General features: G+C 70.1%; 114 protein-coding genes and 12 pseudogenes (2 of these 126 only partly in view). 63 read left to right on the plus strand and 63 right to left on the minus strand.

From position 1 onward, the window contains the following. Both ACZ3YO_RS17235 and ACZ3YO_RS17240 read right to left on the minus strand, forming a co-directional pair. Positions 1–226, minus strand: the start of a protein-coding gene (locus ACZ3YO_RS17235; protein WP_465570131.1) for an IS110 family transposase. The gene continues 440 nt to the left of window position 1, outside the view; only the first 226 of its 666 coding nucleotides appear in the window; the start codon lies at positions 224–226; its stop codon lies off the left edge, out of view. Between the two features lie 157 nt (positions 227–383). Then, a complete protein-coding gene (locus ACZ3YO_RS17240) occupies positions 384–1658 on the minus strand; it encodes a M23 family metallopeptidase (RefSeq protein WP_465569865.1) in 1275 nt (424 codons plus the stop codon). A gap of 1330 nt (positions 1659–2988) precedes the next feature. Here ACZ3YO_RS17240 and ACZ3YO_RS17245 point away from each other — a divergent pair. Beyond that, a complete protein-coding gene (locus ACZ3YO_RS17245) occupies positions 2989–3309 on the plus strand; it encodes a hypothetical protein (RefSeq protein ID WP_465569866.1) in 321 nt (106 codons plus the stop codon). Positions 3310–3539: 230 nt separating this feature from the next. Here the strand turns inward: ACZ3YO_RS17245 and ACZ3YO_RS17250 are convergent. Further along, positions 3540–3856 (minus strand): annotated as a pseudogene (locus ACZ3YO_RS17250) (ATP-binding protein); the annotation flags it as partial. A gap of 166 nt (positions 3857–4022) precedes the next feature. Between ACZ3YO_RS17250 and ACZ3YO_RS17255 the strand changes: the two are divergent. From ACZ3YO_RS17255 to ACZ3YO_RS17265, 3 genes are read left to right on the plus strand one after another with little or no spacing between them, the layout of a single operon-like run. Further along, a complete protein-coding gene (locus ACZ3YO_RS17255) occupies positions 4023–4460 on the plus strand; it encodes a hypothetical protein (protein ID WP_465570137.1) in 438 nt (145 codons plus the stop codon). A 46-nt stretch (positions 4461–4506) separates the two neighbouring features. Beyond that, positions 4507–4674: a hypothetical protein gene (locus ACZ3YO_RS17260; RefSeq protein ID WP_465569868.1), complete on the plus strand. Its 168-nt coding sequence runs from the start codon at positions 4507–4509 to the stop codon at positions 4672–4674. After that, positions 4671–5141: a hypothetical protein gene (locus ACZ3YO_RS17265; RefSeq protein ID WP_465569869.1), complete on the plus strand. Its 471-nt coding sequence runs from the start codon at positions 4671–4673 to the stop codon at positions 5139–5141. The genes ACZ3YO_RS17260 and ACZ3YO_RS17265 overlap by 4 nt, the downstream gene beginning before the upstream one ends. A 71-nt stretch (positions 5142–5212) precedes the next feature. Here ACZ3YO_RS17265 and ACZ3YO_RS17270 read toward each other — a convergent pair whose 3' ends face one another. Further along, positions 5213–6160 (minus strand): alpha/beta hydrolase, encoded by a 948-nt coding sequence (locus ACZ3YO_RS17270; RefSeq protein ID WP_465569871.1) that lies wholly within the window; start codon positions 6158–6160, stop codon positions 5213–5215. A 70-nt stretch (positions 6161–6230) separates the two neighbouring features. Here ACZ3YO_RS17270 and ACZ3YO_RS17275 point away from each other — a divergent pair, with 70 nt between their 5' ends. Further along, the gene (locus ACZ3YO_RS17275) at positions 6231–6707 is read left to right on the plus strand and encodes a MarR family winged helix-turn-helix transcriptional regulator (RefSeq protein WP_465569873.1); all 477 of its coding nucleotides are present in this window, start codon (positions 6231–6233) and stop codon (positions 6705–6707) included. Between the two features lie 446 nt (positions 6708–7153). Here ACZ3YO_RS17275 and ACZ3YO_RS17280 read toward each other — a convergent pair whose 3' ends face one another. Beyond that, complete coding sequence (locus tag ACZ3YO_RS17280; protein ID WP_465569875.1) at positions 7154–7648, minus strand: ArsR/SmtB family transcription factor; 495 nt, start codon at positions 7646–7648, stop codon at positions 7154–7156. A gap of 6 nt (positions 7649–7654) precedes the next feature. On the opposite strand from ACZ3YO_RS17280, the gene ACZ3YO_RS17285 reads away from it, so the two are divergent. Continuing rightward, positions 7655–7813 (plus strand): hypothetical protein, encoded by a 159-nt coding sequence (locus ACZ3YO_RS17285; RefSeq protein ID WP_465569877.1) that lies wholly within the window; start codon positions 7655–7657, stop codon positions 7811–7813. A 224-nt stretch (positions 7814–8037) separates the two neighbouring features. Here ACZ3YO_RS17285 and ACZ3YO_RS17290 read toward each other — a convergent pair whose 3' ends face one another. The 4 genes from ACZ3YO_RS17290 to ACZ3YO_RS17305 form a co-directional block, all read right to left on the minus strand. Next, positions 8038–9519, minus strand: a complete 1482-nt coding sequence (locus ACZ3YO_RS17290) for an IPT/TIG domain-containing protein (RefSeq protein ID WP_465569879.1) — start codon at positions 9517–9519, stop codon at positions 8038–8040. Between the two features lie 701 nt (positions 9520–10220). After that, complete coding sequence (locus ACZ3YO_RS17295; RefSeq protein WP_465569881.1) at positions 10221–10931, minus strand: LuxR C-terminal-related transcriptional regulator; 711 nt, start codon at positions 10929–10931, stop codon at positions 10221–10223. Next, positions 10919–11869: a sensor histidine kinase gene (locus ACZ3YO_RS17300; RefSeq protein WP_465569882.1), complete on the minus strand. Its 951-nt coding sequence runs from the start codon at positions 11867–11869 to the stop codon at positions 10919–10921. Before ACZ3YO_RS17300 ends, ACZ3YO_RS17295 begins: the two co-directional genes overlap by 13 nt. Positions 11870–11934: 65 nt before the next feature. After that, positions 11935–12591: a hypothetical protein gene (locus ACZ3YO_RS17305; RefSeq protein WP_465569884.1), complete on the minus strand. Its 657-nt coding sequence runs from the start codon at positions 12589–12591 to the stop codon at positions 11935–11937. A 428-nt stretch (positions 12592–13019) separates the two neighbouring features. Here ACZ3YO_RS17305 and ACZ3YO_RS17310 point away from each other — a divergent pair. Further along, positions 13020–13735, plus strand: a pseudogene (locus tag ACZ3YO_RS17310) (ISL3 family transposase); the annotation flags it as partial. Between the two features lie 741 nt (positions 13736–14476). Here ACZ3YO_RS17310 and ACZ3YO_RS17315 read toward each other — a convergent pair. The 5 genes from ACZ3YO_RS17315 to ACZ3YO_RS17335 form a co-directional block, all read right to left on the minus strand. Continuing rightward, on the minus strand, positions 14477–15217 hold the full coding sequence (locus tag ACZ3YO_RS17315; RefSeq protein WP_465569886.1) for a hypothetical protein: 741 nt from the start codon (positions 15215–15217) through the stop codon (positions 14477–14479). A gap of 108 nt (positions 15218–15325) precedes the next feature. Further along, positions 15326–15622, minus strand: a complete 297-nt coding sequence (locus ACZ3YO_RS17320; protein WP_465569888.1) for a hypothetical protein — start codon at positions 15620–15622, stop codon at positions 15326–15328. A gap of 375 nt (positions 15623–15997) precedes the next feature. Beyond that, a complete protein-coding gene (locus ACZ3YO_RS17325; protein ID WP_465569890.1) occupies positions 15998–16597 on the minus strand; it encodes a hypothetical protein in 600 nt (199 codons plus the stop codon). A 476-nt stretch (positions 16598–17073) separates the two neighbouring features. Further along, entirely contained in the window at positions 17074–17493 is a 420-nt protein-coding gene (locus ACZ3YO_RS17330; RefSeq protein WP_465569892.1) for a DUF6841 family protein, read from the minus strand. Positions 17494–17563: 70 nt separating this feature from the next. Beyond that, the gene (locus ACZ3YO_RS17335) at positions 17564–18520 is read right to left on the minus strand and encodes an SDR family NAD(P)-dependent oxidoreductase (protein ID WP_465570132.1); all 957 of its coding nucleotides are present in this window, start codon (positions 18518–18520) and stop codon (positions 17564–17566) included. Between the two features lie 125 nt (positions 18521–18645). Between ACZ3YO_RS17335 and ACZ3YO_RS17340 the strand changes: the two genes are divergently transcribed. The 4 genes and pseudogenes from ACZ3YO_RS17340 to ACZ3YO_RS17355 form a co-directional block, all read left to right on the plus strand. Beyond that, positions 18646–19236 (plus strand): TetR/AcrR family transcriptional regulator, encoded by a 591-nt coding sequence (locus tag ACZ3YO_RS17340; protein ID WP_465569894.1) that lies wholly within the window; start codon positions 18646–18648, stop codon positions 19234–19236. A 196-nt stretch (positions 19237–19432) separates the two neighbouring features. Continuing rightward, positions 19433–19606, plus strand: coding sequence for a hypothetical protein (locus tag ACZ3YO_RS17345; RefSeq protein WP_465569896.1), 174 nt, complete (start codon positions 19433–19435; stop codon positions 19604–19606). Positions 19607–19639: 33 nt separating this feature from the next. Beyond that, positions 19640–20389, plus strand: coding sequence for a hypothetical protein (locus tag ACZ3YO_RS17350; RefSeq protein WP_465569898.1), 750 nt, complete (start codon positions 19640–19642; stop codon positions 20387–20389). A 20-nt stretch (positions 20390–20409) separates the two neighbouring features. Further along, positions 20410–20619, plus strand: a pseudogene (locus ACZ3YO_RS17355) (IS5/IS1182 family transposase); the annotation flags it as partial. Positions 20620–20746: 127 nt separating this feature from the next. Here the strand turns inward: ACZ3YO_RS17355 and ACZ3YO_RS17360 are convergent. Together ACZ3YO_RS17360 and ACZ3YO_RS17365 are read right to left on the minus strand one after the other, a co-directional pair. Next, on the minus strand, positions 20747–21976 hold the full coding sequence (locus ACZ3YO_RS17360) for a hypothetical protein (RefSeq protein WP_465569900.1): 1230 nt from the start codon (positions 21974–21976) through the stop codon (positions 20747–20749). A gap of 656 nt (positions 21977–22632) precedes the next feature. Further along, on the minus strand, positions 22633–23031 hold the full coding sequence (locus ACZ3YO_RS17365) for a VOC family protein (protein WP_465569902.1): 399 nt from the start codon (positions 23029–23031) through the stop codon (positions 22633–22635). Between the two features lie 91 nt (positions 23032–23122). On the opposite strand from ACZ3YO_RS17365, the gene ACZ3YO_RS17370 reads away from it, so the two are divergent. Continuing rightward, positions 23123–24112 carry a helix-turn-helix transcriptional regulator gene (locus tag ACZ3YO_RS17370; RefSeq protein ID WP_465569904.1) on the plus strand — a complete coding sequence of 330 codons (990 nt, stop codon included), beginning with the start codon at positions 23123–23125 and terminating at the stop codon, positions 24110–24112. A 72-nt stretch (positions 24113–24184) separates the two neighbouring features. Here the strand turns inward: ACZ3YO_RS17370 and ACZ3YO_RS17375 are convergent. Beyond that, positions 24185–24484 (minus strand): annotated as a pseudogene (locus tag ACZ3YO_RS17375) (integrase core domain-containing protein); the annotation flags it as partial. A 277-nt stretch (positions 24485–24761) separates the two neighbouring features. On the opposite strand from ACZ3YO_RS17375, the gene ACZ3YO_RS17380 reads away from it, so the two are divergent. The 6 genes and pseudogenes from ACZ3YO_RS17380 (at position 24762) to ACZ3YO_RS17405 (ending at position 30441) form a co-directional block, all read left to right on the plus strand. After that, positions 24762–25175, plus strand: a complete 414-nt coding sequence (locus ACZ3YO_RS17380; protein WP_465569906.1) for a hypothetical protein — start codon at positions 24762–24764, stop codon at positions 25173–25175. A 1-nt stretch (position 25176) separates the two neighbouring features. Continuing rightward, on the plus strand, positions 25177–25737 hold the full coding sequence (locus ACZ3YO_RS17385; protein WP_465569908.1) for a hypothetical protein: 561 nt from the start codon (positions 25177–25179) through the stop codon (positions 25735–25737). After that, positions 25737–27617, plus strand: a complete 1881-nt coding sequence (locus tag ACZ3YO_RS17390; protein ID WP_465569910.1) for a putative T7SS-secreted protein — start codon at positions 25737–25739, stop codon at positions 27615–27617. The genes ACZ3YO_RS17385 and ACZ3YO_RS17390 overlap by 1 nt, the downstream gene beginning before the upstream one ends. Before the next feature lie 55 nt (positions 27618–27672). Further along, entirely contained in the window at positions 27673–28254 is a 582-nt protein-coding gene (locus ACZ3YO_RS17395) for a type VII secretion system-associated protein (RefSeq protein ID WP_465569912.1), read from the plus strand. A 5-nt stretch (positions 28255–28259) separates the two neighbouring features. Further along, positions 28260–28571, plus strand: coding sequence for a hypothetical protein (locus ACZ3YO_RS17400; RefSeq protein WP_465569914.1), 312 nt, complete (start codon positions 28260–28262; stop codon positions 28569–28571). A 161-nt stretch (positions 28572–28732) separates the two neighbouring features. Beyond that, positions 28733–30441, plus strand: a pseudogene (locus ACZ3YO_RS17405) (IS481 family transposase). Between the two features lie 274 nt (positions 30442–30715). Here ACZ3YO_RS17405 and ACZ3YO_RS17410 read toward each other — a convergent pair. Beyond that, on the minus strand, positions 30716–32644 hold the full coding sequence (locus ACZ3YO_RS17410; RefSeq protein ID WP_465569915.1) for a WD40 repeat domain-containing protein: 1929 nt from the start codon (positions 32642–32644) through the stop codon (positions 30716–30718). Between the two features lie 289 nt (positions 32645–32933). On the opposite strand from ACZ3YO_RS17410, the pseudogene ACZ3YO_RS17415 reads away from it, so the two are divergent. Continuing rightward, a pseudogene (locus tag ACZ3YO_RS17415) lies at positions 32934–33473 on the plus strand (hypothetical protein); the annotation flags it as partial. A gap of 696 nt (positions 33474–34169) precedes the next feature. On the opposite strand, the gene nudC reads toward ACZ3YO_RS17415, so the two are convergent. Beyond that, positions 34170–35069, minus strand: coding sequence for an NAD(+) diphosphatase (gene nudC / locus ACZ3YO_RS17420; RefSeq protein WP_266301112.1), 900 nt, complete (start codon positions 35067–35069; stop codon positions 34170–34172). 197 nt (positions 35070–35266) lie between these two features. Between nudC and ACZ3YO_RS17425 the strand changes: the two genes are divergently transcribed. The 4 genes from ACZ3YO_RS17425 (at position 35267) to ACZ3YO_RS17440 (ending at position 37212) form a co-directional block, all read left to right on the plus strand. After that, on the plus strand, positions 35267–35572 hold the full coding sequence (locus tag ACZ3YO_RS17425) for a hypothetical protein (RefSeq protein WP_465570139.1): 306 nt from the start codon (positions 35267–35269) through the stop codon (positions 35570–35572). Positions 35573–35859: 287 nt separating this feature from the next. Next, the gene (locus tag ACZ3YO_RS17430; RefSeq protein ID WP_465569917.1) at positions 35860–36384 is read left to right on the plus strand and encodes a phosphotransferase; all 525 of its coding nucleotides are present in this window, start codon (positions 35860–35862) and stop codon (positions 36382–36384) included. Positions 36385–36472: 88 nt separating this feature from the next. Beyond that, positions 36473–36865: a hypothetical protein gene (locus tag ACZ3YO_RS17435; protein WP_465569919.1), complete on the plus strand. Its 393-nt coding sequence runs from the start codon at positions 36473–36475 to the stop codon at positions 36863–36865. A 47-nt stretch (positions 36866–36912) separates the two neighbouring features. Continuing rightward, on the plus strand, positions 36913–37212 hold the full coding sequence (locus tag ACZ3YO_RS17440; protein ID WP_465569921.1) for a hypothetical protein: 300 nt from the start codon (positions 36913–36915) through the stop codon (positions 37210–37212). Positions 37213–37779: 567 nt separating this feature from the next. Here the strand turns inward: ACZ3YO_RS17440 and ACZ3YO_RS17445 are convergent. After that, positions 37780–38925, minus strand: a complete 1146-nt coding sequence (locus tag ACZ3YO_RS17445) for a hypothetical protein (protein ID WP_465569922.1) — start codon at positions 38923–38925, stop codon at positions 37780–37782. Between the two features lie 101 nt (positions 38926–39026). Here ACZ3YO_RS17445 and ACZ3YO_RS17450 point away from each other — a divergent pair, with 101 nt between their 5' ends. After that, complete coding sequence (locus tag ACZ3YO_RS17450) at positions 39027–39332, plus strand: hypothetical protein (protein ID WP_465570141.1); 306 nt, start codon at positions 39027–39029, stop codon at positions 39330–39332. Positions 39333–39575: 243 nt separating this feature from the next. On the opposite strand, the pseudogene ACZ3YO_RS17455 reads toward ACZ3YO_RS17450, so the two are convergent. Further along, positions 39576–40010, minus strand: a pseudogene (locus ACZ3YO_RS17455) (winged helix-turn-helix domain-containing protein); the annotation flags it as partial. 220 nt (positions 40011–40230) lie between these two features. Here ACZ3YO_RS17455 and ACZ3YO_RS17460 point away from each other — a divergent pair. Continuing rightward, positions 40231–40410: a hypothetical protein gene (locus tag ACZ3YO_RS17460; RefSeq protein ID WP_465569924.1), complete on the plus strand. Its 180-nt coding sequence runs from the start codon at positions 40231–40233 to the stop codon at positions 40408–40410. Positions 40411–40674: 264 nt separating this feature from the next. Beyond that, a pseudogene (locus tag ACZ3YO_RS17465) lies at positions 40675–40875 on the plus strand (integrase core domain-containing protein); the annotation flags it as partial. Here the strand turns inward: ACZ3YO_RS17465 and ACZ3YO_RS17470 are convergent. Both ACZ3YO_RS17470 and ACZ3YO_RS17475 read right to left on the minus strand, forming a co-directional pair. Beyond that, entirely contained in the window at positions 40872–41528 is a 657-nt protein-coding gene (locus tag ACZ3YO_RS17470; RefSeq protein WP_465569925.1) for a response regulator, read from the minus strand. The pseudogene ACZ3YO_RS17465 and the gene ACZ3YO_RS17470 sit on opposite strands and share 4 nt — an antisense overlap. Next, positions 41525–42664 (minus strand): sensor histidine kinase, encoded by a 1140-nt coding sequence (locus ACZ3YO_RS17475; RefSeq protein WP_465569927.1) that lies wholly within the window; start codon positions 42662–42664, stop codon positions 41525–41527. Before ACZ3YO_RS17475 ends, ACZ3YO_RS17470 begins: the two co-directional genes overlap by 4 nt. 159 nt (positions 42665–42823) lie before the next feature. Here ACZ3YO_RS17475 and ACZ3YO_RS17480 point away from each other — a divergent pair, with 159 nt between their 5' ends. Further along, entirely contained in the window at positions 42824–43318 is a 495-nt protein-coding gene (locus tag ACZ3YO_RS17480) for a DUF6326 family protein (protein WP_465569929.1), read from the plus strand. Positions 43319–43543: 225 nt separating this feature from the next. Here the strand turns inward: ACZ3YO_RS17480 and ACZ3YO_RS17485 are convergent, their stop codons facing one another. Next, positions 43544–44002 (minus strand): IS3 family transposase, encoded by a 459-nt coding sequence (locus ACZ3YO_RS17485; RefSeq protein ID WP_465569931.1) that lies wholly within the window; start codon positions 44000–44002, stop codon positions 43544–43546. Next, on the minus strand, positions 43999–44307 hold the full coding sequence (locus ACZ3YO_RS17490; protein ID WP_465569933.1) for a transposase: 309 nt from the start codon (positions 44305–44307) through the stop codon (positions 43999–44001). The genes ACZ3YO_RS17485 and ACZ3YO_RS17490 overlap by 4 nt, the downstream gene beginning before the upstream one ends. A 247-nt stretch (positions 44308–44554) precedes the next feature. Here ACZ3YO_RS17490 and ACZ3YO_RS17495 point away from each other — a divergent pair. Both ACZ3YO_RS17495 and ACZ3YO_RS17500 read left to right on the plus strand, forming a co-directional pair. Further along, positions 44555–44647: pseudogene (locus tag ACZ3YO_RS17495) on the plus strand (hypothetical protein); the annotation flags it as partial. 27 nt (positions 44648–44674) lie between these two features. Further along, positions 44675–45016: pseudogene (locus tag ACZ3YO_RS17500) on the plus strand (aldo/keto reductase); the annotation flags it as partial. 207 nt (positions 45017–45223) lie between these two features. Here ACZ3YO_RS17500 and ACZ3YO_RS17505 read toward each other — a convergent pair. Continuing rightward, positions 45224–45442 (minus strand): annotated as a pseudogene (locus ACZ3YO_RS17505) (ATP dependent DNA ligase); the annotation flags it as partial. Beyond that, on the minus strand, positions 45390–45776 hold the full coding sequence (locus ACZ3YO_RS17510; protein ID WP_465569935.1) for an ATP-dependent DNA ligase: 387 nt from the start codon (positions 45774–45776) through the stop codon (positions 45390–45392). The pseudogene ACZ3YO_RS17505 and the gene ACZ3YO_RS17510, both read right to left, overlap by 53 nt. Between ACZ3YO_RS17510 and ACZ3YO_RS17515 the strand changes: the two genes are divergently transcribed. Beyond that, the gene (locus ACZ3YO_RS17515) at positions 45697–45882 is read left to right on the plus strand and encodes a hypothetical protein (RefSeq protein ID WP_465569937.1); all 186 of its coding nucleotides are present in this window, start codon (positions 45697–45699) and stop codon (positions 45880–45882) included. The genes ACZ3YO_RS17510 and ACZ3YO_RS17515 overlap by 80 nt on opposite strands. An 82-nt stretch (positions 45883–45964) precedes the next feature. Here ACZ3YO_RS17515 and ACZ3YO_RS17520 read toward each other — a convergent pair whose 3' ends face one another. Next, a complete protein-coding gene (locus ACZ3YO_RS17520) occupies positions 45965–46339 on the minus strand; it encodes a HEAT repeat domain-containing protein (RefSeq protein ID WP_465569945.1) in 375 nt (124 codons plus the stop codon). 23 nt (positions 46340–46362) lie between these two features. On the opposite strand from ACZ3YO_RS17520, the gene ACZ3YO_RS17525 reads away from it, so the two are divergent. Together ACZ3YO_RS17525 and ACZ3YO_RS17530 are read left to right on the plus strand one after the other, a co-directional pair. Further along, positions 46363–47157: a PadR family transcriptional regulator gene (locus tag ACZ3YO_RS17525; RefSeq protein ID WP_465569965.1), complete on the plus strand. Its 795-nt coding sequence runs from the start codon at positions 46363–46365 to the stop codon at positions 47155–47157. A gap of 20 nt (positions 47158–47177) precedes the next feature. Further along, a complete protein-coding gene (locus ACZ3YO_RS17530; RefSeq protein WP_465569967.1) occupies positions 47178–48158 on the plus strand; it encodes an NADPH:quinone reductase in 981 nt (326 codons plus the stop codon). 480 nt (positions 48159–48638) lie between these two features. Here ACZ3YO_RS17530 and ACZ3YO_RS17535 read toward each other — a convergent pair whose 3' ends face one another. The 14 genes from ACZ3YO_RS17535 to ACZ3YO_RS17600 form a co-directional block, all read right to left on the minus strand. Continuing rightward, entirely contained in the window at positions 48639–49463 is an 825-nt protein-coding gene (locus ACZ3YO_RS17535) for an endonuclease/exonuclease/phosphatase family protein (protein ID WP_465554030.1), read from the minus strand. 68 nt (positions 49464–49531) lie between these two features. Next, on the minus strand, positions 49532–51538 hold the full coding sequence (locus tag ACZ3YO_RS17540; protein ID WP_465569970.1) for an ABC transporter ATP-binding protein: 2007 nt from the start codon (positions 51536–51538) through the stop codon (positions 49532–49534). Positions 51539–51576: 38 nt separating this feature from the next. Beyond that, a complete protein-coding gene (locus ACZ3YO_RS17545) occupies positions 51577–52089 on the minus strand; it encodes an NUDIX domain-containing protein (protein WP_465569971.1) in 513 nt (170 codons plus the stop codon). A 2-nt stretch (positions 52090–52091) separates the two neighbouring features. Then, positions 52092–52583: an HIT family protein gene (locus ACZ3YO_RS17550; protein WP_465569973.1), complete on the minus strand. Its 492-nt coding sequence runs from the start codon at positions 52581–52583 to the stop codon at positions 52092–52094. After that, positions 52580–53056: a GNAT family N-acetyltransferase gene (locus ACZ3YO_RS17555; RefSeq protein ID WP_465569975.1), complete on the minus strand. Its 477-nt coding sequence runs from the start codon at positions 53054–53056 to the stop codon at positions 52580–52582. Before ACZ3YO_RS17555 ends, ACZ3YO_RS17550 begins: the two co-directional genes overlap by 4 nt. Continuing rightward, on the minus strand, positions 53053–53745 hold the full coding sequence (locus ACZ3YO_RS17560) for a class I SAM-dependent methyltransferase (protein ID WP_465569976.1): 693 nt from the start codon (positions 53743–53745) through the stop codon (positions 53053–53055). Before ACZ3YO_RS17560 ends, ACZ3YO_RS17555 begins: the two co-directional genes overlap by 4 nt. Continuing rightward, positions 53675–53920, minus strand: a complete 246-nt coding sequence (locus ACZ3YO_RS17565) for a hypothetical protein (RefSeq protein ID WP_465569977.1) — start codon at positions 53918–53920, stop codon at positions 53675–53677. The genes ACZ3YO_RS17560 and ACZ3YO_RS17565 overlap by 71 nt, the downstream gene beginning before the upstream one ends. Position 53921: 1 nt before the next feature. Further along, entirely contained in the window at positions 53922–54407 is a 486-nt protein-coding gene (locus ACZ3YO_RS17570) for an NUDIX domain-containing protein (protein WP_043467761.1), read from the minus strand. A 31-nt stretch (positions 54408–54438) separates the two neighbouring features. Then, positions 54439–55326: a phosphotransferase family protein gene (locus tag ACZ3YO_RS17575; RefSeq protein ID WP_465569979.1), complete on the minus strand. Its 888-nt coding sequence runs from the start codon at positions 55324–55326 to the stop codon at positions 54439–54441. Beyond that, a complete protein-coding gene (locus ACZ3YO_RS17580; RefSeq protein WP_465569981.1) occupies positions 55323–55823 on the minus strand; it encodes an NUDIX hydrolase in 501 nt (166 codons plus the stop codon). The genes ACZ3YO_RS17575 and ACZ3YO_RS17580 overlap by 4 nt, the downstream gene beginning before the upstream one ends. Then, complete coding sequence (locus tag ACZ3YO_RS17585; RefSeq protein WP_465569983.1) at positions 55820–57196, minus strand: NUDIX hydrolase; 1377 nt, start codon at positions 57194–57196, stop codon at positions 55820–55822. The genes ACZ3YO_RS17580 and ACZ3YO_RS17585 overlap by 4 nt, the downstream gene beginning before the upstream one ends. Positions 57197–57354: 158 nt before the next feature. Next, positions 57355–58533 (minus strand): hypothetical protein, encoded by a 1179-nt coding sequence (locus ACZ3YO_RS17590; RefSeq protein WP_465569985.1) that lies wholly within the window; start codon positions 58531–58533, stop codon positions 57355–57357. 5 nt (positions 58534–58538) lie between these two features. After that, positions 58539–59711 (minus strand): class I SAM-dependent methyltransferase, encoded by a 1173-nt coding sequence (locus tag ACZ3YO_RS17595; RefSeq protein WP_465569986.1) that lies wholly within the window; start codon positions 59709–59711, stop codon positions 58539–58541. After that, complete coding sequence (locus ACZ3YO_RS17600) at positions 59692–61449, minus strand: RICIN domain-containing protein (protein ID WP_465569988.1); 1758 nt, start codon at positions 61447–61449, stop codon at positions 59692–59694. The genes ACZ3YO_RS17595 and ACZ3YO_RS17600 overlap by 20 nt, the downstream gene beginning before the upstream one ends. A 342-nt stretch (positions 61450–61791) precedes the next feature. On the opposite strand from ACZ3YO_RS17600, the gene ACZ3YO_RS17605 reads away from it, so the two are divergent. Further along, positions 61792–62301 carry an LLM class flavin-dependent oxidoreductase gene (locus ACZ3YO_RS17605; protein ID WP_465569990.1) on the plus strand — a complete coding sequence of 170 codons (510 nt, stop codon included), beginning with the start codon at positions 61792–61794 and terminating at the stop codon, positions 62299–62301. A 513-nt stretch (positions 62302–62814) separates the two neighbouring features. After that, complete coding sequence (locus ACZ3YO_RS17610; RefSeq protein WP_465569992.1) at positions 62815–64500, plus strand: hypothetical protein; 1686 nt, start codon at positions 62815–62817, stop codon at positions 64498–64500. A gap of 1581 nt (positions 64501–66081) precedes the next feature. Here ACZ3YO_RS17610 and ACZ3YO_RS17615 read toward each other — a convergent pair. Next, the gene (locus tag ACZ3YO_RS17615) at positions 66082–66360 is read right to left on the minus strand and encodes a hypothetical protein (protein ID WP_465569994.1); all 279 of its coding nucleotides are present in this window, start codon (positions 66358–66360) and stop codon (positions 66082–66084) included. Between the two features lie 684 nt (positions 66361–67044). Between ACZ3YO_RS17615 and ACZ3YO_RS17620 the strand changes: the two genes are divergently transcribed. Beyond that, positions 67045–68247 carry a hypothetical protein gene (locus ACZ3YO_RS17620; RefSeq protein WP_465569995.1) on the plus strand — a complete coding sequence of 401 codons (1203 nt, stop codon included), beginning with the start codon at positions 67045–67047 and terminating at the stop codon, positions 68245–68247. 538 nt (positions 68248–68785) lie between these two features. Here the strand turns inward: ACZ3YO_RS17620 and ACZ3YO_RS17625 are convergent. The 7 genes from ACZ3YO_RS17625 to ACZ3YO_RS17655 all read right to left on the minus strand — a co-directional run bounded on the left by ACZ3YO_RS17625 (position 68786) and on the right by ACZ3YO_RS17655 (position 76053). Continuing rightward, complete coding sequence (locus ACZ3YO_RS17625; RefSeq protein WP_465569997.1) at positions 68786–70300, minus strand: pentapeptide repeat-containing protein; 1515 nt, start codon at positions 70298–70300, stop codon at positions 68786–68788. Positions 70301–70986: 686 nt separating this feature from the next. Beyond that, positions 70987–71214, minus strand: coding sequence for a hypothetical protein (locus ACZ3YO_RS17630; protein ID WP_465569999.1), 228 nt, complete (start codon positions 71212–71214; stop codon positions 70987–70989). A 190-nt stretch (positions 71215–71404) separates the two neighbouring features. Continuing rightward, entirely contained in the window at positions 71405–71611 is a 207-nt protein-coding gene (locus ACZ3YO_RS17635) for a hypothetical protein (RefSeq protein WP_465570001.1), read from the minus strand. 25 nt (positions 71612–71636) lie between these two features. Continuing rightward, complete coding sequence (locus tag ACZ3YO_RS17640) at positions 71637–71834, minus strand: hypothetical protein (protein WP_465570003.1); 198 nt, start codon at positions 71832–71834, stop codon at positions 71637–71639. A 107-nt stretch (positions 71835–71941) separates the two neighbouring features. After that, the gene (locus tag ACZ3YO_RS17645) at positions 71942–73399 is read right to left on the minus strand and encodes a PHP domain-containing protein (protein ID WP_465570005.1); all 1458 of its coding nucleotides are present in this window, start codon (positions 73397–73399) and stop codon (positions 71942–71944) included. Between the two features lie 604 nt (positions 73400–74003). After that, entirely contained in the window at positions 74004–74252 is a 249-nt protein-coding gene (locus ACZ3YO_RS17650; protein WP_465570006.1) for a hypothetical protein, read from the minus strand. A 418-nt stretch (positions 74253–74670) separates the two neighbouring features. Continuing rightward, positions 74671–76053, minus strand: a complete 1383-nt coding sequence (locus ACZ3YO_RS17655) for a hypothetical protein (protein WP_465570008.1) — start codon at positions 76051–76053, stop codon at positions 74671–74673. 267 nt (positions 76054–76320) lie between these two features. Between ACZ3YO_RS17655 and ACZ3YO_RS17660 the strand changes: the two genes are divergently transcribed. Further along, a complete protein-coding gene (locus ACZ3YO_RS17660) occupies positions 76321–76821 on the plus strand; it encodes a hypothetical protein (protein ID WP_465570010.1) in 501 nt (166 codons plus the stop codon). A 35-nt stretch (positions 76822–76856) separates the two neighbouring features. Further along, complete coding sequence (locus ACZ3YO_RS17665; protein WP_465570012.1) at positions 76857–77501, plus strand: hypothetical protein; 645 nt, start codon at positions 76857–76859, stop codon at positions 77499–77501. A gap of 15 nt (positions 77502–77516) precedes the next feature. On the opposite strand, the gene ACZ3YO_RS17670 is transcribed toward ACZ3YO_RS17665, so the two are convergent. Next, positions 77517–78353: a site-specific integrase gene (locus ACZ3YO_RS17670; protein ID WP_465570014.1), complete on the minus strand. Its 837-nt coding sequence runs from the start codon at positions 78351–78353 to the stop codon at positions 77517–77519. Positions 78354–78529: 176 nt separating this feature from the next. On the opposite strand from ACZ3YO_RS17670, the gene ACZ3YO_RS17675 reads away from it, so the two are divergent. Continuing rightward, positions 78530–78748 (plus strand): hypothetical protein, encoded by a 219-nt coding sequence (locus ACZ3YO_RS17675; RefSeq protein WP_465570016.1) that lies wholly within the window; start codon positions 78530–78532, stop codon positions 78746–78748. Between the two features lie 72 nt (positions 78749–78820). After that, positions 78821–80164: an outer membrane protein assembly factor BamB family protein gene (locus ACZ3YO_RS17680; protein ID WP_465570018.1), complete on the plus strand. Its 1344-nt coding sequence runs from the start codon at positions 78821–78823 to the stop codon at positions 80162–80164. Positions 80165–81207: 1043 nt separating this feature from the next. On the opposite strand, the gene ACZ3YO_RS17685 is transcribed toward ACZ3YO_RS17680, so the two are convergent. Next, positions 81208–82116: a hypothetical protein gene (locus ACZ3YO_RS17685; RefSeq protein WP_465570020.1), complete on the minus strand. Its 909-nt coding sequence runs from the start codon at positions 82114–82116 to the stop codon at positions 81208–81210. 313 nt (positions 82117–82429) lie between these two features. On the opposite strand from ACZ3YO_RS17685, the gene ACZ3YO_RS17690 reads away from it, so the two are divergent. From ACZ3YO_RS17690 to ACZ3YO_RS17705, 4 genes are all read left to right on the plus strand, one after another. Then, on the plus strand, positions 82430–83746 hold the full coding sequence (locus ACZ3YO_RS17690) for a C40 family peptidase (RefSeq protein WP_465570022.1): 1317 nt from the start codon (positions 82430–82432) through the stop codon (positions 83744–83746). Between the two features lie 366 nt (positions 83747–84112). After that, the gene (locus tag ACZ3YO_RS17695) at positions 84113–85147 is read left to right on the plus strand and encodes an endonuclease/exonuclease/phosphatase family protein (RefSeq protein ID WP_465570023.1); all 1035 of its coding nucleotides are present in this window, start codon (positions 84113–84115) and stop codon (positions 85145–85147) included. 223 nt (positions 85148–85370) lie between these two features. Further along, a complete protein-coding gene (locus ACZ3YO_RS17700; RefSeq protein WP_465570025.1) occupies positions 85371–86078 on the plus strand; it encodes a hypothetical protein in 708 nt (235 codons plus the stop codon). Positions 86079–86544: 466 nt separating this feature from the next. Further along, positions 86545–87081 carry a GNAT family N-acetyltransferase gene (locus ACZ3YO_RS17705; protein WP_465570026.1) on the plus strand — a complete coding sequence of 179 codons (537 nt, stop codon included), beginning with the start codon at positions 86545–86547 and terminating at the stop codon, positions 87079–87081. A 39-nt stretch (positions 87082–87120) separates the two neighbouring features. On the opposite strand, the gene ACZ3YO_RS17710 is transcribed toward ACZ3YO_RS17705, so the two are convergent. Further along, the gene (locus ACZ3YO_RS17710) at positions 87121–87456 is read right to left on the minus strand and encodes a hypothetical protein (protein ID WP_465570028.1); all 336 of its coding nucleotides are present in this window, start codon (positions 87454–87456) and stop codon (positions 87121–87123) included. Between the two features lie 80 nt (positions 87457–87536). Here ACZ3YO_RS17710 and ACZ3YO_RS17715 point away from each other — a divergent pair, with 80 nt between their 5' ends. Then, positions 87537–87926: a DciA family protein gene (locus tag ACZ3YO_RS17715; protein ID WP_465570029.1), complete on the plus strand. Its 390-nt coding sequence runs from the start codon at positions 87537–87539 to the stop codon at positions 87924–87926. Positions 87927–88124: 198 nt separating this feature from the next. On the opposite strand, the gene ACZ3YO_RS17720 is transcribed toward ACZ3YO_RS17715, so the two are convergent. Next, positions 88125–88535, minus strand: coding sequence for a hypothetical protein (locus ACZ3YO_RS17720; RefSeq protein ID WP_465570031.1), 411 nt, complete (start codon positions 88533–88535; stop codon positions 88125–88127). A gap of 54 nt (positions 88536–88589) precedes the next feature. On the opposite strand from ACZ3YO_RS17720, the gene ACZ3YO_RS17725 reads away from it, so the two are divergent. Together ACZ3YO_RS17725 and ACZ3YO_RS17730 are read left to right on the plus strand one after the other, a co-directional pair. Then, entirely contained in the window at positions 88590–88790 is a 201-nt protein-coding gene (locus ACZ3YO_RS17725) for a hypothetical protein (RefSeq protein ID WP_465570033.1), read from the plus strand. Between the two features lie 174 nt (positions 88791–88964). Beyond that, positions 88965–90008, plus strand: a complete 1044-nt coding sequence (locus ACZ3YO_RS17730; RefSeq protein ID WP_465570035.1) for a winged helix-turn-helix domain-containing protein — start codon at positions 88965–88967, stop codon at positions 90006–90008. A gap of 360 nt (positions 90009–90368) precedes the next feature. On the opposite strand, the gene ACZ3YO_RS17735 is transcribed toward ACZ3YO_RS17730, so the two are convergent. From ACZ3YO_RS17735 to ACZ3YO_RS17755, 5 genes are all read right to left on the minus strand, one after another. After that, complete coding sequence (locus ACZ3YO_RS17735; RefSeq protein ID WP_465570037.1) at positions 90369–90518, minus strand: hypothetical protein; 150 nt, start codon at positions 90516–90518, stop codon at positions 90369–90371. Between the two features lie 173 nt (positions 90519–90691). Further along, positions 90692–91309: a hypothetical protein gene (locus ACZ3YO_RS17740; RefSeq protein WP_465570038.1), complete on the minus strand. Its 618-nt coding sequence runs from the start codon at positions 91307–91309 to the stop codon at positions 90692–90694. 119 nt (positions 91310–91428) lie between these two features. Continuing rightward, entirely contained in the window at positions 91429–92409 is a 981-nt protein-coding gene (locus ACZ3YO_RS17745; protein WP_465570040.1) for a helix-turn-helix domain-containing protein, read from the minus strand. A gap of 202 nt (positions 92410–92611) precedes the next feature. Then, positions 92612–93250: an NAD(P)-dependent oxidoreductase gene (locus ACZ3YO_RS17750; protein WP_465570041.1), complete on the minus strand. Its 639-nt coding sequence runs from the start codon at positions 93248–93250 to the stop codon at positions 92612–92614. Positions 93251–93337: 87 nt separating this feature from the next. Beyond that, entirely contained in the window at positions 93338–94285 is a 948-nt protein-coding gene (locus tag ACZ3YO_RS17755; RefSeq protein ID WP_465570043.1) for an EamA family transporter, read from the minus strand. Positions 94286–94384: 99 nt separating this feature from the next. Here ACZ3YO_RS17755 and ACZ3YO_RS17760 point away from each other — a divergent pair, with 99 nt between their 5' ends. The 3 genes from ACZ3YO_RS17760 to ACZ3YO_RS17770 all read left to right on the plus strand — a co-directional run bounded on the left by ACZ3YO_RS17760 (position 94385) and on the right by ACZ3YO_RS17770 (position 95389). Further along, a complete protein-coding gene (locus ACZ3YO_RS17760) occupies positions 94385–94888 on the plus strand; it encodes a MarR family winged helix-turn-helix transcriptional regulator (RefSeq protein ID WP_465570045.1) in 504 nt (167 codons plus the stop codon). A gap of 107 nt (positions 94889–94995) precedes the next feature. After that, on the plus strand, positions 94996–95169 hold the full coding sequence (locus ACZ3YO_RS17765) for a hypothetical protein (RefSeq protein WP_465570047.1): 174 nt from the start codon (positions 94996–94998) through the stop codon (positions 95167–95169). 16 nt (positions 95170–95185) lie between these two features. Then, the gene (locus tag ACZ3YO_RS17770; protein WP_465570049.1) at positions 95186–95389 is read left to right on the plus strand and encodes a hypothetical protein; all 204 of its coding nucleotides are present in this window, start codon (positions 95186–95188) and stop codon (positions 95387–95389) included. A gap of 91 nt (positions 95390–95480) precedes the next feature. Here the strand turns inward: ACZ3YO_RS17770 and ACZ3YO_RS17775 are convergent, their stop codons facing one another. Further along, the gene (locus tag ACZ3YO_RS17775) at positions 95481–95951 is read right to left on the minus strand and encodes a hypothetical protein (protein WP_465570050.1); all 471 of its coding nucleotides are present in this window, start codon (positions 95949–95951) and stop codon (positions 95481–95483) included. A gap of 339 nt (positions 95952–96290) precedes the next feature. Further along, the gene (locus ACZ3YO_RS17780; protein ID WP_465570052.1) at positions 96291–97658 is read right to left on the minus strand and encodes an aminotransferase class I/II-fold pyridoxal phosphate-dependent enzyme; all 1368 of its coding nucleotides are present in this window, start codon (positions 97656–97658) and stop codon (positions 96291–96293) included. A gap of 18 nt (positions 97659–97676) precedes the next feature. Here ACZ3YO_RS17780 and ACZ3YO_RS17785 point away from each other — a divergent pair, with 18 nt between their 5' ends. Together ACZ3YO_RS17785 and ACZ3YO_RS17790 are read left to right on the plus strand one after the other, a co-directional pair. Further along, the gene (locus tag ACZ3YO_RS17785) at positions 97677–97895 is read left to right on the plus strand and encodes an acyl carrier protein (RefSeq protein ID WP_465570054.1); all 219 of its coding nucleotides are present in this window, start codon (positions 97677–97679) and stop codon (positions 97893–97895) included. Positions 97896–97902: 7 nt separating this feature from the next. Next, the gene (locus ACZ3YO_RS17790) at positions 97903–99123 is read left to right on the plus strand and encodes a beta-ketoacyl-[acyl-carrier-protein] synthase family protein (RefSeq protein ID WP_465570056.1); all 1221 of its coding nucleotides are present in this window, start codon (positions 97903–97905) and stop codon (positions 99121–99123) included. On the opposite strand, the gene ACZ3YO_RS17795 is transcribed toward ACZ3YO_RS17790, so the two are convergent. Together ACZ3YO_RS17795 and ACZ3YO_RS17800 are read right to left on the minus strand one after the other, a co-directional pair. Then, entirely contained in the window at positions 99052–99945 is an 894-nt protein-coding gene (locus tag ACZ3YO_RS17795) for an SDR family NAD(P)-dependent oxidoreductase (RefSeq protein ID WP_465570058.1), read from the minus strand. The two genes, ACZ3YO_RS17790 and ACZ3YO_RS17795, sit on opposite strands and share 72 nt — an antisense overlap. Beyond that, positions 99942–101447: a wax ester/triacylglycerol synthase domain-containing protein gene (locus ACZ3YO_RS17800; RefSeq protein WP_465570060.1), complete on the minus strand. Its 1506-nt coding sequence runs from the start codon at positions 101445–101447 to the stop codon at positions 99942–99944. The genes ACZ3YO_RS17795 and ACZ3YO_RS17800 overlap by 4 nt, the downstream gene beginning before the upstream one ends. A 73-nt stretch (positions 101448–101520) precedes the next feature. Between ACZ3YO_RS17800 and ACZ3YO_RS17805 the strand changes: the two genes are divergently transcribed. The 12 genes and pseudogenes from ACZ3YO_RS17805 to ACZ3YO_RS17860 all read left to right on the plus strand — a co-directional run. Further along, positions 101521–102912: a cytochrome P450 gene (locus ACZ3YO_RS17805; RefSeq protein ID WP_465570062.1), complete on the plus strand. Its 1392-nt coding sequence runs from the start codon at positions 101521–101523 to the stop codon at positions 102910–102912. A gap of 13 nt (positions 102913–102925) precedes the next feature. Beyond that, on the plus strand, positions 102926–103558 hold the full coding sequence (locus ACZ3YO_RS17810) for an ABC transporter ATP-binding protein (protein ID WP_465570133.1): 633 nt from the start codon (positions 102926–102928) through the stop codon (positions 103556–103558). Positions 103559–103635: 77 nt separating this feature from the next. After that, positions 103636–104325: an ABC transporter permease gene (locus ACZ3YO_RS17815; protein ID WP_465570064.1), complete on the plus strand. Its 690-nt coding sequence runs from the start codon at positions 103636–103638 to the stop codon at positions 104323–104325. 139 nt (positions 104326–104464) lie between these two features. After that, a pseudogene (locus ACZ3YO_RS17820) lies at positions 104465–104920 on the plus strand (transposase); the annotation flags it as partial. 30 nt (positions 104921–104950) lie between these two features. Beyond that, positions 104951–105430, plus strand: coding sequence for a hypothetical protein (locus ACZ3YO_RS17825; RefSeq protein ID WP_465570066.1), 480 nt, complete (start codon positions 104951–104953; stop codon positions 105428–105430). 16 nt (positions 105431–105446) lie between these two features. After that, positions 105447–106571, plus strand: coding sequence for a tyrosine-type recombinase/integrase (locus ACZ3YO_RS17830; protein ID WP_465570067.1), 1125 nt, complete (start codon positions 105447–105449; stop codon positions 106569–106571). After that, on the plus strand, positions 106568–106894 hold the full coding sequence (locus ACZ3YO_RS17835; protein WP_396484764.1) for a helix-turn-helix domain-containing protein: 327 nt from the start codon (positions 106568–106570) through the stop codon (positions 106892–106894). Before ACZ3YO_RS17830 ends, ACZ3YO_RS17835 begins: the two co-directional genes overlap by 4 nt. Then, positions 106891–109251 (plus strand): XRE family transcriptional regulator, encoded by a 2361-nt coding sequence (locus ACZ3YO_RS17840; RefSeq protein ID WP_465570070.1) that lies wholly within the window; start codon positions 106891–106893, stop codon positions 109249–109251. Before ACZ3YO_RS17835 ends, ACZ3YO_RS17840 begins: the two co-directional genes overlap by 4 nt. Next, positions 109248–109940 (plus strand): hypothetical protein, encoded by a 693-nt coding sequence (locus ACZ3YO_RS17845; protein WP_465570071.1) that lies wholly within the window; start codon positions 109248–109250, stop codon positions 109938–109940. The genes ACZ3YO_RS17840 and ACZ3YO_RS17845 overlap by 4 nt, the downstream gene beginning before the upstream one ends. 69 nt (positions 109941–110009) lie before the next feature. After that, a complete protein-coding gene (locus tag ACZ3YO_RS17850; protein WP_465570073.1) occupies positions 110010–110693 on the plus strand; it encodes a hypothetical protein in 684 nt (227 codons plus the stop codon). Further along, positions 110678–111022 carry a hypothetical protein gene (locus ACZ3YO_RS17855; RefSeq protein ID WP_465570075.1) on the plus strand — a complete coding sequence of 115 codons (345 nt, stop codon included), beginning with the start codon at positions 110678–110680 and terminating at the stop codon, positions 111020–111022. The genes ACZ3YO_RS17850 and ACZ3YO_RS17855 overlap by 16 nt, the downstream gene beginning before the upstream one ends. Positions 111023–111123: 101 nt before the next feature. Beyond that, on the plus strand, positions 111124–111214 hold the beginning of the coding sequence (locus tag ACZ3YO_RS17860; RefSeq protein WP_465570077.1) for a hypothetical protein. 914 nt of this gene lie beyond the right edge of the window; 91 of the gene's 1005 nt are visible here — the first part of the coding sequence; the start codon lies at positions 111124–111126; its stop codon lies off the right edge, out of view.

Raw genomic sequence — 111214 nt, forward strand, 5'->3', positions numbered from 1 at the left:
GGAGCCACGTCGGGAGCTCGCGGTAGCCGGCCGCGGTGGCCCGAACTGCTCGGCGCCCAGCGGCCGGCCGGCCGAGTCGACGGCCGCCGCGGTGTGGGTGTCCTCGTGGGTGTCGACGCCGCCGGTGATCTCGCGGGTTTGCTGTGCGATGGTGGACATCGCCGCCCTCTCCATGGAACCGGTCAGGGCGGCAGCCACCGGTCCGGCGGGCGGACAGGACAGTGATGGGGCCTCTGGCGAGGCTCTTATGAAGTCACGCAAGCCGGGCCGGTGGCTGCACACGAACGCCTCCCGGGCAGTGCCGACAGGTCCGGTTGAGGACCCAGGGGCAGTCAGAAGGTGGGTCGGACCCCGCCGGAAGACGTTCGTGAACATCCTCACTGTCAGAAGTCGATCACCTCGCGGTCCAGCGGGTACTCCGACCGGTGCACGCCGTCGTACGGCGAGGGTTGGATCGGCAGGACGCCGGTCGGTTGCCGGCCGAGATTGTCGTCCCAGAGCCGGGGCGCGACGTGTCCGGCGACCCGGAACTCCCGGAAGGTGAAGGGAGGGCTGTCGGTCGGGAAGAACTCGGCCGTCGTCAGCACCTGGAAGTGCAGGTGAGGGGTGGTGGAATTGCCGCTGTTGCCGATCAGCCCGAGCGTCTGGCCGGGTTCGACGCAGTCCCCCTCCCGAAGGTTCAGCGAACCGGGATGCAAGTGGCCGTAGAGGAGGTACCGGCCGGGTGCGACCTCCAGCGTGATGTGGTTGCCCACGGTGTCCGCGATCGGTGGGACGGGGGGTGACACGGGCGGCGGGTTGTCCGGGAGACCGTCCTGGACCTCCACCACCCGGCCGCCGGCCGATGCCACGACCGGCTGGCGGTAGCTCAGGTAGCTGGTGAGCTGCGTGGGGTCGCCCTCCCAGGTCTGTCCCTGCCCTCCGACCCGGTACCAGTCGATCGCGAAGCGCTGCGGCACGTAGAAGCGGCCGTTGATCGGCGCGAAACCGCGCCGGTGGTGGGTGTTGCCGCAGCACGACTCGCTGGCGTACCAGGTGCCCGGGAGGACCGGCGGGCGCAGGTCGAGCGGAGATGTGCGGGCGGTCGGGGTGGACTGCACCGTCTCCTCGAACGGCGACACGCCCGATGCGGTCAGGACAGCACCCACCAGGTGGTGTTCGAGCACGTCGGGCACGGGCTGCCCGTGGTCGAGGGCCAGATCGATCCAGATGATCCACTGCTGGGAACCCTGGATGACGGTCTCTGCCGGTGGCGGTGGCGGCGGCGTGTACGCGTCCGCCCCCGGCAGGGGGTCGCCCACCGGGTTGGCGGCGCCGCCCAGTGCCTGTCCGCTCAGCGAGCCGATGACCTGCTGGGTGTTCGCGTCCTGGACGTCCACCCGGTCGAGTCGCACCTGAGCGCTGCTGGGCAGAGCACTGGTGGTGAGCAGCTCGTACGAGAGGTGCACCTTGCCGTCAGTGGCATCGAACGGCGCGGGCTCGGTCAGCACCGCTGCGGTGAGCGGGGTGAACTGTGTGCCGGGCGGCAGTGCGGTCAGTGCGGCTCCGTGCCCGGGCACGATCGCGGTTGCCGCCACGATCGCTCCGAGCACGCCGCCGGCGAGCCCGCGGAGCAGTGCCCGGTGGCCGGTGGACTGGGGGGAGTTTGGGTGTGCCATGTGGCCCCCGTCGTTTGTCGAAGCCGGCAGCTCCGGGGGAGGAGCGCCGGTACGCCCCGGGGCGGAGACGCAGGCTCATACAACGTGCTGGCGGCCCGATCATGACGGATGTTCCCCGCGGGCCCACGCCGAATTGCACCCGTCCGGGCTCACCGCCACCGGTCGAGCCCCCCTGTCGGGCGGTCAACGTGGACGCGCTGGCCGTCACCGGGCGGCTGGTGATCATCGGGCTGCAGGGCGGGGTGCAGGGCGAGCTCAATAGCGGGGTGGTGACCTTCAGGATCAGCAGCAGGGCGACGGCTGCGCTCAGGCGACATCCGCGCCTGGGCAGCCGACTGGAACGACAACCCCCCGCCCGTGCGTCTGGACCAAGACCGCCGGTCAGATCCTCGAATCCCTCGCCGGCTACTGCCGGCGGGATCAAGGACGCAGGACAGCCCTTCGATTCTTCGGTGCCCGTGCGCCGGTCAGTCGGTCAGCCGGCCGTCGTCAGGAGCCAGCTGACCAGGCCGGCGGTGGTCCAGTTGGTGCCCGCCGTGCCGGCCGTTCCCGGCGCCGGCAGGTGCCGGGTGTTCGCGTTTCTCCCTCGAAGTTGATCATCTTCTACTCCGGACGCCCGGTCCCGGGCAGGCGGTTCCGGGCGGCCCGTCGCTGCATACGCCGACCGGGAGGGCGCCCCGGCCGGTGCATCGGCACGGCGGATCCCCTCCGGTGGCACGTGCGCCCCTGGTGCAGGCCCGGTCGCCGTACCGTGGCCCCGCCCGGGCACCGGAGGCAGGCCGGCCGGATCCCGGACTGCCCGCTGGCGTTGGCCATCCGTCACTTCGATGCCGCCTCCGGCCCCGGCGAGTGGTAAGCACGCCGCCGCCCGGAAGGGCTGGGGCCAGGCCGCCCGGACGATCGCTCACACCGACCCCGCCGGGTACTTCACGGCCCGACGCGGGGAAAACGACCTCGGTAGCGGCCCGCGCCGGTGGCCGCTCGCGGGAACCCGTCCGTCGTCCGTCGCCCGCCGCCCGTCGTCCCGGAACCGCGCCGCTGACCGCGGACACCGAGACGCCTGCCGCGACCAAGTGGCAACTCCAGGACGGGCGGTGGAGGGCGTCATCGCCCTGCCGCACGCGGCGGTGCCGACGGCCGCGGTCCCGCAAGTCGGCTCCGGCCGGTGTGCCCGGCGGCTCCTGGCACGGGTGTCGTGGTGGCCGGGCGGTGTAGGCCTTGCCTCCTTGTCGCAGGCGGAGACGGTCGGTACGCGGTGGTGGAGCCGTCAGGCTCGGCGCTACGGTAACGAGCTCGAAGGAAGCCTGGACGATGTGAGGAATGCCCTGAAGTGACGTACAGCCGCGAGAGCATCGACCTCCCGGAGGACAGGGGGTGCCTGCGCTGGGTGCTGGGCGTGCCGCTGGTGCTGATCCATGCGTTGAACGCGATCGTCGTGTTCTCGGCTGTCCGGTTCGGCCCGGCGGGCGACTGGGACGATCAGGGCTACGCCGGCCTCACCGTGGCTTGCGGGTGCGCGATCGCACTGAGCTTGTCGGGCCTGGCCGTCACGGCGATCCCGTCGGTGCGGCGCGCGATGGGCCCCTGGTGGTTCGCACCGCCGGCGATCCTCGGCGTGATCGCCTTCCTTCGGGCCTGGACCCTGTCCTAGGGTGCGCGCCGAGGCGTGAACACTCGTCGGGTTCTGCGCGCTCCGAGGGCTCAAGCGTGAGCTGACCCGCGAGGACGTCCTCACGGAGGCCGCCCGCCGTCATCGAGCCGGGGCGCAGGCGGTTCCCGCGTCGCCCTGTCAGAGGCGGGCGGTGCCACGGCCGGTGGCTCTCCACCGGGGCGTCCTGTTTCCGTCACCTCAGTCCCGGTCGGGGCCGGATCGTCCTCGGATCCGGCCTCGTCGGCCGCGGCGGCGATTACGTCCCGAACGCAGCGGCCGGTGGTCTTGGCGGGCTGCTTCTCGTCTGCGGCCTCGACGAGCTCGTTGACGAGTTGACGAGCTTGGTGGCGAGCACGTACGCGACCCGGAGGCCGGCCATCGCGGCCTCGGTGCCCAGCGCAATCAGCAGATGGGACTTGGCGGTCCCGGAGCCGCGGATGAGGCAGAGCGGCAGGCTCCTGTTGATCCACCCGCAGGTGGCGAGGGTGTGGACCATCGCGGGGTCGATGCTGGGGTTGGCGTCGAAGTCGAAGTTGTCCAGTTCTCTGGTGTTGCTTGGGTCAATGCAGGTATCTGCCCAGGTCGAGGCGTTGCCGATGCCGTCGGTGGCGATAGACCCCTGCAGACTCGGGCGTGTTCTGCCACTCGGTAGGGTGCGGTGCGATGCGGTAGCGCCAGGTTGTCGCGAAGACGGAAGGATGTGGCAGGTCGCCGTGACTGCATGGGACGAGATGTCCAAGTTGGCCAAGGATCTGCTGTTCATGTCGCTGGATCACGGGATGGACAATGCGGAGAGCAGCGAAGAGGGGTTCATTCCGTTCTCCATGCGGGGGAGGAGCGATGGCCGTGGAGAGCTGACTCGTTTCGTCGCTGAAGACCTGCCGGAGAGCGTGCAGGCAGGCCGGAAGGCGCTTGAGACCGTACCGGAGGGGACGGTGGCGGTCACCCTGGTCTGGGACGGCTATGCGACGTACGAAGGACGGCGGACCGAGGCGGTGTTCGTCGAGGCCCATGAGATCGGCCTGGCCAAGAGCGTTCTTCTCGCGCAACGCTACCTGCGGGTCGATGGCAAGGTTCAGACGCTGGGGAACCCCATCGTGCAAGGTGAGACCGATCCGCTCGTGCGGTTGGTCGGCGTCCAGGAGTGCTGAGCCTCGCGGACCCCGAGGCGCGAGAAATCAGGGCTGAATCCTCGGCATGGACGGTGTCGCCCTGACCGAGCGCCAGCCCTGGCCCTACCGGGGTGAGGTGGGCGACTACCTCCTCAAGGGCCGCCCGAGTGGGCCGTCGAGCACCCGGCCAGGAGCAGTGCCTCAAGCTGCGGGGCTGGGGCCGGCCGAACTCGCCGCCGGAGGTGACCAGTGAGCCCGGCCGGCCCGAACCGGCCGAACGAGGCCGCCCGCCTCACCTGGCAGCTGCTGAACGAGGGCTACCCCGAGTGGCAGGTCGCGAAGATGCTCGGCTGCGACGCCTCGCTCGTCTCGAAGTTCTTCACCAAGGGCAAGGGCGCCCGCGGCAGCACCCCGGTGGCCGGTGCCGCCATCGTTGTGAACGAGGGGGCGGTGAAGCTCGGCTGCTGGACTTCCACCGCGGTCAGCAGGGATGGTGGCGCAGTCACCGGCAGCTGGACTTCGCTCGCACTGTCGCGCATCACGTGCGGTGCGTCGTTGACCTCCGGCATGGACGATGCGGCGTACGACTCGATCAGCTGCGGCGTGTCCGGGCCGGCCTGCCCGGGGTGTCGTCACCGCGTACGGTCGTCCGAGCCGGCAGGTATTGGCCTGGCAAGGAGGCTCTTGTCCGGTAGCACGGCCGTGCTTGTGCGCGGTTGACTCGTGTTGCCGCCTTTTCACTGCGAGGCGGGAGCCGGTCCGGGCTGCTGTATGGCCGGGGGGTTCCGGGCTTACCGGGCTGACGTGGCCGCGGTGGCGGGAGTGCGCACATGCTGCGTGAGGAAGAGGGCTGCGCGGTCCAGGGCCCGGTCGGCCTCGTCGAGCACGCCGGCGAAGGACTGGAACACGTGCGGTACGTCGGCGGTGATGTCGAGGATCACGTCCACTCCGGCTGCGCGGGCGCGGGCGGCCATGCGGGTGGAGTCGTCCAGGAGTACTTCGTCGGTGCCCACCTGGAGGAGCATCGGCGGGAAGCCTGTCAGGTCGGCGAGGACGGCGGGGCTGAGCATGGGCTGGTGCGGGTCGGCTCCCGCCAGGTACATGGCCCCGGTGTGTCCCAGGCTCTCGCGGGTGAAGAACGGGTCGATGCCCGCCTTGGTGTCCATGCTCTCGCCCGTCCGGGTGGCGTCGAGGCCGGGGGAGAAGGCCACGATCGCGGCGGGCATCGGGAGACCGGCGTCGCGGGCGGCGAGGCAGGTGGTGACGCTGAGGCCGCCGCCGGCCGAGTCCCCCGCGAACACGATGGTCGAAGGGTCTTCGCCGCTGTCGAGGAGGGCGCGGTAGGCGCTCAGCGTGTCCTCGATCGCGGCCGGGAACGGGTGCTCGGGGGCGAGCCGGTAGTCCGGCGAGTACGCCGTGAACCCGGTCCTGGCCACGAGGTTCCCCGTGAGCGACAGCGCGGTCTCGGGGGAGCCGAACACCCAGCCGCCGCCGTGGAAGTACAGGATCGTCCCGGTGCGCGTCGCGGTGCGCGTCCCGGTGCCCGGCTCGGTGCCCGGCTCGACGTGCAGCGCCGGTCGGTCGCCGAGCGTCGTCTTGGTGATGCGGAGGCCGTCCGGGACGACCATCTGGGCCATCATCGCCTTGAATCCGGCTCGGATCGCCTCGACCGACCGGGGGCCGTCGGGCCGGGGCTGCCGCAGCATCGCGCTGACCTGCGTGCGCTGTTCCCTGCTCATGGTGTGTGCTCCTGCCGTAAGTAGCTTCTTCCGCACTATATGCCGCGGCATCTAACGTAGACTATATGCCATGGCATCTAAAGTGAGCGGTGAGACGGTCGACCTCCCGAGCTTCTTCGCCGACCTCGTCCGATGCGAGACGCGTCTGTACAACGCCCTCAATGACCGTCTTCGCGAGCGGCACGGGATCGTCACGTCACAATTCGAGTTCCTGCGCCACCTCCGCGACCACCCCGGGGCCCGGGTGGCGGATCTGGCGGCCGAGTTCGCCGTCGGCATCGGGGCCACCAGCAAGGGCGTCGACCGTCTGGAGCGGCAGGGATGGGTCGCCCGCGTGCCGAACCCGTCGGACCGCCGGTCGTCACTGCTGGAACTGACCGACGACGGCCTGCAGTTGGTCGACGTGGCAGAGGGGACCTTCACCGAGCGGTTGGCCGAGCTGATCGCAGATGTGCTGAAGGCGTCCCCCATGACGGCCGCTGCGCTGGCCCTCTCGGAGCTGCGTTCCGTCCTGGAACGCGACCGGATCGGCATGCCCACGGGCTGACGCGTCCTCGCATCCCCGAGGAGGAGGGCGGTAGGTGGGTTGACGTCCGTGCCATTGCGGTTGGGGCGAGCGGCCTGGTCGCGGGCTCGCGGGGCGGCTACGGCCGGGGCCGGGGCCGGGTGGACACCCCTCTGCTCGGTCTCGGCCAGCATCCCGCGCTCGGCCAGCCGCTAGAGCTTCAGGCGGACGTTGTCGACGTTATTGGGCGCGATCTCCGCCTGGGGCCCCGTGGTCCTTGACGGTGGTCTTGAACCCCTGGTCCGCCAGGGCTTCGCGGCGCCGGCTCGGTGGCGGTGAGCACCCTGGCCGGCAGTGCGGTGCCGACGGCAGTTTGTCGTGGACGGAGGCGGTCGGCACCACCACCGCGATCACCGGGCCCAGCGCGTCGACGGCCAGTCCCCGCCTGCGCCCCGGCACCTTCTTGTTCGCCTCCCGTCCGGCGGCGTTCAGCAGGCCGCCAGGGCCGCGCCCAGCGGCGTGTGCTCGTATGGGACGGCCCGGCCGGTGCGGGTGCGGGTGCGGGTGATCAGACCGGCATCGCGCAGCACCGCCAGATGGCTGCCGACGGTGCCTAGGCTCAGGCCGAGTTGGGCGACCAGCTGCGTCGTCGTTGCTGGCACGTCCAGCGCGCGCAGCACGTCCGCGCGGCGCGGGCCGACCAGTCGGCTCAGGGCCTCGCCGCCCGGTGTACGCGCCACTGGGCCGAGCAGGTCCGCGATGCCCCGGGCGGGATAGACCAGGGCGTAGGGCCATGGCGGCTCGACGTAGCTGATGAGAGTGCCGAACACCGTCGGCATCAGCAGCAGGCCCTTGCCGGCCAGCCGGTGTTGGTCCCATTCGGTACGCGAGCCCGTGCGCACCTCGATGGTCCCGGCCTGCCCCTCGGAGCGCCAGCTCACCCGGGGGTCGAGGTCGGACAGCGCTGCCGCCCAGCCGTACATCGCCAGGTGCCCGGCGCGGCGGACGAGGTCGCGCTCCAGTACCGACCGCAGCCGCGGCTAGACTCCTTCGCCGCGGCGTACGAAGAAGGCTGGGGGCTGGACCGCGCGACGGCCGCGGCCGAGGTCGACCCCGCCCGGATGTCCGGAGACCAACGGATGCACTGACCGGCTGCCGGTGCGCCGTCCTCGACGGCGCCATTCGGCGATGTCCTTATCGGATTTCTGCCTGTTCGAGCGGGTGGTGACGGCGACCCACCGTGAGCCGGTGGAACGGAGCCCAAAGTGGCGGGCTTGAGGTATTGGTCCGAGGTCCGGTTCCGGATGGGGGTCGTCGGCCGCTGCTCGACGGTCCACGCCGCCCGGCAGCGGACCCCGGATCGATTTCCGGGTCAGCCGGTGTGGGTGAACTCGTCGACCGGAACGGCGGGAGACAGGTAGCCGTTCACCCGTACCCGGACGTCGATGGTCTTGGGCTGGAGGGGATCCGGCACCGGCACCGTCGCCCTGATCTGGGTCGGCGAGACCCCCGTGACGGTTGCGGTGCGGCTGCCGAAGTACACGGTGGGTGTGGTGCCGAAACCCACGCCGTTGATGGTGACGGTGTTTCCGAGCTTCCCGCTGTCCGGGACGATGCCGGTGACCACCACGGGCTCCGGGCCGCCGTAGGCGAACTGCCCGAACGGCACGGCAGGGGAGGTGCCCAGGTCGTTGGTGACCCGGACATCGACGACACCGACCCCGTCGGGCGCGATCGCGGTGATCTGGGTGTCACTGACGACGTTGGGCGGCACGCACGGGACGGTACCGAAGTCGACCACGCTCTCCGAGTCGAAGCCGCTGCCGGTGATGGTGATCAGGGTGCCCGGGGCACCGACGTGGGGGCTGATGCTGTCCACCACCGGCGCGGGAGCCGGTACGGGGGAATTCAGCAGCTTCAGGTAGGTCGGGTTGGAGTGCTGGAAGGCGACCTGGGCCAGGAAGTCCTGGGTCGTGCTCTTGAGCACCTTGGGGTCGTAGGCCTTGTAGTCCGCGTTCAGCGGGGAGGAGGTGGTGGCCGGCTGGATGTACGCGTTGGTCCCGCTGAGGCCCTTGATCACCGTGAGGAGATCCTTGACGGCCGGGGGCGCGACCGGACCGGGGGAGGGGTACCACTGTTTGGCGGTGTCGAGACTGGCCCAGGCCAGCGGCACGAGGTCGTACTTGTTGACGTAGCCCTGGTACAGGGCCCACTTCACGGAGTTGAAGCGGTCGGCGAAGTCCTTCAGACCGGCGGTGGGGGCGGCGAAGGTGCTCACGGCGAACTGCGGCGAGTCGTTCCAGGTCTGGGCCTGCAGGTACAGCGCGAGCATGGTCGCGATGCAGCCGCCCAGGCTGTGACCGACCACGTAGACCGTCGCCCCCGGGGCGGGCTTGAGCAGGGAGGTGAGCGCCTCCACGAGGCCGGCACCGGCCGCCGAGGACTCGTCGGTCATGGCGACGACCTGGGTGAACGCCGTCATGGCCCCCTTCGAGACGGAGACCGGCGACGGCCCGCCGACCGTGAACGGGACCACCGTGCCGACGTCGAGGTCCTCGATCGTGTCGATCGCGTTGCCGACCGTCCCGCGGACGACCACGGCGAACTGGCTCGACGGACCCTTCGCGATGTACGCCATGTTGGCGTTGTCCGGGCTCAGCCCGAGCCAGGCCAGGTCCCAGTTGCCCTGCGTCGCCAGGGTCTTGTCGGAGAGCTGCTGGATGATGCCGTTGGAGATGCGCTGCTTCTGCACCGCCAGGGTCTCCCCGGACGGACGCGGGGCCGCCCCGGTCGCCGCGATCGCGGCCAGGGTCATGGTCACACCGGGCGGCAGCGCGCTCAGGTCTTCCGTCATGATCACTCCTCGGGTGTTCTGCTCGGTCGTCGAACGTGCCAGATAGGTCGTGTCCAATGTATTTTCTGGTGTGAATACCTGAGTGCATATCGGCTCCGCGGCTTCCCGGTGTCGGCCGGCAGCCGGTCGGACTCGGGGCCGGTCTCCACGGCTGACCCGACCGGACACGAAGGCGCCGGCCCCCGGCGTCGCGGCCGGTGTCCTCGCGCTCGACGACAAGGACGTCGAGGCCATCGGCGACGAGCTGGGCCTGGTCCTGCCTCCGAGCGCCCGGATCGAGGCGTGGCGCGGCGGCGACCTGGCGGTCCGGCGACGAGATGGCGCCTTGATCGCTCCTCGGCGCCGGTAGGAGGGCCCACTGGTCGCTACCGGTCCTCCGGGACGCCTACCCGTGCTTCTTCCGATGGTGGACCTGGAGGTACGACCAACTGGACGCGACCGGACAGGCCGAGGTGGGCACGCAGATCCGCGCCCCGGACCGCAGACGCGGACGAGGCCCGGCACCCGAATGGGCACCGGACCTCGTCCGACAGCGGAGCGCCAGGCCCGGGTTGCACGGACTCTCCCTACTGAAAGTAGGGCGTGCTCTGGTAGCACCGCTGACGCCTGACGAGGAATCATCTCCCTCGCGACGAGAAGAATACCAGCAGGTCAGCGGCCCACCACCGAGGTCAGGCCATCTGGCCCGCCGCGCCCGACCGCTACGCCCCGGTACCGCCGGCCGAGCTCCCGCGCACCCCTGGGCCGGGTTCCGCGCCCGGCGGACCGCTCGGTCGCTGGCGGCTGAGATAGGTGAGGACCGCGAGGACGCGGCGGTGGCCGCTGTCGGCCGGTGAGAGGCCGAGCTTGGCGAAGATGTTGCCGATGTGCTTGTGGACGGCGTTCTCGGTGATGACGAGCCGGGCCGCGATCGTGGCGTTGTCCTTTCCCTCGGCCATCAACGCCATGACCTCGCGTTCGCGTGGCGTGAGAGCGGTGATCGGGTCGTGGGCGGGACGGGTGAGGAGCTGCCCGATCACCTCGGGGTCCATGACGGTGGCGCCGGCGGCGACCCGCCGCAGCGCGTCGACGAACTCGCTCACCCGGCTCACCCGGTCCTTGAGGAGGTAGCCGACGCCGCCGCGCCCGTCGGAAACCAGTTCGCCGGCGTACTGCTGCTCGACGTACTGGGAGAGGACGAGCACGGGCAGGCCGGGGTGCCGGCGGCGGGCGAGGATGGCGGCGTGGATGCCCTCGTCGCGGAAGGTCGGCGGCAGCCGCACGTCGACGATGGTGATGTCCGGCCGGTGTTCGGCGGCGGCGAAGCCCGGGGCGTCCTGGGTGATCGCGGCGACGTGAAAGCCCTTGGCGGTCAGCAGGAGCTCCAGCCCGCTGGACAGCAGGACGTTGTCCTCGGCGATCACGACCCGCATGCCAGGCTCACAGCGATCGTGGTCGGGCCGCCGACCGGGCTGTGGACGCGGACGATGCCGTCGAGCGCGAGGACACGGTGGCGGATTCCGGCGATGCCGGTACCCCGCGTCTCGTCGGCGCCGCCGACCCCGTCGTCGCCGACCTCGATCGACAGCCGGTCACCGGCGCGTGCGACGCGGGCGGTGGCCCGGGTGGCCCGGCTGTGCTTGGCGGCGTTGGTGAGCGCCTCGGCGATCGTGAAGTACGCCACGGCCTCGACCGCGGCGGGGACCGTGCCGATGCCGCCGACGTCGAGGGTGGTGTCGATCGCCGACCGGGCCCCCAGAGCGGCCAGCGCTCCGGCGAGGCCGCGATCGGCGAGGATCGGCGGGTAGATCGTCCGGATCACCGCACGAAGCTCCGCCATGGCCTCCTCGGTCCCCGCATGCGCCTCCTCCAGGAGCCCGGCCACCGCCCCGGGGCCCTCGCCCAGCAACTCACGGGCCACGCCCAGCCGCATCGCGACGGCCACCAGCCGGGCCTGGGTGCCGTCGTGCAGGTCACGTTCGATCCGGCGCAGTTCCGCGCCGTGGGCGTTCATCGCGCCGGCCCGCGTCTCGGTCAGCGTCTCCACCCGCTGCGCCAGCCTCTCGGCGGCCGAGGGGGACAACAGCGCCACGCAGATCCGGGCGTGCAGGCGCGCCAGCGGTGGAACCAGCCAGTAGGTCAGGGCCGCGAAGACGACGAACTGCGCGGTCCCCAGGGTCAGCGCCGTGCCCCACCCGGACAGCGGGACACCGGCGGCGAAGCCGCCCGCGCGGGTGCCGGCGGGCAACGCCCACCGCAACGGCACCGTCACGGCCGTGGCCGCCGCGTTGCCTGCGCACAGCACCACGACGAGCCCGAACGCCAGACCGGTCTCGACCAGCTCGCCGCCGTCGGCCGCGATCTCGCTCATCCGAGTTTCCAGCTGCCCAGGGAAGGGCGTGCAGCTCGCTGGGCGTGTCGGTGAGCTACAGCGAGTCAGGTGCCGGTGGGGGCCAGGTCGTCGCGGGTCTCCAGGTAGGCGCAGAGTTCCGTCCAGGTGGAGACCGTCCGGCCGTTGGGGGACGGGGGCGGTGGCGTGTGGGCGTGCTCGCCGACCAGGATCAGCCCGGCGTGCTCGCGTGCGGGGATGCCGTCGTCCGCGATGATCACCTCGGTCCGCTTCCAGCGCGGGTGGTAGCGCCGCTCGGGAATCTCCGCCAGGTGGGCCGCGTCCGGCAGGCCAGGCCCGGGATGGTCGAGGAACCGGACGACCGGGCCCGTCGAGCAGCCCACGTCCGCAATGCCGACCACCCGGATCAGGTACGGTTGCCCGCTCCTCGCCCGGTACGCGTACACCCGGCCGGGGACGGCCCGCGACGACTTCGGGCGGCGGACACGGACCGGGCGTGGTTCGGGTTGTGGGCTCTCCAGGCGGGCTCGGAGCCGTTGCAGGACGGCAGCACGTCGACGTACCTCCGCGACCCCGGCTTCCTGCCAGCGTTCCAGGTCGCCGCCCGCGTCCAGCACGGCGAGGGCTTCCTGACGGGCGGACTCGCTCAGCCGACCGAGCCTGAACTGGGTGTCCGCCAGTGCCAGCCGTACCACGACCCACTCGTCCGGGGCGGAGAGTTCCTCGGCGAAGGCATTCAGCACCCGTGCCCGGGCTTCCTCCGCATCCGCCCCCGCTTCCAGAGCTTCGCGGTACGCATCACGGACATCGCACGCGGTGTCGTCCGAGTACAGCCCGGTTCCGTACGTTCCCACGCTCTCCTGCCTTTCCGTCCGCTCACCGTCGGCCTCAGCCGAAACCGCTTGGAACCCGGCCTATGGGCGATGACCTGCACGAATTCTCGCACCCCGCCATCCTGAACCACCGCCCAGCCCGCCACAGGCATGGCCCTCGCCACACCCCATCAGCCCCATGGGCGCGAACCGTCCTGTGAATCGACTCCTGCAAACGGCCAGGGCGCGAGTTTCCGTGAAAGCCGCCCGGAGATGCTGACGGTTGGCGATCATGTCGGGCGCCTGTTGCTGATCGTCTGACCGTCCTGTTCCCCCAGTTCGCGCTTTTGCACGTCGAGTTGGTCAGATCCGCTGGCCGGTCGGTTCGTGTTCACGCCCGGGGCCGGTCCGCCGGCGCGAGTTGCCCGGACTGCGGGGCCTGGTCCGAGCGGGTCCACAGCGGTTATGAGCGGCGGATCACCGACACCGCGGTCTCCGGCCAGGAGCTGGCGCTGCACCTGCGGGTCCGCCGGTTCTTCTGTGACGGCGTCGAGTGCGGGAAACGGACGTTCGCCGAGCGGATCACCGGCCTGACCTTCCGGTACGGGCGGTGCACGGTACCCCTGCGGAAGGTCCGCGAAGCCGTCGCCCTCGCACTGGGCGGCCGGGCCGGCGCCCGGCTGACCGAGCACCTGGCGACCGCGATCGGCCGAGACGCCCTGATACGGCTGATCCGCGCGCTGCCGGACCCGCCGACCGGCCGGGTGCGCGTGCTCGGCGTCGACGACTTCGCCCTGCGCAAGGGCCACCGCTACGGCACGGTCCTGATCGACTTCGAGGGCCGCCGCCCCGTCGGCGTCCTGCCCGAGCGGTCCGCCGACACCTTGGCCGACTGGCTCACCGGCCACCCGGCGTCGAGGTCATCTGCCGTGACCGGGCCAGCTACTACGCCGACGGCGCGAACCGCGGCGCCGGCACGGCGACGCAGGTCGCGGACAGGTTCCACCTCTGGATGAACCTCGGCGATGCCACCGAGCGACTGGTCGCCCGCCTGCGCTCGCAGTGGGTCCCGCCCGCCCCGGAGAAGGAAAGGACGGTACTGCCCGAAGGACGGCGGGCCCAGCGCACCCGCGAGCGTCACGCCGCCGTCCATGCCCTGACGGCCAAGGGCATGGGCCACAGCCAGATCGTCGCCGAGCTGGGCCTGGACCCGAAAGCGGTTAGCAAGTTCATGCGCGCGGCCACGGCGGATGAGTTGGTTGGAGCAGGGCCCACCGGCGGCCGGCAGACCAGCCTGGACGGCCACGCCGCCTACCTGACCGCCCGATTCAACGAGGGCTGCCACAGCGCACTGCGGCTCCACCGCGAACTCGCCGAGCGAGGTCTGACCGTCAGTGAGCGCACCGCGCGCCGCTTCGTGAACCGGTTGCGCGACAACGCCAAGCCGGCCGCCCGGCCGCCGGTCCCCAAGGTTCGCGAGGTGACCAGAATGATCCTCACCCGCCCTGACAACCGCCCCGAGGCCCAACGAGTACTGCTGAAGGAGCTCCTGCACCGCTGCGTGGAGACGAAGCCTGCGGACTCATCGCGCGGTTCGCCTCGATCCTCGTCCACCGCCGAGGCCAGGAGGACCTCGAGCAGTGGACCGCGGACGCCGAAGCCAGCCGGCTGTCAGAACTGCGCGGGTTCGCCACCGGCCTGCGCAAGGACTGGGACGCCGTTATGGCCGGCCTCACGCTCCGCTGGAACTCCGGTCCGGGTGAGGGGCACGTCAACCGCATCGTTCTGTGGAATCAGCTCTGTCAAGCAGCGGTCGTCATCCGGTGGCTGTCATGGTCTGCTGAGTGGCCGCTACTCGGGCAGCGGCCTCTTCAACCTGACGTCGGCCAGATTCGCCTCGGCTCCAGATGAACGCGCGCCAACGACGTGGCGCGTCGCCGCTCCAGTTCCGGAACTCCTCGACCGCGACGTTGTCGGACAGCCGCCATCGGATGGTGCTGCCTGATGCTTCGGGGATGTCGGTGAGGCCGTCGAGTTGCTCGGCGAGTGCGAAGCTGTCGACGTCGGCGGCGGTGCGGTCCCAGGTCGAGACTGTGTCGGTGAGAGCGTGGGATTCGATGAGAGCCGGGATGGACGGGGCGATTTCGAGGAACGTGCCACCTCCATCGTCCACTCCGACTCGTCCGTCCGTGTGCACCAGGTAGCGCATTGGGGAGGACACACGTTCCCCGAACCAATCGAAGTGCCAGCCGTCGGCGGCGCTGGTCCACATGCTCTGGCCCAGGTCGTAGTGCCAGTCGCGAAGCACCTCGCGGCGTTCGCCCTCGACGGTGTAGCTGCTTCGCACTTGGTAACGGAGTCCGCCGTACTTCTGCTCGAATCCCTCCCGGCGGATCACGAGCATCATGGGCGTGGGAATCAACTGGCCGTAGCAGTCCCGGATCCGCAGGAACTCGGTGGAGAGCCGAGGTTCCTGCGGATCATCGCGCCGGCCGGTTCGTTCAAGCAGACTCTTTGCACGAGAGGAAAGACCGGTGAGGTCGTCCAGGATGTGCATCCTGCACTTCTTTTCCCAAGACAGGGGCATGGATTCGCAGGACCGCACGATACCCGGTCGAGGCGGTTCGGTGCAGTTCGAACCCCAGTGGCCGTGACCGTCGTGGGTTCAGCATTGACCTCCCGGACCGCACTCTCGGGGACGGGCGGTCACGTTGACGACCGGCAGTAGTGTCGCGGTAGCTGGGACGCCGATCTGACGTGGCGTGGGCCCTGCTGGCGTGGGGATAGCAGTGAGCCGTTCCAGTAGCTGGTCCAGAGCGGCCTGGCCGTCGTCGACGGCGGCGCGTTCGTCGTCGGTGAGCGGGATGGCCGCGAGCATCTTCTGCAGGTTCTCCTTCGCCGCCAGCAGCTGGCCCTTGCTGGAGCTCTTCGGCGTATAGAAGTCGCAGCGCGCGCAGGCCATCCGGTGTTGGCACTGCTCGAAGAAGGTGTGGCCACCCAGCCGACGACGGGCATGACCAGGGCGATGGCGAGCGACGACGGCCGGGAGGCCAGGAAGAGGCTGCCGAGGAAGGCGAGAAGGCGACGGAGACGGCGACGGCGCTCAGCGCGGGCGAGGCGCGCCAGGCCATGCACGGTGAGAGCCGATCGACCAGCAGGGCCGGCACGGACGAACATCGGCGACGGCGGTGGCGCCCGGGCGGGAGTCGTCATGGGTTGGTTGGAACGGGCCCGGGCCCGTTCCAACCGGCCTCTGCCCTGCCCTGATCCCCAACTCACCGGGCGCCACCCATCCCACCGGTGCAGGTCAGCGGCCCGCACCGGTGGTGAGGCCGGATCAGGAGCGGCGCTGCCAGGAACGGGTGCGCTTCGCCTCGGCAGCCGCGGCTTCGCCCGCGCCCGCGCGGCAACGGCGCCGGTAGTACGCGTACGTCAGGGCCACCACCATCGGCGCCCACAGCACGAAGAGTCCGCTGACCAGCATCGCGAGCGCCCGCCACCAGCCGTTGGTGTAGTCGACGTCGTGGAACCCCGCGATACCGAAGGCGCTGAGCACCCAGTCGGCGAGGAGCAGTACGAGGCCGACCCCGGCCAGCGCTGCCGGCACGAGCACCACGCTCGGCCTGATGCGTCGGCCGCCGATCACCGGGACCCAGCCGGGCACGACCTCGCCCCACCACCGGACCAGGCCGAAGCAGAGCAGGGCGAAGGCCTCGGACAGCAGGCTGAGGGTCACGACGTAGGGCACCGTCATCCAGAGCGGCGCGGACGACCGGGGCAATATCATCCCCATCTGGAAGCCGAAGCCGAAGGGCAGCCGCCAAAGGCAGACCGGCAGGCCGAGCAGCGGGATGGCACGGGCGACCTTCTCGGCCCAGCGCGGCACCGGCCGCTCCGTCGTGAACGCCGGCACAGGGCTTGTCGTGGTGATCTTCATGGACCCAGCCTCTGCGCCCGTCCGCCGGTCTGGATCACGCGCGGGCAGGAACCGCTCCTCCGCGCGGGGGAGTCCGGGGCCCGACGGCTTAGGTCCGCCGTCCTAGGGCCTGTGTGGTGTTGTGATCAATATTGCGGTCTCGTGCCCGCCCGGAGGTGGAATCCGGTGCGTGACGCGTAGGCAACTCACCGACAGCCAGTGGGAGTTCATCGAGGCGTCTGACGGGCGATCACGAATCGCTCCCACGCGGCTTCCGCCTCCTGCAGCTCGGCCTGCAGGACCTCGGTAGAACTGCGCCTTCGCCGCATGGCAGCGCCGCGAGACGCGGTTCAGGTCCACTTCACTCATAGGGCTCCCCCAGGTGCAGGTTCTGCCGTCACGCGTGACGGCCGTTGACTTTGCGCCGCGCAGACGGCCAGGGCAGAGCGATCTCCTCAGTGGGCGCGCCCCTGGCCGTCCGGCGGGCCGCGATTTGGTCAGCTGGCCAGGATCACGGAGGCGACTGTCCGCCATCCCGCGGCGGTTCGGGCGGCCAGGTAGAGCACACGCAGGCGCTGGAATTCCCGCCCCTGGCTGTCCTGGCGTGCCCAGGTCACCTCGATTTGCGCGGCCCGCTCGTTGAGGGCGCGTACCACCGGGTCGAGGGCCCTGCTGCCCCCGTAGTCGGCGTCGCGCAGTGCGCGCAGCTCGTGTGCGAGTCCCTGGGAGAGTGCCTCGGCGGAGGTGAGAGCGGTGTGGGCCGTGCCTGTGGTCATGCTGATTGGCACCGAGAAGTAGTCAAGGAGCGGCGCGGGATCGGTGCTCCCGTTTGCCGCGAGTCCGATGAACGTCTCGACGTAGCTGTCGAACCATGCCTGTGCTTCGTTCGCGACGGCCGCCAGATCGGTCTGCGTCATGATTTCGTGACCTTTCTTGCAGAGATGCCAGGTGTCGGCTTCGTGGAGGGGAGTGCGCTATGCCGTCGTGTCACCGGTTCGCGAACGCGTTGGTGCCGGTCAGCTGGGCGGACAGGGTCCACAGGCGTGCGGCCTGTTCGGGGTCGACCGCGTAGGGCCTGACTCCGGGTGCGTCGTTCTGGGAGAGCGGGGCGACGTCGCAGTCGTCGAGGTAGACGCCGCCCTGGTGGTCCAGCTGCGGGGAGGCGGCCGCCCAGACCTGGGTGGCGGCACCCTGGTCCGGGGTCTTGAAACTGGGGGCGGTGTTGCCCTGGTCGTCGATCCAGCCGAAGGCGATCATCTCCTCACGGGTCATGTGCCGCTGGAGCGGGGTCATGACGGCGCCGGGGGCGACGGCGAAGGCCCGCACCTGGTGGTCGCGGCCGAGCGTGTCGAGGTGGACGGCGAACAGCGCGATCGCGGTTTTGGACTGTCCGTAGGCGACGGCCTTGTCATAGTCGTCTGCGAACATGACGTCGTCCCAGCGGATCGGCGAGTAGCGGTGTCCGGCAGAGCTGAGCGCGACCACGCGTGCGCCGCCGTCGGCTGCCAGGGCGGGCCACAGCCCGTTCGTGAGTGTGTAGTGGCCCAGGTGGTTGGTGGCGAACTGCGCCTCCCAGCCGGGTCCGAGGCGGGTCTCGGGCAGGGCCATCACGCCGGCGTTGTTGATGAGGATGTCGATGCTGCGGCCGGTTGCCAGGAACTCGTCCGCGAAGGTGTGCACGCTGGCCTGGTCGCCGAGGTCGAGATGGCGCACCTCGACCCCGTCCACTGCGCTGAGGGCTTTCGCGGCCGCTTCCGGGCGGCGGACGGCTGCGACGACGCTCGCGCCGGCGGCGCGCAGGGCGCGTGTGGTCTCCAGCCCAAGTCCGGAACTACCGCCGGTCACGACTGCGAGCTTTCCGGTGAGGTCGAGGCCGGCCAGGACGTCGGCCGTGGTGCTGCGGGCCCCGAAGCCGGAGCCGATGGGCTGCTGAGCTGTCATGATCGCCGTTCCTTGCGCTGGGGCGTCACGGTCGACGCCATAACTGGGGAGTTCCCCGGTTAGCTATTACGGTAAGCGGAGAACTCCCCGGTTGTCCAGCTAGACTGGTCACGACGAAGGGAACAGCCTTGACCACCAAGCCGAGCGTGTTGCGCGCCGACGCCCGCCGCAACCGGGAACGCATCCTCGAAGCGGCCGTGCGCGCCTTCTCCGAGAAAGGCCCGGACGTCGCGATCGACACCATCGCCAAAGCCGCGGGCGTCGGCTCGGCCACGCTCTACCGCCACTTCCCCACCCGCGAGGCACTCATCGAGGCGGCCTACCGCAACGAGCTCGCCCGCGTCTGCGACAGCGCCGCACAACGGCTGGCCGACCACGCGCCGGACGAGGCGCTGCGACTGTGGATGGACGACTTCATCGATTACCTGGCGGCCAAGCAGGGCATGGCGGACGCACTGCGGGCCGCGGTCGCCGCCGGCGCCGTCCCCTTCGCCGAAACCCTCGACAAGCTCGCCACCGCGATCGGCACCCTGCTGCGCGCCGGCGCCGACGCCGGTCTCCTGCGCCGGGACATCGACCCCTTTGATGTCGGCTTCAGCCTGGCCGGCATCGGGCTGATCACCAGCGCTCCCGACCAGCGCGAACGGGCCGGCCGCCTCATCGACCTGCTCCTCGACGGCCTCCGGTACGGTGCGAACGGCCCAGCATCCCGCTGGTGACCCATGTCGGCCGCGGTCCCGGCCCGTTTGGATGTAGGGAAACGATCGTTTGACGTCAGGCCGTCGGCGCGTCCAATGAACCCGGACATTCCGGGGCATCGAGGCGGCGCCGATCCAATCGGATCCGATGGTGGTGATTGCTGACAGGGTTTGACGACAGATAGGGTCCGATCCTCCGTACGGAAGGGGCCCCTCGGTGGCGAACCTGGTCTTCAAACGGGTCTCGACCGACCAACAGTCGACCGCCCGGCAGAACCTCGTCCTGGATGAGGCCGGGATCGAGGACCCGGTCGTCTTCGAGGAGGCCCCGGGCATCTCCAGTCGCCTCCACCCCCTCCAGCGGCCGAAGTTCGGCGAGCTGCTGACATAGGCGCGGCCGGGCGACACCGTCCACATCTCCGAGATGTTCCGCCTCGTGCGCGGCACCGGGCACATCCTCGACGTGCTCGACGTCCTCCACCAGGGCCGCCTCGCCCTGCGCATCCACGACGGGGCGTTCTCCGCGATGGACCTCACCGCCCGCCACCCGCGCACCGGCGAACTGCTGTCCACGGTGAAGTTCATGGTGCAGACCCTCGCCGCCGCCGGCGAACTCCAGCGCGACCTCCAGCGCGAGCTCACCTACGACGGGCTGCGGGCGGCCGAGGCCAAGGGCAGCAAGGGCGGCCGGCGTCCCGCCGTCCCGGCCGAGGCGACCAGCACCGTCCGCACGGCGTACTTGGAGGGCCGCTCCATCGCCGCCCTCGCCCGCGACCACGGTGTCAGCCGCGGCGCCATCCGTACGGCCGTCGTCGACCTTCTCCCCGATCATGCCGCCATTGAGGAGGACTCCCCGGCGCCGGAGCTGCTGGTCACCCTCGACATGCCGGGCAAGGTTGCCGACTTCCTCCGCACCGCCGAGCTGGACGACACCGAGCGTGCGGCGCTCGACCAGGGGGTCATCGTGCGGCGCGGCCAGGGCTACACCCTGCGCGTCACCGCCGTCCCCGCCGTGCACCACCGACTCCTCGCCCGCTGCCAACTGCTCGACGGCGGCCCGGGCGCTCCGGCGTCCCGGCCCAGCGCAAGGCCCGCCGCGAGTACGAGAACCGCGGCAGCATCCTCTCGCCGACCGGACCATGATCGTTCTCACCGCCAACCACGGTTCCATTGATCCCCGAGGCCGGTACCGACGCCATCGGGCGCTCGCGCGGCGGGCTGACCACGAAGATGCACCTCGCCGCGGATGGCCGCTGCCGCCCGTTGTGCTTCCACCTCACACCTGGCCAAGCCGGCGACGCGCCTGCTTTCGAGCACGTCATGGCCACCCTGCGCGTGCCCAGGGCGATCGGCTTGCCGCGCACCCGGCCCGTCGGGGTCCTGGCCGATCGGGCCTGCTCGTCCCTGCTTCCCGCCCCTGAGGGCCCGGGTGGATGCTCACCCGGGCCCGCGGCGGTGCTCGGCTCTGCTCTCCGGAGGTGCCGGCGTCTCTGGAGCCGTCTGGCGGGCAGGGAGCTGCCCGGTGCGTGTGTCAGCCGATGAAGATGCCGGTGAGGTCGATGATCACGTGGGTGCGGCCGTCGTTGTTGTAGGCCTTGATGTGTCCCTCGTCGGTCCTGGTGGTGACGGAGTTGGCCACGGTCTGGCTGGCGGTGAAGTTGAGGCTGGAGGTGTTCGGCCTGGCCGCGGCGGCGGGGTAGACCGTGAGGTGGCCGTCGGTGGTGGGCTCGGTGATGGTCACGTTGAGGGTCGCGCCCATGTGGAATTCCTGTACCGCCGGCAGGGTGCGGGTTTCGCCCGGTTCGAAGGGTGTCGACTTCCACCGCGAGTCGTACTGCCGGGACGGGGTGGTGAGTGCGCTGAACCGTCCGGTGCCGGAGGGGCCGTAGTAGCCGACGAGGTCGACGACGACGTCCACCGACCCGACGTGGTTGTAGATGTCGATCTTCCCGTCGGTGCCTACCGGGACGACGACCTGGTTCGGAACGGTCTGTCCCGGGGTGAAGTTGACGTTCGAACCGACCGGCGGCCGCTGCGTGCCGGTCGGGTAGACCGTCAGGTAGCTGTCCCTGGTTCCTGCGGTGGCGGTGACGTTGAGGATCACCGCGCGGGCGTCGGCCGTGCCGAGTTCGGGCCTGGCGACCTGGACCGAGCGGACGCCGTCCCCGCCGAGGCGGCCGCCGTCGTCACGGCTGTCGACCAGCCGTGACGGCGTGAGCGGGGCGTACTTGTCGGTCGCGTCCGGCCGGTAGTAGCCGACCACGTCCAGGACGACGTCGGTGGTGCCGGCGTGGTTGTAGACGGTGATCGCTGGTGTGGTGCCCGATTTGACCGCGACGGTGACCAGGTTGGACACCGTCTGGCCGGCCTTGAAGTTGAGGCTGGAGGAGTACGGGACGTTGCCGAAGTCGAAGGCGGAGAGGGACAGGTAGCTGTCGGCGGTGGGGTTGGTGGCGGTCACATTGACCACCACCGCCGTCGTGTCGGCGGGCACGACGGGGTGCATGGTCGGCGGCATGTGCGAGTCGAATGCCGACAGCGCGGTTATGTAGTGCTCGTCGGGGTTGAGCGGTCGCTGCTGGCCGTTCGGGACGTACCGGGCATCGCGGGTGTCCAGCACCCGGGTCGGGCTCATCCCGACGAAGCCGCCCGGAAGGGTGAAGGGGGACCAGTCGTCGGCGGAGGCCGGGGCGGTGATGACGGCGGGCCCGGCCAGGGCCAGTGCCGCGAGCACGGCGAGGGTCGCGGGTCTTGCATGCATGTAGGTCCTCCTGAACGGTCACCTCCGGTCTCGGCCAGGAGGTCTGAGCTTGGCTAGACCGACGGGCGCGGCAAAGGTTGTACACCGGAGGACTACTTCTTCGGCCACAGGCGCTGCGACCAGGCAACCGCAGACCGCCGGGTCCCGGACGGCCGGTGACCGGCACCCGGCACACCCCGAGGGCCCCGGCGACACGGTCGACGGCCAGAGCGGGGTCCTGGGCGCTGTCCGGCGGTGAAGAAGCAGTCGGCGTTGACCTGGGACGGAGCGTCATGGCTCCAAGCCGTCGCAACGCGCACCTTCTCCGCGCCACCGCCGACACCCACGATGCCACCGCCCAACCCACCGAGGCGCTCACATGAACGAGCAGCACCAAGACGAACGCGCCCGCATCCGGGAAGCCATCGACCGGATCCTGAGCGACCGGGCCACTGTCTCCGACGGCAGCCTCGCCGTCGTCGCCCTGGCCGCCGAAGCCGGCGTCCACCGCGGACGCGGGGAGAAGCACGACCGTACTGCTCGGCTACGGCTGACACCCCGCGCAGGCGGGGGTCAGCCGTGCCCTTGCCAGGCGGGGGTCAGCCGGAGGAGATGGCGGCCGCGTTCACCGGGAGCCCTGGGATCTCGGGGCTCCCGCGTGAGCGGTGTGCGCGGCGTCAGCGTGCGAACTTTTCGATGGCCTCCGGGGTGACGGGGGTGAAGAAGTTGACGAGGTTGCCGTCGGGGTCGCGGAACAACAGCGACCGGTTACCCCAGGGCATCGTGGTGGGCTCGTTGACGAAGTCGGTGACGAAGCCGGTCAGGTTCTGGTGAACGCGGTCCACGTCGTCGACGAGGAACTCGGTGATCACGCTGTGGTTGTCCGCCGCGCGGGCGGAGCCCGGGGCGAACAGCGGGACGGTGCGGGTGCTGGCGATCGCGAGGGTTGCGCACGCGGTCTTGAGTTCGGCGAAGTCCTCGGTGGCCCGTATCGCCTGCATCCCTGTAACTCGCTCGTAGAACTCGACGAGGCGTGCGACGTCGCTGGTGATGATGCGGATCGAGACGAAGTTCATGGAATCTCCTTGGCCGTGCTGGAGGCGTGCACGTCGCAGGCTAGGCGAAATAGTGGACAGAATCGGTCCTGTATTCGCGTAGGATGCGAATATGCCACGACCCACCGGCCGCGTCCTGACACTCCTGGAGCTGCTGCAGTCGGGCGGCACCCGGACGGTGGCCGAGCTTGCCAACCGTCTCGGCGTCGAAGGGCGCACCGTGCGGCGGTATGTGGACCAGCTGATCGACCTGGACGTGCCCGTGGAGTCGGTGCGCGGCCGCTACGGCGGGTACCGGCTGGCTCCCGGGTACCGCTTGCCTCCACTCATGCTCAGCGACGACGAGGCGCTGGCCGTGCTGCTCGGCCTGGTCGCCGGCCGCAGGGCAGGGCTGACGACGACGGAGCGCACGGCAAACGAGACGGCGTCAGCGAAGATCCGGCGGGTGCTGCCCAAGCACATCGCCCGCCGGCTCGACACACTCCTGGAAGCTCTCGCCTTCACGGATCAGCCCGGCGAGTTGGACCACCCGGACGCCGGGCTCCTGCTCACCATCGCCGATGCGGTGCGCCACCGCCGACCGGTCTCGATCCGCTACACCGACCGCGACGGACGGCGCAGCGAACGCACACTGCACGCATACGGGATCGTCGCCCATGCGGGCCGGTGGTACGTGACGGGCAAGGACGCCCAGGTCGGCGAGGGCCGAACCTTCCGGCTCGATCGCATCGCAGCCGCGAGGGCCCTGCCCGGCTCATTCGAAGCGCCCGTGGGTCCCGGTCCGGCACAGCGCGTGTTGTCAGGATTCGCCACGGCCGAGTACCGGCATGAGGTGACTTTGCGGATCCACGGGACAGTCGAGCAGATCCGCGCGCACCTTCCCGCCAGCGTCGCGAGCCTGGAGGAGCACGAGCCAGCGGCCGGCCAGGACCCGGCGGCCGAGCACTGGCTGCGCGTCGAGCTGCGGGCGCAGCGGCTCGACTGGTTGCCTCCGGTACTCGCCTCACTCGACCGGCCGTTCGTCATCGAGCGCCCCGATGAACTACGCGACCTCGTCATCGCGCTCGCCGATCGCCTCACGTCCTACGCCCGCCAAGCCTGACAGCGAGGAACCAATGTCATGAGACGGCACAGCTAGGTGCGGACTTTGCCCTATTTTGTAGACACTCGCCTGTTATGCGACCAAGTCCAGGTTAATGACGCTCGTGGCGTGTTGCCGTTCATAGTCGACCGGGCTGCGGTAGCCGAGGGCGGAGTGACGCCGCCTTCGGTTGTACCAGGCCATCCAGGCGAAGACCGCCATGCGGGCTTGCGGTCTGGTCAGCCAGCGTGAGCCGTAGAGCAGTTCGCGCTTCAACGTGGCGAAGAACGACTCCGCGAGGGCGTTGTCGTAGCTGGAGCCGACCCGACCCATCGAACGCCGTATCCCGTGCGCCCGGCAGACCTCGGCGAACGCATCCGACGTATATTGGGCGATCGGCCTCCGGGCTGCTGGCGCTCGATGAGCGTCATCAGGACCCGGCACTTGGCCGCCGGCGCGGTCTACCGTCCCGGCCCGAATGCCCCGGGCGCGCCGCCTCGCGGCCACCCGGGGAGCATGATCACAGGTGGGATCGGTACCTGCCGCGACTGATGACGGCTGTGGGCCAGTTCAATCCGCGTAGACCCGACCAGTCAGTGCACACACTCACTGGGTAACATTCCGTCCGCATGCGTGTGCACTGGGGCAGCCATGCGCGGTCTGGCCGGGGGTGACGGTGCGTAACGCGGGTCTGGTGCATCAGGTGCGGATGCTGCGGGCGGGAGTGGGTGACCCGGCTCTGATGATGGCGCAGTTCCGGTTGAGTGCGCTGCTGGTGCCGCGGTGGGGGGAGGAGGGGGTGTGGACGGCGGATGAGGGTGGTCTGCGCTGGATCTTCGCGTTCACGTCGGAGGAGGAGCTGGCGGCGTTCGGGCGGGTGAAGGACGTGCCGGTGGACGGGCTGCCCTATCTGACGGTGCTGGGTTCACGGTTGCTGGATGTGGCGGTGCCGGGGCTGGGGGTTGCGGGCGGGGTGGCGTTGGACGTGGCGGGGGCGGAGCCGATGCTGTTCCCGCCGATGCGCGGGATCGTGCCGGACGAAGTGGCCCTGGACGGGCCGATGATGGCAACGGGGGAGCAGTGACATGACGGGTTCGGGGTTCGGGGTCGATCCTGAGGCACTGAAGCTGGCGGAAGCGGGCATCAACGGGGCGATCGCCGAGTTGCAGTCGCTGGGGATCGCCGGTCTCGCGGAGTCCGGGCGGGGGTTCTCGGAGCTGGAGCTGACCGGGATGGAGGCCGGTCACCAGGACTTGCAGGCGGTGTTCACGGACTTCTGCGAACGCTGGTCGTGGGGAGTGCGGGCGCTGGTGCAGGAGGGCACGGACGTCGCCGTGAAGCTCGGCCTGTCCGCGGGTTATTACCACGAGCAGGAGAAGTACGGCAGCGGCCTGCTGAAGGACGTCGTCGCGGCGGGCATCGGCAACCCGCACCAGAGCGAGGAGCAGATCGAGGGCAAGTCCTGGGACCAGGTGTGGGGCGACAACCCGTACACCCAGCTCACCAACCCCGACTTCTCGAAGGAGTCCGCGGACAAGGCCTTCGACAACATCGGGAAGACCTGGAAGGACATCGGGAAGGAGAAGCTGGAGGGCCCGCTCGGGATCAACAAGAAGATCGCCGAGGCCGCGGCGGGTGACCACTGATGGGCCTGCACTTCAGCATCACCGACCTCGTCGATGTGACCGAGGCCGTCGTCGACTCGGGCGTCAAAGCCGGCGGGAAGGCCATCCAGAAGGGCTCCCACCTGGTGGGCGGCGCCCTGGACGAGGCCGGGCTGCACGGCGCGGCCCAAAAGGTTAACGGGTGGGGCGACGACGTCGCCGACCAAGCCGGGCTGAAGGTCGGCGAGCGCGGGCTCGACCAGACCAGTGATCCGAAGGAACTGGTCCACGGCGACGCGAAGAAGCTCAACGCGGTCGCCGGGCACCTGAAGAAGTTCCACGACGCGTTCGAGAAGACCGGCACCGGCCTGGCCAGGCTGGACCACGAGCACTGGACCGGGCAGGCCGCCGAGGCGTTCCAGAAGGCGTTCGACCCGCAGCCCAAGCAGTGGCTGACCGCCGCGGACGCCTGCGGCAGGGCCGCCGCCGCGCTGGAGGCGTACGCGCACACCGTCACCTGGGCGCAGGGCGAGGCCGCGGAGGCGGCACGGTTGTGGAAGGAGGCGAAGAAGAAGGCCGACGCGGCCGCGAAGGCGTGGCTCGAGGACGCCATGACCTACAACCTGAAGGTCAAGGCCTACAACGCGACGCCGGCCGATCAGCGCCCGGCCAGCCCGCCGACCGATCCGGGGAAGTTCAAGAACCCGGTTGAGGCGGACTTCCAGCACGCCGACGAGAAACTCGACGCGGCCCGCACCCAGCGCGACTCCGCCGCGCGCACCGCCGCCGACGCCATCGCGGCCCTGGTCGCGTCGGCGCCGGCCATGCCGAGCAAGATGCAGATCCTCAAGGCCGAGGTCAAGGACGGCCTGATGGGCGTCCCGGTGGCGTACGAGCATTTCTACGGCGGGCTGGTCAAGAGCGGCACCGACCTGGCCAAGCTGGGCCGTTCGCTGAACCCGATGGACCCGTACAACCTGTCCCACCCGGCCCAGTACCTCGATGGCCTGTCTACCACCACCGCCGGGCTGATCCAGGCCGGCGACCACCCGGTCGACCTCCTCAAGGGCCTGGTCGGCAGCGGCTGGGGCAACGACCCCTCCGAGGCGGGCGGCAAGCTCGTCGGCAACTTCATGATCGGTGCGGGCACCGGTGGCGGCGGCACCGCCGCCTCCCTCGCCGAACGCGAAGCCGCCGCCGTCGCCGAGAACGCCGCGAAGAAGGCGGCGCAGGAAGCGGCGGAGAAGGCTGCCAAGGAGGCTGCGGAGAAGGCGGCGAATGAAGCCGCCGAGCAGGCCGCTGCAAAAGCAGCTCAGGAAGCGGCGGACAAGGCTGCCAAGGAGGCTGCGGAGAAGGCGGCAAAGGAAGCCGAAAGAGCAGGTCTTCCGGAAGAGCTTCGGAAGCTTTTGGAGCTTGAAGACCAGAGCGTCATCGAATGGCCGACCGACCCTTTGAAGTCGGCGGCCAACAAGAATGTCGATCTCAGCGGCATGGAGCACGCTCCAAAATGGCGGACCACGGACGAGGACCTTTTTCGCTTCGAGCACAGGGCGCCGGACGAGATCTTCAAGCCAAATGCCGGATTTCAACCCTGGGTCACAGATTTCAACAATCTCTATAGTTATGCGAACAAGAACACGAATTCGGTATTCGTTGGCACGACACGAGATCCGCTGGCCGAGGTTGGTGGCTCAAAGTCCTGGCGCTATGATATCGATGCAGAGGGTGGCATCGACGTCAATGCCAGCCTGGGGAAGCACACCCCTTACGAAGAAGAGCGTGAAGTCGTATTTCCGGGCGGAGTGCGTGTCGAGAACATCAAGGGTGCCTGGGAGATGAAGGACGGCAAGCCGGTCCGCTATGTTGAGAATCCGTACTACAGGCCGGAGATGGGAAGGAATTCGGGCAGTCAGGCACCCTAGGGATGGGAATTGTGGAAGATTTGAGACAGCAAAAGCCCGAAAGGACAGGATCAAGATGATGGCCGGACGCCGGGAGCCTGAACTGACCAACTCCATGCGTGCAGCAGCGAAGCAGCGGCCGGGCCAGTGGCTCTATTCGATAGATCCGGGTTTCGATCCTGAGGGAGAGGTGCCCGCGCATGGCGTGGTGGGGGCTTGGCAGATCGATCAGGCAGGGAATGTTGTGCGGTTCATGCACAACCCGAATTACAAGCCCTCGCCCATGGCACTCGGGCTGACTCCTCCGGTCAACGACCTAGAGAACAAGCTTCAGTTGACGGCCACCGGGTACTGCAGTGAGCAGGTTTTTCTGGACGAGCTTCTGAGGGCGGAGCTCCTCATATATTCCACTCCGGAGCGGCAGAGGCCCTTCGTGATTTCGGGAGAGAACGGCCGAGGAGTTCTGGAGGGTTGCACCTCGCCCGGCTATCTCCCGCACGACTGGCCCGGGGCCGTACCGATGCCGGTGCGTGTCCTGGCGAAAATCCCGGGGGGTGTGGATCTGCGAATCAACCCTGGAAGCCGGGTGGCCGTAACCATTCCGTTCGAGGATCTTTATCAGGCGATTTCCGCAAGTCCGGAAACGAGCGACGGGTGATGGAAATGACTGTACTCAAAGGCATTCCGACCAAGGAGCAGTACGACGCAGCGCGGGAGTTCGTCATCACCCGCCAGCGGCGCAGTCGAGCCAAGCTCGCATCATGCGATTCTGACATTGCTACGGCATTTGCGGCATGGTCTCAACTTGTGGACAGGAGACTCGCACGGACCTTCGTCGCCTTGAAGAAGGGTGAATTCGATGAGGCGGCGCGCTCATGGGCCGTCGTCATCGAGAGCATCTCTGTATGGGTGACGCATTCCGAATTCCCCGCCTCGCTGTACGCCGACGCGTATGCGGACCGGTACGGGGGCTGAGATCGACCTGCTGTCATGTGTGGGCTCAGGACATCGGCGACACGAGAGTCTCGTCACTTGCGTGACAGCTGTCTCGGCATATCCTCGTCGCTGCCGCCTTGGCTCCGTGATCATTGGTCGCCGTGACTGAGGGGGTTGACGCTGGGCAAGGCCCGGCCTGTCTGGTCGATCAGCGGTGCCGGGCGGTTCTTGAGGTTCTCGACGGTTCGCCGGTCAGCGAGGTGGCCGTGCGCTACGGGGTCTCGCGCCAGACGGTCTACACGTGGAAGGCCAAGCACGAGGCCGACGGCCTCGACGGGCTGAAGGAGAGGTCCCGGCGGCCACGCACCAGCCCGAACCGACTCCCGGCCGAGGTCGAAGCGCTAGCTTGCGAGATGCGCCGGGCCAACCCACGCTGGGGAGCCCGCCGGATTGCCTATGAGATAGCCCAGACCGGCATCGCTGCGGCGCCATCGCGGGCCACCGTGCACCGGGTCCTGGAACGCAACGGCCTGATACGGCACCAGAAGCAGCAGCACCGGCGCAAGTACAAACGCTGGCAGCGCGAGACCCCGATGCACCTGTGGCAGATGGACCTGGTCGGCGGGATCTTCCTGGCCGACGGCCCGCGAGTGCAAGATGCTCACCGGGATCGACGACCATTCCCGGTTCGTCGTTGTCTCAACGGTCCTCGCGGTGCCCTCCGGGAGGGCCGTCGCGGACGCGTTCGTCCGAGCGATGCGTCTACGGGGTGCCGGCCGAGGTGCTGACCGACAACGGCAAGCAGTTCACCGGCCGGTTCACCAAGCCTCGCCCGGACGAGGTGCTGTTCGAGCGGGTCTGCCGGGAAACGGCATCACCGCCAAGCTGATAAAGCCCTACTTGCCGACCACCACCGGGAAGATCGAGCGCTGGCATCAGACCCTGCGGCGGGAGCTGCTGGACATCGCCGGCCCGTTCGCTGACCTACCGGCGGCCCAGGCGGCGGTCGACTCCGGGGTCCACACCTACAACACCGCCCGCCCGCACCAGGCTCTGGACATGGCCACCCCGGCCAGCCGGTTCCGTCCGAACCCCCCAGCCCGAGCCCACGGCCGTCGCCCCCGTACAGGCACCTAACACAGAGCCCGAGCTCCTGGCCGAACCGCAGCCGACGGCCCTGCTCGTGCCCACGTCCGCACTGGCCGTCGAGTTCGAGACCGTCGTAACCGCCAGCGGGCACGTCGGCGTCCTGCCACGGGTCCAGCGCGTCAAAATCGGCAAGAACCATGCCGGACGCAGGTCGCGTGTGTGGGTCGACGAGCTCACCGTCCACATCAGCCTCGACGGCGAGCTGGTCAAGAGCGCCGCGTCACGCCTCAACGCCGATGACCTGCGGGAACTGTCGATGCGCGGTGCAGTCAAAGCTGGCCCGCCGCCGGCGGCCCCGGCCGCTGCTCGACTGGGACGCCTGGAGCCCGGCGCCGTCATCGAGGTCGACCGCAACGTCGACCAGAGCGGCGTCGCCATGCTCGGCAACGCGCCAGTGAAGATCGGCTACGAGCTGGCCAACCGACGTGTCACCCTTCAGACTGGACGGGCACCTCATGCACGTCGTCCACTACGGTGTGCTCGCCAAGACCCTGCCCGCCCCGAACAACGCGCCGTGCTCCGCGGAGCCAGGGTCGCCACCGGCGAACTACCCCTGCCCGAAGCTGGCGCAATCCACGTCGAACGCAAGGTCCCCGCCGACGGCGTCATCATGGTCGCCCGCCAGCGGCTTCGCGTCGGCCGCACCTACGCGGGCGAGATTGTCACCATCCACGTCGAGGACACGTACTTCCGCATCACCCTCAACGGCGCCGACCTCGTACTCCACCCGCGCAAGAACCAGCACTCAGTCACCCGCTGAAGGGCCAAAATCCACGCCCCCAAGCTCTGACGCTCTGTCAAGCATCAGCTGGGACCGTCAATGATGTCTTGAGGCCAAGCTGTCAACAAAGTCCTGAGACCTCACACCACACCTGCAGCCGAGGGTTGCCTTTCGGGTAGGCGATCGACTTCAACAGGAACTTGTCACGCATTCGAGCCACATGCCGGCGGCATCATGCAACGATGCCGCCGGGGTCGCGGGTCCAGGAGCGCTCGCAGAAACGAGACGGTTGCGCCCGGCCTTCGGCCGGTTCTCACATCGGATCGGCCGGTGAGAGGCTGAGCCGGGTGAGCCCCTCCGGAAAGAGGCAGACGACGTGGTTCGGGTCGGCGATCAGGAGGGCTTGGACGGCTGTCCCGAGAGCGACCTCGACCGCGTGGCCGGCCGGGTCGACCGGGCCGAAGCGCAACAAGCCGTCGGCCCATGCTGTGGCCAGGAACAGGCCTGCAGAGCCCATGGCCACGCTTACCGCAGTCACCCGGTGACCGTGCTCTGTTACTACGGGCTCCATGGCCGGCAAGCCTGGCCGCCAGGCGCGTACGCGTCCGTCGATGCTTCCACTGACGACAAGCGGGGATCTGGCGGCGTCACCGGCCCTGGGCAGCAGCGTGGCGCTGAGGGCGGTGACCGGCCCCTGATGCAGGAGCTCCGCGCTGGTTCCCTCGGGTCCGAACCAGTGCACCGTTCCGGTGTCGTCGCCGATCGCCGGTAGGTGTGCCAGGGCCGTCGGGCGGCCGATGGCGGGAGGCGGGAGCCGCAGATCACCTGCGAGTAGATGCATCTCGCCATCGTGGCCGATCGCGGTAACCGTCCCGTCGGGGTAGCAGGTGAGCGCCGTCATGCCTTTCGGCCCGAGGAGCACCCTGCGATCGAGAAGTCGCCCCGAGGCCAGGTCGATCAGTTGGACGTTGCCGGTCGCATCCGCTGCCAGGATCCGCCCGTCGAACGGACCTCGGCCAAGGGCCGCTGCGACCAGCGGGGCGTGCTCCTGCATCGGCCAGAAGGACCACTCGGCATGCCAGGGCGCACCAGGCACGGGCGGAAGACCGTGGTCTGTACGGCCGTCCAGCAGGCGGATCCTCAGGATCTCGGCTCGCGTGGCGGCATCGCTCTCTCCCAGCAAGGCGGGGCCGGCCGCATGCCACGCAGCGTAAAGATGGCTATCGGGGCTGGAATCGAAGGCCGCCGCGGTGGCGAGTGGATCTGCGCAGGCGGTAAAGAGGGGATCTTCGAGGAGCTGCTGTGCCATCTCGGCCCGAACGCACTGGCCCAGGAGAAGGCCGAGCCGATCGGAGTCCGCGTTCAGGAGATCCGGAGTCCGGTCGGCCGCGCGGGGGACGGTCGCAGCAAGGGCCCGGGCGACACTGGTTAGGTCCACCGGATCGGTGCCGGCTGTCACGATCTGCCGGAGCGGACCCGGAGGCAGCCACCAGCTGTCGCCGGCCGGGGAATCCGGAGGCAGTAGATCCGCGGCGTGCTCGACGACTTCGGGATCGGCCAGGACGGACCACTCCTGCAGGGTGAGCGGCCGGACCGCGGCCACCAGCGCGCCCACGGCCGGACGTACCTCGTCCGGCACCGCGGCCCACCAGGCCGCGGGAACGTCAGGGCCGTCCGCCGACACGGCGGCCTCTGCCGGGACCTTGGCCGCGAGTAGCGCGAGACCAGGATGCGGATACACCTGCTCAGCGTTGAAGGGAGAGCCTGTGCGTTGCCGGTCGTACCAGGACGCGAAGCGCCCGACATCCGTCCACCGGGGCTCATCCAACGCCAGCACCGCCGACTGCCCAACCATAGGCACATCACAGGCCGACTCGATGACCGTCCGGATGCCGGGCACGTCCAAGAGCGGGCCAAGCAAGAGACTTGCCACCGCTTCCGGCTCGACCGACCGGTTGAGATCCCACAGGAACAGGAGCCGAGGGCGGCCCGCTGCACGCAACTCGGCAACGAGCTCCTTGGCCGTGCGTACAGAAAGGCCCAGTCTGGCGGCGATGGTCCACGTTGCACTGTCGACGGTCGTTCCAGCCAACGACACCGCCGTATCGGGCCGTTGCCGGTCCGGCGCAGCAGGGTCAGAGCAGGCGGTGGCCAGCCAGGTGAGCAGATGGGTTTTACCGATGCCGCAAGGGCCGGATACCTGGCATACCCGGGGCGCCCGAGGGTCTTCCAGCAGGGCCATCAGTGCTTGCCCAGCCGGACGACGGCCGGCACTCAGCGGCGGTATCCACCGCTCGGTCGTGTCCAACACAGTCCCCCCACTTGCCCGCCAGACGGTCCTGATCCTACGGGCCCAGCAGCCGTGAACCTTGGAGGGGGCTTTGCGCGACGCTTCGGACGTCTCATCGGCGAAGCCTTAGTGACTGTTGTCTTTCCGGCCTTGAGGGCGGCGTTTTCGCTGTTCAGGCATAGGGTCGGTGGTCTCGGGGAGTGGTGACATTGTTGAGTCGTCGCTCTGCTGGAGGTCGGGGATGCCGTCGGTCGTGGGGCTGCTGGAACAGCGTGAGCTGACCGCTCGCCGTCGCATGGACGAACTGCGGGAGGAGGCCGACCGAATCCAGGCCGAACTGGCCGTGGTCGAGCGGGAGTGGAACGAGTGGGTCATCGCCCGCTCGCGCGTCGGCGAGGTCCTGGCCCCGGGCGACGACGTTGCCGACCCCGATGCCCGCGAGGATCTGACGGATCGCAGTCAGCCGCCGACAACGCCCGGGTCTTCGGGGTCGGCGAAGCCGAAATCGATGGTTCCGATGTGGCGTGCGGGGCTGGCCTGGTCGGCACTGTCGGTGGACTACCAGCGGATCCTGCAGGCTCTCGCGGACCGGAACCGATTGGGTCAAGGGCCGCTGGCGTGCCAGGAGATGGCCGCCTGCTTCGGCCTGGACCCGGTGCCGGCGAAGATCGAGGCACTGCGCTCGAAGGCAAAGCGGCTGGTGGCGAGGGGTTGGCTGGTCGAGTCGTCGCCGGGCCGGTTCACGCTCGCGAAGGACGTGGCCGGGCAAGCCGGCGGGGCAGTACGCCTCCGGCTGCCCGCCCCGGCCCCGCAGCCAGCCCGGCACCGGCAGCAACGGCCGGCCCCACTGCCCACTCGGCGTTCGACATGTCCGTCGGATAGCGGCGCTCGCGCACGCCGTGGTCGCCGGCGTTCCCGAACCTGTGGGCCAGACAGTCACACGCAAGGGTGGCCGAAGTGGACCCCGCCTCGGAGATGCCGTAGAAATGCGACAACAGGGTCTCCTGGGCACCTCGTTGGCGTAGACACCCACTGAGCTACCAAGAGGCCCTGCTTCCATGCACGGCAGCCGCCACGGTCACCCGATCGAGACTCCGGTTTGACCGTCACGCCTCAAGATTGAACGACAACAGCCACTCAGGTGCCTCAGAGGCGTGTTCAGTTGCGGGCCAAGGGTTCCGGTCCGCCCGCCTTGCAGCCGATGCGCTGTGGAAGACCCAGGCGTGTCGTGCGGGGAGCTCGTCACCTGGGTCCCACGCCGCGATACTCGGCCCAGTCCCGCGAGGCGGCACGCCAGCCAGCCTTTCATCACCACTCGGATACCCGTTCGAGTGAAGCAAGGAGCCGAAGCGACTGGTCCGACTGGGCTTGGTATGCGGCCGGGTGGCCGTCGGCCAGCCGACGGACGCAGGCGGTGGCCGAATTGAAGCAGAAGATGAGCGAAGCAGCGTAAAATCTGTCTTCGCACCGCATCGGTTCAGTCTGTGTCGGCCAGCCACTGGTCGATGAGCGCCTTGCCAATCGAATCGACCCGGTACGGGCCGCCGAGAGCAGCGTCCGCCAGCCGCGCGCGCAGTTCCGCGGCCGTGAACCAGCGTGCCTCCACCACTTCCACGTTGTCCACATCGATCGCATCGGAAACGGCCTCGGCGCGAAACCCGATCATCACCCCGGCCGGGAACGGCCACCCCTGGGAACCCTGGTAGGTCACCGCACCCACGGTGACGCCGGCTTCCTCCCGCACCTCGCGGCGCACCGTGTCCTCGAAGCTCTCGCCAATCTCGACGAACCCGGCCAGGGTGCTGAAGCGGTTCGGGCCGGATGCCGCATGGCGGCCGAGCAGGCAGCGCCGGGGCGTGCCCGGAAGCTCGACTAGCACGATCACGGCCGGTTCGATCCGCGGGAACAGCAGCTTCCCACAGTTCTGGCAGGTCCGCAGGTGGCCACCATTGCAGGACCGGGCCGGGCCCCCGCAGGCGCCACAAAACCGCTGATTGCGGTTCCAGTGCAGAATTCCCCGCGCGTAGGCCAGCAGACCCGCTTCGTCCGGCGTGATGGTGGGAACCATCGCCCGCACGTCCAGCATCCTGTCCGCGCCGGCCAGCTCGACGGCGCTCTCCCGTTCGAGCCCGGACACATCAGCCGCGAACACCGCCCTCTCGCCTTCGAGGCCGAGCAGCACCCGGTCGCCGGCCGCGACGAGGATGTCCCTCGCCTGGGCCAAGGGCAGCCGCAACGGCGTTTCGTTTCGCACCAGGCACTGGTCCTGCCACAGGGGAATGACCTGGGTACTGGCCCTGGTCAGCAGTGCCTCGATCCAGTCCGAGTCTCCCCGCCGATCAACGACACGGTCGAGCCCCAACCCGCTGTAGTACACCGCTCCTCCTGGATCACAGTGTCGGCCTGTCCTCGACACTAGCGGATACGTCCTGCCGACACCCTCCGCAGCCAGAAGTTGGCTAAGTGACTGTTGTCTTTCGGCCTTGAGGGCGGCGTTTTCGCTGTTCAGGCATAGGGTCGGTGGTCTCGGGGAGTGGTGACATTGTTGAGTCGTCGCTCTGCTGGAGGTCGGGGATGCCGTCGGTCGTGGGGCTGCTGGAACAGCGTGAGCTGACCGCTCGCCGTCGCATGGACGAACTGCGGGAGGAGGCCGACCGAATCCAGGCCGAACTGGCCGTGGTCGAGCGGGAGTGGAACGAGTGGGTCATCGCCCGCTCGCGCGTCGGCGAGGTCCTGGCCCCGGGCGACGACGTTGCCGACCCCGATGCCCGCGAGGATCTGACGGATCGCAGTCAGCCGCCGACAACGCCGCCACGGTCACCCGATCGAGACTCCGGTTCGACCGCCACGCCTCAAGATCGGAACGACAACAGCCCCTGAGGCCCGGCGTGCTTGCGGCGGTCGCCGTCCAGGGCGGGGACGCGGCCGGTGACCACCGTGGTGTGGAAGTGCTCCTCGTTTGGATGTTGCGGCGGTACTTGTCGCGCAGGAAGTCGACCATCGCCTGGGTGTCGTCCATCGCGTCATCGTGGCGCACCGGCTGCCGGAGCACCTCCCTCGTGCCAGGGGAAGTTTCGCGGCTTCGCTGCCGGGTGCCGGTGTCGGACGCGAGGATGGGCGTTAGGAGAACGAGGTACCGCTGGCCGGCGGGCGCATCACCCCCCGGCGTGGTCAGGGTCGGGCGCACCGTCCGGCGGCCCGCCAGCACGTCGTCTTCGTTCGTCGCCCGGCTGCTCGGTGAGCTCCAGCGGCAGGGCTTCACCGGTGCCCCACGGCATCTCGGGTTCGACGAGGCCGGCCGCGAGATCCTCAGCTACCTCCCGGGCCGGGTGCCCGCCCGCTTCCAGCGCTGGAGCGACCCGCAGGTGGCCGCCGCCGGGTCCCTGCTCCGCGCCTTCCACGAGGCGACCCGGGGCAGTCTCCTGGCCGGCCGGCACTCCGTGGTCTGCCATCACGACCCGGGGCCGAACAACACGGTGTTCTCGCACGACGGCGTTCCGGTCGCGTTCATCGACTTCGACACCGCCGCCCCCGGCGATCCCCTCGAAGACCTCGGCTACATGGCGTGGACCTGTTCTTCGCGCTCACCATGTCTCATGAGACATGGTGTCGATCACGAGCCAAGCGCTGGGCCTGGGAAGCACTGTCGCTCGCGAAGCCCCGAAGAACGGCGCGCCTCAACAGCTGCCTGACGCAGCTGGAGCGAACGCTTGAGATCGCGAGTCCACATCTCGCATGGGCGGCCCGCCGCGGGCAGAGGCCCGGTGTAGCCGCCGCATTATGGACAGTGGGGACCTTGAGGACGCCGAGCGCACCGAGGACATCCGAGCGCAGCCGGGCGGTGGAGCCGTTCGGCCAGGCCGCGCCGCGCCGGAACGCGATCCGGCCTGGCCGGGACGGCTGCCCGTTGTCCTGGTCGTGGTCGTCGTTGTCATCGGACGAGGCGGAGTGATGGCGTTCATCCTGCTCTTCAACGGCTCCGAGACCACCGTCAACCTGACCGGCAACGCGATCTCCGGCCGGGCGGGAACGGCGAAGGGGCGGCCCGAGCGCGGGCCACCCCTTTCATCGCTGTTCTGCCTTCCCTGGCAGGGGCACGATCAGCGCCTGTCCACCCCCCCGGCGGGGGTAAAGCCCATGACCCGGACCACCCGTTGGGATAGCGACCTCTGAGTACCCGTACTCATGTGCCGTACCCGAGTGGGCGGCACCCTGTCTGCATGACTGCCACTGGCCCCCGCAAGCCGAGTCGTGCAGGCGACATCGTGATCGCCGTCCTCTTAGTGCTCATCGAGATCCCTCTCACCCTGGTCGCGTGGTATGCAGCCAGCTGGAACTGGATGGGGCAGCAAGAAGGTCGTACCCAGCATGAGGTCATGACCCTGATCGGCGGCGGCCTGTCCCTGTTCCTGATGGCAGCGGCTACGACAGCTGCCATGGTCCGCCGACCGGTCACCGCCACCGTTCAGGGACTGCTGCTGATCGCGCTGCTCCTCAGCGCCATGGCCGTGGCCACCTGACGGGGCGAGCCGCACCAACGCTGTCAGGTGGCCAGCCTCAGCGCGCCGGTACGTCGCGATCCTTGCTCCCCCAGGCAGGGCACGGTCTTGCTGAAGGGATCGCGTCCCCGGATCCACTGGCGCCTCCGCCCGGCGGCAGGGTGATGAAGAGCCGGTCTGATCATGTGAGGTTCGGATGGGAGGCCACCGACCGATGTGGCCACACGTCAGTGGAGTTGCGGGCGGCCAACGTCCGTTCCAGCCCGGCTACATAGCCCCACTTGCGAGACTTGGACCCTGCCATGTCGTCCTCGAATCGCTCATGGTGGGCCGCTCTGTCGGGGCCTGGCCGCCCACGGCTTCGAACTCGTTGATCAGGTCGTCCGTGTACTGGAGGTACTCGTAGGTGGTTTCCGGATTCGCGTGACCGAGTCTTCGGCTGACGATCAGCAGCGGGTTGTGCCGGATGTGTCCGGTCAACTACGACCGGTGCCGCCGGCGGCGCGCCTGCTGGTCCGGCTCCTCGCCGTCCATGATGTTCTCCAGATAGGTCAAAAGCCGCAGAGCGTAGGTGTGCCTTAGGTCGTGTCAGCGCCAGCGTCGAGCCGGCAGCAGTGGCGTGGTTCGGTCGGCGAGGTTCGTCATGCGTGTCCAGGCCCGGTGGCGGTAGCCCTTCCAGGCGTCCGCCCCCGGCATCAGACCGCCGCGGCAGACGAACAAGGTCAGGGCCTCCAAGCCGAACTCGCCCTCGTAGACAGTGATCCGCCGCAGCTTGGCGTCCATGGCCGACATCTGGAACTCGCGCATGACACCGTCCAGGACGCCCTTCACCCGGCCGCCGACGACGTCGACCTCTCCCACCACGAACAGGTCGCGAGCTTTGCGCTCCAGGGTCCGGGCCGCCCTGCGGGCGATGTCCGGACGCTCGAGCAGGCAGAACAGGTCGGCGGACGCGACGGCGTCCTCGGGAACGTAGACGGGCCGGGCTTTGCCGTACTTCGCGCAAGCCTGGACCGTGTACTCGGCCGCCCCGCCCGGCATCCCCGGCCAGAGCCCGATCTCGGGCAACAGCACGGTCGCCCACTCCCGCCAGCGGGCCCCCGACCCCAGTGCGATATCCGATGCCGCCCGCCCACGCAGCGGTGACCACCCACGAAAGGTTAAGTCCACCTCGGCGTTGGGCAGCTGCCCACCCAGTCCGACGTCCCGGAAGTACCGGTACTGCTCGAACGTGAGGTGCCGGATGTCCATGCCCGACCGGACCCGTGGCGCCAACGCGTTGCGTCCCTGCGCAGCCAGCCTCGCCGGGCGGTGCGGCAAGATCTTTCGGTCGACGAGGAAGCCGTAGAAGTCGTCCAGGACGAACGATTCCCGGGCCCAGACCGACGCACCGACCGGCTTCTCCTGCCACCGAGTCCGATGACTGCGGTACGAAACGAGATCGGACTCCGCCGCCGACAACACATCGCTGTCCAGAGCGGCAAGATGGTCGTCCAGCCGACCGATCACCCGCCCGTAGTCCTTCAGCGTCGTCTCGTCCAGCAATGCCGTCGACAGATACCTGCCGAACTCGCACAGGGGCGGGATCGGCGTCTGCGTCTCCTCGTCGAGGTACACCGGCGTTCCGTCGAGGATGCCCCGCCGCTTCAGCAAAGCGGCCACCCTCGCAGCGTCGATCACATCAGCGTCCAGGTACTTCTCCAGCAGCCCGGACTGCACAAAGGCGAGATCCACAGTCGTCCCTCCCCAGGAGCCGGAGAGGAACTCCCGTCAGCTCACCTGTCTCGTACCACCACAACGAGTCGAGACTGAACCACACATCTCATGAGACAGATTTGAACAGCAGAAAGAAGACCTGGTGCATCTCCTCCAAGGCCGATGCCCCGCCCGCCACCGTCCAGGCCGCCCAGGTGCGGGTCCTGTCCGATGCGTACGGGCTCGACGCCGCCTCCCGCTCCCGCCTCGTCCAAGCCGCCCTCGACCGCCAGCTGCGCAACGCCCGGGGGTGGCGCAGCCACCTCGCGCTCCCGCTCCCGCGCGTCGCCGAGGACCACGAGATCGTCGAACGCATCCGGTGGTCCGAACAGGAGCACGCCTTCACTTCGGCCAACCGCCAGACCTTCGATGCAGCCCTGGACTGACCATCCGGCGCTCCCAGGCCCTGCTCTCAGCCGGGGCCGGCCCCGTCGATGGCGGCGAGCAGGTGGCCGAGGACCGCGGCGGCGGCTTGGGCAAGCACTTCGCCAACCGCCGTGGCCTCCAGTACGGCGGGGGATTGCTGCCCGTAGGTTTCTTTCCTGTGCCTGACGACATCTCTGTTCCCGACGACCTGATCGGTCTGCAGCTGGCGGCCCGGGCTGCGCAGCGTGCGGCCGAGGACTTCTCTGCTCGGCGGCCCGCCGCGCGGGGACCTGCGGGGTGAAGCCGAGCCGATGCATCAGGCGGGTTGCGCCGGAGACGCTGTAGGACACGTGGAACTTCCGGCCGATCAGCGTGGCCACCCGCGCGCCGGTCCACACCTGATCCTCGTCCCAGCCGTGAGCGGCCGGCCCCTGCTCCAGGTAAGTGGCCAGCTTCTCCTGGCAGCGCGTGGACAGCCTGCAACGCCGCCCGCTCGCGCCTCGCGAGGCCAGGGCCGCTACCCCGCCGTCCGTCCACGCCTGATGCCACGGATAGGCCGACTTCGAGCTCACCCGCAGCCTGCGGGCGACCTCCAACGGCCCCAGCCCATAGACGAACAAGCCTGCGGCCTCCAGTCGCACCGCCTCGCGGTGCTGCCGACCTTTCGCCGTCAGCCCGCCCCCACCCGCATAGCGCATACCAACGGCATAGCGCGCAGATGACCGTCAGTCAGCTACACGAACAGGCCAATCACCCCGAAGCGCCGAAGTCAGTAACGGTCGGTGGCCCGTGCTCGCGCCGCGGCCACAGCGACACTCGCGCGGCTCGCCCGCCTCCGCATCCTGTCGCGATCCCGATCGCTGGCCAGTCGTGGTCTGTCGCCGGTCAGATCCGATCTTCCAGGTCCACCGCTTCGGCATGGTCGAGTTTCTGCGTCGCCTCTGCCTTCGCGAGTTCGAGACGTGGCCGCTCTACCTCTCGGCGAACTTCTTCGGCGCCCCGCCCCGGTACGTCCACTGGCGCTTCGAACAGATGCGATGGCAGGCCGGGCTGGACCCGGTCACAGGCAAACCCGCACCCGGGTGGAACTCGTTTTGACACTTTCGCCGTCCGCCCAGCTGGCCAGGTGGGCGTTCCAGTCGCGGAAGGCGCGGCGGGTCCACTACAGGGCGCTGGTGAGGTTGATGCCGAGCAGCGAGCTGAGGGCCGTCAAGGCCCGGTCCGGCGGCAGCCGGACTTTCGCGACTTGCGGGGTCAGGGTCGCTGCTGCTTTCTTTGGGCCGACTACGGCGCCTTGCCCGGGAGGCGGCAGTGGCACGGGCAGCCAGCCCGCCGGACGCGCAAGCAGCGGAAGGCCTCGATGGTGGACCGTGGCGCAACCCCTTCATCGAGTCCTTCAACGGTTGCCTGCGCGACGAATGCCTCAACATCCACCTGTTCTGGTCCCTGACCCACGCCAGGGTCACCATCGGCGACTGGAAGGAGGAGTGCAACCACGACCGGCCGCACTCATTGCTGGGCTGCCGAACCCCACGTGCCTACGCTGTGATCTGTACCCACTAATTGGCTCTCACGCGTCTGGTGTCGTGTGCCCACATCGCGATCTCGACGCGGTTGCGTGCGCCGAGCTTGGTCATCAACGATGCGACGTGGGTCTTGACCGTGCTCAGGCCGACGAAGAGCTCGGTGGCGATCTCGGCGTTGGTCCGGCCCCGTGCCACCAGCGTGAGCACCTCCTCCTCGCGCTCGGTGAGCGGGTCGCTCGGTTGGACCGGTACCACGGGCGCCTGGTCGGCGAAGGTCGCCAGCAGCCGGCGGGTGACGTTGGGGGCGATCAGCGCGTCCCCGTTGGCCGCCGCGTGGATGGCCTGCACGAGGAGATCCGGCCCGGCGTCTTTGAGTAGGAAGCCGCGGGCGCCGGCGCGTAGGGCGCCGAGGACGTACTCATCGAGGTCGAAGGTGGTGATCACGACGACCGCCATCGGGTCCGTCACGTCTGGCCCGGCCAGGCGCCGCGTCACCTCGACGCCGTCGAGCCCGGGCATCCGGATGTCGACGAGGAGGACATCGGGACGCAGCCGGGTCGCCAGGTCGAGCGCTGCGAGCCCGTCTGCTGCCTCCCCCACGACCTCGAGGTCGGGTTGAGCGCCGAGGATCATCACCAGCCCGGTCCGGACCAAGTCCTGGTCGTCGGCTACGACAACACGGATGCTCATGCCAAAGCCTCCACTGGCAGCACGGCCTCGACCACCCAGCCACCCTCGGGCCCCGGCCCCGCGGAGAGCGATCCGCCGAGGAGCTGGGCGCGTTCGGCCATGCCCAGCAGGCCGAACCCAGGCTCCGGGGCTGGCCCCGGCTCGGTCTGTCCATCGTCGCTGACACGCAGCCTGACGGCGTCGTCCTCCCGGCGTACGTCGATCGCGACGCGGGTCGCGCTCCGGGCGTGCCGTGCGGCGTTGGTCAGCGACTCCTGCGCGAGCCGGTAGAGCGCGGCGTCCACGGGTCGTGCCAGCCGGGTTAACGAACCGCCCAGCGAGACCTCGATGGTGGGTGTCGCGTCGGCGCGCGCCAGAGCAGGCAGGTCCGCGACACCCAGCTGCGGTGAGTAGGCGACGGCTTCCTCCTCACGCAGCACCCGCACCATGGATCTCATCTCCGCCAGGGTTCGCGACGCTTCAGACTCGATCGCGGCCAGGACCTCGGCAGCCTTCTCAGGCTGGATGCCTGCGACCACGCCACCGGCCTGTGCCTGCACCGCGATGGCCGAGACGTGGTGGGCCACGGTGTCGTGCAGCTCTCGCGCCAGCGCCACCCGCTCCTGATTGCGGATCTCGCGCTGTTGGCGATGCCAGAGGTCCGCGCGGTAGCGGAACACCGCCGCGAGGGCGACGAACAACAGCAAGAGGACGCTCCCGCCGAAAACGTCGGCCCAGCCCGCGGAGGAGGCGTACATCCCCAGCGCGACGACGACTGTCACGAACGCCGTCCCCAAGACGATTTCCCGGCCCGAGCCCCACCGCACCAGGGAGTAGAGCAGGATCAGGACGGCCATCATGGAGTAGAGGTCGAGGTCCCCGGTGTGCGCAGTCAGCTGGAGGACCGAGAGCAGCCCGGCGACGCCCCACCCGACCAGGGCGGCCATCAGGGGGCGACCCCGCCGCCAGAGCAGGGCAGGCATCAGCGCCAGGGCGAGCACCGTCACAAGGGGTCGCCAGGCCAAGCCCGGCCGAGCGATGCCCTCGACCAAGGCGGCGGCCGCGAGCACGCCCACAAGCAGCCAGTCGAGCCGACCGATGGGTGGGGCGTCAGCAGGCCGCGGCTCATGCCAGATGGAGCGCCGGAAAGTGAACACGGCTCCAGCCTAGGGATCGGCGCGCCTCGGCGTACCCGCCGAAAGAACGAGAGACAGACCATTCCATCGGCCAGGCGAACCCCAGCCTCCGGGCCGAGGCGCCCGCCGCCGGGCTCAGCGATCGTGGACCTACCGATCCTCACCACAACAACGGAGCCCATGATGAGAGTACGTCAACCCACCACCGCCACACTGGAAGACCAGCGGATGCCGGTGAGAGCCAAGCTCGCCGCAACGTGGACAAGCTTCATGTTCCTCTACGCCTACGTGGACATTCTCAACTTCTTCACGCCCGGCGTCGTCGAAGACATCCTCGACGGCAGGGTCTTCAAGTTCGACCTCTCCCAGACCTTTTCGACCACGGCGCTGACACTCGTGGCCATCCCGATCCTCATGGTGGTGCTGTCGATGACGCTGCCCGCCAGGGTGAACCGCATCGCGAACCTCATCGTGGCTTCGCTCTACGTCCCCGTCACGGCATTCAACGTGGTGGGCGCGTCCTGGCTGTATTTCTACGGCCTTGGCGTCGTACTGGAATTGATCCTTCTCGCCCTCATCGTGCGGTTCGCGTGGACCTGGCCCCGCACCGCACCGTCGGCGACCATGGCGACCAGCCCGGACCAAGAAACCGTTCGCGCCCAGCCACAAGCGTGAGCCCAACAACAGTCCCCGTCCTGTTCGGAGCCACCTGCCGGTAGGGGCCTTCCAAGGCCCCTACCGGCAGGTCAGGTCATCGGATGCGCACACAGGCCCACCGCATCGTCGACACCGACCCAAGCGCGGCAACGCCGTCGTCCGCGTCACTGGCACCCGCCACGACGAGCCGACCGATCAGGTCCGGCAGCCCCTACCGAACACCCAGGAGGTCCCCGGTCATGATCACCACACCAACCGTGTCCGGGAAACCGGGTCAGGCTCCCATGCGATGTCGCCGCACCAGCGCGTGTCGACGGCCGTCGGGTCGGGCCGGAAGTCCCGCTCGATCAGGTCCGGACGGGCGGCGGCTCGCGGGTCGGGGATCGTGGTGCGCTGTGCTCGTCTGCGGTGTCGGCCCTGCAGGCCGGCCTGGCGCATGAGCCGCGCGACGCGGCGGCGGCCGCACCGGTCGCCGCCGCGCCGGAGCACGGCATGGATGCGCGGGGCGCCGTAGGTGCCCCGCGAGGTCTCGTGGACCTCGGCGATCTTCCCGGTCAACTCCGCATCGCGCACCGCGCGAGGGCCTGGAGCGGCGGTTCGGCGCGCGTAGAAGGCGGCACGGGAGACCTTCAGCAGCTCGCACGCCCGTTTGACGTTGTGGCCGTCCTGCTTCTCCGCCTCGATGAACGGGTGCACCGTCACCGGGTCTCCTTCGCGAAGAAAGCCGTCGCACGCTTGAGGACTTCGACGTCCTCCCGCAATCTGCGGTTCTCCCGCCGCAGCCGGGCCAGTTCCTCGCGCTCGTCGCTGGTCAGACCGTCGCGCTCGCCGGAGTCGACGTCGCTCTGCTTGATCCAGTCGCGCACTGCGGTCTCGGTCAGGTCGAAGTCCTTGGCCACCTGGCCGACCGAGCGGTCGCCTCGCCGGCACAGCTCGACGATCTCGGCCTTGAACTCCGGCGTGAACGAGCGGCGAGGACGCGGCTTCTTCTTCCCCATGCTCTCCATGATGGACATCATCCTTCCGGGGCCGAAGCCCCTGATCAGGAGTGTCCGTCAAAGCGAATCAAGCCCATCCCGTGCCTGCCTCGAAAGGCTGACCCCGGAATGCATGTCCGACCGACCGGAATCGCGGACAGGCACATCATCCTCGCCGTCCATGGTCACCCGGACTATGAGGCTCCTGGTCGGTGGGGGCGGCCGAGTGTGGGAGCCGACTCGGTGGTGAGGGTGTTGCCTCCCGCTGGTCGCCTCGATGCTGGACGACCTCCAGACCGAGCCGGGGATGCGGGTGCTGGAGCAGGGGACCGGCACCGGCTGGAACGCCGCGCTGCTCGCCCACCGGCTCGGCGACGCGAACGTGACCACCGTCCACGAGCTGATGCGTGAGCACGGTGTCCAGCACCAGGCGTGGGGCGGCTTCGCCGAAGGCAGGAACGACCTGTTCACCCACCCCGTCCTCAGCGAGATCGGCGAGGCGCACGGCAAGTCGGTGGCCCAGGTCGTGCTGCGCTGGCTGATCCAGCGCGACGTCGGCACCATCCCCAAGTCCGTCAACCCCGACCGGATGGCGCACAACATCGACGTCTTCGACTTCGAGCTCACCGACGAGCAGATGACGCAGATCGCGGCCCTCGACACCGGCCGGACGCTGTTCTTCGACCACCACGACCCCGAGAAGGTTGCCTGGCTCAGCAAGCGCCGCCTGGACAGCTGAGCACGGAGGCGGAGCGTCGCCCGGATACCGGCCGCCCCGGCAGTACGAGGCCGGGGCGCCAAGTCGTCTCGGCCGCCGGTCCCAGGCGGGCGGTGACGGATACGGCGACCAGGTGACAACCATCTCGACCAGCCACACCCGCGGTCGCCCCACTTGGTCAGCCGCGAAGGCCTCGCCACACCAGGTGCCGGACCGGCCTGCCGGGGTGAGTTCGAGGAACTCGACTTCGGCGTGCAGTTCGGGTCGCACGAACCGCACCTCGGTCCCGCGCGGGAGCCCGAGGGCTCCGGCGCTGCCGGCGAAAGGGGATTCGGGCGTCGCGAGGCGGCGCACCGTGGCGGCCAGGGCGCGTCGTTCGGCGGTGGTGAAGCCGCTACCGACCGAGCCGACGAATGTGAGTCGGCCTGGTTCGACCGGGGCGCCGACGAGGACGGCGCGCGCCGTTGTGCCGGTGGTGCCGCCGGGTAGCCAGCCCGCCGAGGACGACGTCCGCGGTTTTGAGGTGTTTGATCTTGGTCCAGTGTCGTGTCCGTGCGCCGGGGGTGTAGGGCGAGTCGGCGCGTTTGGCGATCACGCCCTCCAGTTGGTGTTCCCGGGTCCAGCCGCAGGCGTCGGTCACTGAGGTCCAGGTGGGCGGGACGCGCAGCCCCGGCCGGTCCAGGGCTAGGCTTTCCAGTACCGTGCGCCGTCGCAGGTACGGCTCGGTCAGCAGCGGCTGGTCGGTGTGCAGTACGTCGACCCTCGACGAAGCCTTCGCCACCGGTGACCCCCTCAAGCTCATGAGGCTTTTCGGGATCACCGACGCGACCGCCATGCGGTACGTCGGCGGCGCCTACCCGGAGCGCACCGCGAAGCTGCCAAGGTAGCCAACCACCAGCGCATTGATCACGTGTCGCGGTGAACTGCGGAACCGCCGGCCGTGCCGAAGACATGCACGGCGGCGACCTGTCATGCCTGATCGCTCCGATTGCTCGCGCGGTAGCGCCAGAGGCCGGAGGTCCGGTGGTCGTGCTCCGAGAACGCGTCAAGCGGTCCGACCCGCTCGTACGCCTCCTCGGTCCGTGGGTGGTCGCGGCGGGCCAGTGCCCAGGCCGCCTCCAGGCGCAGATCCTTGTCTTCCTCGTCGAGGAGCGCCAGGAAGGCGTCCAGCCCGAGCAGGGCGTCCCGGACCGTCGGCTCGAGTCGCTTGGCGGGAGTGAACCGCTGGGCGAACGCCAGGGCGACGGAGGCCCGGACCTCGGGCTCGGGATCGTGGACGAGGCCGAGCAGCGCTGATGCGGCCGCGTCGCGGCGGGCGGCCCGCTCCCGGCTCACGCAGAACACGGCCTCGCTGCGTGGCTCGGCGCATGAAACTCGGCATCCGGGGCGATGACCTCACGGGCAAGGTCCTCGTCGGCTGTGTTGATGAACTCGACGAAGCGACTCATCACGGATTCGGTGGATTGCGGCGACATGTCCGTCCGCCTCTCTCTTCTTGCACTGCCCGCTCGCAACGAGCGAGCGGAGGAACGACAGTACATCGATTCGATGTGTACATCGAATCGATGCAGGTGTGGGACGATAGGGACATGCTTGACCTAGCGATACTGGGCTTCCTGGCCGAGCGGCCTTTGCCCGGGCATGAACTGCGCCGCCGACTCTCGGAGCTGACGGGCTACACCCGGCCGGTGAGCGACGGCAGTCTGTACCCGGCGATCAAGCGTCTCGCCGCGGCGGGCCTGCTGGAACGGCGCGCGGACCCGGCCGCGGGCCCGGCCCGCTACATACTGAGCGTGACTGACGCCGGGCGCACCGACCTGCTGAAGCGGCTGCGCGCGCCCGCCGACCACGAGATCAGCGACTTCACGCGGTTCTTCACCGTACTGGCGTTCCTGTCCCTCCTGCCGGACGTCGCCGAACAGCACGCGGTGCTGCGGCGGCGACTGGAGTTCCTGGAGGAGCCGGCGAGCTTCTTCTACGACGGCGACCGGCCGCTGCGTGCCGAGGACGTGGCCGACCCCTACCGGCGCGGCATGCTGCTGACCGCCCGCGCCATCAGTAGCGCCGAACGGGCCTGGTTGCACCAGGTTCTGGACGGCGACGAGCCAGTCACCGCGCGCGCCGGGACGGACCCCTCTACGCTCGGACAACCTGTGCGCTGACCAGCCCCGGAGAGCCGCTCATGCTTGCGTCCTGGTACGACCGACAGGGCCCCGCCGCCGACGTGCTGCGCGTCGGCGAGCTGCCCGACCCCACCCCCGGCCCGGGCGAGGTCCGCGTCCGCGTCACCGTCTCCGGTGTCAACCCCGGCGACACCAAGAAGCGGCGCGGCTGGCTCGGCTCCTCGATGCCCCACCCACGGGTGATCCCGCACAGCGACGCCGCCGGAGTCGTCGACGCCGTGGGCGAGGGGGTCGACGGGCGCAGGGTCGGACAGCGGGTGTGGATCTACGGCGCCCAGTCCTACCGGCCCTTCGGCACCGCCGCCCAGTACACCCTCGTACCCGCCGATCTGGCTGTTCCGCTGCCCGACCACCTCAGCGACGAAGTCGGCGCGGCCCTCGGCATCCCCGGCATCACCGCCCACCGCGCCCTGTTCGCCGACGGACCGGTCGACGGCAAGCTCGTGCTGGTGCACGGCGTTCTGGGCGGGGTCGGCTCCCTGGCCGCGCAGCTCGCCCGCTGGGGCGGGGCCACGGTGATCGCCACCGTCCGGCGCGGCGCGGATCTCGCACAGGTCGATCCGGCTGTCGTGTCCCACGCCGTCGCCCTGGACCAGGGGGACCCGGCGGCGGCGATCCGCGCGTACGCACCCGAGGGCGTGCACCGGATCGTCGAGGTGTCCCTGTCCGACAACGCCGACCTCGACAACGCCGTGGTCGCGAACGGCGCGGTCATCGCCGCTTACGCGACGAGCGCGGACCGGACCGAGATCCCCTTCTGGCCGCTGCTGTTCAACAATGTCCTCCTGCGCTTGATCGGCAGCGACGACCTCCCCGAAGAGGCGAAACGCCAGGCAGCACGCGATCTGACCGCCGCGGCCGCCGTGGGTGCCCTGACCGTCGAAGTCGGCGACCGCTACGAGCTGGCGGACATCGCCAAGGCCCACGACCGCGTCGACGCCGGCAGCCGCGGCCGCGTCCTGGTCACCTTCCCCCAGTGACCCCGCCCGTCGTTCACCACGCCCACGGGTGCGTCCCCTGATCAGCCGAGGAAGCAGCCGAGCGGTACCAGGGACGGCGCGACGTTCTCAGCCGAGACAAGACCTGAGCGTGCCTCCATGACAGAACGTCTGATTTCGCGTTGACCTGCGAGATCAGGAAGACAATCCCAGATCGCGGTCGTCACCGGCACGGTGCTGATGCTCGCCGCCATCGCCGGCCTCGCGGTCGCAGAGTCTCGGCTGAACGCAACGGACCGACGACGCGACGAGGCTGGTCAGCCTGGATACTCCGCCTGGTTAGCCAGCCTCATTCGGTCGGGTGACCAAACGGGCTGCAGGACTGCGCTGTTCGAATCGCCTGACCAAGCCCCGCTGTCTGAAGTCATGAACAAACGCTGTCGAATCTCCTGGACAGAGCCACGGAACGGACTGACTCGACGGCCTGGCCGGCGAGGGGTGCGGACCGTCATTGTCGAGGTCCTATGGACCTGGTGACGCAGCACGTCGAGTTCCATCAGGTCCACGGCCGGACCCAGCAGGTCCTCCGTGGCAGGCCGGTCCGCACCTGTCCGGATCAGCGGACGTGGTTGATGAAGACGCGGGAGCCGTCGTAGAGGTCGATCGTGGCTCCGTATCCGATGGCCGGCGGGGTGGGCAGGGAGGAGTAGAGCGCCACGGAGGCGATCTGTCGGGGTCGAAGCGGGCCTGGTAGCGGACCTTGCGGTGGGTCTGTCCCGGCAGGGTGTCCGGGTCGAAGTAAGCGCCCGTCGGCCGGCGGTCGGAGCTGATCTCGTTCCAGTCGGCGCCTATCCCGCCGGGGAGCCCGTCCTGGAAGGCGGACAGCACCCGGTACGCCTCGCTCAGCCGCTGCGGGGGCCGGAACGGGTCCGCATGGTAGGAGCCGAGCCGGATTCGCCCAGCCGCTCCGGTTCCGGTGTCGAAGACCGCCGTGGTCATGGCGTGCCAGAAGTCCACCCCGCCGTTGCAGGTCCAGAGGGTGCCGGGGACCGGTTCGACGCCAACCCGCCAGAGCAGGCCGACGTGGAACCGGTGAAGGCTGCTGCCCAGCGCGGGCTCGGGGTCCGTGCTGGATGCGCGGGTCGCCTCGCAGGACATGCCAGTGTCGTCGGCGAGGCGGCGTAGGACTACCGCGGCCTCCTCGGGGTCCTTGCCGATGATCTCCTGGACGGCGAGGACGTCGGCGTCGAGGCCGCGGATCACCTGCACGAGCAGGTCGTAGCGCTCCCGTTCCTCGCGCGAGGCCAACTGCCCCAAGTTGAACAGGTTGTAGGTGCCGAATCGCATGAAGTCTCCATAGTGGATGGCCCGTTGGGGTTGATCAGCTACGGGTGGACCGCCGGGTGGATGCCCTGTCAGGCGGGCTCGGGCGCCGCCTCGGCCACCGTGCTGTCACGCTGGCCGGGCACCTCGGCGGCGAACTGGCCGGCCTGAAGCAGATAGGCGGCCCGGTATCCGCCGTCGAGGTCGGCCATGAGCTCGGAGTGCGTACCGCTCTCGGACAGGCGGCCCTCGTGCAGAACGTGGATGAGGTCGGCGTCGGCCGTGGCGCCGAGGCGATGGGTGATCAGGATGACCGTGAGGCCCTGGTCGGCCAGTTCGCGGATGCGCGCGAATGCGGCGATCTCGCTCTGGGCGTCGAGGGCGGAGGTCGGCTCGTCGGCGATTACCAGGTGGGTCGGGCGTCCGCCGGGTCCGCTGGTGAGAGCCCGGACGTGGGTTCGGGCGGCACCCACGCGCTGCCACTGTCCGCCCGACAGTTGCACGCCGCCCTGGAAGCCGCGGGCGGCGAGCGTGTCCCAGCCGTTGTCCTGGGCCTCGACGACGGGGTGCAGGTCGGCGTAGTCGGCGGCGCCCTTGAGCAGGGCCGGGTCGTCGCCGTGCTCGGGGCGGCCGACCAGGACGTTAGCGCGCAGGGTGAACGGCCAGCGCTGGAAGTCCTGTTCGAGGACAGCTACGGAGGAGAACAGCTGGTCGCGGTCGGCTCCGGCGGTGTCGGTGTCGTCCCAGAAGATGCGGCCGGTGTCCGGGAGGTAGAGCCCGCAGAGGATCTTGACGAGGGTGGACTTGCCGGAGCCGTTGTCGCCGACCAGGGCCACGACCTGCCCGCGCGGGATCGTCAGGGTGATGCCGGACAGGGCCGGGCTGGTGCGGCCGGGGTAGGTGAAGCCGACGTCTTCCACGGTGATCACGTCGGGGCGGTGCGGGAGGTCGGTGCCGCCGGTGGGGATGGCACGGCGCTCGGACTCGCGCTGGAGGCGCTCCAGGTCGGCGACGAAAAGGGCTTCCTCGTACAGTCCGTTCGCGGTGCGGACGAGGGAGGTGATGTCGGCGGCTCCTGTCCGGATGCCGACGACCGCGGTGCCGGCGACGGCGAGGGCCATCTGGCCGTCGTGGACGAGCCAGCCCAGGACGGCGAAGGTCGCGGCGGCAGCCAGCCCGGACATTGCGGAGGCGAGCATCGAGGTGCCGGCGGCGGCGCGGGCGAGGCGGTTCTGCTCCTGTTCGGACGCCTCGGCCATCGCGGTGTAGTGGCCGAGGATGAACGGGCCGATGGCGTGGACGCGGACCTCGGGTGCGGAGTGCGGCTGGGTGATCAGCTGGGCGAGGATGGCGGCGGCTCTGTGGTGCTGGAGCCAGGCCATCACCGAGCCGTAGCGGCGGCGGGCGGAGCGCACCGCGCCCCAGCCCTTCGGGGCGGCGATCAGTACCAGCATGGGCATCAGGACGGGGTCGAGTGTGAGCAGGACCCCTCCGGCGGCGACCAGGCCGAGCAGGGCGGTGAGGACGGCGATGCTCTGGCTGATGAGGCGTCGTACCGCCGCGGTGCCGAACCGGGCGGACTCCAGCAGCCTGCTGAAGTCCGGGTCTTCCAGGGAAGCCAGCTCTACGCGGGCCGCGCGGCCGAGGAAGGCGACGGTGGCCGCTCGCTCGGTCTTGGGCTCCAGCCGGTCGCCCGCCCAGGATGATGCGATGGCGAGGAGCGCGGAGAGCGCAGAGGCCCCTCCCACGGCGAGCGCGGCCGGCAGCGCGGCTCGTAGCAGTTGGTCAGCGCTTCCGGGAGCGAACAGGGAGGCGAGCGCGCGGTTGGTGGCCAGCAGTCCGAAGGCTGCGGCCAGGGCGCGGCCGATCTCGGCGACGGCGATGACCACCAGGGCGGCGCGGTCGGCGTGCCAGGCCAGGTGCAGGGCGGTGCGGAGCATGCCGGGGATCTGGCGGGCGACGGTGAGAAAGCTGATCTTGAGCATGGTCTGCTCGTGGGAGGTGAAGCCGTAGTCGTAGCGCAGCCGGCCGCCGAACAGGAACTGCTCGCTGGCGGAGACACTCTCGTCGGGGTCGGTCTCGGGCGGGCGGGGCTTCAAATGCTCTCCTCTGGGTGGACGGCGGAGGGGCGGGGTCGTCATCCGTTCTCGTCCGGCACACGGGGCTCGGAGACGAGGTAGGCGGCGACGCCGGTGCGGCGGGCGGTGAGCGAGGCGCGCAGCGTGCGCAGCCGGCGCGGGGTGACGATGCGCGACCACTCATCGAGGGTGCGCACCGCGTGGCCGCTGTGCTCGGCGGGGTCGAGGGTGATCCGCTCGATCTCCTCGTCGGTGAGCCGACCGCCGTCGAAGGTGACACCGATCTTCCACGGCCACGGCGGCTCGGGCGGGGTGAAGGAGAGCAGCAGGAGACGGGGCGCGTCGTCCAGAGAAGCGGGGACGAAGCCGATCTCCTCGCCGGTCTCCCGCAGCGCGCACCTCCACGGGTCCTCACCCGGGTCCAGGAGTCCACCGGGGTACTGGTACTCGCCCGGGTGATGGACCGAGGTGAGCAGCAGCGGCCGGTCCCGGCGGTCGGTGAAGAACACGCCGGAGTAGGAGACGCCGTGCGGCAGGGTGGGGACGAATTGCTCGGGCGGGACGAAGGTCACGGTCAGGTTCCTCCGTTGAGGCGGGCGCGCAGGTCAGCGGCGAGGCGGTCTGCCCACTCGGGGTCGTCGGGCAGCACCCCGGCGCCTTCGGTCATCAGGGCGTGGAACTGCTGCTGCTCATATGGGGTGTTGGGCGGGAGGGCGGCGATGTGCCAGTGGACGTGGGCGTTGCCCTGCTGGCTGCCGAGGCTCAGCACGTACACGCGCTCGGTCGGAACGGTCGCCGTGAGCGCGGTGGCGACGCGGTGGACCACGCGTTGCAGGGCGAGGTACTGGTCCTCGGTGAAGTCGCCGATGGTGGCCTCGACGTGGGTGCGCGGGGCCACCAGGACCTTGCCGTGCAGGGTGGGGTAGCGGTCGAGGAAGGCGACGTGGACGCCGTCGTCCAGGACGATCCGGTGCTCGTAGCCGGGGGCGCCGGCGAGCATTGAGCAGATGAAGCACGGCCCGTTGCGGGCCCGCTCGTTGTAGGCGTCGAGGTCGAAGCCGGTCACCGCACCCACCCGCCGGGTCCGGGTCGCAGTGTCATGAAGCCGTCGAGGGGCTCGAAGCCGAGGGTGCGGTACAGGCGTGCGCCGGCGGCGGTGGCCCTCAGTTCGACGGACCCGCAGCCGCGGTCCTTGAGAGCTTCGACGAGGGCGGTGGTGACGGCCCGGCCGTGTCCGCGTCGCTGGTGGACGGGATCGGTCACCACGGTGTGGATGCGGCCCCACAAGCCGGTGGGGAGCGCGGGGCCGAGATAGCCGCGGTAGACGATGCCGATGGCGCACGCGGCGAGGCCGCCGGCGGTGGGGACGACGTAGGCGAGCAGGTTCGGGTCGGTGTCCAGGCGCTCGCGCATGTCGTCGCGGAAGGTGTTGCGCCACTCGTCGGTGAGCGGGCCGCCGTCCAGGACGGCGACGCGCAAGCGCAGCAGTTCGTCGGCGTCCTCGGGGACGGCGGGCCGGGCGGCGGTGATGGGGGTCATCGGCTGGTCCTCTCCAGGGCGAAGTGGGTGGTCAGCAGGAGGCAGAGCAGGTCGTCGAGCGGGTACTCGGCCATGGCGCTCCAGCCGAAGGCGCGCAGCAGGTCGAGACTGGCCGAGCGCAGACCGATCGACTCCCAGCCGGCGCGTTGGCGTTCGGCGAGCGGGGTAGTGACGAGCAGTCGGCCGCCGGGGACGAGGAGGCGACGGGCGCAGGCGACGGTCGGCACGAGGTCGACGAACGGGAGGAACAGCCGACAGGTGATCAGGTCGAACTCGCCGACCGGGAGCAGGCCCAGGCCCCCGCGGTCCGCGTCGAGGAGCCGGAAGTCGAGCCCGTCGCACTCTCCCTGCCGGTCCTGGGCGGTGGCGACGGCGACCTCGGAGAAGTCGACCCCCGTGACCAGGAAGCCCAGATCGTGGAGGACGGCGGCGTACTCTCCGGTGCCGCAGCCCACGTCGAGCGCCCGGCGGCCGGCGCCTTGGCCGACATGCTCGGCCAGCAGGTCGACCTCCAGCTCCGCGACGGGACGAAATCCTTTCCCCTGTGCTTGTAGTGGTCGTTCCAGTGGTCCGCGGCGGGCACTGCCGCTCCTCTCGGTCGGGGCGCCGGCGGACGGGTCAGTCGGCGTGGTGCAGGCCGGGCGGGTGCAGTGGACCGGGAGCCAGACGCTCCAGCAGCCGGTCCACACGGCCGTCGGGCCGGTAGAGCGTGCGGTAGGCGTACGGGTGCCGTCCGCCGGGGAGCGTTGCGACGCCTTCATCGGTGACGGTGCGGCCCTGGGTGATGGCGAGCAACCTCAAGTCGATGTCCGCGGGCAGGACTGCTTTCTCGCCGGTGGGCGGGCGGCGGTGGCGGCCGGCCATCTCAGGCCCCGACCAGGGCGCGCAGGTCCTCCGAGGCGTCCCAGCCGTAGGTGGAGAACCCCCGCCCGTCGCCGGCGAGGTAGGCGGTGAGGGCGGCGTGCGAGGTAGGGAACATCGGGGTGGGCAGCGCGGAGGCGTCCATCCACAGGACGGCGAGGTGCTTGTCCGGCTCGGTGTTCGTCAGCTCGCCCCGCCACGAGGTCGCGGCGAAGACCGAGAGCAGGAACGGGCCCTTGCCGTCCCAGCCGGCCTTGACCTGGATGGTGTGGACCAGCCGCAGGTCCTCTGGGGCGACGACCAGGCCCGACTCTTCGTGCAGCTCGCGGGCGGCGGCCTCGTCCAGACGCTCGCCCTCCTCGACCTTGCCACCGGGGACGGTCCAGGCGGGCACCGTGGACCAGGAATCGTTGGCGTAGTGGACGCAGGCGACCTTGCTCGCCTTCTCGTCGTGGACGATGACGCACACGGCCTGACGCAGGGACTGCACGGAGACTCCAACCGGTAGTGAGGAAAAGGGTTCACGCAACGGGGTTCGGGTGGCGTAGCAGGTCGAGGACGGTGCGGGCGTAGCCGATGACCTCCTCGTCCCGGCGGTGGCCCATGGCCCAGCGCAGCGCGGCGGGGCAGTCGATCGCGGCCCACGCTCGGCACGCCGCCCGCTCCTGCGGCGTGAGTTCGCGCCCGTATCCGGTGGTGAATGCGGCTCGCAGGTCGGGGCGACGGGGGGTGAGCTGGAGCGTGAGGCGCATCAGGTCGCGGCGCGCGGGTGCTTCGACGTGGCTGCGCTCGAAGTCGATCACCCCGAGCAGCAGCCGGTCGCCCTCGCGGCGCACGATCCAGTTCCGCGGGCCGAAGTCGCCGTGGCAGTAGGCGAGCGCCGTGCGCGGGGGTTCGTAGCGGGTCGCCTCGGCCAGCACCTCGACGTCCTCCTCCGGGAGGCGGGCCTCCCGGGCGCGGGCCAGCGCGCGTTCGCGCTCCTGGGCCCAGGGCAGGTACTCGCCGACGGGAGCGCCTGCCGTCGGCTGCGCGTGGATGACCGCGGCGAGGTGCCCGGCCTGCCGGTACACCTCCTGCTCCTCGGCGGCGGTGAGGTCGGTGCTGATGACCGGGGTGCCGGGCAGCGCGGAGGTGACGACGAGCAGCGACCGGGCATCCTCGGCAAGCAGGGCCGGTGCCCGGCCGCTGCCGAGCGCTGGTGCGAGGAGACGGTAGGCGGCGGTCTCACGCTCGTGCATGAGCGCGTTCTTGTGGCGCTTGGCGAACAGCCTGCGCCCGGCGGCACCGAGGACCTCCCAGACGACCGGGTGGCCGGCGCGATCGAGGGAGCGCACGCCCAGCAGCTCGTAGTCCTCTGCCGTCGCGCGCAGCAGCCGGTCGACGTCGGCCGGCATGTCGGGGGCACTCACTGGGCCCACCCGACGGTGGACAGGGCGATGCCGCGGGTGATCTCGGCGAGCGCGTGGGCGGTGTAGGGGACGGTGTCGTCCGGCAGCGAGTCGAGCGGCCACCAGTGCAGTTCCTCGCACTTGTGCGGCTCCGCGTTGCGGAGCCGGCCGTGGTACCGGGTGGGGCGGAAGAACAGCTGGAGGCGGCTGCGGCCGTCGTCGGCGTCGAGGTGGTGCAGGGTGTGGACGAGCGCGAGGTCGTTCTCGGCGATGGTGATGCCGAGTTCCTCCTCGGCCTCGCGCGTCATCGAGCGCGTGACCGGCTCGCCGCGCTCCATGTGGCCGGCCGGCAGGTGCCACAGGCCGTTCGCGTAGGCGGTGTTGTGGCGCCGGCCGAGGAGCACGGCGTTGTCGTCGAGCAGGACGAGGTGGACGCCGACGACCAGGGTCAGCGGATCCGTCCCGGCCGGGCGGGGCACGATGGTGGCCGGGCGGCGGGTGCCGTCGAGCGGATTCACGCGGTCCTCCCGGAGGGCAGACCGGCCGTGTCCGCGAGCATCGGCAGGTAGTGCCGCATGTAGGGCGGGACCTTGAGGTCGAGCATTTCGGCGAGGGGGACCATGCGCACGGCCAGGCCCTCGTCGCCGAGCCGCAGGTCACTCTCGTCTCCGTCCCAGACGGCGTGCAGGACGCGGGTGAGCGGGAGGCCGAGGTCGTCGTGCGGGTCGGGCAGGGGCCGCAGCCCGGTGATCTCGATGCTGGCCTCCTCGCGGACCTCGCGCACCGCGCTCTCCCGCGGGGTCTCGTCGGCCTCGCGCCAGCCGCCGATCGGCGTCCAGTAGCCGGGCCAGGGCATGTCCGGCCGGTCTTCGCGCTGGTGCATCAGCAGCCGGCCCGCCGGGTCGGTGACGAAGACGAGGACGCCCTCGAAGTCATCGTCGGCCGGGGCGGGGCGCTCCAGGTAGAGGGGGATGCCGCAGCGGTGGGCGCGCAGCACCTGCCGGAGCCGCTGGTAGCGGGCGGGTTCCATGAGCTGCCGCCACCTGTGGGCGCTCTCGAACCGGAACTCGGTGTGCTCGGACGGGTCGAGCCGGATCCGGGCCTGCTGCTCGGATGTCAGGACGCCGCCGTCGAAGACATAGCCGCAGACCGGCACGGGGTAGTCGACGCTGGACTGTTCGTGAATGACCGCGACCAGGCGCCGCCGGGCGATCACCTCGGGGTTCTCGGCGGCGAGGTCGAGGCCCAGCTCCTCCTCTGCCTCGCGCAGGGCGGTGGTGAACGGTGTCTCGCCGTGCTCGACGTTGCCGCCGGGGAAGTTCCACACGTCCGGGTTGACGGTCGAGCGCATCCCGAGGACGCGGCCCTTCGGGTCGGTGACCAGGAGGCAGCCGTAGGAGCTGGGCCGGGCGATGGTGGTGACGTATCCGCCGACCGGCCGCCAGCCCGGGATGCCCAGGCGCCGGACGAGCCATTCGATCACGGTGCGCTGCCCGTCGCCGGTCGGCGGCAGGGCGTCCGGGGGCGCCCACTGGTGGCCGTCGTGGTCCGGGGAGAGGCCGATCTCGGTGCCGTCCGGCACGACGGTGGTGAAGACGAACTGGCGCACGCACCGCCCGCGCTGGTTGGTGAAGTCGAGATGCCGTACGTACTCCAGCGGCAGGCCGGTGAGCCCGGTCTCCTCGGCCAGTTCGCGGGCCGCGCCGATGGGCACCGCCTCGCCGTCCTCCCGGGCGCCGCCGGGGTACTCCCACAGGCCCGGCAGGACGTCGCGCGGGGACCTGCGGATCATCAGGATCCGGCCCGAGGCGTCGCGCACCACGACGCCGACGCCGATCCGTTCGATGCCTTCGCGCGCGGCGAGGTCGGTGAGCTGGTCGAAGTCGATCACTGAACGGGCTCCTCGGTGTCGCGGGCGGGCACGGCCGGTCGGCCGGAGGGCGTGATGCCGGCGGCCGGGCCGATGGGGTATTCCACGAAGACCTCCGGACACGGGTGTGTTCGAGCGCGCGGAGCCGGACATCGGCATCGGGCGCGGCAAGTAGGCGTTCAGTCAGCCGAGTTGGGCGGCTGGACGGAAGTGGCGGCGACTGATGATGGTGCTGTTCGAGCGCGGCGTTCAAGCGGATTCCCTCCGGGCGAGCCCGGGTCGAACGGGGACTTTTCGAGCACCTCACGGGCGTGCTCCAACGCCTCCTCCAAACGGCTGCGAAGGGCGTCCGGCAGGGTGGCGGAGCCCAGTGCGCAGGCGGCGAGAGCCCGTTCGAGTGCCACGCCCTGGACCTGGTCGAGGCGGCGTCGGACGCCCTTGTGGGTGAGGAGGTCGCGCAGGGCGTAGCCGTCGCCGGATTCACCCGTTCGGCTGGTCAGGTGGGCGAGGAGGTTTCGGGCGGCGGGCGTATCGTGGCCGGCGGCGTCGAGGGCGGTCAGCGTGAGGCGGGTGGTGAAGACGGCCAGGCCCTCCTCCGGCTCGAAGGCGATGCAGTGGCCGATTACCCAGTCGGCTGCCTGCTGGTCGCCGGGGCGGCACAGTGTGGTGAGCACTGCGGTGACCGCGTCCTCCCACGGGTCGCCGGGCTCGGTGTCGTCCAGCAGGGTGAGGGCGCCAGGCAGGTCGCCGGTGGTGGCGCGTGCGAGGACGGCGACCTGGCGGCCGTCGAGGAGGCGTCGGCCGATGCCGCGGTGTTCCTCGATGTGGCGCAGGGCTTCGCTCCAGCGGCCGGCGGTGGTGAGGGCGCGGGTGCCGTCGGCGATCACGACCCGCCACAGCCACGCCCGCACGTCGGCGCGCTGCTGGTCGGTCTCGGTCAGCGCGGCGGGGACGGTGATGCCGTCGAGGACGGTCTCGGTGGCGCTGGTGACGGCCCGGTAGAGGTCGAGGAGGAGCTGGTGGCCGCGCTGGTGTTGGCCGGCGCGGATGTGGAGGCGGGCGAGGTTGACGATCGGCTCGAGCCCGCGGATGGCGCTCATCGCGGGCAGCGGTCCCCTGAGCAGGTAGAGGTCAGCGTGGCAGTGGCACAGCTCGCGGGCGTACTCGGGCAGGCCGAGATCGGAGGCGAGCAGCGCTGCCTGGTTGAAGACGGTGGATGCCTGGCCCGGGTCTGCCTGCCGGGAGGCCGTGTCGGCCAGCTCGCGGAGCCGGCCGACACGGGCGTTCTGGGGCAGGCACGCGGGCCGGATCCTCGCGACCAGCGGGAAGCGCCGGGCGACGGGTCCGGTCGGGTGCACGGCGGCTACTTCCAGGTGACGGTGATCGGGTGGTTCGGGCGCTCCAGGACGAAGCGGCCGGCCGCCGGGTCGGCGGGGGTGTCGGGGAGGGCGATGCGCAGGCCCCGGTTGCGGAAGCCGGTGTTCCAGACGCGGATCTCCTCGGAGACGAGGTCGGCGAGCGCGGCGCCGTCGGGGCCGTGGCCGATGACGCCGGTCTCGTATGTCTTGCGCCCGTCGGCGGTGGGCTCGCCGGAGCGCAGGGTGAGGTAGGCGAGGGAGCCGCCCTGGACGGTGGCCATGGCGCCCCAGCCGAACATCGGGGTGACGATGCCGCGCTCGCGGGCGGAGCCGGTGACGCTCATCCGCATCAGGGAGTTGGGCAGCGTCAGGGCCAGCCACAGGTCCTGGTACTCGTAGGTGGTGCCGCCGGGGATGGTCACCCCCGTCCAGGTCTCGTGGCGTCCGCTGTCGAGGACGCCGAGCAGCATGGAGGCGTCGACCGCGTCGTCCTGGTCCTTGTGGACCTGGAGGGTGACGTCGCCCTCGCCGGTGAGGTGGACGGTACGGCGGGCGTCGTCCATGCTGCCGCGCAGCGGCATGAAGACCGCGAGCTGGTCGTCGACCGACACCCAGCCGTCCTCGCCGCGCTCGAAGGCGATGGTCCGGGAGGCGGTGCCGCGCAGCCGCAGCGGCAGCACGATCCGCCCAGTGGGCTTGACCTGCTCCAGCCACGGGGTGGGCATCTCGCTGCTGCTGACGGTGGCGATCACCCGGTCGAACGGGGCCGCGGCCGGGCGGCCGAGGGCGCCGTCGCCGAGGACCGCCTCGACGTTGGTGATGCCCGCGTCGGCGAGGTGCTTGCGGGCGCCGTCGACGAGGTCCTCGTCCACGTCCACGGCCGTCACGTGCCCGTTCGGGCCGACGATTCGGCAAGCGCGGCGAATCCACCCGCAACCTGGACGCCTCCGCCCACCTCGCGGGTCCGCCGACGGATCGGCTCCCGGCCGCCGAGTAGCCGACGCGCCGGGGCTTCCACCGTTGGTATGTTCCGCCGCCTCACCGCGCCCAGCCCCTGCCTGGCGTGGCGAAGTGGAGCTGGACGACCTGCGCGAATGCCCAAAGAGGGCCAAGCCCCAGGCAGGGGGCCTGGGGCTTGGTGTTCGGTGCGAGGATTGGCTACTTGAGCGGGGTGCCACCCGCGTTGTGGTTGGCGATCGTCTTGTTGATCAGGTTCCCGCCGTCGGTCTCAGGCGTGGTCTGTTCCGACCAGCCGGCGCCGAACAGGAGGGCGGCGACGTGTGCGTTCGCCGTCTGGTCCATGTGCGAGAAGAACCAGTCGACCTTGTCGTCCTTGTAGTGGCCGGGGGTGTTGTTCCCCGCCATGTTGCCCAGGGGGATCTGCCACAGGACCACCGGCTTGCCCATCGACTCGGACATCGTCTTGTAGAACGCGAGGGCGGCGAAGCCCTTCTGGTCGTTCCAGAAGGTGTCCTTGCTGCCGTGGGCGGGCAGCGCGTACCAGCCTGCGTCGCGGTCCGTCACGTCGGTGACCAGGAAGTCGGCGTTCTTCGCCCCGAGGTCCGCGTAGTCCTTGACGCACTGCGGGGTGTTCTGCTGCCAGTCCCAGCAGGTCAGGTGCAGTCCCACGCCGATGTTGGGCGCGTACTTGTGGCTCATCGCGATCAGGCACTGGGCCAGGCCGGAGGCGCTGTTCTCCTGCGATCCGCAGTCCGTCGGGTTCGCGGCCTTGACCTGGGCGGCGACCTGGTGCGGGTTGCCGAGCGAGCGGACGTAGCCCCAGAAGTCCGGCTCGATGTCGACCATGTCCTGCGCGGTGCCGATCTTCTGGAGGAAGAAGCGGTAGTCGTTCATGTACTTGGTGAGCAGGTCGGCCCGGTTGATGGCCTGGACCTCGCCGGGACCGTCGCCCTGGCCCGCCATGTCTCCGAGGTCGCGCAGCGAGTACCACGTGAAGAGGTACTTCTGCGGGCGCGGCTTGCCCTGGTACGTCGCCTTGGACGCGCGGTCGTTGTTCACGGCTATTTGGGTGCCGGGCGCCGTGGTGTCGCCGGTCCAGCAGCCCCACCAGCCCGACCACTCGGACTTGCAGCGCGAGGCGGTGTAGGCGTCGGACGAGGGTGCGGGCTGGCTGTGGATGTACGCGTACCGCACGTCGAACGGCGCGGCGTTCGCCGTGGAGTCATCCATCAAGCCGCCGAGGAGCACCGTGCTGCTGCCCATGAGGCTCTTCGCCGGGCTGCCGCCGCCGGTGGCCGGGGACGCCGGCGGCGCCGAGGTGGGGCGGGTGCTCGGGGTCTGGCTCGCCGGAGCGCTGCCGGCCGGCTTGGTGGGCGTGGTGGGGGTGGAGGGCGTGCTGCCGGAGCCGCCCGTGTTCCCGGTACCGCCGGTGCTGCCGGCCGGGACGAGCTGCCACTGCTGGTTGGCGCCGTTCCAGTCGTGGTACTGGGCGAGCTGGCCCCCGTTGGCCTTGGAGCCGAGCGGGACCTCGACGGCCATGTTGCTGAAGCGGTTGATCAGACGCACGTAGCCGTCCGAGGACTTCTCCAGGTGGAACTGCTGGTTGGCGCCGTTCAGGTCGCGCCACTGGACCAGCTTGGAGCCTTCGGTCCTCGACCAGCCGTAGTCGTCCAGCACCTTGCCGGAGTTCCGGTTCTGCAGCCGGTAGTTGCCGTCACCCGAGTCGATGAACTTCCACTGCTGGTTGGTCCCGCCGGTACGGTTCCACTGCCCCAGCGACGAGCCGTCGTAGGTGGCGTAGTCGAGGGCGTCCAGTGCCTCGCCGGTGTTGCGGTTGACCAGCGTGTACCAGGCGTTGGTGTCCACGGTGTCCGCCGAAGCCGTGCTGACCACGACCACGGAACCACCCAGGACCGCCAGGCCGACGGCCGCCCAGAAGCTCCGACGCTGGTACAAGCGGCGGCTACGGTGCGTCTGCCGCCGCCCGGGAATCGACGTGGATGGGCGAGGGTACATGTTGATGCTCTCTTTCAGCCGTCGGCTATGACCAGACCGCCTTTGCGGACACCCCCCAGTTGTCGCTGCCCCGCGGAAAGGTTGCCTCGACCGAGCTGGTGGTCGCCGAAACCGCGTACGACCCGTTCGTCCAACTGGCCCGCGCCGCCGACCGGACCAGCACGATCGAGCTGGCGGCGGGACCACCACCGCGTTCCGGGCGCTCGACCCGGACCGGGTGGTGTACCTGGGCACCTTCTCCAAGATCTTCGCCCCCTCGGGCGTCGTCCGGTCCAGGGCCCCGTGCGCCAGGAGGCCACCGGCATCGCGGTCGCCTTCGCCCGCACCCCGATGACCCTGGCCTACGAGGCCTGGGGCCTGCACGCAGCCTCCGGCGGGCGCGCCGTGATCGGCCTCGGCTCGCAGGTCAAGCCGCACATCGAGAAGCGCTTCGGGATGCCCTGGGACCGGCCGGCCGCGCGGATGCGCGAGTACGTCCACGCGGTACGGGCGATCTGGCACAGCTGGCAGACCGGCGAACGGCTGCGGTTCCGCGGCGACTTCTACACCCACACCGTGATGACCCCGGTCTTCTCCCCCAACCCCGTCCCCGCCGGCGCGCCCCGGATCCTGCTGGCCGGCGTGGGGCCGCTGATGACGCGCACCGCCGGGGCGGTGGCCGACGGCTTCCTCAGCCATCCCTTCACCTCGGTCGCCTACCTCACCGGGCAGGTGCTTCCCGGTCTGGCCGAGGCTCGCGCCGGCGCCGAGGCGGACGGCGCCGCCTGGACCGCCCGCCCCTTCGAGAGCTGACCGCCATGGTCGTCCGCACCGCCCCACCCGCAGTCCGGCTGCCCGACGGGACCCCGGACATGGGGAAGATCACCTTCACCCGACCACACGATCTCCTCGTGGCGCGGTTCGCTGACAACCCGTTCGGCGCGGACTCCGGCTATGTGCACCAGATGGGCCTGACCGCCCGGGACCTGATGCAGAAGGCCGCCCACCTGGTCCACACCATGCCTGACGACCGCCGCGCACGCGAGGTCCTGACCCTGTTCACCCGGGAGTTCCAACGCGACCCGGACATCTCCGGCATGGCCCTCCCACTGCTGGTCGAGGCCTATCTGCTGGTCAACCGCCCCGGCGCGCCCACGCAGCCCGGGCCGCAACGCCGCGCGTCCGATTACCTGGACAAGATCACTGACCAGCAGTCGGTCGACCGCGTACTGGAACTGGCACGCCAGGATGGGCTTCGACCTGGACGAACTTCAGAGGGCCGCAGGGGTTCGCCTCGGAAGCACAGCGCGCCGGATCAACAGCCCCGTGGTGCTCAACTCGGAGGAGCTCGACCGGGTCGAGGCGATGAACCACCTCGTGACCGCGATCCTCGCCGAACAGTCCCGCACGACCGAGGACGACCAGGTCCTCGAGCTCGTCAGCCTCCTCGTAGACGCCGCCAAGGCCAACGACACGGACCTGTTCACCGAGATCACCGCACTGGCGCGCAAGCGCAAACACCTGCCACAGGTGGTCGGCGTCCTGCTGTCGAATCTCAACCGCACCTGCCCGGTCGACGCCCGCACACCGGAGGGCCGCCCGGACCTGCACGACCTGTGCGGCACCACCGAGCAGGCACGGTTTCTGGACCGTGTCTGCCATCAGGCAGACGGCGAGCAGAACGCGCTCGCGCTGTGGGAATCCACCCGGGCCGCCGTCGAACTGCTCGCCTCCGCGCAGACAGTCATGAAGACGACCGGACACCAACAGGACACGATGGCCGTGCTGCGCACGGGCTTCGCCGCCAACCCCAAACTGATCGCCCCCGCGGTGCGAGCCGTCGCGGAAGCTGCCACTCTGTGCATCGCCGCCCTGGACCGCAGCAAGCCGCCACAGCGCCCCGAGATCGACACCACCGGGTTCACCCCACCGGACGACCCGTCCGACGTGGCGCTGCCGCCGCTGCCGCTGCCCGGCGACTCCTGCTTCGAGGACGACCCCGCCGAAGCCTTCGCCTTCGACCAGCCCATCGCCTCCCACGCCACGCGGTGGCGCGACAAGCTGCTGCGCTACTACGCGACGCCGGAGGCGGCCGTCCGGCTGTTTGGCTTGATCGACCACAAGACGATGCGCCCCTCGGTGAGGTCCAACCTCCTGGCCGCGAAGATCCTGCTTGGTCAGGAACGGGACCGGCTCGACCGGGCCAGGGTCTATCACATGAACTCCCGCCTGACCCGCCTCGCCACCGCACGACGGTTCACGCCGCGCGAGCAGGCGATCAGTTGGGACCGAATCCCGACCCGGGTCAGGTTCATGTGCTTCGAGCACCCGATCGCCGCCGGCTCAGGCCAGCCGATCGTCGCGATCTCCTGGAGCCCCTGGTACGCCGGCTGGGAGCCGCACCCGGACGCCGACCCGCGAGACGAGACGGCCGGACTCGGCCGACCGGTGTGGTTGCACCAGGCCCCTCATCCGGACCGGAAGCAGGCGCAGCGGTATTTCGCGGGCACGGTCACCGGAAGGGACCCGGCCGGCCTGCTGGCGAAGTCGTCGTGGGAGTACCTGTGGGTGACCTTCTACTGCGCCGCCCCGGGCGGCGAGATCCCGGTGTCCTGGCTGTCGGAGCTCGCGGTGCCGATCGGCTCACGTCTGCCCGAGGGCGGGCCGGATGCCGGCACTCGTCTGTCTTGGCTGCGCGCACTGCTCGCGGTGTGGGGCCTGCAGACCGACCCCGAGCGGCGCCCGGGCGATGTCGTCGCTGTGGAGAAGGAGGTGGAGGTCTTCCGCCAGGACAATAGGTCCAAAGGCAAGAAGGGCAAGAACACGGCGCGCCGCGCCGACATCGTCCACGTCGTCTCGGACGAGGACGTCCCGCCCGGGTGGACGAGCGCGAGCGCGTGCTCATCGCCAACGGCTTGTGCGGCGCGCACCGCCTCGGTGCCGACCCCCAGTTCAGTCCGCGCCCGGTCTTGGGCCACCGCTGTACGGGGGCCGGCACGAGTCACGTGCTGACGCAGGTGCCAGGCTGCGGCACGGACCACGCCGTGCTCCGGCCCGCAGGGTGCGTACGGCTGGCCAGTCAGGTCGGCTGGGTCGAGGCGGAGCCCGGCCGCCAGGGAACACAGAACGTGATGCCGGTCAACCCAGTCGCTGCCGGCTTCCACGTCTACGATCAGCTGCTCCAAGAGGCCGGATGACGCCGCTAGTTCAGCCGTGCCGACCCATCGCAAAGCAGTCACGGCGCTCCGGCCACCCGGTTACCGCACCGTGGCCAGCCACCGGTGTACGCAGCCCGGTAGCGCCTCCCCGCAGACACGGAGTGAACGCGGGCATACGGCTCGAGCGCCATAGCGCCCGACCGCATCGCGGGCCAGCCGGGGCGGTGTCGGGTTCTCTCCGTCCCAGCCGCTGGTCGACCGCGGCCGAGCCGTGCTGCCCCCGGTGGAAGGTGCGTTACCGTCAAGTGCAGGCGGTTCGGCGGCGGTCTTGCCGTCATCGTCGCCTTCGGCAGTGCTACCCGTGCACGCTGACTCGCGTCGCGGTCACTACCGACGCAGTTGGGTGGGAGCGGTGGGGTAGGGCAGGTTCTCGGGCTTGCCTTCGGAGTCGACGCGCGTGTCGTTGAGGTAGTGGGCGCATTCGGCGAGCGCATCGACCTCGAAGAAGCCGCTCGGGTTGTAGAAGTCGATGTAGACGGTGTCGGAGACGGATCCCGGGCCGGTGCTGGGGGCGTCATTTTCAGACGGATGTCGAGGTCGGACTCTTTGTAGGCGGCGACCGTCCAGCCCTGTTGGGTCAGGGTCTGGCGGGCTCGCTGTATCGCGTCTACCGCCTGGGGCCGGGTGAGCCCGGTGAGTGCCCAGCCCGCGCTCACGGCGGCGGCCCGGGGCTCGTGGGGGGCGGTGTCCTGCATGTTCTGGAGGGCGTGGGCGAGGCCCCGCAGGTGGCAGTCGTAGATGTTGGCTTTGATCCCACGGCTTTGCCCATGGTTGAGTGCCAATCCCCTCGGCAGGGCGAGAGCGTCGTAGACGACCTGTGTCCGATCGTCCAGATGACGGGCGGTGCTGGCCGGGTCGGCCGCCGGGAACGGCTCTCCCTGCCAGACCTTGGTGAACCTCACCCCGCCGACCACCACCGCACCCGCCGCGACCACACCCGCCACCAACAACGCGGCCGCCTTGCGGCGCTGGCCACCCCACTGAGAACTATCCACCATGGCCCGTATCGTGCACCGACCCGCCCGGCAGCCGCATGAGTACACGTACTCAACCGATCGCTCAGTTCGGCACGAGCCGCACACCCCGCGGCGCCCCCGTAGTCGGCTGCCACACGTGGGTGTACGTGTTTGTTACTCAGACGCGGGCGGACTTGGACACTGGAGGCGTGTCGCGCGGTCTCGGGCGTGTTCAGCGGGCCGTGCTGGCTCATCTGACGCACAACCGATCGGGCGCAGCGCGTTGACCGGACTGCCCGGGGGGTACGCGAGATCGCGGCCGGGGTCTTCGAGGTGCCGCAGGCCAGTGGGGCGCAGTTGGCGTCGGTGCGGCCCCGGGCCGGTGCCCGTCATCAAATGATGACGGGCACCGGCCCCGGTCAGGGCTCCAGGTGTTCGACCACCAGGTCGAGCGTCCACCGCATGTGGTCGTCGTTCGGGTCGTCCATCCAGTTCGTGGCGCGGATCTGGGCGAACGGGTGAGCCTTCATCCAGTCGCCGGCAGCGTGCAGCACGTCCGACTCCTCGGATCCTGTGAACGACACCTTCTCCAGGCCAGCGGTCTCGCTCGCGCGCTTCACCGGACCGTGGTGGAACGTGGGGCCGCCGGGGCGGTCGCTGTTCAGCCGGACCACGGCGCTCTCGCTCGGGCCGCTCACGCGGACGCCTTCACCGGCGCAGGCCGGTCGTCCAGGACGATCACCGGCGAGGAGGAGGAGTCGCCGTTCGCCGGCTCGACCCGTTCCAGCGCCGCGGAGATCGCCGACTCCACCCGCCGGCCGATGGCCTGCTCGAGCGACGACCAGTTACCGATGGCCCCTGCGACTCCCTGCAGAAGCTGAGCAGCGCCGCCAGGTAACTACCCGAGAGAGGGACCACGATCATGCCGTTGCCCTCGTCGGTGATGTCCTGCTCGGACGGAGCGCGGAACACCTGACCGACACCATGCGAGCCGGGTGTCCTTGGCCAGAGCCTCCGTGAAGTACGCCCAGGTGTCCTTATGGCAGCGAAGACGGCCACCCCGATACCGGCGGCGTTCACCAGGTCCTGGCGGTGACGTGCCCAGTACGTGGTGTGGCTGCTGTGCTGGTCGTCGTCCTTGCGGAACCAGTCCAAGATGCCCACGGGGTGCTCCTCCGGCTCGGGCGGCCGACGGCACGACCGGCAGCCATGAATTGTTATCTCTCGAGAGCTGATTGTGTCGTCTCCGCGGGTGCCGGGGCGGGCGATCGCGTGATGACCCTTCGCCAGGGTCGCTCGTAGCCGCCGCCACAGGCCCGACACTGCGCCCGAAAGAGCGCGGAGGTCGGCGAGAGACAGTCGGCGGGCTCGGCAGGATGGTCGTGGCCGTCGATCCGCAGGAACAGCTGCGGCAGCTCGCAGCCGCAGGCCGGCTTCCGCTCTGGCTCCTGGTCGGCCGCTCTGCGGCCCGGCACCCGGGGAGGGTGCGCGCGCAAGCTATGGTGCCTGACCGCCGCCGGCCGGCCGCCGCGCTGCTGCCGGCCGGGGCCAAGCTGTCGGCGCTGCGCCCGGAGCGGAAGGGATCGGCGGCGGCGTTCTCCGAGCACGCCCTGGACGTCGCCGCGACCGCCGGCCTACTCGCCAAGGGCGGCATCGGGCACCTGGGCGCGTTCTCCACCGAAGTCGAACACGCGCTGCCCGGACGCCGCTCCCTCTTCACCGACCTGGTGCTGCGCGACCCGGGCACGCAGGTGCCGCTGCTCCTGGTCGAGGTCGACCGGGAGAACGAAGGCGTCGGCACCCTTGTGGACATGCTCACCACCTACCGCACCTGGTGCGAACTCCCCGCGAAGGGTGCCACGAAGGCCGCGTTCGAGAAGTCGCTCGCCCGCAGGCGAGAACGCACCCACGAACTGCGGCTATGGCCCACCCTCTACCCGGCCACCGGCCGCGAGGGTCTGCCGCCGGTCGCCCTGATCTTCGAGGCCGGCCGCAAGCGCACCCGCCGCCCCGGCACCGCCCCGCTCACCCCACAGGAGAAGAAGGAGAAGACGAAGGCCGACCACCACCGGCTGCTGCGCCGCGCCCAAGCGGTGGAGGCCGCCTCCGAGGCCACCTGGTACGCGCCGCCGTACCGGGAGGACGGCGTCACCGCCCGCGACCATCACCGCGCGCTGCCGGTGGTGGCCACCACCCTTCCGCTGCTGCGCGCCTGCGGGGCCGACGCTGCGATCTGGCGCCGCTTCGGCCGCCCCGGCTGGCACACCCTCGACGCCGCGCTCGACAACCCGGACGGCGACCGGCTGCTCGAAGCCGAGCGGGCCGCCGTTGAGCAGGCCCGCCAGGAACGGGTCGCGGCCGAACGGGAACAGCGGCGCCCGGCCTGCTGCCGCTGCTCGGCGAAGTTCACGGACGAGCGGTGGGCCGAGAAGGAACGGGGCTGGAACGACGACGGGCCGTGCGCAAGCTGCCGCCAGGCCAACGCCGACCAGAAGGCCCGCCAGGAGGCCGAGCGCGAGCAGGCGGCCGCCGAAGCCGCGGCCGCCGAGGCGAAGCGCCACCGCTCCTGGTGGCGCCGGCCCTGACTCGGCCTCACCCCGGCGCAGGGCGCTGACCTGCGCCGGGGAGTTAGGCCACCCCCGCTGACCTGCGGCGGTGAGTTTCCCCGCCAGCCGGTGAGTTTCCCCTCCCAGGGCTGGTGAGTTTCGCTGCCGGGGCCGGTGAGTTTGCCCGCCCCGGCAGCCGGGCCACAGGTGAGTATCAGGTATCTGGGCAGGCCAGAGGCCGGTTAGAACGGCCTCGTGCTGCTCCGTACGGGTGGCGGCCGGTTCGGCCCCGGCGCGGGGCGGGCAGATTGCGGCATGACGACACCTTCGACCAGGCGCCGCCGCCCGACCGCCACCGTGCCCGCTCCTGCGATCCCGGTCCGCGCTGTGAGGCCGCCGGCTCCTGTTCGGCCGGGCAACGGGTGCTGCCGGACTTGGTCCAGCGAACATCTGACGCCTGGCGGGATGGTCGTCCGGACGACCTGGCACGAACCCGTCTGCCGAACCTGGGGCCAGCCGGCCCGGTGATCAAGCAGTTCCACCCCGCGCGTCCAACCGGCGCCGATAGGCTCGCCGGTTACTCCGGTTCCGGGCTGCTCTCAACCCTGTCTGGCAGTAGTAGGCCTGCTGGCGGGTCCTCGACCACTCCGGCGCTGAAAGTCGGAGGCACCATCCATGCGGTGGGCTGCCGCAAATCGACCGTGCCGCCGCTAAAGTCGGCTTCGGTGAAGGCCACTTCGCTGCCAATGAACATGGAACCGTCGAAGATCACTATGCCAGCGATGAACTCGGCGCGGTGGAAGCTCACCTCGCCACCGCCGAACCTGGAGCCGGTGATACTCACCTCGCTGCCTGTGAACTTGGCACCGATGAAGAGCGTCCTGCCGCCAGCGAAGTCGGCATCGGCGAAGATCACCCTGCCGCCCGCGAACTCGGCATCGGCGAAGATCACCCTGCCGGCGATGAACTTGGCGTCGTAGAAGAGCATGTCGCCGCCGCTGAGCTTGGCGTCGATCAGGTCCACTGTGCTGCCGCTGAACTCGGTGTTGAAGAAGTTCACCTCGCCACTACTGAACTCGGTGCGGTAGAAGCTCACCCTGCCGCCGGTGAACTCGGCATTGGCGAACTCCATCTTGCCGCCGGTGAACTCGGCATCGGCGAAGTTCACCTCGCCGCGGGTGAGCTTGACGCCGACGAAGCTCACCCTGCCGCCAGCGAGTTTGGCGAGGGTGAAGTCCACTTTGCCGCCGGTGAACTGGGCACCGGTAAACCACACCTCAGCGCCGGTGAGTTTGGCGAGGGTGAAGTCCACTACCCCGCCGCTGAACTTGGCGCCGACGAAGTCGACGTCGCCCGTGAACTTGGCGTCGCTGAAGCTCACCCGGCCGCCGCTGAACTCGGCGAGACCAAAGTTCACCCTGCCGCTGAGCTCAGCACTGGCAAACGAAACTCCGTCGCCGGTGAACTTCGCGCTCGCGAAGCTCACCACCCCGCCTTTGAAACGCGCGCCGGAGAAGTTCCCTCCGTCGAAGACCGTGCCGGTGAAGTCGAAGTCGTACCCCTGCCAGGAGGCGCCAGGCCTGCTGCCCTTTTTCTGCAGATGGGCGCGGATGCAGCGGATCACCGTGTGACGGACTTCGCGGTTGGCCCGCCAAGCCATGCCTTCCTCTGGCGGTGCCGTCTCGGCTGGCTCCGCCGGGTAAGGCATACGCAGGTAGGCGCAGAGTACGTCGATGCAGGTCTGTCGACGTTCGGCCCAGTCGTCGGCCAGTCCGACCATTGCATGCACCCCGGCCAGCTGGCAGGCGGGTTCCTCGTGGCCGAGCAGTTCGGCGGCCGTAGCGAACCGCTCGTTGAGCAGCCGCACCCGCTCATGTCCCAGTTGTTCCTGAGCGCTCTTGCGGAGTTGCTTGGCCGAGAACCAGGCCGCAAACCCTGCGATCCCGCCACCGATCAGCGCGCCCACGAAAGCGCTGGCAAGAGGCACCCACCACGGGCTGCTCGACGCCGCCCCCAGGCCGGAAGCCTGAGGCGACGGGCTCGCGGTGAGCGCCATATGGACACCGTCCGCCAGGGTCGTCAGTGCCGTCATGGCGGTCACCGTAGGTTCCGAGCGGCGTGCAGTCCCGCAAGGCAGGCCGAGGCTAGATCCGATTCACTCGTCCACCAGTGCGTGGTCCGTCGGTCGACCGCGGACCCAGGGAGAATGGGACAGGAGGCTAGGAGGTGTCAGCCCATAACCCGCAGCACGTGGTCGGGAGTCCTGTCCGTGGGCCTGGTCAGTCTGCCCGTATCGCTGTACACGGCCACCGAAGCGCGGAGGCCGAAGTTCCACGAGCTCCAGCGCGGGACCTCTTCGCGGGTTCGGCATCAGCGGGCGCTGCCCGCTGCGGGCCGCGCCGCCCGGTTGGGTGCTCCGCCGGCGGCGGTGCGCCGGGCTTCGAGCTACCATACCTCGTCAGCTTCGCCACCATCGGGGCCATCGGGCTGGCCCACTCGGCGTACCTCGACCACGCGGCTGCGCACCGCGTACGCCGGCGACCACCTGGTCGTCCTGGAGCCCGACGCGGTCCTTCCCGGGAGGATCCGGCTGTCAACCTTGATGGCCGCCCCGGTGCTCGGTCGCCCACATTGATGGGTCACCAAGGTTTGGATTGGATACCTTGGCGGCCTGGTCATGGCTGGATAACGTCGCAGGTCAAAGCATTGGTGAGGGCGGGTCCGGATACCTTGATGCCCGCCCCGGGCCCGGACGGGGCATCAAGGTACGGGCGCCGGTCAGGCCTGCAGCTGGGTCCAGCCGCACGGGCGCCGACCTTCGGTGCCGAGCGGGTGCCGCACCGGGGCGGCGGGTCCGTGCTGGACCAGGTCCTCGAGGCGGGCCGCGCCGGTGGGGACGGCGGCGAGCAGCTCGGCGACGGCCGGGTTCTCCTCGACGGCCAGGCGCAGGTCCGCCACCGCCGCATCGACGGCGGCGGCCGGGGTGGCGACCAAGACCACCAGCACGCTCGGGAACGCCCTCCACCGCCGTTCCCACGCCGGGCCCCGGCCGCCCGGGCCCTCCTGGTCCCGCAACCGAGCGCAGGCCGCCAGCTGCGGCGCCGTGGTGTCCTGGTCCTCGCGCCGGGCCTGCAGCTGGATTTGGACGGGTCCGCTTTCACGGTCGAGGAGCTCCAGCCGCGGGGGTGCTGCAAGGTCAGCCGGATGTCCCGGGAGGCGGAGCCGGGTCGTAGGTGCGCCGGGATGGGGCGGTGCTCGTGGAAAGGGCGTTGCCGAACAGCTTCGACGCGAGCTTCTCGCTGCTCATGGTGTCGCGGTCGACCTCGACGAACGTCCGGTGCAACGCCTGACCGCCCGCGACGGCGGTGTAGTGCAGCAGCCTGTCCGGGACGACCGCGCTCATCCCGGCCCTCGCCGTCGAGGGCTGATCAGAGGAACTGGGCGACTGCGCCGGTCACGGCGGCGGCGAGGGTTAGGACGGCAGCGAAGGTGGTGGCGGCGCGCATCACTGCGGCCGGGTAGGTGGCGCCGTCGAGGCGAGCCAGCGTGCCTGCGGCAGCGGCAGCCATGAGAGCGAACACCACGACCACAGCGGTGGCAAGCAGAACGACGGCGAGATGGGTCACGGTGATCTCCTCCTGTACAGCGGGGGGTTGGCGTAACCAAATTCGCGGAAATGGTGTTCGCCGTGGTTCAGCCGAACGATGATGAACACCGGTGAACACACACCCGATCAGGCCTTGGCGAGCCGTCCCGCTTCCTCCGGGGCCAGGTCGGTGGCCAGCGCGACGTCGCGGATTGCCCAGCGGACCCGGTACGTCTCCGGCATCGCGCCCGCAGCGACCCGTGAGGTGCCGAACCGTTCCAGCACGAGGTGGTAGCAGTCGATCCGGCGGTCCGCAGGGACGTCGACGTCGATGTCGGGCAGCGAGCGGCGCCGGAAGGACAGGAACCTCTCCATGATCATGAGGCCGTATTCGAGCGGGTTGACCGCCGAGATGCCGAGCAGATGCACGATCAGCGACCCGGCGCCGGAGCCGCGCGCCGACACCCGCACCCCGGCGTCCTTGAAGTCGGCGACGATCCTCCCGACCGTCAGGTAGAACGTCGACCAGCCCAAGCCGGTTGCCCCCTCCAGCTCTTCGGCCAGCCTGCGGACGGCCTCCGGGTTGCGGTCCATGCCGCGCTCGGCCAGCGCCGACTCACACCGCTCTCGCAGCACCCGGGCCGACGACCCCGGCACCAGGCCGAGCCGGTCCTCCTCCGGGAACCGCACGCCACCGATCCCCAGATCCGACTTCGAGTCCAGACGGCACTCGGCCGCCGTCCGGGCCGTCACCGCCAGCAGCCGCCGGCCACCGCCCGGACCCTGCCCGGCCGCCTCGGCGACCTCGTCGGCCAGGGGTGCCATCGCGGCCGGAGGCTTCAGCCACCGCTCGCCGTTGCACACCGCACCTGGCTGGACGGGGCGCAGCAGGCGCGCGGAGTCCAGGACGTCGGCGACCGTGCCTTGGCCGGGGTTGGCGTAGCGGACGGCGTTGGTGATCACCGCCTCCAGATCAAGGTCCGCGGCCAAGCCCACCGTGCGGGCGGCCAACCGCAACGAGCCGGGCCCAGTGCCCGGACGGCGCAGGTTCACCGCCTCCAGGCGCAGAGCCGGGCCGAACCACTGCCGCCACGGGGCCAGCAGCTGTGCGGCGCGGTCCGGCCGGCCGACCGCCAACGCCCGGAGCGGCTCGGAGCCGGGGCCGAGCAGCACGGTGAGCCCTTCCGTGTGGGCGGCCAGCACCTTCAGCGGCACCACCGGCTGTCCGCCACCACGCTCGGACCGCGCTGCCCAGGCCGCGCTGATCAACGCGCACAGGTTGGCCCAGCCCTCCTTGTCGCGAGCGAGCAGCGTGATCCGGGGCGCCGACTCGTCCACAAACGCGCCTCCGCGCGCGGGGGTTCGTCGCCGCCCGCCCGAGGCGTCTGGCTCGACCAGGCCGACCGCCAGGTCCGCGCCGAACAACGGCCGCACACCGGCGGCCGCGCACGCCTTCGCGTGCCGGACCACCCCGGAGACGGTGTCCCGGTCGGTAAGCGCGAGCTCGGCGACGCGGCGCTCGGCGGCCCGCTCGGCCAGCGCGGACGGGAGCGAGGCGCCATAGCGGACCGAGTAGCCGGAGGCGACGTGCAGCTGCGCGACCACCGCACATCACCTCCGGTCCTTCGGTCAGCCCCTTCTCGTTGTCGGTCCGGCTCCCCTCCGGTGGTGCCAGGGTAGACCTTGTTCGATTATGTGTTCGATTTATTACCCCAGGTAGACGCACCGTGACACCCTGCTCCACCCGGCGGTACCGGAGGGGTGGGCGCGACGGCGCCGGACGGCGGCCGGGCCAGCAGGTGCCATTGATAGAGGTGCTGGAGGTCTTGATGGCGATCCACTGACCGCTTTCGAGCTTGGCGGCACCGGTCGGAACAGGTCCGCCTTCGCCGTCCACCCTTCGGACCCCTGGCATACAGCACGGTCGTGGTGCAGGTCGGATTAAGGCATGGCTGGGCCAGAGCCAGAGTGATCAGCCGGTCGACCAGCGCCTTCGGGACGACGCCGTCCGACAGCAGGTCCTGCAACTGGGGAAACTTCTCCCGCATGGACCGGGAGAGCTCATCCTTAGCCTCAACGCGGCCCGGATGCGCACCGCTACGGTCGAACAGCATCCACTGCAGCTCCTCAAGCCACTCGCCGTCGACCGAAACAGCCCGCCGAACTGCCGACTGCGCCGTCGGGTCCGACTGCCGGCCTGAACGCCGCGTCACGGCGCACTCCGGTCCACCGTTGCTGCCCCCGGCGTGCCCGGGTCGGCCTGTACGGGCAGGTTCCCCCTGTGCCACCCCGGCAAGAGCAGGCGCAGCGCGTTGATCAGGCCCCGCACCTCCGCCAAGACCTTCGGCACGTCCTTCGCCGGTGCCTTGCGCACACTCACCCACACCACGAAGCCGACCAGCGTGAAGGCGGCACCCACGAGCCCCGCCAACACCACGATCACCGCGAGGAAGTCCACTGTCTCTCCAGAAACGCCGAAGGCCCCCGCCATCGGCGGGGGCCTGGAAACGAAAGAGCCCCGCGCCAACTGGCCGGGGCTTCGTCACGGGCACACTGCTGCCCGGTTGGGAACATGCTTCCACATGGCCTGGGCGGGCGTCAAAGGCGTTTTTTCGCAGGTCAGTTGACTGCAAATGGAGATGCTCGGCAAGGCGTGGTTTTGTGACACCTGTACGAAGTACCTGCTGGGAGCGTGGCCGCCCCGACCCGGGTGCGATGTACAAGCGCCACATCGCGAGGGTCTGCAACCCGGCCGAGCCGGCGGCGTCGCCACACCGTGGTCGGCCGCGCCGCTCCAGGGACAGTGGCCCGGTCGGTAAGCGCGAGCTCCGTGATGCCGCTCAAGGGCCCCGTGGACGCCGGTGCCGGTCTCGGGATCAGCACCAGATCCGGCCCTCGTCGCGGTAGTGCGGCCACGGCTGCCCGATCACTTCGCTGTTCAGCAGGTGGGTGATTCCCGCAGCCCAGGTACCGGGCCTGACCAGCTCGATGAGGTACCGATCGAGCTCGGAGCGGCGCAGTTGCAGCGTGCGCCCTGGTACCGCCCGGAGGCCGCCGGGGAGGTCAACTGCCCGAAGCGGTTGACTGCGGTGGATCTCCATCACGACTTCGCCGGGCTGCAGGTCGCCGCTCCCGGGCGGACGCACCCACCGGGCGTCCATGCCGGCCGCCTGCAGCAGCCTTGCGAGCGCCGGCCCGGAGGTCTCCACGGTCAGCACCGTGTAGTCGCCGATGATGCGGGCGCACAGAGCTGGGTGGAGCGGGTATGCCGCCCACGGGACTCTGATCGGGTCGCGGGCGGTGAAGTCCAAGCTCGTCGAGTGCACGTTGTTCGCGCGATTGCCGCCGATCCCCGCACGGTCGAGAGCGGTGCGTACTGCCTCACCCGCTCGCTCGCTGAACTGCTCTCCTGTCATGCCCAGGCGCGAGCATGCGGTCTGGTCCATGATGAACAGCACCCGGCTTCCAGGCACGTCTGTGGCCACGATGCCGTCGGTCAGCGCGCGGTCGGCGGCGGCCCGCAGCAGGTCGAGGTGGGTCCGTAGCGGCAGGTCGAGATCGTGCAACGCCTCGGACGGCTTCCCGCCGGGGAGGGACGCGCCGTTCAGTACGGCGGCACGGGCAGCGTTGATCCGATCCAGCTGTGCCCGTGCCCGCTTCAGACTCTTCGGGTTGGTCTTGATCTCAAGGGTGAGCGGTGACTTCGCCTCGCCGAACACGGTGAGGTCGCCGATGCGCAGGCAGTTCGTCAGATCGTGCAGGAGCGCGAAGGCGCTGTCCTCTCTCCACGCCCGCTCGACCGCGTCGCGCTCGGCCTGGAGCCCGGCCTTGCCGTACATCGGCCCTGGTGCGTCGTTGCGGGACAGGGCAAGGATGAACGGGCGGTGGAAGCCGAAGACCCGCCAGGCCAGGGCGTCGGCCACGGTGCGCAGCTGTCGGGCCAGGCGTTCGCACAGGGCCTGCTCGAACGCCCACGTTCCATGGTCTGCCGGGTCGCGGCCGGACTGCGGTTCCGGGGCGCTGGCGTGGGCGGGCTTGCCTTTGCGCGCCCGGTCGGCGGCGCGCTTGAAATCTGCGCGGTCCCGCTCGACATCCAGCAGCCGGGCGAGGAGGTCCTGCTGGAAGGCGTAGCCGGCCTCGGCTGTCTCGCACTCGCGAAGTTGCTGGATGAGTGAGGTCAGGACGGGCTGCATTGCCTGGTGCCGTGGGTGCGCCAGCATCTCGTCTGGCTCGTAGTGGTCGGCGTGGAAGAGATCCATCCGCCAAGTCTGGCGGGCGAGCAACGGGTTGTGGGTGTCAACGTCGTCTCCGTCCGGCCGTGCCCCAGGTCCGGCCCGGATCCGGCAGCACACCGCTAGGATGAGCGGCGGACGTTCCGAGTTCGTTGCCCGCATGGGCGCCCAGCAGCGACCCGTGGCTGGGACGCCGGGCAGAAGAAGCGCAGCTTCGTCGGCAGCAGCTCCATCCCGTCGGTCCCCTCTTCTCCGGCGCGGCGAGGTCGGCGGCGTGCCCGAAGAGAGACCGTCATGGCAGGCACCAAGCTGCAGCGGATCGTCCGGATCCGGGCGCTCATCACCGGTGAGACCTACCAGAAGGCCCTGAATGCGATCGCGAAGTGCCAGGCCGTCCCGGGCCTGAGCCATGAGTACTCCTCCGCGATCTCTCGCGATCACCGCAAGGGCGACTACCGGGCGCTGTGGGATTGCCCGGAGTGCTCGATCGAGGCGGTGGTCCACCTGGTGAACATCCCGACCATGTACCGGCGCATGCCGGAGGAGCGGCGCGAGCCGCTTCGGGCGGCCATGGAGAAGGCGTTGAGCAGCGGGGATCAGGATGCCATCGAGGCAGTGCTCGCGGAGTCCAGCCGGCTGTGCCCAGAGCTGTCGGTGCCCCGACTCCGCGCGGCCTGGCTCTGCCTCGTCTGTACTGCGGAGTTCGACACGGATTCGGTGACCGACTGCGAGCGGTGCGGCGAGCTCACCACCGACACCGAGATGGGCCAGTGCGGCTGCTGGCGCAGCTGGTAAGGCGGCGGCCCGCCGGGGGTCCTAGGCTTGTCGCCGTGCCCGACATCAAGGACTCCAAGGCGTTCAAGGAACTCGCGACCCAGACCGAGGCCGAGCTCCTCACCCGCGGGCTGGACGTCGTCCCCATCGCGGTGACGAACGTGCTCGCCCACAACGTGACCGTGGTCGCGCAGCGGCTCGGCATCCAGCCGAAGTCCGCCCTGCGGTACATCGAGCCGGCCGCCGTCGCCGACCAGATTGCGGACGCCAGCGCGCTGGGTACCCCCGGCGCGGACGCCGGGCATGGCGTGCGGCCGGTTCGGGTCGATCAGCGCACCGCGTTCCTCCCGCGCTGGATCTGCTCCCGCCCGCTCATGGCCCTCGCCCAGGTCATCAAGTACGCCTCCGGCAACGGCGACACCCGCACCGTGCAGCACGCCACCGATCTGGTCTTCGAGATCGGGCTGGCGATCGGCGCCGACTCCGCGAGCGACAGCGCAGGACTCCCGATCGGGCTGCTCGACGAAGCAGCTGCCCTGATCGAGCAGGTCGCCGGACACGTCGAGGCGGATGGCTGGAGCGTGTGCCCGTGCGGCGAGGAGCACGGGCAGAGCCTCACCGATGCCAGAGTGGTCGGGGTCCTGCGCGGGGACGCCGAGCTCATTCGGAAGATCCGGGCACAGGCCGACACGAGGGGCTGACCGCTCGGCCACCCGTCAGGGCGGGGTGGGAGCGCGACCGACCCGGGTCAGCGGTCGGCCGCCTCCGGTACGAACAGCCGCGGCTGGCCCGGGTCGCTCCAGTCGATGCCCCGGACCACGTTGGAGGACCAGGCCCGCCAACCGTGCATGCTGTGGTCGAAGTGGCCGTCGAGCTCGACGGTCTGGATCAGAACGGGGCGCTTGTCGGTGTCCCACTTTCTTCGTCGTCTCCGCCCGCACCCTCAGCGTCCGGTGGGCCGGATCGAGGTCGTCGGGCCGCAGCGAGCACAGCTCCTCTCGCCGCAGCGCGGCATCGTAGGCCAGGGCCAGCATCACCCGGTTGCGGACCGGCTCCTCCCGCGCGACCTGCAGGATCCCCAGCCACTGCTGTTCACTGGGGATCCACGGCAGCTTCGTCAGCCGTGGCACCAGCCCGCGCTGCTGCCCGCCCCTCTGGCGCCCCGGGGTGTAGCGGCCCCGGCCGACCGGGTTCGACTCCCGCAGGCCCTCCTCCATGAGGAAGTCGTAGAACAAGCGGACCGGCACCAGGCGCTGCTGGATCGTGGCGTTCGCCAGCCCCGCCCCCGAGTCGGTCGAGACCACATTGGCCCCTCGACGATGAGGCCGTGAGGTCAATTCCCGTACGTAGAAGGCTATATGTGCGCGGTTCGCGGTGACCGGGTCGACGGTCTCCCGTTCGCACATCAGTAGGTACTCGGCCAGCCCGCGGGCGTAGGCACCGCTCGTGCGGGGCGCACGGCCGAGGTCCGTCCAGATCGTCAGCCAGGTCGCCGCCTGCTCTTGCCGGCCGAGCACCGGCCACTTCTCCATCAGCACCGTCGTGCCGCTCAACACATCTCCCAAGTCCGTGGTTGCACCGGAGAGACATGATCACCCCGGCAGATTCCACGTAACTTTTAAAATGCTGAAGCGCCAGATGTTCGGCCGCGCCAACTTCGACCTCCTCCGCAAGCGCGTGCTCCTCGCGTCGTGAAGATCACCACAGCGGCTTTCACGGAACCCCCCGGGTGGACCTGCCCATAACCTTCCGGGCCTTCCAGGAGCTCCACGCCGACGCCCACTTCGACTACGCCTACGCCTGCCTCGACGGCGCCGCCCTCGCCCAGAACCTCGTCACCGAAGCCTTCGTCGAACTCGGCGCCTGCTGGGACCGCGTCCTGACACACCCCAAGCCCGCCACCCACGCCTCCGGCATGCGGGCGCTGCGGGGCAGGGGCGGGTCATGATCGAAGTAAGGTGGTCCATTGGGCGTGATCACTCAAGAGGGAAGACAGGCACGGAAGTTGAATCGTATACGAATGACGGTGGCGCTCGGACTGGTGCTGTCCGCGGGTCTCGTGACCGGGTGCTCCGGAGGGGCGGACGCCGGTGCCAAGGCCGGCGGCGGGGAGACGGGAAAGGCAGCGGACTCCGCGCCCGCGACGCCGAAGGGCCCGGTCTACCAGGGCAAGCCGGTGCCCGGGCTGGCAGCGCAGCCGGCCTGGAGTCTGACGGACGATGAGGCGGGGAACTGCGCGGGCAAGGCGTCCGAGAAGGACTCGTCGCAGCGCGACGTCTGCACGGTCGGGGACGCCGTCATCGTCACCGGCTACCGCGACGGGCAGTCGGGCACGAGCACCTTCACCGCCCGGCTCCTCGACGCCAAGACAGGCACGCTGCGCAAGAAGTTCGACTTCGCCCTCCCCGAGAAGAGCGGCGGGTCCACCCCGACGCTGGCCCTCGCGCAGGTGGGCGAGTGGCGGGACGGTTCGCCGGCCCTGCTGATCCGCAACCGCGTCGATACCCCGGGGGACGCCCTGAAGAAGGCCTCGACCCAGACCGTGCTGACCATGTACGCGCCGTCCGGCGAGAAGCTGGGGAGCTCCTCCTTCGACGGCGACACCCACATGTCCACCCCGGTCAGGCATGGCTACCTCGTGGACACCAGCGGCTCCGGCGGCGCCAAGTTCATCCCGATCGGTGACGGGGAGACCCTGACCACCGAAGCCTCGTCCATCGATCTCAAGGGGGCGGTCGGTTCCGGTCTCGGCTACTACTCGCAGAAGGACGTCTCCTTCCAGCCGTACGCCGAGTGGCTGACCGCCACGGACATCCGCACGGGCAAGAAGGCGTGGAACACCAAGGACCTCGCGCCGCCGGCCGCCGTCGCCAAGCTGATCACCTCGGCCAAGGCGACCAGTGCGCGGCTGATGCCGTATCAGGGCGACAAGGCCCTGCTCGAATGGTCCTCGTACGGCGATTCCGAAGCGGTCATGACGCTGATCGACGTCACGAGCGGCCGCCGGCTCGCCGAGGGGCCGGGCATCGACACCAACGGCACCACCGATGACGACGGCCTCGCCATCTCCCCGGACGGCAAGACCGCCGTGGTGCAGTACGGCAAGGGCGCGGTCGCCTGGAACACGGAGACCGGCAAGGAGCTGTGGCGCCAGGCCGCGGACGAGGTGAACATCACGCCGCGCGCCCTCCCGGGCAACGGCGTCCTCTACGCGTACCTGAACGGCACCGGAGCCGCGCTCGACGCCCGCGACAAGAAGCTGCTGACCTCCGGGATCCAGGAGATGCCGCAGTTCACGACGAACGGGTACGCCGCCGTCCGCAGCGCCGGGAGCCTCTTCGTCTTCGCCACCCAGCCCGTCTGACGGGCGCCCCGCCCCCCGGTTCATTGTGGCCGGGGGTGCGGCGGTCCCCGCCCACAGGCCCGAACAAGCGCCGAACTTCTCGGTCAGCCAGCCGACCAGCACCGCCCCGAAGGGCGTGGAGCCCTGCAGGACCAGGGTTTACAGGGTCATGACCCGGCCCCCGGTACGGCAGGTCGCTGCCGAGCGGGACGCGGTGGTGCGCGGCCTGCGCGAAGAAGCTGGCCGCGAACCCGGTGCCAGCCAGCAGCAGGGTGGCTGAGACCAGCCCGGGGGACCAGCCGGCCGCGGCGGCGAGCGGCCCGGAGGCCAGCGCGCTGAGAATCACCATGAGGACGGAGGGTCGGCTGTGCCGGGCCGTGGTTGCCAGCGCGGCCAGCAGCGAGCCCGCCGCGAAGGCGACGGTCAGCAGCCCGAAGGCGGTGGCGCTGGTGTGGAAGGCGGTCTTGGCCATCATGGGCATGGTCAGGTGGAAGCTCAGGCCGAACAGGGGATCACCGAGACCAGGCCGATGACCAACGACAGGTCGGACCTGCGGGTGACGTGGCGGATGCCGTTGATCACCCGCCGCCGACCGGACCGGTGGGGCGCCAAGTGGAAGCGCTCGGTTGTCGTCCGAAGTTCTACTTTGCGGACTGCGCGAGCGGCCCGGGAACCTCGAAGACGCGGTGCCTGGGAGGACGATGGCCGACATCGGAAACGTCGACGCCGAGATCCAGGCGGGCAAGATTGAGTTCTACATGCGCTTCCTGGAACGCGGCGGAGTGAGGGCGATGGCCATCCAGCTCGCACGTTACCCATAGGACGTTCGTCTCGTCATGGCGAACCTTCCAGGAGACCAACTCAGCGTTGTGTAGAACTGGCTGCGGACCACACCGGAAGAAGCCTGCGGCAGTCAAGAGCCGGAAGAGTTGGATGCACAGTGACAGCTAGCAGCGAACGTGACCAGGGAGGTCTTGAGCGCCAAGCTGTCTAGGGAGCGCTCCCGGTGCTGAGACGCCGCCAGCGAGGCGAGCGCCGGCGACGCGTCCCCCAGATGGGGTGCGTCAGATGATGAACGGCTTGCGGTCGGTGGTCGGGTTGTGGGGTTCGACCTGCCCGGGCTGGTCGTTCTGGGCGGGGCAGTTGTCCGGCACCCGGGCCTCCGGCTTTCCCTCCACCTTCTTCTTGGCCTTGTCCTTCGGCTTCTTCTTGCTTTTGTCCTTGGACGTGTCCTTCGGCTTGTCCGCCTTGTCCTTGCCCTTGGGCTTGTGGGGTGTGTTCTTCGACTTCTTGTCCTTGGGGTTGTCCTTCTTCGGGGTGGCGTCCTTGTCGCCGGGTGCGGGTTTGTCGGTGGGTGTGTCCTGGGGGCAGGTGCAGCCGCCGCCGGGTGTGGGCTGGTCACCGGTGTTGGGCTCCTGGACCTCGCTGTCCTGGACCTCGCTGTCCTGGCCGCCGCTCTCGGGCACCTGGTGATCGTCCTGGCTGTCCGGGGTGTTGTCGGTGGGCGGGTCCTGCGGGGTGTCGGTGCCGTCGGCGGGCGGTTGTTGGGGTGTCTGCGTGTCGGTCTGGTCGTCGTTGCTGCTGTCGGACGGGTCGTCTTCGCTCTGCCGGCCGTGGTTGGGCCGCTCGGTGGGCGGGGTGTTCGGCGTGGGGGTGGCGGGGGCGGGTTCCTGGGGGCTGTCGGTGTCGTCCGTGGTGCCGGGGCAGGTGCAGGCGGGGGGTGGCGTGGTGGTGCTGGGGCCGGGCCGGGAGGGGGTGGGGGTCTGGGACGGGGTGGTGTGGAACAGGGCGGGGACGGCCCGGGGGGCGCCCTGGACCGGGGTGGCCTGGCTGCCGGTGGCGGCGAGGGCGGGGATGGCGAGGGCGGCGCCCAGGAGCAGGCCGGCGCCGAGCCACCGGCCGGGGCTGCGGCGCCTGTTGGTGGTCTTACGGTGCCGGCCGGCACCGGCGGTGAGCCATGTTCCCCGTCGCATGTCAGTTCCCCTTTTCTCGTCTGCGGTCACGGATCCCGGTGAGCTTGCCCAGCGGGTCACGGGCGGGGCAATGAGGTGAGGCGTCCGGGACAGTCTGGGCCTGTCCGGCCACCTCACACGGGGTGTTCACGAGCTGCGGTACACGGGGTGCGGCGTGTGGGCCGTCGGCCCTGCGCACCTCGCGCGGACCCCGTCTCACCTGCCCGGACAGGCCGAGACTGTCCCGGACGCCGAAAGGTCTGGCCGGACATGCCGGCACTCGAAAAGGCTTCCTCACGGGCCGCCGCGGGTGCGGCCGGTGAGAGAGGTCGTGATGACACTGCAGACGCAGCGGCTGCCCCGGGTACGGGTCGTGGGTATGGCGGCGGGCCAGGTCCCGGTGCCCGAGCGGAGCGTGTGGCTGGGGCCGGTCACGGAGGCCGGCCTGCGGGTGAGCGCGGCGGCACGTACGGCCGGTGTGGCCGCTTGGGCCGCGACGGATGCGGTGCCCGGCGCCGCGGGGGTGACGGCCCCGGACGGCGGGGGCGAGGACGCGGACGGCGGGCCGGTGCGAGGCGGGGCGGCCGTGGCACGGAGGCGGGTGTGGCGGGGTGTGATGCCGCTCGTGCTCGTGGTGCTGTGCGCCGTGCTGGCGGGTGCGGGGTTGCACCGGATGGCCGGGGGCAGGACGGGCACGGCTGTGGCGGTGTCGCCCGCCGTGTCCGGCGGGACGGAGCTCTCCTCGGACCCGGTGTCGCCGGGTGGCCCCGCCGCCGGCGAACCCGCGCCCGGTGCTGCCGTTGCCCCCGGGGAGCCCGACCCGACGTCCGGTCCTGTCGCCGGCGTTCCCGCTCCCGTGGCGACGAGGGAGGTCGTGCTGCGGTGGGGTGACACGCTGTCCGAACTGGCGGAGCGTCACCACACGACGGTACGAGCGCTGCAGGAGCTGAACGGCCTGGGCGGCTCGGCGCTGATCTACGCCGGAGCCACCCTGCGCGTCCCGGAGCGGGTGGCCGGGCCCGGCTCCTCGCCTGCTGGGGTGGCGCCGGCGGTGCCGGCCGCGGACGGCGGCTCGGGTGCTCGTCTGCAGCTGGCCGCGGCCGGGAACCAGCCGGGCATCGATGTCGAGTCCGGGTTGTCCGGCTCTTCAGGTCTGCCCGGGTCCCTGGTGATGCCGGGCACGACGGAGCCGGGCGCCCTCGGTGTCCGGGAGCTGCCGCAGGAGGACAAGGCGCCCGTCGCCGAGCCGAGGACCGGCGCGACGAAGGACGCGGCCCGCGGGAAGGACACGGCGCGGGGTTCCGCGGCGGCGGTGGCCTACGCCCGCGCGCAGCTCGGCAAGCCGTACGCGTGGGGCGCCGTGGGGCCGCGGTCCTTCGACTGCTCGGGGCTGGTCGTGCGGGCCTGGCAGGCGGGTGGGGTGAGGCTTCCCCGCACCACGTGGGACATGGCCACGGCGGGCAGGGCGACCACCCGCAAGGCCCTGGTACCCGGCGACCTGGTCATCACCAACGGCGGCGGCCACGTCCAGCTCTACATCGGGGACGGCAAGGTCGTCCACGCCCCCGGCCGCGGCAAGTCAGTCACCGTCGCACCGCTCGCACCGGCGTCGAGCGTCGTCGCCTACCGCCATATCGGTCCGCGCTCCTGACGGGAGTCGGCGTGGCAAGCACGGTGTCGACGCGGGGCGAGCCAGGCGTGGACGACGTGAGGTCCCAGAGCCGCGGCACCGTCCACCGGTCCTGCTCAGCGCGGTGCCGGGTCGCTCGGCACCTGGGACGGCGCCGCGCGATCGGGCCCCCGGGGCAGCGGTTCCGTTCGTCCGGCCGATCCCGGCAACGGTCCCGTGGTCCGCCTGACGCCGGCGGCACCAGGGCCCGGCGGCACCACCGGGCGGCACCACTGGCCCGGCGGCGCGACCGGGCCGCCCGGGAACGGGCGGGCCATCAACAACCGAATTACCAGTCCATCACCCTACTGCGGCCCGATGGGCCGCCAGATCCAAGGAGAGTGCTTCATGCGTATTCCCTTCACCCCACGGCGCGCGGGCGCGCTGCTGGCGGCCGCGGCGGTCCTGGCCGCATCGGCCGTGGCCTCCGGCTCGCACGCCGGACCCTCGGCGGGCTCGAGCCTGCCGGTGGCGGAGGCAGGGCCGGAAGCCGTGCAGCCCGCGGGCGCGGACCTGTCGCTCACGCCCGTGGGCGCCAGGAGCGCGGCCGCGAAGCTGCCGGGCAAGGTCAACGCGCTGACGTGGAACGTCTGCGGGGCGTCCTCCTCCGCGTGCGGGAAGGAGAACCAGGCCCCCCGGGAACTCGACGTCGTCGTGAACCGCGCCAATGCCGACCCGTCCCTGATGGTGATCATGCTGCAGGAGGTGTGCAAGGGCGCGCACGCCGACGCTTTGCAAACCCGGCTCGGCAGTGGCTGGGCCGTCAATTTCCGCCCCGCCCCCGTGATGGGCGGCGCGGCGGGGGAGATCCACCAGTGCACCGTGCCGGGCGCGGGGAAGCAGGAAGCCGGCGTGCTGGTGGCGCTCAAGCGGCTGCCGGGTTCCCGGATCACGGACGCGGACGAGACGTTCACGGGCGTACCGGGGGGCGCTGACCGCAGCGGCCGGCCCACCCAGGGCGCCGCGTGCCTGCGCGATGCCACGTACAAGCTCATGGCCTGCTCCTCGCACTTCCCCAACAAGGACGACGACAAGAAGACCGGCGGGGAGTACGACTCCCGTCAGGCCTGCGCGGAGCGCTACGGCGCGTTGGGGCGGACCTGGCAGGCCAAGGGCTGGCGCACGATCCTGGGCGGCGATCTGAACCTGGCCGAGGACAGCGACCGCACCTACCTCAAGGCCCTGTACGACGGGGGGAACTTCGAGGGGGACCAGCGCAACCGGGACACCCACGACGGCTTCGCGTGGGGGAACCACAAGCTGGACTACCTGTTCTTCTCCGACCGCGGCTGGAAGCTCGAGGGCGCGGCCGTCGACTCCTCCAGCGCCATCACCCAGCTCAGCGACCACCAGCTGCTGAAGGCCACCGTCCGCACCAGCTGACCGCCCCCGCGGCCCCTGCCGCCGCCCGTCCGCCCGGCGGTGCGGCATCAGGCAGGACGCACCGCCGTCCCACGACCGGACGCTGCCGGACACCCGCTGACCTGCCCGGACAGTTCCGGCTCGGGCGACCCCTCTTTCACCTGCGGTGCGGGTCCGTCCGTCCCGGACCCGCACCCCCGTCCCGCATCTCCATCCGATGACATTCCAGGAAGGCACCACGTCCATGAACGCGAAACGCACCACCATCAGAGCCCTGATCGCCACGGCCACCGCGCTCGCCATCGGCGGCACGGCGCTCGCCGGGGCCTCGGCGCTGTCCGGCGATCCCCACCGCCCGCCGACGTCGGCCACGGCCACGTCCCAGACCGCGACCACCGCGCCCGTCACCGGGCCGGGTGCGGCCGAACACGCCGGGCCGCCGGCCGATGCGGCGGTGCAGCCCGCGGCCGCCAAGAGCAAGGCGGGCGAGCCCTGCTCCCTGGGCAGGGAGGTCAGGAACGTGAAGTTCGTCAGGACCGTCAAGAGCTGGCCCGACAAAGCCGGCTACCTGGACTCGGCGTGGGGCCCGGGCGAGCTGAAGGTCGAGGACAGGGCAGAGATCTCCCACAAGGTCAGCAGCACCTTCGGCCTGTCCGACGGAGTGATCAGCGCCGCGGTCGGCTTCGACGTCACCGAGAGCCGCAGCCGCAGCTTCTCCTTCACGGCGCCTCTGCCGAAGAAGGCGCACTACACACTGCGCGTCGGGGAGGTGTACAAGGAATACCGCTTCGACGTCTACGAGAAGCGCGGCACGGTGTTCTGGACAGGGAAGCTGCCCGGCCCTCGCTGCGTTCCGGGCAGCAAGCCCACGTGGGTGAAGGTCGGTACCGGCACCGCCACCATGTTCTGGCAGTTCGACCACAAGCTGACCCAGGGGCGCGACGCAAGCTGAACAGGCCAGCTGACATCGCATCGCCCGGCAGGACACCTGCTCCGCCGGCGATCTGACCTCAGGGGCGGTGCGTCGTGGGTACCGACGACGCACCACCCCTGAGACCGACCGGCCGGCGGGCGCGGGCGCGGTGACGGCGTCGGGGCGGGGTTCGGCCACGCACCGGCGCGGTGCAGAGTTGTGGCTGCCGGAGACCGGCGAGCGCGGTGGAGCAGGGGGCCGTGCGGTCGGTCTGCCCAAGAATGGGCAGGCCTGGGCAACCGCGCAGCCTGTCTGGGCGGCGGCTGCTGTCGGCGTTCGCGTGAAAGTGCCAGGCTCGGTACACGGCCACGGGCCCAGTGGACTGTACGTCGCAGGGCGCCATTGCCGTTGGACCTCGGAGCTCGAAACCCCGTTGCCACTGACGGCGATCGGGGACGATCCTCCGTGTATGGACTTTCCACAGCAAGTGATGGAACTGGGTGATGTGACACTTCGCCGCTTCGACCGCGAGGCGGACCTTCCGGAGTTGTTCGAGGTCATCGAGGAGTCGTTGGAGCACCTGCGCCCGTGGATGCCGTGGGTTGCCGAGCACAGCCTGGCCAAGACCGCAGATTTCCTGGCCGGCCGCCAGGAGGCTTGGGAGAGCGGCCGGGGATTCACCTACGCGATCGTGCTGAGCAGGGCCATCGTCGGTGCCTGTCAGCTGTTCCAACGTGACGACTGCCCGGGCAACGGCCGCGAGATCGGCTACTGGCTGCACCCGGCAGCCACCGGCCGCGGCGTGGCCACCCGGGCCGCGCGCGCCCTGGTCGACCAGGCCTTCCGCCTCCCCGGCGTCGACTACGTCGAGGTCGTCCACGATCCAGCCAACCGGGCCAGCGGTGCTGTCCCGGCCCGACTCGGCTTCACCGAACGCCTTCGTCGCCCCGCTGAGCGCCTCGCCCCGGCCGAGACCGGCGAGGATCAGGTCTGGCGACTGACCCGCCAACAGGCGGACAGGCTGGCCGCAGAGGCCTGTTAACGGACACAGGCAGGAGCTCGCGAAGGGCCGTTGACCCTCTCAGGCATCCTCGCCCCGATCAGCGTGTCGCTCCTGCAACTCGATCTCCGAGGCAAGCGCTACGTACCCGCCAGCAATAGCGAGGAACTTCTGGGTGCGCTGGAGGATCGGCTGTCCGGGAAGCTCGGCTCCCATCGCCGAGCCGACCAGGTGCCGGGCCGAGATTGTCGCGTACAGGGCCGCTTCCACACGTGCCCCGCCCGGGAAACCTCCCTCTGCGAAAGAGGGCAGGCCAAGCGCCTGTCGATCGTGCGGCGAGACCTGGTCGATGACTTCGGTCAGGGCGCGTTGCGCCTCAAGGAGTAGGTCGAACGCACGCTGGTAAGGGTCGGTCACAGGATGCCTTTCTCGTTCGGTCCGCCTGCTTCGGCAGCGCCCAGCCCAGGAGGATACGGGGGGCTGGTCCCGGCGGTGTCGTGGCAGCACCCGCAACCGCTGGCACCGAGAACGTCGCCCACCGGGCTTCGGCCGGCTTCGACCCCGACACCCGCACCCTGCGCGTCCTCGCCGACACCCCGGCCTGGGCCACCCAGCTGCGCCTCGAACAGCGCCAGATCCTCGGCAACCTCAACGCCACCCGCCCCGACACCGTCCGCGCCATCGACATCCATGTTGGCCAGGCGCCCTGGCACTTCGACACCGAGCCGGCCGCACCCGTCCGGCCAACGACCGACCCGGCCCCTGTGCCGACCGCCCCGCCTACCGCCGAGGCCGGCACCACCCTCGCCGCCCCGATCGGTGAGCAAATGTGGACCCCGGCCAGCGAGGCCTTCGCCCGGGCACGCGCCGCCGACGGCAACCAGTGACCGACCAGCAGCCGCCAGCCCCGCTGCACGTCTTCCTCTCCGACCCCGCCGAGCCGCCCTCGCTGCGCTGCGCCCTGGCAAGCCCGACGTGATGGAGAAGTGGGTTGAACGCCTGACCCCAGCTCCGAGTGAAGGCGACCGGGCTGGCGGCCTACCCCCGGAGAGGATGGGCCGCCAGCCCGGTGCTCGCTGCACGGATCAGCGGTAGATCTGTGCTGACCGTTCCGGGTCACGAACCACGTTTGCTGTGAAGAGGCCGAGGTCGAAGTCCTCGGCTTCGGTGAACGGTGTCAGGTCGTCCGTCAGACCGGACCACTCTTGCGGAACCGGGTAGCGTACCTCGATGTACTGGCCGACGGTCAGGACACAGTCGGATCCGACGACATGGTGCTGGATGCCAACGGATCCGTCGAGCGGGATGACTTCCTCACCCACCCGAAGTCGGAGTCCTTCGGCCTGACGGTAGAGCACAAGGGTTGTGCCGGCGAGCTCGCCGTAGTGACCGTGGGGCGCGTCCGAGGGGCCGGCGGTCCGCTCGGTACCTGTCTCGCCAGTCGCGGGGTCGAACTGGGCGACCAGGCCGAAGGTGTCGAAGGATGCGATGAGCATGGCTACCTCTTCCCCAAGCCCAGGTCCTGGCCACCGGTCCGCGTTGCGCTGTCGATGATGTTCTCCCCGTTCGAGGTGCTTGGGGCCGTCAAGATTATCGTGCCCGACGGCCTGCTGATCCCGGACCTGGTCGTCGCCGCCGCCGCGGCCGGCATCCCGCACTACTGGCGCCTCGAACTCGAACCCGCCCCGCGCCTCCACCTCGGACACCTCGAGCGCGGCCTCTACGTCGACCGGCTCGTTCAGGTCGGCTAGGCCACCGACCTGAACGAGCCGTTCCCCCCTCGACATCGACCCGGCGGCGCTGCGCCGGTAGCCCGAGTGCGTGTGCCGATGACAGACCGGGGATTCGGCTCGTTTTGGCCTGCCCCGAAACGAGTGCGGCCGGAAGGCTCATCCGCGGGCGCGGGCGCGGGTGAGGAGGATGTTGTGCTACGGGTTCACTTCACTGCCGAGGACCTGGTACGGGTGCGGGTCATGGTGTTGGGGCCGCTCGCGGAGACGCAGCTGAGCCTGCGGACGGTGCAGCGGCGTGACAGTGCGGTGCTGTTCGGCGGGTGGCGTGCGCGGACCGGTCCGCGGATCAGTGCCGAGGGGAGGGAGGCGGCGCGGTTCCTCAGCGGGGCTGCCTGCGGGGGGATGGTGGACCTGTTCACCCTGGTGGGCGCGGTGGGCTGTGTGGACGAGGGGGTAGAGCGGCTGATCAGTGCGCCGGCCCTGCGGCTGCGCGCGGAGTTCTCCGTCAAGCCGCGCACGGCTGGGTGTCCGGCGCCGTGGCTGGCCGAGGTGGTGGATGCAGCCCCGCAGGCGGTGCGACGGCTGGGCGTCGTCCTGCGGCACTGCCACCGCGTGGCGGTGGCCCCCTACTGGCCGCGTATCGACCAGCACCTTCAGGGGGAGGTGGCGCGGCGGGGCCGGCTCGTGGCGCAGGGTGGGGTGGGGGCGCTGCTGGACAGCCTGCGCCCGATGGCCGTGTGGAACCCACCGGTGCTGGAGATCCCCAGTTATCGGCCGCTGGTCCACCCGGAAGTCGACTTCCACCTGTCGGGCCGCTCGTTCGTTCTGGCTCCGTCGGTGTTCTGCGGGCCGGTTCCCCAGCTGTTCGCCAGCCCTCAGGCCGACACGGTCGTGATGGCCTACCAGGCACTGCACAGCCCGGTCGATGCGGCTGCCCTGTGGGCCGCCCCCGCCGATGTCCGCCGAGGCGGTGCCCCGGTACCGCCGGCTCTGATCGCGCTCCTCGGCCGTAGCAGGGCGATCGTGCTAGGCGTCATAGCCGACCATCCCGCATGCACGACGACGCAGCTGGCACAGCGAGCCGGCATATCGCCGGCCAGCGCCAGCGAGCACGCCACCACCCTGCGTAATGCCGGACTGACCGCCACAACCCGGCAGCGGACGACAGCCCTTCATACGCTGACCCATCTCGGCCACACCCTGCTGAGCATCAACGGCTCAGTTTCTGAGGCGTGAACGGTCAGCGATTTCCCCTACTTCTGGGGCTTCGTGGTCACGGAATGGGCCAGGCCGTGGTCAGGAGTCCCCAAGAGGAAGTTGACCACGGCAGAAGCCTCGAATACCCCAGATCAGGTGGTTGACCTGCGACTCCGGGCTCTGTTCGGACGCCCGCCTTCCCGGGCCCCATCGTCTCTGGTCGTGCACAGCTGCTTCAAGTGGGCCTCACCACAGGTGTCAGCAACGGGTGAAACGAGGACCACGTCCACCGGCACCGTCAGGATGGATCCCGAGGGCGACGGGACGGGAACCGCGAGACACAGGTGGTTCCCCCGGCCGGAAGGTCGCCCGAAATCGAGAGACCACCCAAGGAGACGTTCATGCGAATTCGTCGTGCTCTCGCTCGATCGCGGCGGTGGGCGCGGCCGCGTCGACGTGCTGCCAGGTGGAGTGCTCCTGGATGCCCGACCGGGCGGTGACCTCGGTCGTGTTGGCCTCGATGGTGTCCGCTACGGCTCCGGGTCGCACCCGTCATCGCGGGGTGGGCCGGTTCGGCTGGCGTCTGCGCGGCCGCGTTCGCCGTGTCCGGGTTGCCGATACCGGGTCTCGGGGGACGGTCGAGACCCCTCACCCCAGGCCGGACCGGGGTGAGGGGTTCTGCGGATCAGTGGTGTTCGCTCAGGAGCGTGGCGTGCTGCCGGTCAGTGCCATGCGTCGCAGGCGACGATGTGGGTGTCCATGTTGTAGATGCAGGCTCGGACCCAGTTGCCGGGGCCGTCGTAGATGTTCTCGCCCCAGGCGGAGCTGTTCACCACCGTGCTGATGATGCCGTCCCAGGTGCTGCCGCCGTCGTAGGACCGGTCCATATAGGTGTCGAAGTTGTTGCTGGGGGCGTAGCCCTGCTGCGTCGCCCACTCGTGGTGGTTCTTGTCCAGGGTGGTGGCGAGGGTCCACCAGCCCCAGCCGGCGCTGTCGCACTGGGACCAGTACACGCCGATGACGCAGTTGTTCTGGGTGGTGGCTTGCATCCCGGTGTTGAGCTGGGTGCCCTCCTCGCGGCTCTTGGCGTCGGCGGCGAGCGTGATCTTCGCCTGGTCCATGGCCGTGCGCTGCGCCGGGGTGAGAACGGCGAGCTGCTGGTTGCCGCCGGTGATGACCGGGTTGTCGAACGATCCGAGCGGTGCCTGCGGGTTGTAGCCGTGGCGGCCGGCGGCGGCCTGGACGGGGGAGGCGGCGTTCGCCGGGGCGGCGAGGGTGCCGAGCGTGGTGGTGGCGGCGACAGCCGCGAGAACGGCGGCGAGCTTGAGGCGGATGGTCACGGACTGTTCCTCTTCTTCTTCCGGTGGACGGCGACGGCGGCGCGGCGTGAAGGGGTACGACCGTGCCCTGGCCGCCCGGTCCGGCGGCAGGCCGTCAACTTCTCACCCCTGACCGGCGCTTACGTCGGCCTGTTGTCTCCAGCGCTGTGAAATCTAGGCTCGATCGGCATGCTCTGGTGTGCGTGCCGTGCAGGGTCTCCTGACGCTGCATGCAGTTTGGGCCGGAGGGCGTTCTCGCGGTGATCGGTCGGGGTGAGGCCGTACGCCTCGCGGAAGGCGCGGCTGAAGGCGGTGGCGTTGGAGAAGCCCCAGCGGCCCGCGATCGCTTGGACGGGGTGGTTCCTCAGCTCTTGGCGTGCGAGGTCGGCGTGGCAGCGTTCGAGCCGGCGTCGGCGGATGGAGGCCGCGACGCTGAGGGGTTGCCCCTCGAAGAGTGCGTAGAGGCCGCGTAGGGAGATGTTGTGCCGGTCGGCGATGGCCAGGGGCGTGAGGTCCGGGTCGCCGAGGTTGTGCTCGATGAAGCCGGTGATCCGCTGCCGCATGGCCTGGGCGCGGGCCTCGGCCGGTGCCTCGCCCAGGGCTCCGAGGTGCTGGGCCAGGCAAGCGGCGGCCAGGTCGACGGCAATGGATCCCAGGCGGATGGTCTCCTCGGCCTGGCAGTCCGGACCGTGCGCGACGAGTGCGCCTAGGAAATCGGCGAGTATCGCTCCTGTTCCTCCGGTCACGGGGATGGGCTGTGCGAGGAGGCGGTCCACCCTGTTCGGCCGCAGTGGCAGGACGGACCGGGGTATCTGCAGCACGATCGCCCGGACTTCCCCGCCGTCGCAGCTGCCGTGGCTCTCCACAGCACGTGAGGTGTCCGTCCATAACGTGTCCCACGCGATCACCGTCCCTTGGCCGGACCGGGGCACCCGCAGGGCGCGTTTCGTCGTCAGCACCAGCTGGTACTGCTCGGGACCGCCCCGTGGGACACGGACCGGGGTGTGGTGTGACCGGACCCGCGAGAAGGCGAACGTCGACACCTGCACGGGCCCCAGTCCCAGGTTCGTGATCTCGGCACGGAAGCCGGCCAGGTGTTCCGTGCCGGGCGCGACGAGCATCAGCTCACCGGACGCCGTCTCACCCGGCCCCGTCTCACCGGACCGGGTGAACCTGTCCGCCGACGCCACGGCAGCAGCCGTTGCACTGCACGATTTCACGAAACCTCCAGATGTTCACGGTGTGACAGGAACCCGGTCCTCCCGCCGGCGGCGATGCACGCTCTGCCGACGACCGGACCGTTCGGCGGCCGGGCCGCCCGCCTCAGTACGCGACGGTGAAGCGTGTGCGGTGGTGGGCGCCCTGCTCGGCCTCGTCGAGCAGGGCGACGGCTAGGTCCTCCATGGAGATGGCGGAGGTGCCCGCGGCGTCGACCAGCAGTTCGTCCCGGCCGAGGCGGTAGCGGCCGGTGCGCTCGCCCGGGGAGAGGAGGGCGGCGGGGCTGAGGTAGGCCCAGTCGACCGCGGTGTCGGCGCGGCAGAGGGCGAGTTGCTCGCCGCAGGCCTGGGCGATGGGCAGCCAGGAGGGCGGGAAGTCGGGGTCGTCGACGACGGTGGCGCCGTCGCCGCCCGGCAGGGTGAGGCTGCCGGCGCCGCCGACGAGCAGCAGGCGCACGCCCGTTCCGGCCAGGCCGGCCAGCAGGCCCTTGGTGGCGGTGGCGAGTTCGCCCTCGCTGCCGGGGGCCGGGCGGGTGGCGCTGATCACCACGTCCTGGCCGGTGGCGAGCCGGGTGACGTCCTCGGCGGTGCGGGCGTCGCCGGTGGCGATGGTGGCGGCTTTGGGCAGGCTGTGCGGCCTGGCGGGGTCGCGGAGGACGGCGGTGACCTGGTGGCCGCGGGCGAGGGCCTCGGCGATGACGCGGCTGCCGACGTTGCCGGTGGCGCCGAACACGGTGAGTCGCATGGGGTTCTCCAGTTCCGGAAGGGGGGACGTACGGTCTCGGGCGGTGTACGCGCTCGGGCGGCGTGTGCGGTCGGGCGGTGTGCGTGCTCAGCGGGTGGGTTCGGGGACGGGCTGCTGCGTCGCGGCGGCCTCGGCCGACGCGGGCTGCCCGGCCGGGGGGAGCGGCGCCGGGTCGGCCGCGCGCGGCCGCTGGGTCTGGGCGGCGACCAGTGAGCCGAGCACGATGACTGCGCCGACCGCCTGGACGGGCGAGAGGTCCTGTCCGAGGGCGAGCCAGCCGAGGGCGGTGGCGACCACGGGGCTGAGCAGTCCGAGGAAGGTGACGGAGGTCGGCGGTAGGGCCCGGATCCCGCGGAACCAGAGCGCGTACGAGACGGCGGCGCCGATCAGGCCGAGGTAGCCGTAGCCGAGCAGGTTGGCGCCGGTGAGGTGGGACGGCGGTGCGCCCTCCACCAGGAGCGCCACGGGGACGAGCATCAGGCCGCCGGCGGTGAGTTGCCAGCCGGTGGTGGCGAGCAGTGGGGCGGGTGAGGTCCACCGCTTGGACAGGACGACTCCGGTGGCCATCACGACGGCGCCGCCGAGCGCGGCCGCGACGCCGAGGGCGTCGAGCTGGGCGTTGGCCCGCAGCACCAGCAGGCTGACGCCGGCCACGCCGGCGATGCCGGAGATCAGGGTGCGCAGCGAGAGCCGGTCGCCGAGCAGTCCGGCGGAGAGTCCGGCGGCGATCAGTGGCTGGACGGCGCCGACGGTGGCGGCGACCCCGCCGGGCAGGCGGTAGGCGGCGATGAAGAGGAGGGCCATGAACGCGCCGATGTTGAGCGCGCCCAGCACCAGTGAGCGCCACCACCAACTGCCCGTCGGCAGGCGGCGGGTGACGGCGAGGAGGAGGATTCCGGCGGGCAGGGCGCGGAGCACCGCGGCGAGCAGCGGGCGGTTGGGCGGGAGCAGTTCGGTGGTGACGAGGTAGGTCGACCCCCAGATGGCGGGGGCGAGGGCGGTCAGCAGCACGATTCCGAGGCGATTCCTTAGCACTAAGCCAATGTATCTCAGCGCTAAGGTAGATTGGGTCCGGCCGGGCGAATCAGGCGATGTGAGGTATCTCACCGCTAAGGCATCGCATAGGCTGGACCCGTGGCAGATCATGTGGACCGACTGGTGCGGCAGTGGGGCGCGGAGCGCCCCGACCTCGACGTCTCCCCGATGGAGGTGATCGGCCGGCTCAAGCGGGTCTCCCGCCTGGTGGACGCCGAGCTGAAACGCAACTTCGCCGAACACGACCTGGACGCCGCCTCCTTCGACGTCCTCGCCACCCTGCGCCGCAGCGGCCCGCCCTACCGGCTCACCCCCACCGGGCTGATGCAGTCCGCGATGGTCACCTCCGGGGCGATCAGCCAGCGCCTCGACCGGCTGGAGGCCCGGGGCCTGGTCACCCGCACCCCCAGCGGCTCCGACGGCCGCAGCCGCGACGTGGCCCTCACCCCCGAGGGCCACGCCCTGGTCGACCGCGCCCTCCCCGACCACCTCGCCACCGAACGGCGCATCCTGGCCGACCTCGACCCGCAGCAGACCGAGGCCCTGATCGACGCCCTGCGGACGATGCTCGCGACCTTGGGGGAGGGCGACGAGGCCGGGTGACCGGACAGCCCGCCGCAGCGTGTCCGACGTTCCCCGCCGGGCGGCGCACGGCGCGGATCGCCGGGAACGCCTCAGGGGTTGACCGCCACCGCCTGGAAGAAGGTGTAGTGGAACGTCCCGCCCTCCTCCGCCGTGCGGCGCAGGTCGACGACGCCCGGTCGAACGCGGCCGCCGTGGTGAGGCCGGCCGCGACCGCGTCGTCGCGCACCGACTCGACCATCGCGACGAAGGTGCGGCGGGTGAAGCCCTCCACCAGCGCCGGGCGCCTCCCGTCCGCGTAGACGGTGCGCGTAGACGGTGCGCGGGCAGAGCGCGACGTCGTCGAACCCCGCCGCCGTCAGTAGCGAGTGCAGCCGGCGCCCGATCAGACCGTCGCCGCCCGCCGGCCCGGTCCACCTCATCTGGCCCGACCACCCGGGCGTCCAGGAACTGCAGCGTGACGGCCATCCGGTCGGCTGGATCGAGGAGTACGACGTCCAGCGCGGCACCTGGACCGCCTGATCGACAGCAGCATCGTCGCCGACGCCGCCAGCGGCGAACCCCTGCTCTGCCCCTGCTCTGCCCCTGCTCCGCCCCGGCGCCGACGCGGCCCTCACCCTGCTGCGCCGCGCGCTCGGGGAGCAACTACTGTAACCCGCTGGTAGGCCCCGGTGATCTTCTTGAGCCGGGCCAGTTCGTGGCGCTCGCGCTCGTGACGGATGGGTGGGGCGAGAGGGTCGTCCACGGCCTGGGTGAGCTCTGCTGCCTGCTGCTTGACATGTTCGATGTCCCGGTCGGTTCGGACCGGGTCGGGGTATCGGGGACGGCAGTCGTCCGTGTCCGGGGTGACCATCGGATCGTCGATCGCTCCGCGAAGTCGGCAGGCAGCGGTGCTGGGATCGAAGACGCAGGTCACGCCTTGGCCGTGATGGATCTGCAGGAGTGGGTTGCCCACGAGGCCGCGGGTCTGCCGCTCACTCGTGAGCACTCGGCCGGCGAACTCACGGTTCGCGGCGGTGACCCGGTAGCGGTGTTGCAACAGCGGTGTTGCCCTTCCGGAGCCTCTCGCGTCGGATTCGCGCATACTTCGAACGCGGACGGTGCCGCTCGTTGCGCCGAGGATCCGGCCTTGGGGACCAGTGGTACGACCTGGCGTTCGGAACCCGAATTGCGAGCCCTCTACGCGCGAGCTGTGGCCATTGGCTGCCGAGGATCCCAGGGCAGGTCGACGCTGCTGGGGTGCGGCCGGGGCTTGTCGTCGGCGATGGGAGTGCCGACACCTCGCGCCTGGCGTTGTTGCCCCTCTCCCTCTTCGTGCTCGTGGACCGCGGCCACGTCTCGACACAGAGGAAGCGTTCGGGGAAACCGTCCTGGGTGGCCTGCCGCATGTCGCAGACCCGGTTGATCCATGCCTCCTCGGTGCTCAGGGGGTGAGTCGAACGTTGTCCGGGCCGGAAAGTGGAGCCTCGCCTGGGTGGGCGATCCGTACCGGGGTGTGCGAACCCGGTGCGGAGCGGGGGATGACTCCGGCGTTCCTGCCCACTTGTTCGAACGCGATCAGGACATGCTCCAGTTGCGCATCGGTGTGCGCGGCGGTCAGGGTGATTCGCAGTACTTCGCGGCCGGCCCTGACGATCGGGTGGACCATGGGCGCGGTGAACACCCCTGCCCCGCACAACTCCTGCCACATGCGCAGGCACCGCTCGCGGCCCGTCACGAGAACCGGCACCACTGGAGTGACGGACGCACCGGTGTCGAAGCCGAGCGCCCGCAAGCCGTTGTGCAGCCGCTCGGCGAGATCCAGCACGCGGATACGTCGCTGGGGCTCGGCCTGAAGGATCTTCAGCGCGGCGAGCGCGGCGGCGACGTTGGCCGGTGACGCGGCCGCGGTGAACATTGCCGTACGCGCGTGGAACCGCAGGTAGCGGATCACGTCGGCGGGCCCGGCGATCACCCCGCCCACCGAGGCCAGGCTCTTGGACAAGGCGCTGGTGACGAGATCGGGGCGGAGCCCGAAGTGTTCCCCCGCGCCGGCGCCGGTCCGGCCGAGCACCCCCAGGTCGTGCGAACTGTCGACGACGACCCGTGCCCGGTAGGAGTCCGCCAGCTTCATCAGCCCGGGCAGGTCGCAGAGGTCCCCCTCCGCAGAGAAAACCCCGTCCGTGAGGATAATCTTTCCGACGTCAGTGCCGGTGTCGTCGGTGACCTGAAGCAATTCCTCCAGATGATCCAGGTTGCCGTGCAGAAATTTCCGTTCCTTGGCTCTGCCGAGAGCGACGGCCTCGCCCAGTGAGACATGGTTGAAGAAATCGCTGAAGACCACGTCGCCGTCCGTGAGCAGCGGAGCCAGCATCAAATTTGCCTGATAACCGGACGGAAGGACGGTGGCCGCTTCCTGGCCCATGAACTCCGCCAGTCGGCTCTCCAGCTCCTCGTGCAGTTCCAGCGTGCCGCTCCCAGCGCGTGACCCGCCCAGCGAGGTGCCGAAGCGCCGCACCGCCGCGACAGCGGCCTCGCGCACCCGGGGATCGGCGGAAAGCCCCAGGTAGTCGTGGGAGGCGGCGACGATCACCCGGCGGCCCTCGAATTCCGCCTCCGTGCCGTCGAACGTGTCGCCGATCGCCCGGAAGTAGCAGTCCCGCCCGGTCCGCCGCAGATGCTCCTCGGTCCACGGTCGGCACTTTTCCAGAATGTCCATCTTCACTTTCTCCGGTCGCTCGTGTGTTGCATTATTCTCTTTGAGGAATTCGTTCCCCTTGAGGATGGTACTTTGGGGCGTCTTCTGTGCCATCTATGCGACGGAGAAAAAGTGTCATACGATGAACTGAAAATCGTTCTTGTTTCTCTCGGGATTTCCGAGGATGACATCAGCCCGGATGCCACGCGCGAGGAAGTCGGCCTGGATTCCATCGCCGTCGTCGAGCTGGCTCTGGTTCTCCGCCGCGAGAAAGGGGTGGCGGTGACCGAGGAGGAGATCAGCGCCACCCGCACCGTCGCGGACGTCGCCGCCCTCGTCGGAGCCCGGTGACCTCCGCGTGACCGCTCGACAGGATGCATGCGTCACGGGCCTCGGCCTGGTGACCCCGGCCGGCGATGGCCGGGCCTCCGGGTGGGAGCGGGTCTGCAAGGGCCTGCCGACCGCCGTACTGGAGCTCGAACAGGAGACGGTTCCGACTCATCTGGTCTGCCGCGTGGGCGGCTTCGACCCGGCCCGGCTCGGTCGGGCACGGGCCCGCAAGCCCGACCGCTGCGCACAACTGGCGCTGCTCGCCGCACGTGAGGCGCTGGCCGACGCCGGACTGGACCCGGCGCGGTGGGACGGCGCGCGCGTCGCCGTGATCGTGGGTTCGAGTACAGGCGGAGCCCAGACCCTGGAGACCGAGCACCGCGCGCTGCTGGCAGCCGGCCCGCAGAACATGTCGCCGTTCGCCGTGCCGGCCTCCCTGAGCAACACCGTGGCTGCCCAGCTGACCATCGAGTTCGGGGCCAGGGGAGCCAGCTGCACGGTCAACACCGCCTGCGCCTCGGGCGCGACCGCCATCGGCACGGCGCTGGACCTGCTGGCCCTGGACCGCTGCGACATCGCCCTGACCGGCGGCGCCGAGGCGGCCATCACCCCGTTCCACGTCGCGGGATTCGACCGGATCGGCGCCCTGTCCCACCGCTTCGAGGATCCCACCGGAGCACTGCGCGCCTTCGACAGACAGCGGGACGGATTCGTCATCGGCGAAGGAGCCGGGATGCTCGTCCTGGAGCGCACCGCCGACGCCCGAGCCCGTGGGGCGCGGGCCCGCGCCCGGATCAGGGGCTTCGGAGCGTCCTCGGACGCGCACCACGTGGTGAAGCCCCACCCGGACGGCTCCGGCCTCGCGGCGGCCGTCCGCGAAGCACTCGCGCAGGCCGACGCCACCGCCCAGGACGTCGCGCACGTCAACGCCCATGGCACCGGCACCCCGGCCGGCGACCGGGCGGAAGCCGCCGTATTGACCAGCCTCTTCCCGCACCGCCCGCCGGTGACGTCCACCAAGCCGGTGACCGGGCATCTGCTGGGCGCGGCGGGGGCGGTGGAGGCGGCGCTCACCGTCCTCACCGTCGAGCACGGCCTCATTCCGCCCACCGCCAATCTGGAAGACCCCGATCCGGAGATCGACCTCGACATCCCCACCGAGTGCCGGGCGGGGAGCCTACGACTGGCACTCTCCTTGTCCATGGGCTTCGGCGGGCAGAATGCCGTCCTCGCCGTCACCCCCGACTGATGCCCGCTGCCCGGAACAGAGCCGGTCGGCTCCGTACGACGTGACGGTGAAGTCGTCGGCCAGGTGGGGCAAGGCCAAGAGCCGGTGCGGAAGATGTCGAAGCAGGGCCGCCACCAGCTTGTAGCGGACGCTCGGTACGCAGACGACTGGCGGGCGGCGCCGGTGGATGGCCCGCACCGCCAGCTCGGCCACGTACGGCGACGCAAGGGTGAGCGACGGAGGGGACGGCGGGATGCCGGCGCGCGTATGGAACTCCGAGGTGGTGTGCCCCAGTACCAGGGCGGTCAGCGCGACCGGCGAGGTGCGGATACGCCGCGAGTAGGCCAGCGACTCGGTCAGTGCCACGCCGTACGCCTTCGACGCGCCGTACGAAGTGCCCTGCCAGACAGGCCCGGTGGCGGCCACCGAGGACACGTTCAGGATCCGCCCGTGGCCGCGCCGGAGCATTCCGGGGAGCGCGGCGTGAAGGAGCCGGGACGGTGCGACGACGTTGAGGTCGAGCATGCGCTGCTCCTCCGCCCACGTCGTGCGTTCGAAGGACATGCCCAGGCCCGCACCGGCGTTGTTGACCAGGATGTCGGCCGTGCGCGCCGCCGCTGCCGCGCGCTCCAGGCCGGCCGTCGTGGTCAGGTCGGCGGGCAGCGGACGTGCCCTGATCCCGTGGGCGGCTTCCAGGGTGGCCGCGAGGCGGTCCAGGGGTTCGGCGCTGCGGGCGACCAGGACGAGATGATGGCCGCGGGCGGCGAGGGCGCGGGCGATGTCCGCGCCGATGCCGTAACTGGCACCGGTGACCAGGGCCGTCGACCCCTCCGCGCCTTTCATTTGCGGCCCTTCACCGGTGTCGTCATCTCTCGCCACAGCCGCTCGACGGCGTCCGCCCACAACTCGGCGAGGTCACCGACGTCAACCAGCGCACTGTCGAGGGTGAAGCTCACGACTACCTGTTTTTGGTAGGCGACGAACGACACCGCGAAGAGGTGTTCGCCGTGCAGGAACAGCGTGGGCACCACCTTCTCGATGGGATCCGCGCCCACCGCCAGGCGGCGTGGCACACGCAGCAGTCCGGAACTGTCCACCGCGCTGCTCGCGGCGCAGGACTGCCGGACGAAGCGGTAGACGAGCCACTCCGGAAAGAGCTCCAACTGCGCTCGGAGTACCCGGCGCATCCCCTCGGTCCTGACGCGGCTGGTCGCGTTCGCCACGGCGATCACCCGGTCGACGGGGGACTCCGCCCAGAAAGACAGCGGAATGCGGACGGCCGAGATCCTGTTGCCCACCGCATACCGTTCCTCCGGGTAGCGGAGGCTGATGGGCATACCCACGTGGAGCTCACGCCCGTGTGCGGGGCGAGCCGGCCAGTCCTCGGGCACCCACCTGCGCACCGCCTCCGCCAGTGCGGCGAGGCAGACATCGTTTGGTGTGGCCCCCAGGGCTTCCGCGACCTCGCGCGGCCAGGACACCGGCACGGCCGCCGACAGCAGCCGCGCTCGGCCGGTCAGGGGGCGGTGCGGCGACCAGGTCAAGGTGGACCGAAGGCCACGGACGGAATCGACCGCGTTCTGGGCCAGCGCCCGCGCCGGGATCCTCTCCGACCACGTGCGCGGGATCCGTTTCGCCCGTGTACGACGGCCGGCCGGTGCCTCGGCGCGAGGCTGCCGGGGAGAGAGGGCCGGACCCACCCCGAAGAGAGCCGTCAGCGCGTCCAGCACTGCCTGCCCGTCCTGGGCGGCGTGGTGGGCGCGGTAGAAGAGCGCGTACGTGTCACTGGAGTAGCCGTGGATGAGCCAGACCCCCCAGCGCGGGGCGTCGGCGGGGATCGGCTCACTCAGCAGCGTGTCCACGGTCCGGTCGAGAGAGTCGAGGCCGTCCTCGGTGCGGATCTCGTGCACATGGCGACGCGGGTCGAAGCCGGGGTCGAGTTCCCAGACCGTCCGGCGCCCCTGCTTGACGACCTTGCATGCAAGGGTCGGCATGCGGCCGAGGCGGCCGGCGATCTGCTCCCGTACCTGGCTCAGACTCGGGTGCGAGCCGGTCGCATGCATGACCACGCCCACATAGGGCCGGAACCGGGGCTGTTCCCTCTCGTAGGTGAGGAAGCAGCCGTCGACCGGGTTCGGGCCGGGGACTGTCGTGGTCACGGGGCCATCACCGAACCCATCCTGGTCATCGTCACGAAGGTTTCTCCGTCGCGGACGGGCCGCGCGCACAGTCGCTAACCGGAGGCGTGGCGAAAAGGTCACGTAGCGGAGCTCACCGCCGTCAGGCTCGGGCGTGACATGCAGGGATGCCGCCGCGTTGATCAGGTGCGTACGCCCATCGCACATCCACCCGCTCCCCCCGGCACACACCGCCACCCCTCGGCAGATCTCTCGAACCTCTCAGCGGAAGCAGGTCCGTATGCCACGCGCCCCCCACGACGGCCCGTACTCCGGCGCCGCACAGCAGGCGACCGCCACCGCGTCGCCGACGTACACGATGGCGGACCTCCCCGGGGCGTTGCCCCTGCTCGGCCACATGCCGGCCCTCGCCCGCGATCCACTCGCGTTCCTGGCCGGGCTCTCCGACCACGGCGACCTCGTGCGGATCAAGGTGGGCTCGCAGACGGCGTACGCGGTATGCCATCCCGAGCTGGTCCAGCGGTTCCTGGCCGAGGACCGTACCTTCGACAAGGGCGGTCCCGTCTACGACAGACTCCGGGAGATCGCAGGCGACGGCCTGGGCACCTGCCCGGCAGCCGCCCACCGCCGTCAGCGCCGGATGATCCAGCCCCTCTTCCACCGCGACCGGCTGTCCGCGTACGCCGAGGTGATGAGCCAGGGGGTCGCCGCGCTCACGGCGTCATGGCACGACGGCCAGATCCTCGACGTACCCGCCGCGATGCACCGCCTCACCACGGAGGTCACGGTCCGGTGCCTGTTCGACGCCGACGCCGACACCTCAGACATCCCCGAAGTGCATGCGAGCATCGACGCTCTCATCAGCGGCGCCACCAGGCGCGTGCTGCTGCCGATTCCGCTGATTCACCGGCTTCCCCTTCCCGGCAACCGTCGCTTCCACCGGGCCCGGCGCCATCTGCGACAGGTCACCGACACACTCGTCGCCGGCCATCGCTCGGCCGGCGCCGACCGAGGCAACCTGCTGGACCTGCTGCTCGCCCCTGATGTCGACGGGACCGGTCTGAGCGACGCCGAGATCCACGACCAGGTCATCTCCTTCCTCCTCGCCGGAGTGGAGAGCACCGCCGTCACACTCTCCTGGGCCTGGCACCTGATCGGTACCCACCCCGACATCCAGCAGCGGCTACGCGACGAGGTCGACACCGTACTCGACGGGCGCCCTGCGCTCCCCGCCGATCTGCCCGCCCTGGAACTCACCGGCCGGATCATCACCGAGACGTTGCGCCTCTACCCACCGGACTCCGTCCTGAGCCGGACCACCACAACCGACACGGTGCTGGGCGGCCACCGGCTGGCAGTCGGCACCACCATGATCTACAGCCCGTACCAACTCCACCGACGCGCCGACCTGTACCCGGCCCCCGACCGCTTCGACCCCGACCGCTGGCGCACCATCGGCAAACCCCCGCCCGGCACCTGGGTGCCCTTCGGGGGCGGAGCCCGCAAATGCATCGCCGACACCTTCGCACTCACCCAGGCCACCCTCACCCTGGCCACCGTCGCCGCTCTCTGGCAACTCCATCCGACCCCCGGCCGACGACCCGTCCGCGCCGCCCGCCAGGCCGTCCTCGCCCCGCACCGGCTCTCCATGCGCCTGCATCGGGCCGGGTGACGTCGTGGAGCGCATGAACCTGCGCGTCGTGGACGTCCGGAAGTCCTACGGGAAACGTGAAGTGCTGCGGGGCGTCTGCCTGGACGTGCCGGCCGGGACCCTGACGGGCGTAGTGGGGGAGAACGGAGCGGGCAAGAGCACGCTCCTGCGCATCATCAGTGGGCAGTTGCGGCCGGACGCCGGGTCGGTGCACCGGTACGGCCGGGTGGGGTACTGCCCGCAGCACCCGGTGCTGAACGACGTACTGACCGTCGATCAGCATCTGCGTTACTTCCAGGTGGCCTACGACCTGTCCACGCTCAAACCCGCCGACGAACTCCTCGAAACGCTGGGATTCGGCGCATCACGGCGGCGCCGGGTGGCGGAGCTCAGCGGTGGCACCCGACAGAAGCTCAACCTGACCCTGGCGCTGATGCACGACCCGCCCACAGTGGTGCTGGACGAGCCGTATCAAGGCTTCGACTGGGAGACGTACCTGAGGTTCTGGCAGCTTGCCGAACGGCTGCGTGACCGGGGCCGCTCGGTCGTGGTGGTCTCCCATCTCGCGCACGACGCGGACCGTTTCGACCGGTTGGGGCAGCTGGACGGGGGCCGCGTCGACATCCGTTCCGACTCCCAAGCCGGCCTCCCCGGTGGCGTCCAGTGAGGCGCTGGGCCCGGGCGCTGGGCACGGCCTGCCAGCTGACCCTGACGGCGGTCGGCCGCGACCGCCTCGCACTGTGCATGGTGGTGCTCTTCATTCCCGCGTGGATCTGGGCGGTTCGCAGGGTGGTGCGGGAGACCGACGTACGCTTCCGTCTTCACGGACTCCCCGTGGTCGCCGACGGCGTCGCCGCCAACGGCAACCACGTCGGCCAGATCGTCGGGGCGCTGAACGCCGTCACCCTGATCACCGGCTTCATCATGCTGATGATCACCTTCGCAACCACAGAACTGGACCGGAGGCTGATCCTGTGCGGGTTTCCCCGCACGGCGTTGATGACGGCCAAGACGACGGTTCTGGTGCTGGTGGCGACCGTCGTGGCCGGGTACGCGGCCTGGCTGCTGTGCCGGGCGTGGGCTGTGCGCCAGGCAGGGATGATGACGGTCGCGATGTTCATGGCAGCCCTGGTGTACGGCGGAGCGGGCATCATGCTGGGTTCGGTGCTGCGCCGCGAGCTGGAGGGCGTACTCGTCGTCATCATGATGAGCCTGGTCGACCTCGGTCTGCAGAACCCGATCATGGCGCGCGAGGTGGGCGGGGTGCCCCTGCTCCCCCTTTTCGGGCCGATGCAGGCGGCCTTGGCCGCCGGATTCACCGATGAACTCCCATGGCGCCCGGTCGCCCACGGCCTCCTCTGGCTCCTGACCACCACCTCATTGGGGCTCAGCGTGGTCTACGCCCGCACCCGCGGCTATCCGCGCCCGTCGTAAGACGGCAATGGGCAGGGACGGGTCGTTCACCGCGTTGCCGGTCAAGCAGGCGGTGATCCCCAAGAAGAACGGCAAGGTCCGTTATCTGGGGATCCCGACCCTGCGCGACCGAGTCGCGCAGATGGCCCTCGCCCTGGTCCTCGCCATCGTCAAGCGCAGTGACGACATGCGCGGCTTCGTCGTGCTTCCCAAGCGGTGGATCGTGGAACGGTTCTTCGCCCACCTGATGCGAAGCCGCCGCCTCGTGCGCGACTTCATTGCCCTGGTCGACGGCGTGCACCAGCTCGTGAAGGCGCCGATCGTGCTGGTCTGGGACCGCCTGAACACCCACGTCTCCCACGCCATGCGCGAGTTGGTCGCCGAGCGCGCCTGGCTGACGGTTTTCCTCCTCCCCGCCTACTCACCCGACCTCAACCCGGTCGAGTGGGTCTGGGCACACGTCAAGCGCAGCCTGGCCAACCTCGCCGTCATGGCCCTCGACCGGCTCGAAGCCCTCGTCCGCAACCGGCTCAAGCGACTGCAGTACCGGCCCGAGATCCTCGACGGCTTCATAACCGGCACCGGGCTGACCCTCGACACCCCGACGTCACCCTGACGAGCCGAAGTCAGTAAGGCCCTGGCCCGAGTGCTGAGCCGCTACCGGGCCGAGGGCCGCCCGCTGCCCGGCTGGCAGGGCGAGCCCAACCGCAGCCACCTCGCCCGCGAAGCGAAGGTCGATCGGGGAAGCCTGGTCGACGCGTACGCGTCCGGGAAGCTGATCCGCGAGGCCGCCGCTGAGCTCGGTATTTCCGACGCCACTTACCTGAGGGTGCCGGTCAGAGGGCTGCTGGACGGTCAGCCCTGGCGAGGGCCGATCGAGTACGGCGACGTTGCCCACCTGACACGGATGTTGCAGACCGCCTGCTACGTCGTCATCGCCTTCCTCTCGGGCATGCGCGACGGCGAGAAAGGGGCGGAATTGCGTTTGATGCAACATCCAGCAGGGCGGGCGAAGCGCATAACCGCAGGTGGGAGAGGTCGGTGTCGGAGTGGTCCGGCCGAGTGCGACCGATCTGCCAGCGGCTCTTGCGCTCGACGCGTGCCATCCCAACAATGTTGCATCTAACGCAACGGAGGTTGGAGTGGCTAGAGCGGCTGATCTGGCGGGGGCGGCCCACCTGATGCTCGTGGACGGGGTCTCGTACCTGGACCCTGAGCCGGCAGTGTTCGAGGCGATGCTGGAGGGCTGGACCAAGCAGCAACGAAGCCGCTTCCTCAACTGGGACTCGACCATCAAGCCGAGGCTGTCGCTCGTCCGCCGGTTCGCCGAGTTCACCAACCAGTACCCGTGGCAGTGGCAGCCAGCCGAGGTCGAGGCGTTCATCGACCATCTGCGGGCGAAGACACCCACGTTCACAGTGTCGAGCGGCCGCGGCTACCAGAACCACCTGCGGCTGTTCTGCGAGTACATCACGGACGCGCGCTACGGCTGGATGAACGTCTGTCAGGAGCGCTTCGGCCAGGTGCCGGTGCAGATCCTGCACGAGTGGAACACCGTCAACCACGTCAGCGAGTACGAGGGCGACCCGAGCCGTCGCCCGCTGACCTACGACGAGATCCAGGCCCTGTTCGACGCCGCCGACGGCCGGGTCGAGGAGATCCGGAAGCGCGGCCGCAAGGGCGCGTTGGCCGCGATGCGGGACTCCGCCCTGCTCAAGAGCTACTACGCGTACGGCATGCGCCGTCGGGAGAGCGTCCACCTCGACGTCGCTGACCTGCGGCGCAACCCGAAGGCACCGCAGTACGGGCGCCACGGGGCGATCTTCGTCCGGTACGGGAAGTCCTCGAAGGGCAGCCCGCCCAAGCGCCGCACCATCTTCACCGTCCCGGAGATGGACTGGATTGTCGACGTCCTGGACCACTACCTGACCGAGGTCCGCCCCCGGTTCGGCGCCGGGAAGCACCCGGCGATCTGGGTCACCGAACGCAGTGGGCGCCTGTCCAGCCGGTCGGCGAACGAAGCCTTCGACGCCGCACGGCAGGCCGCTGACCTGCCAGAAGAGCTGAAATTGCACTGCCTGAGACACTCGTACATCACGCATCTCGTCGAGTTCGACTACCCGGAGCGGTTCGTCCAGGACCAGGCCGGACACGGCTACGCCAGCACCACGGCCATCTACACCGGCGTCTCGGACGAGTACCGCAACCGGCTGCTGCAGCGGAAGTTGACCCATCGCTACCCCGGCATCTGGGAGGACCCCAAGTGATCAAGAAGATGGGCTACCGCTGGAACCTGCGCAAGCTCATGGCCGACCGCGAGATGTTCCAGACCACCGACCTGGTCCCGCTGCTGGCCGAGCGGGGCATCACCCTCTCCCGAGAGCAGGTCTTCCGGCTGGTCACCCAGCCCCCGCAGCGGCTGTCGATGGACGTCCTGGCGGCTCTGTGCGACATCCTCGCCTGCCAGCCGAACGATCTGATCGAGGTCCAGGTCGTCAACGAGGAAGTCCGCAAGACCGCCAGCGGCGAAACGCCCGGACCGCTTCCGGCCGTGCGCCGGACCTCCATCCGGCGCCCGGAGGGCCTGTGACCGCGCCCTCGCCGACCGCACCGTCGGTCGTCGCCCGCCTCGCCGCCCAGGCCGCTCGACTGGAGGCCGCCACCTCCGCCGTCACCACCAGGCTCACCGCAGCCCTGCCCGGCCTCGACGCCGAGGAGGCCGCAGCCGCACTGGTAGTCGCGGTGCCGATCCCCGTCCGCGGGGCGGCCCGCTACCTGGAAGAGCTCGCCGAACACCTGGCCGGCCACCCCGAGGCTCTGACCTCCGGGAGTTCTCTCTGCCCGCCGGTCCTGCTGCGGCTGACCCAGGTGCTACACGAGGGCGGTCACCCGGTGGTCCGCCCAGGTTGCGCGCACTGCGGCACAGTGCGGACCGACCTTCGCCAGCTACGGCCCGACGGAAGACTCTGCGCGACCTGCGACGCCAACAGCCGCCGCGCTACCTGCGCGCGCTGCCACCGCGACGGCATGCGGATCTCCGCCCGACGGCCCGAGGGCGGCATCTGCACGGCCTGCTACCACAAGGACCCCGCCCGCCTGGAGGAGTGCGCCGGATGCGGCGAGCACCAGAACCCGGTCGTCCGCCGAGACGACGGCCGGAGCCTGTGCGTCAGGTGCTGGAAGCGCCCCACCCACACCTGCGTGACCTGCGGCAAGACCGCGATCGCGGCCCTGGTCGACGCCGACGGCGCCTTCTGCCACCTCTGCTACAACCGCCATCGTCGACCACGACGGCCCTGCGGCCGGTGCGGGCAACTCAAGCGCATCGCACGCAACGCGCACGACGGTGAGCCCGACCTGTGTGACGGCTGCTACCGCGGCCCCGAACTGACCTGCTCCGCCTGCGGTCGCATCCGCCCCTGCAGCAGCAAGCTCCAGGGCCAGCCCGTCTGCGGCAACTGCTACCGGCGCAATCGACAAGGCGAGCCATGCGCCCGCTGCCGCCGGACCAAGCCGGTCAACACCCGATGGCCCATCGGGCCGGTCTGCATGACCTGCTACAACACCGTCCTCCGGTCGCCGGCCGAGTGCTCACGCTGCGGCACGGTCCAGCCGCTCATCGCGCGGGACGCCGACGGCACCGGCGTCTGCGGACCCTGCGTTGGCTTCGCCGCCGACTACACCTGCCGCCAGTGCGGCCGGGCCGGCAACCCCCACAGCCGGGGCCGGTGCGCGTTCTGCGTTCTCGCCGAGCGGGTCAACCTCCTGCTCGCCGGGGCCGACGGCCTGGTCCCCGAGCAGTTGCAGCCGCTCGCGACGGCACTGACGGCCGCTCCGGCTCCCTTCCAGGCGATCCAGTGGATCCGCGAGAGTCCGAACAGCAAGCTCCTCGCCCGCCTCGTCACCGAGGACCGTCCGCTCAGCCACGAGTTGCTCGACGAGCTGCCACCCAGCCGGAACCAGCGCTACATCCGCCAACTCCTGGTGCATACAGGCGTTTTGGATGCTCGCAACGAAGACCTGGAACGGATCCCTGTATGGCTGGAGCACGAACTGGCCGACAAGCCGGCGGCCCATGCGAACCTCGCCCGCCCGTTCCTGCACTGGTTCCTGCTCCGACGCGCGCGCCAACGCGCTGCCGTCCGCCACTACCCGGCCTCCGCAGACCGCGATCTCCGACGTCGCGTCAGCGTCGCCCTGGAACTGCTGGCTTGGCTCGACCAGCAGCAACTGGCACTCGAAGGCCTCACTCAAGAGCATGTCGACGACTGGATCACCGATGGCGCGAGCCAACGGCGCTACTTGATCCGCTACTTCCTGAGCTGGACCGCGAGCCGCCGGCTCACCCTCAAGCTCACCGTTCCCTCCATCCCGCAGCAAGAACCCCAGGCCCTGCTCGACGAGGACGACCGCTGGAGCCTCCTCCAGCGCTGCCTCACCGACGATGCCCTGCCCCTGGACGTCCGAGCAGCCGGCGCGATCACCCTGCTCTTCGGTCCGTCCACAGAACGGCTCTGCAATCTGACGCCTGACCGCCTGCAGCGCGCCAGCAAGCACACCCACCTGATGCTCGGCCGCCACCCCGTGCTGCTGCCCCCACGACTGGCCGGGCTGCTGCACCAGCTGGCGGAAGAGCCCCGGCCTGGCTCACGATCCCTGTTCGCCCAGGCCACCCCAGGCCCACGGCTGCTGTTCCCGGGCCTGGTCCCAGGGAAGCCCGTCTCGACCCACGCCATGACGCAGAAGCTCAACCGCCACGGAATCTCGGTCCGAGCGGCCCGCAACTCAGCCCTCGCCCCGCTCGCCGCCGACCTCCCAAGCCCCATCCTCGCCGACCTGACCGGCATGCACCGCCACACCGCGATCCGCTGGGTCACCTACGCCCGACGCGACTGGGCCGAGTACCTCGCAGCACGCGCCGAGGACCAACAGGAAGGCAGACGATGACCGACCCGACCGGACGCAACGACGGGCGCACAGCCCAAGAAGTGCTCGACTACCTGGTCACGAACCTGAACGGCGCCCTGCGCCGCCCGGGAATGTACGGCGGTGAGACCGCGATCAGGCTCTACCTCGACGCGGTGGCGTTCGCGGACGCCTCCGAGCAGGCACGGCAGCAGGAACTGAAGGACCTGCAAACCCGCCGAGGATCCTCCTCCACCGGCGTGCGCGGAGCCTTCCAAGATCTCTGGGGTGATGCACACGAGGGCGCCGTGGCCTCGGTCTACGCCGAAATCGCACACCGTCAGGGATGGCTGCAACTCGACCGGACCCTCACCTCGGCTGAGTACGACGAGATCCGTCGCGTCAGCGAGACCTGGTGCCGCGATGACCGCCTCCTCAGCGACGTCGTCACGGCGTTCGGCCCGCCCTCGGTCCTCTTCGGAGGGAACAACCCCAACTACCCCAAGACGCTGGCCTACGCGACCGACCAACGTGACGACACCCTGCTCTGCTTCCACTTGTGGAACAGCTTCGCCCCGGGTCCAAGCTCATCGTCGGCTTCCGTCCATGCCGAACCCGTCCTCTGGGCATTCCGGGACGGCGGCACCCTGTTCACGGACGGCTTCACCTTCACGCCGGAGGGAACCGCCCGACGCGACCGGGCCAGCTGCCTCGCGGCTCGCGTTGACTAAGGGCTGTCCCGCTACCGCGGACGGACCGGGCGCGAGGGAAGGTCGGTGGGACCTGAGAGACTCTGGTCCGTGCTGATCGAGGGATACGACTTCGGGCCGTTGGTCGAGGGTGAGCGGCTGCTTGAACGCGCCGGGTTCTGGTCCAATCACCTTCTGGCCATGTGCCGGTTCGTCTCGGGCGAGGCCCGGCCGGCACCCGAGTGGTTCGGTGACGACGGCGCGGACACCGACGCCCTGGCCGAGGTTCTTCTGGACGACCAGGCCTGGCCGACGTTCCGCATCCCGTTCGAAGGCGGTCACAGCGCCGTCGTCGTGTACCGGAACCTCGTAGGTGACTTCGGGATCGACTACCTGATGACCGGAGCGGGCTGGTCTCGGGCAGAGGAGCTGGCCAGCTTTGACGGCGACTGGTACGGGCCGGGCTTGTCCTGGCGCGACATCATGCACATCGCCGAGACGCCCGACCTGGCCGCCGTCGGCGTGCACGACACCGCGGCCCGACTCCTGCTCCTGCTGCCGTTGCTCGCCGACGACGAGTTGCCGCCGGATGCGCCAGCACGGGTGAACGCCGCTCTCACGGCCATCGGAGCACCCGACGACTGTGCTCAGGACACGGCTGACAATCTCCTTGTGAACAGACGGCCTGGAGCGGGGCGCCGTGGGGGCGACGCCGATTCCCCGCTGAGCGGTCCGGGCAGGCTCTGCCCGGCGGATCAAGGCGGCATAGGCTCCAGGGCATGCACAGCACCCTGACGGAGCACGCCCGGTGTCTCTACGGAGACGAGTACCGACCTACACCGAAGTGCGACGGCGACCACCAGGAGCACTACTTCGTCGAAGAGCTGACCTTCGCTGATGCAGATTCGATCCTCGCCATGCTGCGTGAGCTGAGCCCGCACGTCGTCGACGGCCATCTTCCGGTCTGGGTTCGCAACCTGGCCTACCGTCTGGTGCTCCTGCAGCGGCCGGACGAGCCGGTGTTGCTGCGAGAGGCCGCCGAAAACCTCTGGCTGCATGGACCGGACTGGGACGACATCGCGGCAGACCTGCGGCGGCGGGCCGACTCGCTGGAACCGGGCTGAGCCGGGCGGACTCTGGCCAGGATCATGTCGGAGAGGTGGGAATAGTGCACAGTCGGAATAACCCCCTCCCGCCAGTACTCAAACACATCAAGCGCGGATGCGTGAAGGTCTGGCGCGACGAGGACGGGCGGGTCGTTCGCCGGCGGCTGACGAGTCTGGCGTTCAAGGGCGAGGACGACCCCGCCGAGGTCA

This window comes from Kitasatospora sp. NPDC022785 (assembly GCF_055561295.1).

Bases quoted from the DNA above. Each gene is read 5' to 3' on its own strand.
- ACZ3YO_RS17565 (WP_465569977.1), bottom strand. From the start codon at position 53,920: ATGGCCGGCCGCCACCGCCGCCCGCCCACCGGCGAGAAAGCAGTCCTG.
- ACZ3YO_RS17390 (WP_465569910.1), top strand. From the start codon at position 25,737: ATGGGCCTGCACTTCAGCATCACCGACCTCGTCGATGTGACCGAGGCC.
- ACZ3YO_RS17720 (WP_465570031.1), bottom strand. From the start codon at position 88,535: ATGCTCATCGCATCCTTCGACACCTTCGGCCTGGTCGCCCAGTTCGAC.
- ACZ3YO_RS17360 (WP_465569900.1), bottom strand. From the start codon at position 21,976: ATGCATGCAAGACCCGCGACCCTCGCCGTGCTCGCGGCACTGGCCCTG.
- ACZ3YO_RS17745 (WP_465570040.1), bottom strand. From the start codon at position 92,409: ATGCTCGTCGCGCCCGGCACGGAACACCTGGCCGGCTTCCGTGCCGAG.
- ACZ3YO_RS17325 (WP_465569890.1), bottom strand. From the start codon at position 16,597: ATGAAGATCACCACGACAAGCCCTGTGCCGGCGTTCACGACGGAGCGG.
- ACZ3YO_RS17400 (WP_465569914.1), top strand. From the start codon at position 28,260: ATGACTGTACTCAAAGGCATTCCGACCAAGGAGCAGTACGACGCAGCG.
- ACZ3YO_RS17775 (WP_465570050.1), bottom strand. From the start codon at position 95,951: ATGCGCGAATCCGACGCGAGAGGCTCCGGAAGGGCAACACCGCTGTTG.
- ACZ3YO_RS17750 (WP_465570041.1), bottom strand. From the start codon at position 93,250: ATGCGACTCACCGTGTTCGGCGCCACCGGCAACGTCGGCAGCCGCGTC.
- ACZ3YO_RS17440 (WP_465569921.1), top strand. From the start codon at position 36,913: ATGACTGCCACTGGCCCCCGCAAGCCGAGTCGTGCAGGCGACATCGTG.
- ACZ3YO_RS17680 (WP_465570018.1), top strand. From the start codon at position 78,821: ATGACGGTGGCGCTCGGACTGGTGCTGTCCGCGGGTCTCGTGACCGGG.
- ACZ3YO_RS17330 (WP_465569892.1), bottom strand. From the start codon at position 17,493: ATGACGCAGACCGATCTGGCGGCCGTCGCGAACGAAGCACAGGCATGG.
- ACZ3YO_RS17470 (WP_465569925.1), bottom strand. From the start codon at position 41,528: ATGAGCATCCGTGTTGTCGTAGCCGACGACCAGGACTTGGTCCGGACC.
- ACZ3YO_RS17855 (WP_465570075.1), top strand. From the start codon at position 110,678: ATGCACAGCACCCTGACGGAGCACGCCCGGTGTCTCTACGGAGACGAG.
- ACZ3YO_RS17700 (WP_465570025.1), top strand. From the start codon at position 85,371: ATGAACGCGAAACGCACCACCATCAGAGCCCTGATCGCCACGGCCACC.
- ACZ3YO_RS17780 (WP_465570052.1), bottom strand. From the start codon at position 97,658: ATGGCACAGAAGACGCCCCAAAGTACCATCCTCAAGGGGAACGAATTC.
- ACZ3YO_RS17795 (WP_465570058.1), bottom strand. From the start codon at position 99,945: ATGAAAGGCGCGGAGGGGTCGACGGCCCTGGTCACCGGTGCCAGTTAC.
- ACZ3YO_RS17810 (WP_465570133.1), top strand. From the start codon at position 102,926: ATGAACCTGCGCGTCGTGGACGTCCGGAAGTCCTACGGGAAACGTGAA.
- ACZ3YO_RS17635 (WP_465570001.1), bottom strand. From the start codon at position 71,611: ATGAGCGCGGTCGTCCCGGACAGGCTGCTGCACTACACCGCCGTCGCG.
- ACZ3YO_RS17395 (WP_465569912.1), top strand. From the start codon at position 27,673: ATGATGGCCGGACGCCGGGAGCCTGAACTGACCAACTCCATGCGTGCA.
- ACZ3YO_RS17365 (WP_465569902.1), bottom strand. From the start codon at position 23,031: ATGAACTTCGTCTCGATCCGCATCATCACCAGCGACGTCGCACGCCTC.
- ACZ3YO_RS17370 (WP_465569904.1), top strand. From the start codon at position 23,123: ATGCCACGACCCACCGGCCGCGTCCTGACACTCCTGGAGCTGCTGCAG.
- ACZ3YO_RS17625 (WP_465569997.1), bottom strand. From the start codon at position 70,300: ATGACGGCACTGACGACCCTGGCGGACGGTGTCCATATGGCGCTCACC.
- ACZ3YO_RS17280 (WP_465569875.1), bottom strand. From the start codon at position 7,648: ATGTACGGCTGGGCGGCAGCGCTGTCCGACCTCGACCCCCGGGTGAGC.
- ACZ3YO_RS17535 (WP_465554030.1), bottom strand. From the start codon at position 49,463: ATGCGATTCGGCACCTACAACCTGTTCAACTTGGGGCAGTTGGCCTCG.
- ACZ3YO_RS17295 (WP_465569881.1), bottom strand. From the start codon at position 10,931: ATGCGGGTCGTGATCGCCGAGGACAACGTCCTGCTGTCCAGCGGGCTG.
- ACZ3YO_RS17320 (WP_465569888.1), bottom strand. From the start codon at position 15,622: ATGGCCTGCGCGCGCTGCGACTTCTATACGCCGAAGAGCTCCAGCAAG.
- ACZ3YO_RS17290 (WP_465569879.1), bottom strand. From the start codon at position 9,519: ATGACGGAAGACCTGAGCGCGCTGCCGCCCGGTGTGACCATGACCCTG.
- ACZ3YO_RS17410 (WP_465569915.1), bottom strand. From the start codon at position 32,644: ATGGCCCTGCTGGAAGACCCTCGGGCGCCCCGGGTATGCCAGGTATCC.
- ACZ3YO_RS17800 (WP_465570060.1), bottom strand. From the start codon at position 101,447: ATGTGCGATGGGCGTACGCACCTGATCAACGCGGCGGCATCCCTGCAT.
- ACZ3YO_RS17490 (WP_465569933.1), bottom strand. From the start codon at position 44,307: ATGGAGAGCATGGGGAAGAAGAAGCCGCGTCCTCGCCGCTCGTTCACG.
- ACZ3YO_RS17270 (WP_465569871.1), bottom strand. From the start codon at position 6,160: ATGAGCAGGGAACAGCGCACGCAGGTCAGCGCGATGCTGCGGCAGCCC.
- ACZ3YO_RS17655 (WP_465570008.1), bottom strand. From the start codon at position 76,053: ATGGATCTCTTCCACGCCGACCACTACGAGCCAGACGAGATGCTGGCG.
- ACZ3YO_RS17460 (WP_465569924.1), top strand. From the start codon at position 40,231: ATGGTCGAGTTTCTGCGTCGCCTCTGCCTTCGCGAGTTCGAGACGTGG.
- ACZ3YO_RS17530 (WP_465569967.1), top strand. From the start codon at position 47,178: ATGCTTGCGTCCTGGTACGACCGACAGGGCCCCGCCGCCGACGTGCTG.
- ACZ3YO_RS17815 (WP_465570064.1), top strand. From the start codon at position 103,636: ATGGTGGTGCTCTTCATTCCCGCGTGGATCTGGGCGGTTCGCAGGGTG.
- ACZ3YO_RS17805 (WP_465570062.1), top strand. From the start codon at position 101,521: ATGCCACGCGCCCCCCACGACGGCCCGTACTCCGGCGCCGCACAGCAG.
- ACZ3YO_RS17725 (WP_465570033.1), top strand. From the start codon at position 88,590: ATGATGTTCTCCCCGTTCGAGGTGCTTGGGGCCGTCAAGATTATCGTG.
- ACZ3YO_RS17300 (WP_465569882.1), bottom strand. From the start codon at position 11,869: ATGAGCGAGATCGCGGCCGACGGCGGCGAGCTGGTCGAGACCGGTCTG.
- ACZ3YO_RS17315 (WP_465569886.1), bottom strand. From the start codon at position 15,217: ATGCACATCCTGGACGACCTCACCGGTCTTTCCTCTCGTGCAAAGAGT.
- ACZ3YO_RS17275 (WP_465569873.1), top strand. From the start codon at position 6,231: ATGGCATCTAAAGTGAGCGGTGAGACGGTCGACCTCCCGAGCTTCTTC.
- ACZ3YO_RS17260 (WP_465569868.1), top strand. From the start codon at position 4,507: ATGGACGGTGTCGCCCTGACCGAGCGCCAGCCCTGGCCCTACCGGGGT.
- ACZ3YO_RS17695 (WP_465570023.1), top strand. From the start codon at position 84,113: ATGCGTATTCCCTTCACCCCACGGCGCGCGGGCGCGCTGCTGGCGGCC.
- ACZ3YO_RS17690 (WP_465570022.1), top strand. From the start codon at position 82,430: ATGACACTGCAGACGCAGCGGCTGCCCCGGGTACGGGTCGTGGGTATG.
- ACZ3YO_RS17685 (WP_465570020.1), bottom strand. From the start codon at position 82,116: ATGCGACGGGGAACATGGCTCACCGCCGGTGCCGGCCGGCACCGTAAG.
- ACZ3YO_RS17845 (WP_465570071.1), top strand. From the start codon at position 109,248: ATGACCGACCCGACCGGACGCAACGACGGGCGCACAGCCCAAGAAGTG.
- ACZ3YO_RS17350 (WP_465569898.1), top strand. From the start codon at position 19,640: ATGTTCCGCCTCGTGCGCGGCACCGGGCACATCCTCGACGTGCTCGAC.
- ACZ3YO_RS17385 (WP_465569908.1), top strand. From the start codon at position 25,177: ATGACGGGTTCGGGGTTCGGGGTCGATCCTGAGGCACTGAAGCTGGCG.
- ACZ3YO_RS17525 (WP_465569965.1), top strand. From the start codon at position 46,363: ATGAAACTCGGCATCCGGGGCGATGACCTCACGGGCAAGGTCCTCGTC.
- ACZ3YO_RS17240 (WP_465569865.1), bottom strand. From the start codon at position 1,658: ATGGCACACCCAAACTCCCCCCAGTCCACCGGCCACCGGGCACTGCTC.
- ACZ3YO_RS17480 (WP_465569929.1), top strand. From the start codon at position 42,824: ATGATGAGAGTACGTCAACCCACCACCGCCACACTGGAAGACCAGCGG.
- ACZ3YO_RS17555 (WP_465569975.1), bottom strand. From the start codon at position 53,056: ATGACCCCCATCACCGCCGCCCGGCCCGCCGTCCCCGAGGACGCCGAC.
- ACZ3YO_RS17435 (WP_465569919.1), top strand. From the start codon at position 36,473: ATGGACAGTGGGGACCTTGAGGACGCCGAGCGCACCGAGGACATCCGA.
- ACZ3YO_RS17425 (WP_465570139.1), top strand. From the start codon at position 35,267: ATGCCGTCGGTCGTGGGGCTGCTGGAACAGCGTGAGCTGACCGCTCGC.
- ACZ3YO_RS17660 (WP_465570010.1), top strand. From the start codon at position 76,321: ATGGCAGGCACCAAGCTGCAGCGGATCGTCCGGATCCGGGCGCTCATC.